This is a genomic window from Enterobacter sp. DC4 (assembly GCF_000568095.1).
Taxonomy (GTDB): domain Bacteria; phylum Pseudomonadota; class Gammaproteobacteria; order Enterobacterales; family Enterobacteriaceae; genus Enterobacter; species Enterobacter pseudoroggenkampii.
The window spans coordinates 57,488-172,830 of sequence record NZ_AZUB01000001.1 but is presented as its reverse complement, the minus strand read 5'-3'; the positions used below and the strand labels follow the sequence as shown (position 1 = coordinate 172,830).

At 55.6% G+C, this 115,343-nt stretch carries 111 protein-coding genes and 7 tRNA genes (2 of these 118 running past the window's edge); 67 read left to right on the top strand and 51 right to left on the bottom strand.

Annotated elements, in window-relative coordinates:
* The 15 genes from tolR to sdhC form a co-directional block, all read right to left on the bottom strand.
* A protein-coding gene (tolR, locus tag P349_RS23145; RefSeq protein WP_003858589.1) for a colicin uptake protein TolR crosses the window boundary here: on the bottom strand, positions 1–143 show its 5' portion. 286 nt of this gene lie to the left of the window's left edge; only the first 143 of its 429 coding nucleotides appear in the window; the start codon lies at positions 141–143; the stop codon falls past the left edge of the window.
* A gap of 3 nt (positions 144–146) precedes the next feature.
* Positions 147–839 (bottom strand): Tol-Pal system protein TolQ, encoded by a 693-nt coding sequence (gene tolQ, locus P349_RS23150; protein ID WP_008501101.1) that lies wholly within the window; start codon positions 837–839, stop codon positions 147–149.
* Complete coding sequence (ybgC, locus tag P349_RS23155) at positions 836–1,240, bottom strand: tol-pal system-associated acyl-CoA thioesterase (protein WP_003858593.1); 405 nt, start codon at positions 1,238–1,240, stop codon at positions 836–838. The genes tolQ and ybgC overlap by 4 nt, the downstream gene beginning before the upstream one ends.
* A gap of 148 nt (positions 1,241–1,388) precedes the next feature.
* Positions 1,389–1,679, bottom strand: a complete 291-nt coding sequence (ybgE, locus tag P349_RS23160; protein ID WP_008501100.1) for a cyd operon protein YbgE — start codon at positions 1,677–1,679, stop codon at positions 1,389–1,391.
* Positions 1,679–1,792, bottom strand: a complete 114-nt coding sequence (gene cydX / locus P349_RS23165) for a cytochrome bd-I oxidase subunit CydX (RefSeq protein WP_003858598.1) — start codon at positions 1,790–1,792, stop codon at positions 1,679–1,681. The genes ybgE and cydX overlap by 1 nt, the downstream gene beginning before the upstream one ends.
* Positions 1,793–1,806: 14 nt before the next feature.
* Positions 1,807–2,946 carry a cytochrome d ubiquinol oxidase subunit II gene (cydB, locus tag P349_RS23170; protein ID WP_032638926.1) on the bottom strand — a complete coding sequence of 380 codons (1,140 nt, stop codon included), beginning with the start codon at positions 2,944–2,946 and terminating at the stop codon, positions 1,807–1,809.
* A 15-nt stretch (positions 2,947–2,961) separates the two neighbouring features.
* A complete protein-coding gene (gene cydA / locus P349_RS23175) occupies positions 2,962–4,530 on the bottom strand; it encodes a cytochrome ubiquinol oxidase subunit I (RefSeq protein WP_032649512.1) in 1,569 nt (522 codons plus the stop codon).
* A gap of 730 nt (positions 4,531–5,260) precedes the next feature.
* Entirely contained in the window at positions 5,261–6,130 is an 870-nt protein-coding gene (gene sucD, locus P349_RS23180; RefSeq protein ID WP_014169173.1) for a succinate--CoA ligase subunit alpha, read from the bottom strand.
* Positions 6,130–7,296: an ADP-forming succinate--CoA ligase subunit beta gene (gene sucC, locus P349_RS23185; protein ID WP_006809579.1), complete on the bottom strand. Its 1,167-nt coding sequence runs from the start codon at positions 7,294–7,296 to the stop codon at positions 6,130–6,132. Before sucC ends, sucD begins: the two co-directional genes overlap by 1 nt.
* Positions 7,297–7,413: 117 nt before the next feature.
* Positions 7,414–8,634, bottom strand: coding sequence for a 2-oxoglutarate dehydrogenase complex dihydrolipoyllysine-residue succinyltransferase (odhB, locus tag P349_RS23190; protein WP_008501093.1), 1,221 nt, complete (start codon positions 8,632–8,634; stop codon positions 7,414–7,416).
* 14 nt (positions 8,635–8,648) lie between these two features.
* Entirely contained in the window at positions 8,649–11,456 is a 2,808-nt protein-coding gene (sucA, locus tag P349_RS23195; RefSeq protein ID WP_032649515.1) for a 2-oxoglutarate dehydrogenase E1 component, read from the bottom strand.
* Positions 11,457–11,703: 247 nt separating this feature from the next.
* On the bottom strand, positions 11,704–12,420 hold the full coding sequence (gene sdhB / locus P349_RS23200; RefSeq protein ID WP_008501090.1) for a succinate dehydrogenase iron-sulfur subunit SdhB: 717 nt from the start codon (positions 12,418–12,420) through the stop codon (positions 11,704–11,706).
* A gap of 15 nt (positions 12,421–12,435) precedes the next feature.
* Complete coding sequence (sdhA, locus tag P349_RS23205) at positions 12,436–14,202, bottom strand: succinate dehydrogenase flavoprotein subunit (protein ID WP_024908800.1); 1,767 nt, start codon at positions 14,200–14,202, stop codon at positions 12,436–12,438.
* Entirely contained in the window at positions 14,202–14,549 is a 348-nt protein-coding gene (sdhD, locus tag P349_RS23210) for a succinate dehydrogenase membrane anchor subunit (protein WP_032649516.1), read from the bottom strand. Before sdhD ends, sdhA begins: the two co-directional genes overlap by 1 nt.
* Positions 14,543–14,947 (bottom strand): succinate dehydrogenase cytochrome b556 subunit, encoded by a 405-nt coding sequence (sdhC, locus tag P349_RS23215; RefSeq protein WP_020684965.1) that lies wholly within the window; start codon positions 14,945–14,947, stop codon positions 14,543–14,545. Before sdhC ends, sdhD begins: the two co-directional genes overlap by 7 nt.
* A gap of 639 nt (positions 14,948–15,586) precedes the next feature.
* Here sdhC and P349_RS23220 point away from each other — a divergent pair.
* On the top strand, positions 15,587–16,870 hold the full coding sequence (locus P349_RS23220; protein WP_023334930.1) for a citrate synthase: 1,284 nt from the start codon (positions 15,587–15,589) through the stop codon (positions 16,868–16,870).
* Between the two features lie 85 nt (positions 16,871–16,955).
* Here P349_RS23220 and nei read toward each other — a convergent pair whose 3' ends face one another.
* From nei to P349_RS23255, 7 genes are all read right to left on the bottom strand, one after another.
* Entirely contained in the window at positions 16,956–17,747 is a 792-nt protein-coding gene (gene nei / locus P349_RS23225) for an endonuclease VIII (protein ID WP_032649518.1), read from the bottom strand.
* A gap of 18 nt (positions 17,748–17,765) precedes the next feature.
* Positions 17,766–18,506, bottom strand: a complete 741-nt coding sequence (gene pxpA, locus P349_RS23230; RefSeq protein WP_032649520.1) for a 5-oxoprolinase subunit PxpA — start codon at positions 18,504–18,506, stop codon at positions 17,766–17,768.
* Positions 18,493–19,425: a 5-oxoprolinase subunit PxpC gene (pxpC, locus tag P349_RS23235; protein WP_024908804.1), complete on the bottom strand. Its 933-nt coding sequence runs from the start codon at positions 19,423–19,425 to the stop codon at positions 18,493–18,495. Before pxpC ends, pxpA begins: the two co-directional genes overlap by 14 nt.
* On the bottom strand, positions 19,419–20,075 hold the full coding sequence (pxpB, locus tag P349_RS23240) for a 5-oxoprolinase subunit PxpB (protein WP_032649521.1): 657 nt from the start codon (positions 20,073–20,075) through the stop codon (positions 19,419–19,421). Before pxpB ends, pxpC begins: the two co-directional genes overlap by 7 nt.
* A 14-nt stretch (positions 20,076–20,089) precedes the next feature.
* Complete coding sequence (locus tag P349_RS23245; RefSeq protein ID WP_024908806.1) at positions 20,090–20,833, bottom strand: type 2 GTP cyclohydrolase I; 744 nt, start codon at positions 20,831–20,833, stop codon at positions 20,090–20,092.
* Between the two features lie 10 nt (positions 20,834–20,843).
* Positions 20,844–22,256, bottom strand: a complete 1,413-nt coding sequence (gene phrB, locus P349_RS23250; protein WP_032649524.1) for a deoxyribodipyrimidine photo-lyase — start codon at positions 22,254–22,256, stop codon at positions 20,844–20,846.
* A 345-nt stretch (positions 22,257–22,601) separates the two neighbouring features.
* Entirely contained in the window at positions 22,602–22,808 is a 207-nt protein-coding gene (locus tag P349_RS23255) for a YbfA family protein (RefSeq protein WP_013097552.1), read from the bottom strand.
* A gap of 309 nt (positions 22,809–23,117) precedes the next feature.
* Here P349_RS23255 and kdpF point away from each other — a divergent pair, with 309 nt between their 5' ends.
* From kdpF to potE, 9 genes are all read left to right on the top strand, one after another.
* Positions 23,118–23,207: a K(+)-transporting ATPase subunit F gene (gene kdpF, locus P349_RS25080; protein ID WP_014069365.1), complete on the top strand. Its 90-nt coding sequence runs from the start codon at positions 23,118–23,120 to the stop codon at positions 23,205–23,207.
* Positions 23,207–24,886, top strand: coding sequence for a potassium-transporting ATPase subunit KdpA (kdpA, locus tag P349_RS23260; RefSeq protein ID WP_032649525.1), 1,680 nt, complete (start codon positions 23,207–23,209; stop codon positions 24,884–24,886). The genes kdpF and kdpA overlap by 1 nt, the downstream gene beginning before the upstream one ends.
* A gap of 18 nt (positions 24,887–24,904) precedes the next feature.
* Positions 24,905–26,953, top strand: coding sequence for a potassium-transporting ATPase subunit KdpB (kdpB, locus tag P349_RS23265; RefSeq protein ID WP_024908809.1), 2,049 nt, complete (start codon positions 24,905–24,907; stop codon positions 26,951–26,953).
* A 12-nt stretch (positions 26,954–26,965) separates the two neighbouring features.
* Positions 26,966–27,541: a potassium-transporting ATPase subunit KdpC gene (gene kdpC / locus P349_RS23270; RefSeq protein WP_021241023.1), complete on the top strand. Its 576-nt coding sequence runs from the start codon at positions 26,966–26,968 to the stop codon at positions 27,539–27,541.
* Complete coding sequence (gene kdpD, locus P349_RS23275) at positions 27,542–30,229, top strand: two-component system sensor histidine kinase KdpD (protein WP_032649527.1); 2,688 nt, start codon at positions 27,542–27,544, stop codon at positions 30,227–30,229.
* Positions 30,226–30,903 carry a two-component system response regulator KdpE gene (gene kdpE, locus P349_RS23280; RefSeq protein WP_024908812.1) on the top strand — a complete coding sequence of 226 codons (678 nt, stop codon included), beginning with the start codon at positions 30,226–30,228 and terminating at the stop codon, positions 30,901–30,903. The genes kdpD and kdpE overlap by 4 nt, the downstream gene beginning before the upstream one ends.
* A 278-nt stretch (positions 30,904–31,181) precedes the next feature.
* Positions 31,182–31,286 (top strand): leader peptide SpeFL, encoded by a 105-nt coding sequence (gene speFL / locus P349_RS25920; protein WP_003858645.1) that lies wholly within the window; start codon positions 31,182–31,184, stop codon positions 31,284–31,286.
* A 254-nt stretch (positions 31,287–31,540) separates the two neighbouring features.
* A complete protein-coding gene (gene speF / locus P349_RS23285) occupies positions 31,541–33,739 on the top strand; it encodes an ornithine decarboxylase SpeF (RefSeq protein ID WP_032649529.1) in 2,199 nt (732 codons plus the stop codon).
* The gene (potE, locus tag P349_RS23290; protein ID WP_032649532.1) at positions 33,736–35,049 is read left to right on the top strand and encodes a putrescine-ornithine antiporter; all 1,314 of its coding nucleotides are present in this window, start codon (positions 33,736–33,738) and stop codon (positions 35,047–35,049) included. Before speF ends, potE begins: the two co-directional genes overlap by 4 nt.
* A gap of 104 nt (positions 35,050–35,153) precedes the next feature.
* On the opposite strand, the gene pgm is transcribed toward potE, so the two are convergent.
* Entirely contained in the window at positions 35,154–36,794 is a 1,641-nt protein-coding gene (pgm, locus tag P349_RS23295) for a phosphoglucomutase (alpha-D-glucose-1,6-bisphosphate-dependent) (protein ID WP_032649535.1), read from the bottom strand.
* A gap of 24 nt (positions 36,795–36,818) precedes the next feature.
* Positions 36,819–37,367 (bottom strand): replication initiation negative regulator SeqA, encoded by a 549-nt coding sequence (seqA, locus tag P349_RS23300; protein WP_008501070.1) that lies wholly within the window; start codon positions 37,365–37,367, stop codon positions 36,819–36,821.
* Positions 37,368–37,550: 183 nt separating this feature from the next.
* On the opposite strand from seqA, the gene ybfF reads away from it, so the two are divergent.
* The 4 genes from ybfF (at position 37,551) to fur (ending at position 40,163) form a co-directional block, all read left to right on the top strand.
* Positions 37,551–38,324 (top strand): esterase, encoded by a 774-nt coding sequence (gene ybfF, locus P349_RS23305; protein ID WP_032649537.1) that lies wholly within the window; start codon positions 37,551–37,553, stop codon positions 38,322–38,324.
* Between the two features lie 128 nt (positions 38,325–38,452).
* On the top strand, positions 38,453–38,740 hold the full coding sequence (gene ybfE / locus P349_RS23310) for a LexA regulated protein (RefSeq protein ID WP_024908816.1): 288 nt from the start codon (positions 38,453–38,455) through the stop codon (positions 38,738–38,740).
* A gap of 155 nt (positions 38,741–38,895) precedes the next feature.
* Positions 38,896–39,426, top strand: coding sequence for a flavodoxin FldA (fldA, locus tag P349_RS23315; protein ID WP_008501067.1), 531 nt, complete (start codon positions 38,896–38,898; stop codon positions 39,424–39,426).
* A gap of 290 nt (positions 39,427–39,716) precedes the next feature.
* Positions 39,717–40,163, top strand: a complete 447-nt coding sequence (fur, locus tag P349_RS23320) for a ferric iron uptake transcriptional regulator (RefSeq protein ID WP_023310771.1) — start codon at positions 39,717–39,719, stop codon at positions 40,161–40,163.
* Positions 40,164–40,259: 96 nt separating this feature from the next.
* Here the strand turns inward: fur and chiQ are convergent, their stop codons facing one another.
* The 4 genes from chiQ to nagE form a co-directional block, all read right to left on the bottom strand.
* Positions 40,260–40,589 (bottom strand): ChiQ/YbfN family lipoprotein, encoded by a 330-nt coding sequence (gene chiQ, locus P349_RS23325; protein ID WP_024908817.1) that lies wholly within the window; start codon positions 40,587–40,589, stop codon positions 40,260–40,262.
* A 47-nt stretch (positions 40,590–40,636) separates the two neighbouring features.
* On the bottom strand, positions 40,637–42,034 hold the full coding sequence (gene chiP / locus P349_RS23330; RefSeq protein WP_032649540.1) for a chitoporin ChiP: 1,398 nt from the start codon (positions 42,032–42,034) through the stop codon (positions 40,637–40,639).
* A 446-nt stretch (positions 42,035–42,480) separates the two neighbouring features.
* Entirely contained in the window at positions 42,481–44,148 is a 1,668-nt protein-coding gene (glnS, locus tag P349_RS23335) for a glutamine--tRNA ligase (protein ID WP_032649541.1), read from the bottom strand.
* Positions 44,149–44,317: 169 nt separating this feature from the next.
* On the bottom strand, positions 44,318–46,339 hold the full coding sequence (nagE, locus tag P349_RS23340; protein WP_032649543.1) for an N-acetylglucosamine-specific PTS transporter subunit IIBC: 2,022 nt from the start codon (positions 46,337–46,339) through the stop codon (positions 44,318–44,320).
* Between the two features lie 329 nt (positions 46,340–46,668).
* Here nagE and nagB point away from each other — a divergent pair, with 329 nt between their 5' ends.
* The 12 genes from nagB to P349_RS23400 all read left to right on the top strand — a co-directional run bounded on the left by nagB (position 46,669) and on the right by P349_RS23400 (position 53,538).
* The gene (gene nagB / locus P349_RS23345) at positions 46,669–47,469 is read left to right on the top strand and encodes a glucosamine-6-phosphate deaminase (RefSeq protein WP_023310765.1); all 801 of its coding nucleotides are present in this window, start codon (positions 46,669–46,671) and stop codon (positions 47,467–47,469) included.
* 56 nt (positions 47,470–47,525) lie between these two features.
* Entirely contained in the window at positions 47,526–48,674 is a 1,149-nt protein-coding gene (gene nagA / locus P349_RS23350) for an N-acetylglucosamine-6-phosphate deacetylase (protein ID WP_024907026.1), read from the top strand.
* 8 nt (positions 48,675–48,682) lie between these two features.
* Entirely contained in the window at positions 48,683–49,903 is a 1,221-nt protein-coding gene (gene nagC, locus P349_RS23355; protein WP_024907025.1) for a DNA-binding transcriptional regulator NagC, read from the top strand.
* A 45-nt stretch (positions 49,904–49,948) separates the two neighbouring features.
* Positions 49,949–50,701 (top strand): ribonucleotide monophosphatase NagD, encoded by a 753-nt coding sequence (nagD, locus tag P349_RS23360; RefSeq protein WP_023310763.1) that lies wholly within the window; start codon positions 49,949–49,951, stop codon positions 50,699–50,701.
* 249 nt (positions 50,702–50,950) lie between these two features.
* Complete coding sequence (gene asnB / locus P349_RS23365; RefSeq protein WP_014069343.1) at positions 50,951–52,615, top strand: asparagine synthase B; 1,665 nt, start codon at positions 50,951–50,953, stop codon at positions 52,613–52,615.
* A 226-nt stretch (positions 52,616–52,841) separates the two neighbouring features.
* Positions 52,842–52,918: transfer RNA gene (locus tag P349_RS23370), tRNA-Met, on the top strand.
* Between the two features lie 8 nt (positions 52,919–52,926).
* A tRNA-Leu gene (locus tag P349_RS23375) sits at positions 52,927–53,011 on the top strand.
* Between the two features lie 23 nt (positions 53,012–53,034).
* Positions 53,035–53,109, top strand: a tRNA-Gln gene (locus P349_RS23380).
* A 32-nt stretch (positions 53,110–53,141) separates the two neighbouring features.
* Positions 53,142–53,216 (top strand) — tRNA-Gln (locus tag P349_RS23385).
* 17 nt (positions 53,217–53,233) lie between these two features.
* Positions 53,234–53,310, top strand: a tRNA-Met gene (locus P349_RS23390).
* Positions 53,311–53,351: 41 nt separating this feature from the next.
* Positions 53,352–53,426 (top strand) — tRNA-Gln (locus P349_RS23395).
* Positions 53,427–53,463: 37 nt separating this feature from the next.
* Positions 53,464–53,538 (top strand) — tRNA-Gln (locus P349_RS23400).
* A 106-nt stretch (positions 53,539–53,644) separates the two neighbouring features.
* Here P349_RS23400 and ubiF read toward each other — a convergent pair.
* A complete protein-coding gene (ubiF, locus tag P349_RS23405) occupies positions 53,645–54,820 on the bottom strand; it encodes a 3-demethoxyubiquinol 3-hydroxylase (RefSeq protein WP_032649545.1) in 1,176 nt (391 codons plus the stop codon).
* A gap of 135 nt (positions 54,821–54,955) precedes the next feature.
* Here ubiF and miaB point away from each other — a divergent pair, with 135 nt between their 5' ends.
* The 10 genes from miaB (at position 54,956) to rihA (ending at position 65,231) form a co-directional block, all read left to right on the top strand.
* Positions 54,956–56,380, top strand: a complete 1,425-nt coding sequence (miaB, locus tag P349_RS23410; protein ID WP_024907023.1) for a tRNA (N6-isopentenyl adenosine(37)-C2)-methylthiotransferase MiaB — start codon at positions 54,956–54,958, stop codon at positions 56,378–56,380.
* Positions 56,381–56,543: 163 nt separating this feature from the next.
* Positions 56,544–57,590 (top strand): PhoH family protein, encoded by a 1,047-nt coding sequence (locus P349_RS23415; RefSeq protein ID WP_023310759.1) that lies wholly within the window; start codon positions 56,544–56,546, stop codon positions 57,588–57,590.
* A complete protein-coding gene (ybeY, locus tag P349_RS23420; protein ID WP_032649547.1) occupies positions 57,587–58,054 on the top strand; it encodes an rRNA maturation RNase YbeY in 468 nt (155 codons plus the stop codon). Before P349_RS23415 ends, ybeY begins: the two co-directional genes overlap by 4 nt.
* 89 nt (positions 58,055–58,143) lie before the next feature.
* The gene (gene corC, locus P349_RS23425) at positions 58,144–59,022 is read left to right on the top strand and encodes a CNNM family magnesium/cobalt transport protein CorC (RefSeq protein ID WP_021242574.1); all 879 of its coding nucleotides are present in this window, start codon (positions 58,144–58,146) and stop codon (positions 59,020–59,022) included.
* 5 nt (positions 59,023–59,027) lie between these two features.
* The gene (gene lnt / locus P349_RS23430) at positions 59,028–60,566 is read left to right on the top strand and encodes an apolipoprotein N-acyltransferase (RefSeq protein ID WP_032649548.1); all 1,539 of its coding nucleotides are present in this window, start codon (positions 59,028–59,030) and stop codon (positions 60,564–60,566) included.
* Positions 60,567–60,968: 402 nt separating this feature from the next.
* Entirely contained in the window at positions 60,969–61,874 is a 906-nt protein-coding gene (locus P349_RS23435) for an amino acid ABC transporter substrate-binding protein (RefSeq protein ID WP_008501049.1), read from the top strand.
* 155 nt (positions 61,875–62,029) lie between these two features.
* The gene (gene gltJ, locus P349_RS23440; protein WP_008501048.1) at positions 62,030–62,770 is read left to right on the top strand and encodes a glutamate/aspartate ABC transporter permease GltJ; all 741 of its coding nucleotides are present in this window, start codon (positions 62,030–62,032) and stop codon (positions 62,768–62,770) included.
* Positions 62,770–63,444: a glutamate/aspartate ABC transporter permease GltK gene (gene gltK, locus P349_RS23445; protein WP_032649550.1), complete on the top strand. Its 675-nt coding sequence runs from the start codon at positions 62,770–62,772 to the stop codon at positions 63,442–63,444. The genes gltJ and gltK overlap by 1 nt, the downstream gene beginning before the upstream one ends.
* A complete protein-coding gene (locus tag P349_RS23450; protein WP_014883001.1) occupies positions 63,444–64,169 on the top strand; it encodes an amino acid ABC transporter ATP-binding protein in 726 nt (241 codons plus the stop codon). The genes gltK and P349_RS23450 overlap by 1 nt, the downstream gene beginning before the upstream one ends.
* A 120-nt stretch (positions 64,170–64,289) precedes the next feature.
* Positions 64,290–65,231 (top strand): pyrimidine-specific ribonucleoside hydrolase RihA, encoded by a 942-nt coding sequence (rihA, locus tag P349_RS23455; RefSeq protein WP_032649552.1) that lies wholly within the window; start codon positions 64,290–64,292, stop codon positions 65,229–65,231.
* A gap of 54 nt (positions 65,232–65,285) precedes the next feature.
* On the opposite strand, the gene P349_RS23460 is transcribed toward rihA, so the two are convergent.
* Positions 65,286–65,768: a zinc ribbon-containing protein gene (locus tag P349_RS23460; RefSeq protein WP_023617134.1), complete on the bottom strand. Its 483-nt coding sequence runs from the start codon at positions 65,766–65,768 to the stop codon at positions 65,286–65,288.
* A gap of 214 nt (positions 65,769–65,982) precedes the next feature.
* On the opposite strand from P349_RS23460, the gene leuS reads away from it, so the two are divergent.
* From leuS to lipA, 14 genes are all read left to right on the top strand, one after another.
* On the top strand, positions 65,983–68,565 hold the full coding sequence (gene leuS, locus P349_RS23465; RefSeq protein ID WP_032649554.1) for a leucine--tRNA ligase: 2,583 nt from the start codon (positions 65,983–65,985) through the stop codon (positions 68,563–68,565).
* Between the two features lie 14 nt (positions 68,566–68,579).
* Positions 68,580–69,149, top strand: coding sequence for an LPS assembly lipoprotein LptE (lptE, locus tag P349_RS23470; RefSeq protein WP_032649557.1), 570 nt, complete (start codon positions 68,580–68,582; stop codon positions 69,147–69,149).
* The gene (gene holA, locus P349_RS23475) at positions 69,149–70,180 is read left to right on the top strand and encodes a DNA polymerase III subunit delta (protein ID WP_032649560.1); all 1,032 of its coding nucleotides are present in this window, start codon (positions 69,149–69,151) and stop codon (positions 70,178–70,180) included. The genes lptE and holA overlap by 1 nt, the downstream gene beginning before the upstream one ends.
* Positions 70,173–70,838: a nicotinate-nucleotide adenylyltransferase gene (gene nadD, locus P349_RS23480; RefSeq protein ID WP_032649561.1), complete on the top strand. Its 666-nt coding sequence runs from the start codon at positions 70,173–70,175 to the stop codon at positions 70,836–70,838. Before holA ends, nadD begins: the two co-directional genes overlap by 8 nt.
* Positions 70,839–71,107: 269 nt before the next feature.
* Positions 71,108–71,425, top strand: a complete 318-nt coding sequence (rsfS, locus tag P349_RS0123970) for a ribosome silencing factor (RefSeq protein WP_023334893.1) — start codon at positions 71,108–71,110, stop codon at positions 71,423–71,425.
* 3 nt (positions 71,426–71,428) lie between these two features.
* Entirely contained in the window at positions 71,429–71,896 is a 468-nt protein-coding gene (gene rlmH / locus P349_RS23485; protein WP_003858701.1) for a 23S rRNA (pseudouridine(1915)-N(3))-methyltransferase RlmH, read from the top strand.
* A gap of 28 nt (positions 71,897–71,924) precedes the next feature.
* On the top strand, positions 71,925–73,826 hold the full coding sequence (gene mrdA / locus P349_RS23490) for a peptidoglycan DD-transpeptidase MrdA (RefSeq protein WP_032649564.1): 1,902 nt from the start codon (positions 71,925–71,927) through the stop codon (positions 73,824–73,826).
* A gap of 2 nt (positions 73,827–73,828) precedes the next feature.
* Complete coding sequence (mrdB, locus tag P349_RS23495) at positions 73,829–74,941, top strand: peptidoglycan glycosyltransferase MrdB (RefSeq protein ID WP_008501037.1); 1,113 nt, start codon at positions 73,829–73,831, stop codon at positions 74,939–74,941.
* A gap of 16 nt (positions 74,942–74,957) precedes the next feature.
* On the top strand, positions 74,958–76,070 hold the full coding sequence (gene rlpA / locus P349_RS23500; RefSeq protein ID WP_024907015.1) for an endolytic peptidoglycan transglycosylase RlpA: 1,113 nt from the start codon (positions 74,958–74,960) through the stop codon (positions 76,068–76,070).
* Positions 76,071–76,209: 139 nt separating this feature from the next.
* Positions 76,210–77,421 (top strand): D-alanyl-D-alanine carboxypeptidase DacA, encoded by a 1,212-nt coding sequence (gene dacA, locus P349_RS23505; RefSeq protein WP_014069323.1) that lies wholly within the window; start codon positions 76,210–76,212, stop codon positions 77,419–77,421.
* 106 nt (positions 77,422–77,527) lie between these two features.
* Positions 77,528–77,791: a DUF493 family protein YbeD gene (gene ybeD / locus P349_RS23510; RefSeq protein WP_006177135.1), complete on the top strand. Its 264-nt coding sequence runs from the start codon at positions 77,528–77,530 to the stop codon at positions 77,789–77,791.
* A gap of 94 nt (positions 77,792–77,885) precedes the next feature.
* The gene (gene lipB / locus P349_RS23515; protein ID WP_024907014.1) at positions 77,886–78,527 is read left to right on the top strand and encodes a lipoyl(octanoyl) transferase LipB; all 642 of its coding nucleotides are present in this window, start codon (positions 77,886–77,888) and stop codon (positions 78,525–78,527) included.
* A gap of 291 nt (positions 78,528–78,818) precedes the next feature.
* Positions 78,819–79,772 (top strand): YbeF family transcriptional regulator, encoded by a 954-nt coding sequence (locus tag P349_RS23520; protein WP_024907013.1) that lies wholly within the window; start codon positions 78,819–78,821, stop codon positions 79,770–79,772.
* A gap of 207 nt (positions 79,773–79,979) precedes the next feature.
* On the top strand, positions 79,980–80,945 hold the full coding sequence (lipA, locus tag P349_RS23525) for a lipoyl synthase (RefSeq protein ID WP_024907012.1): 966 nt from the start codon (positions 79,980–79,982) through the stop codon (positions 80,943–80,945).
* Between the two features lie 81 nt (positions 80,946–81,026).
* Here lipA and tatE read toward each other — a convergent pair whose 3' ends face one another.
* Together tatE and P349_RS23535 are read right to left on the bottom strand one after the other, a co-directional pair.
* Positions 81,027–81,230, bottom strand: a complete 204-nt coding sequence (gene tatE, locus P349_RS23530) for a twin-arginine translocase subunit TatE (protein ID WP_023310742.1) — start codon at positions 81,228–81,230, stop codon at positions 81,027–81,029.
* 125 nt (positions 81,231–81,355) lie between these two features.
* Positions 81,356–82,144 carry a deaminated glutathione amidase gene (locus P349_RS23535; protein WP_032649566.1) on the bottom strand — a complete coding sequence of 263 codons (789 nt, stop codon included), beginning with the start codon at positions 82,142–82,144 and terminating at the stop codon, positions 81,356–81,358.
* Between the two features lie 67 nt (positions 82,145–82,211).
* Here P349_RS23535 and crcB point away from each other — a divergent pair, with 67 nt between their 5' ends.
* Complete coding sequence (gene crcB / locus P349_RS23540) at positions 82,212–82,595, top strand: fluoride efflux transporter CrcB (RefSeq protein WP_024907010.1); 384 nt, start codon at positions 82,212–82,214, stop codon at positions 82,593–82,595.
* Between the two features lie 219 nt (positions 82,596–82,814).
* Here crcB and cspE read toward each other — a convergent pair whose 3' ends face one another.
* Entirely contained in the window at positions 82,815–83,024 is a 210-nt protein-coding gene (cspE, locus tag P349_RS23545; protein ID WP_002439184.1) for a transcription antiterminator/RNA stability regulator CspE, read from the bottom strand.
* 190 nt (positions 83,025–83,214) lie between these two features.
* On the bottom strand, positions 83,215–83,832 hold the full coding sequence (gene pagP, locus P349_RS23550; RefSeq protein WP_080350496.1) for a lipid IV(A) palmitoyltransferase PagP: 618 nt from the start codon (positions 83,830–83,832) through the stop codon (positions 83,215–83,217).
* Between the two features lie 393 nt (positions 83,833–84,225).
* On the opposite strand from pagP, the gene dcuC reads away from it, so the two are divergent.
* Positions 84,226–85,593: an anaerobic C4-dicarboxylate transporter DcuC gene (gene dcuC / locus P349_RS23555; RefSeq protein ID WP_032649567.1), complete on the top strand. Its 1,368-nt coding sequence runs from the start codon at positions 84,226–84,228 to the stop codon at positions 85,591–85,593.
* A gap of 94 nt (positions 85,594–85,687) precedes the next feature.
* Complete coding sequence (rna, locus tag P349_RS23560; RefSeq protein WP_032649569.1) at positions 85,688–86,497, top strand: ribonuclease I; 810 nt, start codon at positions 85,688–85,690, stop codon at positions 86,495–86,497.
* Here rna and P349_RS23565 read toward each other — a convergent pair.
* Entirely contained in the window at positions 86,491–87,108 is a 618-nt protein-coding gene (locus P349_RS23565) for a flavin reductase family protein (RefSeq protein ID WP_032649570.1), read from the bottom strand. The genes rna and P349_RS23565 overlap by 7 nt on opposite strands.
* Positions 87,109–87,354: 246 nt before the next feature.
* Here P349_RS23565 and rnk point away from each other — a divergent pair, with 246 nt between their 5' ends.
* Positions 87,355–87,765 (top strand): nucleoside diphosphate kinase regulator, encoded by a 411-nt coding sequence (gene rnk, locus P349_RS23570; protein ID WP_024907006.1) that lies wholly within the window; start codon positions 87,355–87,357, stop codon positions 87,763–87,765.
* A 139-nt stretch (positions 87,766–87,904) separates the two neighbouring features.
* Positions 87,905–87,994, top strand: coding sequence for a small membrane protein YldA (yldA, locus tag P349_RS26940; protein ID WP_008501020.1), 90 nt, complete (start codon positions 87,905–87,907; stop codon positions 87,992–87,994).
* A gap of 10 nt (positions 87,995–88,004) precedes the next feature.
* On the opposite strand, the gene P349_RS23575 is transcribed toward yldA, so the two are convergent.
* The gene (locus P349_RS23575) at positions 88,005–89,243 is read right to left on the bottom strand and encodes a zinc-dependent alcohol dehydrogenase (RefSeq protein ID WP_032649572.1); all 1,239 of its coding nucleotides are present in this window, start codon (positions 89,241–89,243) and stop codon (positions 88,005–88,007) included.
* Between the two features lie 180 nt (positions 89,244–89,423).
* Here P349_RS23575 and uspG point away from each other — a divergent pair, with 180 nt between their 5' ends.
* The gene (gene uspG / locus P349_RS23580) at positions 89,424–89,852 is read left to right on the top strand and encodes a universal stress protein UspG (RefSeq protein ID WP_023310731.1); all 429 of its coding nucleotides are present in this window, start codon (positions 89,424–89,426) and stop codon (positions 89,850–89,852) included.
* A 60-nt stretch (positions 89,853–89,912) separates the two neighbouring features.
* Here uspG and ahpF read toward each other — a convergent pair whose 3' ends face one another.
* Together ahpF and ahpC are read right to left on the bottom strand one after the other, a co-directional pair.
* Positions 89,913–91,478 carry an alkyl hydroperoxide reductase subunit F gene (gene ahpF / locus P349_RS23585; RefSeq protein ID WP_032649575.1) on the bottom strand — a complete coding sequence of 522 codons (1,566 nt, stop codon included), beginning with the start codon at positions 91,476–91,478 and terminating at the stop codon, positions 89,913–89,915.
* A 188-nt stretch (positions 91,479–91,666) separates the two neighbouring features.
* Positions 91,667–92,230, bottom strand: a complete 564-nt coding sequence (gene ahpC, locus P349_RS23590) for an alkyl hydroperoxide reductase subunit C (protein ID WP_008501015.1) — start codon at positions 92,228–92,230, stop codon at positions 91,667–91,669.
* Between the two features lie 622 nt (positions 92,231–92,852).
* Here ahpC and citR point away from each other — a divergent pair.
* The 3 genes from citR to P349_RS23605 all read left to right on the top strand — a co-directional run bounded on the left by citR (position 92,853) and on the right by P349_RS23605 (position 95,761).
* Entirely contained in the window at positions 92,853–93,752 is a 900-nt protein-coding gene (gene citR / locus P349_RS23595) for a DNA-binding transcriptional repressor CitR (protein ID WP_032649577.1), read from the top strand.
* 174 nt (positions 93,753–93,926) lie between these two features.
* Positions 93,927–95,150, top strand: a complete 1,224-nt coding sequence (locus tag P349_RS23600) for a phosphoadenosine phosphosulfate reductase (protein ID WP_032649578.1) — start codon at positions 93,927–93,929, stop codon at positions 95,148–95,150.
* Positions 95,135–95,761, top strand: a complete 627-nt coding sequence (locus tag P349_RS23605) for an IbrB-like domain-containing protein (RefSeq protein WP_032649579.1) — start codon at positions 95,135–95,137, stop codon at positions 95,759–95,761. The genes P349_RS23600 and P349_RS23605 overlap by 16 nt, the downstream gene beginning before the upstream one ends.
* Here P349_RS23605 and P349_RS23610 read toward each other — a convergent pair whose 3' ends face one another.
* Positions 95,762–96,922 carry a pyridoxal phosphate-dependent aminotransferase gene (locus P349_RS23610; RefSeq protein WP_032649581.1) on the bottom strand — a complete coding sequence of 387 codons (1,161 nt, stop codon included), beginning with the start codon at positions 96,920–96,922 and terminating at the stop codon, positions 95,762–95,764. It abuts the gene before it with no gap.
* Positions 96,923–97,045: 123 nt separating this feature from the next.
* On the opposite strand from P349_RS23610, the gene P349_RS23615 reads away from it, so the two are divergent.
* Genes P349_RS23615 through P349_RS23625 form a run of 3 tightly spaced genes read left to right on the top strand, consistent with a single transcriptional unit; the run spans position 97,046 to position 98,885 of the window.
* A complete protein-coding gene (locus P349_RS23615) occupies positions 97,046–97,660 on the top strand; it encodes a methylthioribulose 1-phosphate dehydratase (RefSeq protein WP_024906998.1) in 615 nt (204 codons plus the stop codon).
* Positions 97,657–98,346, top strand: coding sequence for an acireductone synthase (mtnC, locus tag P349_RS23620; RefSeq protein ID WP_024906997.1), 690 nt, complete (start codon positions 97,657–97,659; stop codon positions 98,344–98,346). Before P349_RS23615 ends, mtnC begins: the two co-directional genes overlap by 4 nt.
* Positions 98,343–98,885 carry a 1,2-dihydroxy-3-keto-5-methylthiopentene dioxygenase gene (locus P349_RS23625; RefSeq protein ID WP_023315605.1) on the top strand — a complete coding sequence of 181 codons (543 nt, stop codon included), beginning with the start codon at positions 98,343–98,345 and terminating at the stop codon, positions 98,883–98,885. The genes mtnC and P349_RS23625 overlap by 4 nt, the downstream gene beginning before the upstream one ends.
* A 96-nt stretch (positions 98,886–98,981) precedes the next feature.
* On the opposite strand, the gene P349_RS23630 is transcribed toward P349_RS23625, so the two are convergent.
* A complete protein-coding gene (locus tag P349_RS23630; protein ID WP_032649582.1) occupies positions 98,982–99,452 on the bottom strand; it encodes an SRPBCC family protein in 471 nt (156 codons plus the stop codon).
* Between the two features lie 42 nt (positions 99,453–99,494).
* The gene (mtnA, locus tag P349_RS23635) at positions 99,495–100,511 is read right to left on the bottom strand and encodes an S-methyl-5-thioribose-1-phosphate isomerase (protein ID WP_032649584.1); all 1,017 of its coding nucleotides are present in this window, start codon (positions 100,509–100,511) and stop codon (positions 99,495–99,497) included.
* A gap of 103 nt (positions 100,512–100,614) precedes the next feature.
* On the opposite strand from mtnA, the gene mtnK reads away from it, so the two are divergent.
* Positions 100,615–101,814, top strand: a complete 1,200-nt coding sequence (mtnK, locus tag P349_RS23640) for an S-methyl-5-thioribose kinase (RefSeq protein ID WP_032649585.1) — start codon at positions 100,615–100,617, stop codon at positions 101,812–101,814.
* An 87-nt stretch (positions 101,815–101,901) separates the two neighbouring features.
* Here mtnK and P349_RS23645 read toward each other — a convergent pair whose 3' ends face one another.
* The 4 genes from P349_RS23645 to P349_RS23660 form a co-directional block, all read right to left on the bottom strand.
* The gene (locus P349_RS23645; RefSeq protein WP_032649587.1) at positions 101,902–103,143 is read right to left on the bottom strand and encodes an LVIVD repeat-containing protein; all 1,242 of its coding nucleotides are present in this window, start codon (positions 103,141–103,143) and stop codon (positions 101,902–101,904) included.
* A gap of 89 nt (positions 103,144–103,232) precedes the next feature.
* Positions 103,233–104,297 carry a sugar ABC transporter substrate-binding protein gene (locus tag P349_RS23650; RefSeq protein WP_032649589.1) on the bottom strand — a complete coding sequence of 355 codons (1,065 nt, stop codon included), beginning with the start codon at positions 104,295–104,297 and terminating at the stop codon, positions 103,233–103,235.
* A 19-nt stretch (positions 104,298–104,316) separates the two neighbouring features.
* A complete protein-coding gene (locus tag P349_RS23655) occupies positions 104,317–105,312 on the bottom strand; it encodes an ABC transporter permease (protein WP_032649591.1) in 996 nt (331 codons plus the stop codon).
* Positions 105,309–106,811: a sugar ABC transporter ATP-binding protein gene (locus P349_RS23660; protein WP_032649593.1), complete on the bottom strand. Its 1,503-nt coding sequence runs from the start codon at positions 106,809–106,811 to the stop codon at positions 105,309–105,311. The genes P349_RS23655 and P349_RS23660 overlap by 4 nt, the downstream gene beginning before the upstream one ends.
* A 159-nt stretch (positions 106,812–106,970) precedes the next feature.
* Here P349_RS23660 and P349_RS23665 point away from each other — a divergent pair, with 159 nt between their 5' ends.
* From P349_RS23665 to P349_RS23680, 4 genes are all read left to right on the top strand, one after another.
* Positions 106,971–108,059, top strand: coding sequence for an oxidoreductase (locus tag P349_RS23665; RefSeq protein WP_032649595.1), 1,089 nt, complete (start codon positions 106,971–106,973; stop codon positions 108,057–108,059).
* Positions 108,060–108,116: 57 nt separating this feature from the next.
* Positions 108,117–108,860: an SDR family NAD(P)-dependent oxidoreductase gene (locus P349_RS23670; RefSeq protein WP_024906989.1), complete on the top strand. Its 744-nt coding sequence runs from the start codon at positions 108,117–108,119 to the stop codon at positions 108,858–108,860.
* Positions 108,861–109,043: 183 nt separating this feature from the next.
* The gene (locus P349_RS23675; protein ID WP_032649596.1) at positions 109,044–109,349 is read left to right on the top strand and encodes a type II toxin-antitoxin system RelE family toxin; all 306 of its coding nucleotides are present in this window, start codon (positions 109,044–109,046) and stop codon (positions 109,347–109,349) included.
* Positions 109,321–109,725, top strand: coding sequence for a helix-turn-helix domain-containing protein (locus P349_RS23680; RefSeq protein ID WP_032649598.1), 405 nt, complete (start codon positions 109,321–109,323; stop codon positions 109,723–109,725). Before P349_RS23675 ends, P349_RS23680 begins: the two co-directional genes overlap by 29 nt.
* Here P349_RS23680 and P349_RS23685 read toward each other — a convergent pair.
* From P349_RS23685 to entE, 6 genes are all read right to left on the bottom strand, one after another.
* Entirely contained in the window at positions 109,722–109,919 is a 198-nt protein-coding gene (locus P349_RS23685; protein ID WP_006809671.1) for a YbdD/YjiX family protein, read from the bottom strand. The two genes, P349_RS23680 and P349_RS23685, sit on opposite strands and share 4 nt — an antisense overlap.
* 60 nt (positions 109,920–109,979) lie before the next feature.
* A complete protein-coding gene (cstA, locus tag P349_RS23690; RefSeq protein WP_032649600.1) occupies positions 109,980–112,085 on the bottom strand; it encodes a pyruvate/proton symporter CstA in 2,106 nt (701 codons plus the stop codon).
* Positions 112,086–112,234: 149 nt separating this feature from the next.
* Positions 112,235–112,648: a proofreading thioesterase EntH gene (gene entH, locus P349_RS23695; protein ID WP_032649601.1), complete on the bottom strand. Its 414-nt coding sequence runs from the start codon at positions 112,646–112,648 to the stop codon at positions 112,235–112,237.
* A gap of 1 nt (position 112,649) precedes the next feature.
* On the bottom strand, positions 112,650–113,405 hold the full coding sequence (gene entA, locus P349_RS23700; protein ID WP_193745645.1) for a 2,3-dihydro-2,3-dihydroxybenzoate dehydrogenase EntA: 756 nt from the start codon (positions 113,403–113,405) through the stop codon (positions 112,650–112,652).
* Entirely contained in the window at positions 113,402–114,256 is an 855-nt protein-coding gene (locus P349_RS23705) for an isochorismatase (RefSeq protein ID WP_032649604.1), read from the bottom strand. The genes entA and P349_RS23705 overlap by 4 nt, the downstream gene beginning before the upstream one ends.
* A 10-nt stretch (positions 114,257–114,266) precedes the next feature.
* Positions 114,267–115,343: the 3' portion of a (2,3-dihydroxybenzoyl)adenylate synthase EntE gene (gene entE, locus P349_RS23710; RefSeq protein WP_032649606.1), read on the bottom strand. Its footprint extends 534 nt past the window's final position; only the last 1,077 of its 1,611 coding nucleotides appear in the window; its start codon lies off the right edge, out of view — the gene reads right to left on this strand; it ends in the stop codon at positions 114,267–114,269.

The window sequence follows — 115,343 nt, the reverse complement described above, 5'->3', positions numbered from 1 at the left end:
GGCAGATCCACTTCCACGCTCTGGGTAATGATTGGCGCTGTCGCCATGAAGATCAGCAGCAGTACCAACAGGACGTCCAGCAGTGGAACGATATTGATTTCGGACTTGAGCTCGCGACGACCTCGTCCACGCGATCTGGCCATGGTTTACCCCTTGTTGCTCTCGGTGCTGGTAAACGCCTGACGGTGCAGAATCGCAGTGAACTCTTCCATAAAGTTGTCGTAGTTCAGTTCCAGTTTGTTCACACGCTGGTTCAGACGGTTGTAAGCCATAACCGCCGGAATTGCCGCAAACAGACCGATAGCGGTCGCAATCAGTGCTTCAGCGATACCCGGTGCAACCATCTGCAACGTCGCCTGCTTCACCGCGCCCAGCGCGATAAAGGCGTGCATGATCCCCCACACGGTACCAAACAGGCCGATATACGGGCTGATGGAACCGACAGTACCGAGGAATGGAATGTGCGTTTCAAGGTTTTCCAGCTCGCGGTTCATAGAGATGCGCATCGCACGCGAGGCACCTTCCACCACCGCTTCCGGCGCATGATTGTTTGCACGATGCAGACGGGCAAACTCTTTGAAACCGCTATAAAAAATTTGCTCGGAGCCTGTAAGGTTTTCACGGCGTCCCTGGCTTTCCTGATACAGACGAGAAAGCTCAATACCCGACCAGAACTTATCTTCAAACGCTTCAGCTTCACGGCCAGCGGCATTGAGGATACGCGTTCTCTGGATGATGATGGCCCAGGATGCGATTGAAAAACCAATCAAAATCAACATGATAAGTTTAACCAGAAGGCTTGCCTTCAGGAACAAATCAAGGATATTCATGTCAGTCACTGCTTAAACTCCGCGACAATAGACTTAGGAAGCGCACGAGGCTTCATTATGGTTGGATCAACACAAACAATCAGTACTTCAGCTGAGTTCAGTACGGTATTCTCTGCGTTGACTATCCGCTGCGTGAAAACCAGTGAGGTCCCGCGCATTGATGTAATTTCAGTTTGGACTTCGAGCATATCGTCGAGTCTGGCAGGCGCAAAATACTCAAGCGTCATCTTGCGAACCACGAAGGCAACTCGCTCAGCCAACAGTACCTGTTGACTAAAGTGATGATGGCGCAGCATCTCTGTGCGTGCCCGTTCATAAAAAGCAACGTAGCTGGCGTGGTAAACCACACCACCGGCATCGGTATCTTCGTAATAGACACGAACCGGCCATCGAAACAGCGTTGTATTCACTTTACATCCCGGTAATGCAACAAAAGTTAATGCTTTTAAACTTCGCTACTATACGCGCGGGAAAGAGGGTTGGGAATGGGAGAAAGTAAACGGAGAGTAAATTTTTATGGGCTCGGGTAAGCCCATAACGTTAACGGACATTTCTTATTCAGAAGAAGAAGAAAATCAAACCGGCGAGAAGCACCAGATCGGCAATCAGCGGGCAAAAAATTCCCTGCCAGTGAACGGCTTTCGGACGAAAGCCCACGCCGTGGATCACACCTGCACACACCGCCCACATAATGAGGAAGCCGTGCCAGATTTCAAGCTCGCTGGTTTTCGCTGCAAAGCGCGAAGGGTCCCAGAAGATACAACCTGCCAGCAGTAATGCCATCACTAAAGAAAGCGCCCGTAACGGGCGCTTGTCCATTACCGCGTAAAGTTTCGCGATAATATTCATCAGTGTTTTTCTTCACCCGCTTTGGTCGCTTCTACGTGCTCAAGCGCCAGGGCAGTGATGACACCAAATGCACAGGCAAGAAGCGTCCCTAAAATCCATGCGAAATACCACATATTCAGCTCCTTACTTAGTACATAGAGTGGGTGTTGCTTTCGATATGTTCTTTCGTGATGCGACCGAACATTTTCCAGTAACACCAGATGGTGTAGGCCAGAACGATCGGAACGAACACGCAAGCAACATACGTCATCAGGTTCAGCGTCATATGGCTGGACGTTGCATCCCACATGGTCAGGCTAGCATTCAGCATGGTGCTGGATGGCATGACGAATGGGAACATCGCAATACCCGCCGTCAGGATAATGCACGCCAGGGTCAGTGATGAGAACACGAACGCCAGCGCGCCTTTCTCCAGACGAGACGTCAACACGGTCAGCAGCGGCAGCAATACGCCCAGCGCCGGGATAGCCCACAGCGCAGGGGTATTGTTAAAGTTCACCAGCCATGCACCTGCCTGACGCGCCACTTCTTTGGTCAGCGGATTAGACGGCGCAGTATGGTTAATCGCAGACGTCACCACGTAGCCATCAATACCGTACACCACCCACACACCGGCCAGTGCGAAGCAGACCAGCGTGACCAGCGCAGCGACCTGAGCCGTCGCGCGAGAACGCAGGTGCAGTTCACCAACCGTACGCATCTGCAGGTAGGTTGCGCCCTGAGTGATGATCATCGCCACGCTCACTACGCCGGCCAGCAGACCAAACGGATTCAGCAGCTGGAAGAAGTTACCGGTGTAGTAGAGACGCATGTACTCGTCCAGGTGGAACGGCACGCCCTGCAGCAGGTTACCGAACGCCACGCCGATGACCAGCGGTGGAACGAAGCTACCGATGAAGATGCCCCAGTCCCACATGTTGCGCCAGCGGGTGTCTTCAATCTTGGAACGGTAGTCGAAACCGACCGGACGGAAGAATAAAGAAGCCAGCACCAGAATCATCGCCACGTAGAAGCCAGAGAACGCAGCCGCGTAGACCATCGGCCAGGCAGCGAACAGCGCGCCGCCTGCGGTGATCAGCCACACCTGGTTACCGTCCCAGTGAGGGGCGATGGAGTTGATCATGATTCGACGCTCGGTGTCATTACGACCGAGGAAACGGGTGAGCATCCCCACCCCCATGTCGAAACCATCCGTGACGGCGAAACCGATCAGCAGAACGCCGATCAACAGCCACCAGATAAAACGCAATACTTCATAATCGATCATTTGATGACTCCTGTCTTAGCGTGCCGGCTGAGTAGTCGCAGTGGACTGCTCGTAGTGATAGCGACCGGTTTTCAGGCTGCTTGGGCCAAGGCGCGCGAACTTGAACATCAGGAACAGTTCAGCCACCAGGAACAGGGTGTACAGACCACAAATCAGCAGCATGGAGAAGATCAGGTCGCCCGCTGTCAGGGAGGAGTTCGCTACCGCCGTTGGCAGTACCTCACCAATCGCCCATGGCTGACGGCCATACTCCGCCACAAACCAGCCGGATTCGATTGCGATCCACGGCAGTGGAATACCATACAGCGCAGTGCGCAGCAGCCATTTTTTCTCGCCGATGCGGTTGCGAATCACGGACCAGAAGGACGCCGCAATGATCAGCAGCATGATGATGCCGCAGCCCACCATGATACGGAATGCGAAGTACAGAGGCGCAACGCGTGGAATCGAGTCTTTGGTTGCCATCTGGATCTGTGCTTCTGTCGCATCAGACACGTTCGGGGTATAGCGCTTCAGCAGCAGACCGTAACCCAGATCTTTCTTCACGTTGTTGAACTGATCGCGAACGGCCTGGTCGGTAGAACCGGCACGCAGCTGTTCCAGCAGCGAGTAGGCTTTCATACCGTTACGAATACGCTCTTCGTGCTGAAACATCAGCTCTTTCAGCCCCGTCACCTGCTTATCAACAGAACGGGTGGCGATGATACCCAGCGCGTAAGGGATCTGAATCGCGAAGTGGTTTTGCTGCGCGTCCTGATCCGGAATACCGAATAGCGTAAAGGCAGCAGGCGCCGGTTGGGTTTCCCATTCGGCTTCGATAGCGGCCAGTTTGGTTTTCTGCACGTCACCCATTTCGTAACCGGATTCATCACCCAGAACGATAACAGAGAGGATTGCTGCCATACCGAAGCTTGCAGCGATAGCAAAGGAGCGTTTCGCAAACGCAAAGTCACGACCGCGCAGCATGTAGTAAGAACTGATACCCAGGATAAACATTGCGCCGCACACATAGCCAGAAGCGACGGTGTGAACGAATTTAACCTGCGCTACCGGGTTCAGGACCAGCTCGGCAAAGCTGACCATCTCCATACGCATGGTTTCGAAGTTGAAATCAGACGCGATCGGGTTCTGCATCCAGCCGTTCGCCACCAGGATCCACAGCGCGGACAGGTTCGAACCTAATGCCACCAGCCAGGTCACCGCCATATGCTGGACTTTACCCAGACGGTCCCAACCGAAGAAGAACAGACCTACAAAGGTGGATTCGAGGAAGAATGCCATCAGACCTTCAATGGCCAGCGGCGCACCGAAGATATCCCCTACATAGTGGGAATAGTAAGACCAGTTAGTCCCGAACTGGAACTCCATAGTCAGACCGGTTGCCACGCCCAGTGCGAAGTTGATACCAAACAACTTGCCCCAGAACTTGGTCATATCTTTATAAATCTGTTTGCCGGAGAGAACGTATACCGTTTCCATGATGGCCAGCAGAAACGCCATACCGAGCGTCAGTGGCACAAACAGGAAGTGGTACATCGCGGTCAAGGCAAACTGTAAGCGCGACAGTTCGACTATATCTAACATCATGACTCCTTGCTCATCGCATGAAGACTCCGAGAGTGAACCCCGTCAGAGAGAGATCCACACGCATGCCCCAATACAAATTATTCGCATCCTTGTCGTCGTTATTACCCTGAAGGAGGATAAAAACGATGACGTGAGGTTACAAATACGTTAATAAAAAACTCAAATTGATCCCGCAAATATAATACGCTGCAAAACCCTTACAATAAACAGGTTTTTATTGAATCACATTTACGTTTTTCGACGGTGATCAATTTATAGCAAAATTACCACTTTTCGGCCATTTTGATCGGGGACAATTTAGCGCCTTTTGGTGTGTTTTTCCAAACATTAAACATTGATTTAAATCAAAAACAATCCTTTATGTTAATTGTGTTTTGATGCGGTGAACATAGTAAAGACCATGTTAAAGATATGTATATAAAATACAATTAAGGTTATCGAATCGACGGATGAATATAAACAGAAGTGATTTTTATTAACTTAGTAGTCTGAATGCCGATTTATTCAGGACATAAATTTTAGTGGGTTTTTCATTTTTTTCCATCTGCTCTCTTTAAGGCAAATAAATAACAATTATTTTACTTTTGCATCCTCTCTAATTAACACCTATTTGTGACTATTGCATGACGCCCGGCAGGCAATAAAAAAGGCCGCTTTACAGCGGCCAACCATGTCGAAACGGACATTTTTATACTTCAACGCCCCCCTTTCGGGGAGCAGAGAGGACTTACTTAATGATGGATTTCAGTGCTTCGCCGATATCCGCCAGGCTGCGAACGGTTTTCACGCCTGCGGCTTCCAGCGCTGCGAATTTCTCATCAGCCGTACCTTTACCACCGGCGATGATCGCGCCTGCGTGACCCATACGCTTGCCTTTCGGCGCAGTCACACCCGCGATGTAACCCACAACTGGCTTGGTCACGTGTTCTTTGATGTAAGCAGCCGCTTCTTCTTCCGCGCTACCACCGATCTCACCGATCATCACGATCGCTTCGGTCTGTGGATCTTCCTGGAACATCTTCAGGATGTCGATGAAGTTAGAGCCCGGGATCGGGTCACCGCCGATGCCCACACAGGTGGACTGGCCGAAACCGTAGTCGGTGGTCTGCTTAACCGCTTCATAGGTCAGGGTACCGGAACGGGACACGATGCCCACTTTGCCCGGCTTGTGAATGTGGCCCGGCATGATGCCGATTTTGCATTCGCCCGGGGTGATAACGCCTGGGCAGTTCGGGCCGATCATACGCACACCTGCTTCATCCAGCTTCACCTTCACGGTCAGCATATCCAGCGTCGGGATGCCTTCTGTGATGGTGATGATCAGTTTGATGCCTGCGTCGATCGCTTCCAGAATAGAGTCTTTGCAGAACGGAGCCGGAACGTAGATCACGGTCGCGGTTGCGCCCGTCGCTTCTACGGCTTCACGCACGGTGTTGAACACCGGCAGGCCCAGGTGGGTGGTGCCGCCTTTACCTGGCGTTACGCCGCCAACCATCTGCGTGCCGTAAGCAATCGCCTGTTCGGAGTGGAAAGTCCCCTGGCTACCGGTGAAGCCCTGGCAGATAACCTTGGTATCTTTATTAATTAAAACTGACATTATTTCCCCTCCACTGCGGCAACAACCTGCTGAGCTGCATCCGTCAGACTTTTCGCTGCAATAATATTCAGGCCGCTGTCAGCCAGTTTTTTCGCGCCGAGTTCAGCGTTGTTACCTTCCAGACGCACAACAACCGGAACGTTAACACCCACTTCTTCTACCGCACCGATGATACCGTCGGCGATCAGGTCGCAACGGACGATACCGCCGAAGATGTTAACCAGAACGGCCTTCACGTTGTCGTCGGAGAGAATGATTTTGAACGCTTCGGTTACGCGCTCTTTGGTTGCGCCACCGCCCACGTCGAGGAAGTTTGCTGGCTCACCGCCGTGCAGCTTAACGATGTCCATGGTGCCCATCGCCAGGCCCGCACCGTTAACCATGCAGCCGATGTTGCCGTCCAGCGCCACGTAGTTCAGCTCCCACTGTGCAGCCTGCGCTTCACGCGGATCTTCCTGAGACTGATCGCGCATTTCGCGCAGATCCGGCTGGCGGAACAGCGCGTTGCCGTCAGCGCCCAGCTTGCCGTCGAGGCAGATCAGGTCGCCCTGGGTGGTGATCACCAGCGGGTTAATCTCGATCAGCGCCAGATCGCGCTCCAGGAAGATGGTTGCCAGACCCATGAAGATCTTGGTGAACTGCTGAACCAGTTTACCTTCCAGACCCAGTTTGAACGCCAGCTCGCGACCCTGGTAAGGCATTGGGCCCGCCAGCGGATCGATAGCCACTTTGTGGATCAGGTGCGGGGTCTCTTCCGCCACTTTTTCGATTTCCACGCCGCCTTCGGTAGACGCCATGAACACCACGCGACGGGAGCTACGGTCAACAACCGCGCCCAGGTACAGTTCTTTCGCGATGTCGGTCGCCGCTTCAACCAGGATCTGGTTAACCGGCTGGCCGTTCGCATCTGTCTGGTAGGTCACCAGACGCTTGCCGAGCCAATGTTCAGCAAACGCACGAATCTCTTCTTTACTCTTAACAACCTTCACACCGCCCGCTTTACCACGGCCACCAGCGTGAACCTGACACTTAACTACCCACGGGCCGGAACCGATTTTAGATGCAGCTTCTTCTGCTTCACGCGGGGTAGTACAGGCATAACCCACCGGAGCCGGTAAGCCATACCGGGCAAACAGCTGTTTGGCCTGATATTCATGTAAGTTCATGTGTTCTATCCATCCTTCAGGGTAATCGTTATCTTCAAACCTGTAGACCGGCGCAGTCTGTGTGCCGGATGGCGCTACGCTTATCCGGCCTACAGGGCAGGTGATGCTAAATAGTCACTAGACGTCCAGCAGCAGACGCGTTGGATCTTCCAGCAGCTCTTTAATTGCTACCAGGAAGCCCACGGACTCGCGGCCGTCGATCAGGCGGTGGTCGTAAGAGAGCGCCAGATACATCATCGGCAGGATCTCAACTTTACCGTCTACCGCCATCGGGCGATCTTTAATGGCATGCATACCCAGGATCGCGCTCTGCGGCGGGTTAATGATCGGGGTAGACATCAGCGAGCCGAATACGCCGCCGTTGGTAATGGTGAAGTTACCGCCGGTCAGATCGTCTACGGTCAGCTTGCCGTCGCGGCCTTTAACAGCCAGCTCTTTAATGTTTTTCTCGATGTCAGCCATACCCAGGGTATCCACATCACGCAGAACCGGCGTTACCAGGCCACGTGGGGTAGAAACCGCCATGCTGACGTCGAAATAGTTGTGGTAAACCACGTCATCGCCATCGATAGACGCGTTCACTTCCGGGTAGCGTTTCAGCGCTTCAACTACCGCTTTCACGTAGAAGGACATAAAGCCCAGACGGATACCGTGACGTTTTTCAAACGCGTCACCGTACTGCTTACGCAGGTCCATGATTGGCTTCATGTTCACTTCGTTGAAGGTGGTCAGCATCGCGGTGGAGTTTTTCGCTTCCAGCAGACGCTCGGCCACGCGCTTACGCAGGCGAGTCATCGGCACGCGTTTTTCGCTGCGGGCGCCCAGAGCAGGCTGAGCTGCTGGTGCTGCCGCAGGGGCTTTCGCTTCTGCCTGAGCAGGCGCTTTCGCCAGGTGTTTGTCGATGTCTTCGCGGGTCAGACGACCGCCCACACCGGTGCCTTTGATGGCTGCCGGGTCAAGGCTGTGTTCAGCCAGCAGGCGACGGATCGCCGGGCTGAGGGCGTCGTTAGACTGTTCTTCCAGAGAAGCCTGCTGGCGCTGAGCCGGCGTAGAGGCTTTCTCTTCAGACTTCGCGCTGGACTCTTTGCCCGCGCTGTTGCCTTCACGCAGGCGACCCAGGATCTGACGAGAGGTGACGGTGGTACCTTCATCTTCCAGCACCGCGTCCAGAACGCCATCCGCCGAAGCCGGTACTTCCAGTACCACTTTGTCAGTTTCGATTTCTACCAGCACTTCATCGCGCTTAACGGCATCGCCTGGTTTTTTGTGCCAGGTAGCGACGGTCGCATCTGCTACGGATTCAGGCAGGTCGGGAACAAGAATATCTACGCTACTCATTTTGTATCCTTTAATTAATCGACGTTCAGCGCGTCATTGACCAGATCTTGTTGCTGCTTCTGGTGAACGGACATATACCCTACCGCCGGAGAGGCGGAGGCCGGGCGACCTGCGTAACGCAGGGCTGACCCAAATGGAATCACTTCACGGAAATGATGCTGGCTGCAGTACCATGCGCCCTGGTTGAGCGGCTCTTCCTGGCACCAGACAAAATCATGTACGTGAGCATATTGTTTCAGCACTTCCTGCATCGCCTGATGCGGGAACGGATAAAGCTGTTCGATACGCACAATGGCGACATCTTTCTGATCGTTCTTGCGGCGCTGTTCCAGCAGGTCGTAATAAACCTTACCAGAACACATCACCACGCGCTTCACGCCCTGCGGATCCAGCTCGTCAATTTCGCCAATGGCCGGCTGGAAGGTACCGTTCGCCAGTTCTTCCAGGCTGGACACCGCCAGCGGATGACGCAGCAGGGATTTCGGCGACATCACCACCAGCGGACGACGCATACCGCGCAGCGCCTGACGACGCAGCATGTGGTACACCTGAGCCGGGGTGGACGGCACGCAGACCTGCATGTTCTGCTCGGCGCAGAGCTGCAGATAACGTTCCAGACGCGCGGAGGAGTGCTCCGGACCCTGTCCTTCATAACCGTGCGGCAGCAGCATTACCAGGCCACACATACGGCCCCACTTCTGCTCGCCGGAGGAGATGAACTGGTCGATAACCACCTGCGCACCGTTGGCGAAGTCACCGAACTGCGCTTCCCAGATGGTCAGGGTGCGCGGTTCAGCGGTGGCGTAGCCATATTCGAAGGCCAGTACCGCTTCTTCAGACAGCACGGAGTCCCAGACCTTGAACTGGCCCTGACCGTTGTGCACGTGCTGCAGCGGGGTGTAGGTTGAACCGTTGGACTGGTTGTGAACAACCGCGTGACGGTGGAAGAAGGTCCCACGGCCCGCATCTTCACCGGACAGACGAACAGGAATGCCTTCATCAACCAGCGTTGCGTAAGCCAGCGTTTCCGCGCCGCCCCAGTCGAACAGCTTCTCGCCTGCCGCCATGGACTGACGGTCAGCGTAGATTTTCTGCACGCGAGACTGCATCTCGATAGCGTCCGGTACGGTGCTGATGCGTTTAGCCAGCTCCTGCAGGCGCTTCATCTCAACCTTGTTCGGGTAGCTCTCATCCCACTCGTGGTTGAGGTACGGAGACCAGGTAAAGGAGTGCATGTTCATCGGACGCAGCTCTTTCACCACGCATTCGCCCGCATCCAGCGCGTCGCGGTAGAGGTTGACCATTTCGGTCGCATCTTCCAGCGTCGCCACTTTGTCGCTCTCCAGCTTGTCAGCATAGATTTTGCGCGGGGTCGGGTGTTTTTTGATTTTCTGGTACATCAGCGGCTGGGTTGCACTTGGCTCATCCGCTTCGTTGTGGCCGTGACGGCGGTAGCAGAAGAGGTCAATGAACACATCGCGTTTAAAGGTATTACGGAAGTCCAGCGCCAGACGGGTAACGAAAGCAACGGCTTCCGGGTCATCCGCGTTAACGTGGAAGATCGGCGCCTGTACCATCTTACCGATGTCGGTGCAGTACGGGGTAGAACGCGCATCCAGCGGGTTAGAGGTGGTGAAGCCCACCTGGTTGTTGATCACGATGCGAACGGTACCGCCCACTTCGTAACCACGCGCTTTCGACATGTTCAGGGTTTCCTGAACCACGCCCTGCCCTGTTACCGCCGCATCACCGTGGATGGTGATTGGCAGCACTTTATTGCTGCTTGGCTCGTCCAGACGATCCAGACGCGCACGTACGGAACCGATAACCACCGGGCTGACGATTTCCAGGTGTGACGGGTTAAACGCCAGCGCCAGGTGAACCAGACCGCCTTCGGTTTCGATATCAGACGAGAAGCCCATGTGGTACTTCACGTCGCCGGTGCCGAGGTGTTCTTTATGTTTGCCCGCGAATTCGTCGAACAGGTCCTGTGGTTTTTTACCCAGCACGTTGACCAGTACGTTCAGACGACCGCGGTGCGCCATACCCAGTACCACTTCACGGGTACCGCTCTTGCCTGCGTGACGAATCAGCTCTTTCAGCATCGGCACCAGCGCGTCGCCGCCTTCCAGCGAGAAGCGTTTTGCGCCCGGGAATTTCGCGCCCAGATAGCGCTCAAGCCCTTCCGCTGCGGTCAGTTCGTTCAGGAAGCGTTTTTTCTCGTCAGCCGAGAAAGTCGCGTGGCCCGCTACGGATTCGATGCGCTGCTGGATCCAGCGTTTCTCTTCGGTAGAGGTAATGTGCATATATTCCGCGCCGATGGAGCCGCAGTAGGTTTGCTTGAGCGCGTCAATCAGATCGCCCAGCTTCATCGTGTCTTTGCCGATGGCAAAGGAACCTACGTTAAAGCTTTCCTGGAAATCGGCCTCGGTCAGATCGTGATACGCCGGATCGAGATCGGCCACACGGTCTTGTTTCCACAGTCCCAGCGGATCGAGATTCGCATGCTGGTGACCGCGGAAGCGATAAGCGTTGATAAGCTGCAGGACTTTAACCTGCTTCGCATTGGTGTCAGGGTCGGAAATCGCAGAAGAGTAACGTGAGGCATCCTTCGCCAGACGACGGAAATAATCACGTGTTTTGGAATGGAATTGATCCGGTTTGACCCCTGTGCCAGGCAACTGCTGGAACATGGAACGCCAGTTTGCGTCCACTGAGTCAGGATCGGTTAAGAAGTCTTCATAGAGCTGTTCTATCCAGCTCTGGTTCGCACCAGAGAGGTAAGAAGAGTCCAGCCAGGCTTTCATTGCGCCGTTCTGCATCGTGATCCCTTAAGCATTTTTATGCTTACTTTCGCCGTAGAAACTACCACGCACACCGCGTGTACGTGCCGGGGTTCACCTGCGAGCTCTTTTCATTTGGCCCGCGAAGGAACCTTTAGAAACTGTCTGGACTTCAGGGTAGTACAGGGCAGTTTTTAAAGGTTTCTGCATTTTGCCCGGTGGCGCTACGCTTACCGGCCTACAGTTTCGTAGGCCGGATAAGCGCAGCGCCATCCGGCAAATTTACTTACGCACTGCGCTGCAGCAGCATCGACTTAATATGGCCAATGGCGCGCGTCGGGTTCAGCCCCTTCGGACACACACTGACGCAGTTCATGATGCTATGGCAGCGGAATACGCTGAAAGCGTCACTCAGTCCTTCCAGACGGCTGTCGGTTTCGGTGTCGCGGCTATCGATCAGGAAGCGATAGGCAGCCAGCAGACCGGCCGGGCCGATAAACTTGTCCGGGTTCCACCAGAACGACGGGCAGGACGTTGAACAGCATGCGCAGAGAATACACTCGTACAACCCATCGAGTTTTTCACGCTGCTCTGGAGACTGTAAGTGCTCGCGAGCGGGTGGATTTTGCCCATTATTCAATAAGTAAGGCTTAATCTTCTCATATTGTGCATAGAATTGCCCCATGTCTACCACCAAATCACGCACAACCGGCAGGCCTGGCAGAGGACGGATAACAATTTTCTGACCAGGACGCTGCAACGCTGAAATTGGCGTGATGCAGGCCAGGCCATTTTTGCCGTTCATGTTCACCCCGTCAGAGCCACAAACCCCTTCACGGCAGGAGCGGCGGAACGACAGTGTTGGATCTTTTTCTTTCAGCTGGATTAACGCATCCAGCAGCATCATGTCGCGACCTTCTTCCGCTTCCAGGGTGTAGTCCTGCATGCGCGGAGCGTCATCAACATCCGGGTTATAACGATAAACTGAGAATTCGAGTTTCATTATCCTGTCTCCGCATTAGTAAGTACGAATCTTCGGCGGGAACGCCGGACGCAGTTTCGGTTCCATATTGACGCTACGACGCGTCATGGTTTCCGACTCTGGCAGATACAGGGAATGGCACAGCCAGTTTTCGTCATCACGCTCCGGGAAGTCGAAGCGGCTATGCGCGCCACGGCTTTCGGTACGGAAGTTTGCCGACATTGCCGTCGCGAACGCGGTTTCCATCAGGTTATCCAGCTCCAGGCACTCAACGCGCTGGGTGTTGAACTCGCTGGAGGTGTCGTCCAGACGGGCATTTTTGAGACGCTCGCGGATAGCTTTCAGCTGCTCAAGGCCTTTGGCCATCGCATCGCCTTCACGGAATACCGAGAAGTTGTGCTGCATGCATTCCTGCAACGCTTTACGGATTTCCACCGGATCTTCGCCGTTACGGTTACCGTTCCAGCGGTTGAGGCGCTCAAGAGAGGCATCAATTTCGTCGTCGGTTGCATCACGCAGCGCGCCCTGCTCGGCAATAGATTCCTGCAGATGCAGACCCACCGCGCGACCAAACACTACCAGGTCCAGCAGGGAGTTGCCGCCCAGACGGTTTGCACCATGTACGGATACGCAGGCAATTTCGCCTACCGCGAACAGGCCAGGAATAACCACGTCTTCGCCCTGCTCGTTCACGGTCAGCGCCTGACCGGTCACTTTGGTCGGAATACCGCCCATCATGTAGTGGCAGGTTGGGATAACCGGAATCGGCTCTTTCACCGGGTCGACGTGTGCAAAGGTGCGGGAGAGTTCCAGAATGCCCGGCAGACGGGATTCCAGCACTTCTTTACCCAGATGGTCGAGTTTCAGCTTCGCGTGTGGACCCCATGGGCCATCACAGCCGCGGCCTTCACGGATTTCGATCATGATGGAACGCGCCACCACGTCACGACCCGCCAGGTCTTTCGCATTCGGGGCATAACGCTCCATAAAGCGCTCGCCGTGTTTGTTCAGCAGGTAACCACCTTCACCGCGGCAACCTTCTGTTACCAGAACGCCCGCACCGGCGATACCGGTTGGGTGGAACTGCCACATCTCCATATCCTGCACCGGCACGCCCGCGCGGATAGCCATACCGACACCGTCACCGGTGTTGATGTGGGCGTTAGTGGTGGACTGATAGATACGGCCTGCGCCGCCGGTCGCCAGCACGGTAGCGCGGGCTTTGAAGTAAACCACTTCACCGGTTTCGATGCACAGCGCGGTACAACCAACAATTGCGCCATCGGCGTTTTTCACCAGATCCAGCGCGTACCACTCGGAGAAGATGGTGGTATGGTTTTTCAGGTTCTGCTGATACAGGGTGTGCAGCAGTGCGTGACCGGTACGGTCAGCCGCCGCCGCGGTACGTGCCGCCTGCTCGCCGCCGAAGTTTTTCGACTGGCCGCCAAACGGACGCTGATAGATAGTGCCATTTTCCAGACGGGAGAACGGCAGACCCATATGGTCCAGCTCCAGAATCGCTTCCGGGCCGGTTTTACACATATATTCGATGGCATCCTGGTCGCCGATGTAGTCGGAACCTTTTACCGTGTCATACATGTGCCATTCCCAGTTGTCTTCATGGGAGTTACCCAGCGCAACGGTGATACCGCCCTGCGCAGACACGGTGTGGGAACGGGTCGGGAATACTTTAGAGAGCAGCGCACAGGTCTGGCCGCTCTGGGAAATTTGCAGTGCGGCACGCATACCTGCGCCACCGGCACCAATCACAACAGCATCAAATTCTCTGACTGGCAGTTTCATTACACACCCCACACCACAACGAATCCATAAATAACGTAAACCACCAGTGCAACCACAATGGCCAGCTGCAGCGGGAGGCGAATCGCCAGCGGTTTAACGTAATCGGTCAACACCTGCCACATACCAATCCAGGCATGAATAAGGATGGAGAACAGAGCCAGCAGGGTGAACACTTTGGTGAAGGCGGATCCGAAGAACCCACTCCAGATTTCCCACGTCAGCGTGCTGCTGGTCGCGAAGAAACCGATCATATAGATGATGTAAAGGGTGAGAACGATGGCGGTAGCACGGACCAGGATGAAGTCATGTACGCCGTTGCGTCCTAATGCGGAGGCGTTGCTTACCATACGAGAACTCCTGCGAGAAGTGAAAGCACGACTGTAATCACAAATGAAATGTTAGCGGAGCGTTTCCCGGCTTCGAAAGTCTCTTCCAGATAGCCAAAGTCCATCAGCATATGGCGAACACCCACGACGACGTGGTACGCCAGCGCGGTCAGAATGCCCCACATGATGAATTTCACGAAGAAGCTGTTCATGATGGCAGAGGCCTGGAGGAATCCTTCAGGGGAAGAGAGGCTGGTGCCCAGTAACCACAGCAAAATACCGACCGCCACAAACGTAATCACACCAGAAACACGGTGCAGAATGGACGCTATTGCTGTTACAGGGAACCGGATCGTTTTGAGATCCAGATTGACAGGTCTTTGTTTTTTCACATTTCTTATCATGAATAACGCCCACATGCTGTTCTTATTGTTTCCTTCCTCCGGACTGCGATGCGGGTCAAGCAGCGTTCCTTTTCTATAACTGCGCGTCATGCAAAACATTGCTTCCAGATGCTAAAACGACACGTTACAACGCTGGGTGGCTCGGGATTGCAGGGTGTTCCGGAGACCTGGCGGCAGTATAGGCCGTTCACAAAATCATTACAATTAACCTACATACAGTTTGTCGGGTTTTCTCTGGAACAGTGATCAGGGTCACGATAACAACATCTTTTTAATTTTTAATCATCTGATTTGACAAATGTTAAACAATATTGTTACAAACGTCATCAGAAAAGGCATATAATGCGCAAAAGTTATGAGGTCTCACTTTCACCTGACAAATAGTTATGTAACAGTGTGATGGTATTGACCGAAGTTATCAGGACAGTTATTAGTGATATACAGGTTTGAATAATTCGGACTGCAAAAACGCTGATTTGCTGTTGTTTCACTGATATTTCATTCGTTTACCTGCAAGGCGCCATAGCTCTGTACCCTGGTTTGTCCTCGTGAGCTGAGCGGTAAGCCAAATAACAATCTGGTAACGGTGATTTACAGCTGAAAGCAAATCCGGTGAAGCGCAGTCTTAAGCATAAGGCGCTAAGGAGACCGTAAATGGCTGATACAAAGGCAACGCTCACCCTAAATGGTGACACTGCTATTGAACTGGATGTGCTAAAAGGCACGCTCGGTCAGGATGTTATTGATATCCGTACGCTGGGTTCTAAAGGTGTGTTCACCTTTGACCCTGGATTTACCTCTACCGCATCTTGCGAATCCAAAATCACCTACATTGACGGTGACGAAGGTATCCTGCTCCATCGCGGCTTCCCCATCGATCAGTTAGCCACCGAATCCAACTATCTGGAAGTGTGCTACATCCTGCTGAACGGCGAAAAACCGACGCAGGCCCAGTACGATGAATTCAAAACCACCGTGACCCGTCACACCATGATCCATGAGCAGATTACCCGTCTGTTCCATGCGTTCCGTCGTGACTCTCACCCTATGGCGGTGATGTGCGGGATTACCGGTGCGCTGGCGGCGTTCTACCACGACTCCCTTGACGTGAATAACCCGCGTCACCGTGATATCGCGGCGTTCCGCCTGCTGTCCAAAATGCCTACCATGGCGGCGATGTGCTACAAATACTCCATCGGCCAGCCGTTTGTGTATCCGCGCAACGACCTCTCCTACGCGGGTAACTTCCTGCGCATGATGTTCTCCACGCCGTGCGAAGAGTACGAAGTGAACCCGGTACTGGAACGTGCGATGGACCGTATTCTGATCCTGCACGCTGACCACGAACAGAACGCCTCTACCTCTACCGTCCGTACCGCGGGCTCTTCAGGCGCGAACCCGTTCGCCTGTATCGCTGCGGGCATCGCCTCCCTGTGGGGACCGGCACACGGTGGCGCGAACGAAGCGGCACTGAAGATGCTGGAAGAGATCAGCACCGTTGAGCACATTCCTGAGTTCGTGCGTCGTGCGAAAGACAAGAATGACTCCTTCCGCCTGATGGGCTTCGGTCACCGTGTTTACAAAAACTACGACCCGCGCGCCACCGTCATGCGTGAGACCTGCCACGAAGTGCTGAAAGAGCTGGGTACCAAAGATGACCTGCTGGAAGTAGCGATGGAGCTGGAACACATCGCGCTGAACGACCCGTACTTCATCGAGAAGAAACTCTACCCGAACGTCGATTTCTACTCTGGCATTATTCTGAAAGCGATGGGCATTCCGTCTTCCATGTTCACCGTCATCTTCGCCATGGCCCGTACCGTAGGCTGGATTGCGCACTGGAACGAAATGCACAGCGAAGGCATGAAAATTGCCCGTCCTCGTCAGCTGTATACCGGCTACGAGCAGCGTGATTTTAAGTCTGATATTAAGCGCTAAAAGACAAGCCCGGTGGCGCTCACGCTTACCGGGCCTACAAGTGCGAAACGTAGGCCGGGTAAGGCGTAGCCGCCACCCGGCTTTTTTACATCTGGCACCCGGGACACCAGTAAAACGGTCGTGAAGAGAGAGTGGTTCTCTCAATAATGCCACCACACCTTTCGCATTTCTTTCCCGCCCGATGAAACACCTTGAACCGGAACAGCGCCCCGTGATGCTTGTTCTCATCCACCACGCCGCGCGTGTTGTACGACAGCCGCGGAATATCCAGCAGCGCGTGGGATAACGCCTCCAGCTGTTCATCATTCAGCTGAGACGCTTTGTGCTGCGGCGCCAGCCCGACTTCCCAGAGGATCTCCACCCGCAGGTAGTTGCCGAGCCCGGCCAGAAACGCCTGGTCAAGGAACAGACCGGAAAACTGCCGGTTACGGAATTTAGGTGATAACAGCCGGGCCTTCACATCGCTCGCCGTCAGGCGCATGTCCAGCACGTCCGGCCCGACCCGCTGCAGAAACGGGTGCGTCAGCAGCTGCTCCGGCGTTAACATTTCGATATCCGACGCGCTGTAAAGCAGGATCGCTTTATCCGCCGTTTGCAGCCTGACGCGCAGCACACGGGTGGTTTGCGGCTGCTCGTCCGCCTCCACCACGCGCCAGACGCCGTAAAGCTGGTTATGGCTATATAACGTCAGGTTATGGGAAAAATGCGTGAGCAACGCTTTGCCGCGCGTTTCAATATGGGTCACCGTCTGCCCCACCAGCTGTGATTCAAACGGTTTTAGCTGAGGAAAAGCAAACCAGACATGCGTCAACGGTTTGCCCTTTATCGCCGCCTCCAGGCTATCCGCCGCGCGGCGGATCTCCGGACCTTCTGGCATGTTATTGTCCTTTCATGATTATTCTGCGCTGACCAGAATGCCCTCTTCAGAGAACGCCGCCCGCAAGCGGCGCGCGAACTGGAGCGCATGCTCGCCGTCGCCGTGTAAACACACCGTATCAGCCTGAACGTTTGCCTGTGTGCCATCCACGGCGGTCACCCGCCCGGCGCGCACCATCTCCAGCGTCTGCGCCAGCGCTTTAGCTTCGTCGGTAATCAGCGCCCCGGCCTGGGTACGTGGAACCAGGCTGCCGTCCGGCAGGTATCCCCGGTCGGCAAACACTTCCTGACGGGTGGTCAGGCCCAGCCGCTGTCCGGCACGAATAAGCTCGCTACCCGCAAGGCCTACCAGAATCAGCTGCGGATTACAGTCCCGCACCGCGCGGGCAATCGCCTCCGCCAGCGCCGGATCTTTCGCCGCCTGGTTATAGAGCATGCCGTGCGGCTTCACGTGGCGCATGACACCGTTCTCAGCGCGTACCATCGCCTCCAGCGCGCCGATCTGGTAGAGCACCTGAGCGTAGACCGTATCCGGCGGCAGATCCATCGCCGTGCGGCCAAAGTTTTCCCGGTCAGGGAAGCTCGGATGAGCGCCAATCGCGACGCCGTTTTTGATGGCATTACGCACGCTCTCCAGCATGGTTTGCGCATCGCCCGCGTGAAAGCCACAGGCGATGTTGACTGAGGTGACAAGCGTCATCAGCGCCGCATCGGCGCTGCTGCCCTCGCCCAGATCGGCATTCAAATCAATCTTTACCATCAAGCCTCCACGCCAGCTGTTCGAGATAACGCTGCTGATCCTGCCGCGCCTTCAGCGCCTCTTCCAGTGAACACTGCACGAAGTGAATCGGCTGGCCGAGAGGAATTTGCGCCAGATGGTAGCGATCGGCTTCAATGATGCAGGCAATTCGCGGGTAACCGCCGGTCGTCTGCGCGTCGTTCATTAACACGATCGGTTGCCCGTTGCCTGGAACCTGAATGACCCCCGGCAATAAACCGTGGGAGAGCAGTTCCCGGTCAGTCGTGCGGGTCAGCGGTTGCCCCTGAAGACGGTAGCCCATGCGGTTACTCTGCGGGCTAAGCTTCCACGGCGAGCGCCAGAAGGACTCTTTGGAAGCCTCGTCAAACTCATGATATTCCGGCCCCGGTAAGGCGCGGATCTGGTTTCCCCACAGCAGCTGTTTTACGCCCTGCGCGGTCGAGAAATGGCGTGCCGAGGGCTTGATTGCCAGCCGATCGCCGTCGCGCAGCAAACGCCCTTCATGACCGCCGATCCCGGCTTTCTGATCGGTACTGGATGAGCCCAGCACCTCAGGCACGTCGATGCCGCCCGCCACCGCGAGATAGCTACGTACACCGTGCAAAGGACGCTTTAAGGTCAGACGCTGTCCGGCTTTCGCCCGCAGCCGCCAGCCGGTCCACACCGCTTTACCATCCAGCGTCGCGTCACACCCTGCGCCGGTTAAGGCAAACCAGGTCTCCTGACTAAACTCAATGACGCACTGGCCGAGCGTAATTTCGAGCGCGGCCGTATTACCGGGGTTGCCCACCAGCACGTTAGCAATCTCCAGCGCAGGCCTGTCCAGCGCGCCACAATAGCTCACGCCAGACTGGCGCATACCAAAGCGGCCCGCATCCTGTACGGAGGTATAAAGCCCGGCGCGAATAAGCGTTAACATACCCCCTCCTTCTGCGGGATAAAGCGAAGGGTATCGCCGGGACGCAGGAGTATTGGCGTCTCCAGCCCCGGGTCAAATAACGGTGTGGCGGTATGCCCAATAAGCTGCCAGCCGCCGGGCGATGTCAGCGGATAAACGCCGGTCTGCTCGCCGCCGATAGCCACCGTCCCCGCCGGTACGCTCAGGCGCGGTTCGGCACGACGTGGCGTATGCAGCTGAGGGGCTAATCCCCCCAGATACGGGAATCCGGGCTGAAACCCCAGGAACCAGACCACGTAGTCAACCGAGCTGTGCAGCTCAACAACCTGCTTTGCTGTTAAACCACAGTGGTCTGCCACCACGTCGAGATCCGGTCCCCCCGTGCCGCCATACACGACCGGGATCTCGATGGCACGCGATTCCGGCTCCAGCGCCTCACTCTCTTCCCACCAGCGCTGCAAACGTTCGATGGCATCCAGCGCCAGCGTATGCGGGCTACGCAGCACCACGGTGATGTTATTCATCCCCGGAATGGCTTCAACCACTTCCGGCAGATCGACCAGACGCTGGGTTAGCCGCCAGATACGTTTTTGCGTGGCAAGGGTCACCGGCGGCTCGAGCTCCAGAACCACTGCCGTTTCTCCCAGAAGATAACAACGCGCTCGCTGCACTCAGGCACCTCTCATCAGGCCGGGTTAGGGATATCAATAAAGGTCACATCCAGATCGGTGTTTTCCGTCAGCCACTCGCTGAGGGCGCGAATGCCGCCGCGCTCGGTGGCATGATGGCCTGCCGCGTAAAAATGCAGCCCCTGCTCACGCGCCGAATGAATCGTCTGCTCGGACACCTCGCCGGTGATAAAAGCATCGACACCAAAACGCGCGGCGCTGTCGATAAAGCCCTGCCCGCCACCGGTACACCAGGCCACACGCTTGACCGTATCCGGGCCGGTATCACCGCTCCATAGCGGACGACGCCCCAGGCGCGCTTCAATCCACGAGGCCAGCTCCAGCCCCGGAACCGGCATCGCCAGTTCGCCCCACGGCACCAGCGGCTCAATCTCCCCCATCACGGTAATGCCCAGTAGCTGCGCCAGCTGGACGTTGTTGCCGAGCTCCGGGTGCGCATCCAGCGGCAGGTGGTAACCGTACAGGTTAATGTCATTTGCCAGCAGCGTTTTCAGGCGGTTGCGCTTCATGCCGCGAATAATCGGCGATTCGTTTTTCCAGAAGTAACCGTGATGGACAATCACCGCATCAGCGTTCTGACGGACCGCCTCGTCCAGCAGCGCCTGGCTTGCCGTGACGCCGGTGATAATTTTTTGCACCGTCTCACGCCCCTCAACCTGGAGCCCGTTCGGGCCGTAATCGCTGAAGGAGGCGCTGTTCAGTTTTTCGTTAATCAGGCGTTCCAGTTCGCTGTTTTTCATCATCACTCTCTTATGCTTTGCGGGCCGCTTCGTACGCAGCCAGCGTGGCGACACGCGCCTGTTTATGATCGACAATCGGACGGGGATAATTCAGTTTTACACGCTGTTTATCCGCCCATGCCCACGGTTCGTGGATCGCTTTAGCCGGTATCTCTTTAAGTTCAGGGACCCAGCGGCGGATAAACTCGCCGTCCTCATCAAATTTTTGTCCCTGAGTGGTTGGATTAAAAATCCGGAAATAGGGAGCCGCATCGGTGCCCGTTGAGGCTGCCCACTGCCAGCCGCCGTTATTCGCGGCAAGATCGCCATCGATCAGCTGAGAGATAAAATAGCGCTCTCCGATACGCCAGTCGATAAGCAGATCCTTCACCAGAAAGCTGGCGGTAATCATTCTCAGGCGGTTGTGCATCCACCCCGTCTCATTGAGCTGACGCATCGCGGCATCGACTATCGGATAGCCCGTCAGCCCTTTTTGCCAGGCCTGTAAAAGTGCCTCGTCGTGCTGCCATTTTACGTTGTCGGTCCAGGGAATGAACGGACGATGCTTACAGAGATCGGGATGATACGTCATCAGATGGCGATAAAACTCACGCCAGATCAGTTCATTCAGCCAGACGGACCCAGCGCCGCCCTCCAGCGCCTGCGGCTGCTCCGCCAGCAGACGATGTAAACACTGGCGAGGAGAGATCGCGCCCAGCGCCAGACAGGCCGACAGGCGGCTGGTGCCCTCGATGGCGGGAAAATCCCGACGCGCGTCGTAGTTGGCCGCATCCTGTTTGCAGAACTGGCGCAGTTGGGCGATAGCCGCTTTCTCATCGGCGGGGAACAGCGCTTTATCAAACGGCTGCTGAGGATAATCGAACGTCAGTTCAGGCAGGTCCTTTATGGCTTCGCCCCTCGCGGCAGGCGCAGCAACGCACTCCGGCAGCGACTCTTTCAGACGCTTGATAAAGGCATTTTTAAACGGAGTGAAAACTTTATACATCTCACGGTTGCCGGTCATCACGCTGCCCGGCGCCAGCATCACGCTGTCATCAAACCCTTCACAGACCACATCTTCCAGTATCTTCTCCAGCTGACGGTCGCGCTGCTGCTCGTTGAATTCGTACTGATAGTTGTAAAAAAGATGCGTGACGTTGTGCTGCTTACAGGTCTCCTGCACCGTCTGCAGCTGTGCGGCAAAATCACTTACCTCTTTATAAATCAGCGGTATGCCTTTTCCGGCAAGCGAATGCTGCAGTTCGGTCAGATACGCCCGCAGCAAGGCCGCCTGGCGTGGCGCCATATCATGCTGCCGCCACTGCTCGGGCGTAGCCACAAACAGAGCCAGTACGTTAGCGTCTTTGGCGCGGCAGGCCGCCGCGAGGGCGATGTTGTCATGTACGCGAAGATCCGCGCGAAACCAAACCAGATGGGTGGGCATAAAACTCCAGGCAAATATCCATTATGTCCGTAAGGGCATGCCGTTAAAGGAAAAAGCATGCATTGAACTACTTTGCCATGAAGTGTAGACGGGATGAAATAAAAAAGGCCGTGCGAGATGGCAGAAAGGGACGCTGCATAGTAGTTGGCCCTCGCATAAAAGGTAATCAACTAAAATGATTTTTGAGAATCTATTTAGGGATTTGCCGTTTGATTACTTAAGGATCCGAGATATTCTCGTAAGCCTCTGACGAGGGCTTGAAAACCACCCAACGGACCGCGAATCCCGAGGGACAAAAAAACCGCCACATTGCTGTTGGCGGTTTTTTTATTGCTGTGTGTAGTCTTAGTAGAAGTCGCAGGTCGCTTTCTCGGCCTGATCCATCCACACCGGCTTCTCGCTGGTTTTCGCCCAGACGCGGTGCAGATAGCTATAAAAACGTGCACGATCTTTCCAGAACAACATCACCGGCAGAGCCAGCACGCCAGCCACTACGGCGAAAGCGCGGCGCATGAACACGATATGAGCCGGATACTCTTTATAAAGATCCATATTTTTCTCCCCTATAGTTGGCCGGAAACGTCATCCGGAAAATTCAAAATCTGTGACCTGGCTAAAATAATATCGCTTTGTTTGTAATTTTACTACTCATCCGACCACTTATTTTCGTCCGTTTAGCAAAAATTTACACTCACACCGTAATTTAGTTACAAAAAAGTTAACGATTTACTTATCAATAGTTAAATTGTGGGCTTTGCCATTTTTATACTTTTTTTACACCCGCCCTTCTCATTTTTGCGAAATCTTTGCGCCATAAATCCTACCGTTAGCACAACAACAAAAGTCACCCGGAGGTGGATTGTGAGTGCAGGTCTTATTGCCGGCATCGTGCTGGTGTTCCTGTTATTGGGTTATCTGGTTTATGCCCTGATTAATGCGGAGGCATTCTGATGGCTGCTCAGGCGTTTTTGCTTATTGCCAGTTTCTTAGTGGTGTTGTTCGTCCTGGCAAGGCCACTGGGCTCGGGGCTGGCACGGCTGATCAATAACGTTCCCCTGCCCGGCACGGGAAGCGTTGAAAAAGGGATCTGGCGCGTACTGGGTATAGACGATCGGGAGATGAACTGGCGTGACTATCTGATTGCCATTCTGCTGCTGAACATTGTCGGGCTCATTGCGCTTTTTGCCATGCTGATGTTGCAGGGTATCCTGCCGCTGAATCCGCAACAATTACCGGGCCTGTCCTGGCATCTTGCGCTGAACACGGCAGTCAGTTTTGTCACCAACACCAACTGGCAGTCCTATTCCGGTGAAACCACGCTCAGCTACTTCAGCCAGATGGTCGGATTAACCGTGCAGAACTTCCTCTCTGCCGCGAGCGGTATTGCGGTGATCTTCGCGCTGACGCGTGCGTTTGCACGTCAGAAAGTAAGTACGTTAGGTAACGCATGGGTAGACCTGACGCGCATTACACTGTGGATCCTGCTGCCGATTGCGCTGCTGATCGCGCTGTTCTTCATTCAGCAGGGCAGCCTGCAAAACCTGCTGCCTTATGCACCTTATACCTCGCTGGAAGGCGCAAAACAGCTCCTGCCGATGGGGCCAGTGGCGTCGCAGGAAGCCATCAAAATGCTCGGGACGAACGGTGGCGGCTTCTTCAACGCCAACTCCTCGCATCCGTTTGAAAACCCTACCGCCCTGACCAATTTTGTGCAGATGCTGGCGATTTTCCTGATCCCCGCCGCGCTCTGCTTTGCCTTTGGCGACGTAGTCAACGATCGCCGTCAGGGGCGCACCCTGCTCTGGACCATGTCGCTTATCTTCGTGGTCTGTGTTGCACTGGTGATGTGGGCCGAATGGCAGGGTAATCCGCACTTCCTGACACTGGGTGCCGACAGCGCAATCAATATGGAAGGTAAAGAGAGCCGCTTCGGCATTCTGGCCAGCAGCCTGTATGCGGTGATCACCACGGCTGCCTCGTGCGGGGCGGTCAACGCCATGCACGATTCCTTTACGGCGCTGGGTGGCATGATCCCGATGTGGCTGATGCAGATTGGCGAGGTGGTGTTTGGCGGCGTAGGCTCTGGTCTTTACGGCATGCTGCTGTTCGTGCTGCTGGCGGTGTTTATTGCCGGTCTGATGATTGGCCGCACCCCGGAATACCTCGGTAAAAAAATCGACGTCCGCGAGATGAAATTAACCGCGCTGGCGATTCTGGTCACCCCGGCGCTTGTGCTGCTCGGCACCGCGCTGGCGCTGATGACTGAAGCCGGACGCAGCGGCATCTTTAACCCTGGCATTCACGGTTTCAGTGAAGTGCTGTATGCCGTCTCCTCTGCCGCCAACAACAACGGCAGCGCCTTTGCAGGCTTAAGCGCCAACTCACCGTTCTGGAACTGCCTGCTGGCGTTCTGCATGTTCGTGGGTCGTTTCGGGATCATCGTGCCGGTTATGGCGATAGCCGGATCGCTGGTGAACAAAAAAATCCAACCGACCACCACCGGGACGTTACCGACCCACGGCGCGCTGTTTATCGGCCTGCTGACGGGCACCGTGTTACTGGTCGGCGCCCTGACCTTTATCCCCGCCCTCGCGTTAGGCCCGGTCGCGGAATACCTCTCTTTACGCTGATTTTGCGGAGAAATTGACATGAGTCGTAAACAACTGGCCCTGTTCGAACCGTCATTAGTTCGTCAGGCGCTCATGGATGCGGTGAAAAAGCTGAGCCCGCGCGTGCAGTGGCACAACCCGGTGATGTTTATTGTCTGGGCGGGAAGCGTCCTGACCACCGGCCTGGCGATTGCCATGGGAACGGGCCACATGCCGGGGAATGCGATGTTTACCGGTGCCATCAGCCTGTGGCTGTGGTTTACCGTGCTGTTCGCCAATTTTGCGGAAGCGCTGGCGGAAGGCCGGAGTAAAGCCCAGGCCAACAGCCTGAAAGGGGTGAAAAAAACCGCCTTCGCGCGCAAGCTACGTGAACCGAAATACGGCGCGCAGATGGACCACGTTCCGGCGGATGAACTGCGTAAAGGCGATGTGGTGCTGGTGGAAGCCGGTGATATCATCCCTTGCGACGGCGAAGTCATTGAAGGGGGCGCATCGGTGGATGAAAGCGCCATCACCGGCGAATCCGCGCCGGTGATCCGTGAGTCCGGCGGTGATTTCGCCTCCGTGACGGGCGGGACGCGTATTCTCTCCGACTGGCTGGTGATCCAGTGCAGCGTTAACCCGGGTGAAACCTTCCTCGACCGGATGATCGCCATGGTGGAAGGCGCCCAGCGCCGTAAAACGCCAAACGAAATTGCCCTGACCATCCTGCTGGTGGCCTTGACCATTGTCTTCCTGCTGGCAACCGCGACGCTGTGGCCATTCTCTGCCTATGGCGGTACCGCGGTCACCGTCACGGTACTGGTGGCGCTGCTGGTTTGTCTGATCCCAACGACCATTGGCGGCCTGCTGTCGGCCATCGGCGTGGCCGGCATGAGCCGTATGCTCGGTGCCAACGTTATCGCCACCAGCGGGCGTGCGGTGGAAGCCGCCGGTGACGTGGACGTCTTGCTGCTGGATAAAACCGGGACCATCACCCTCGGTAACCGTCAGGCGTCAGATTTCTTACCCGCCCCGGGCGTGGATGAAAAAACGCTGGCGGATGCCGCACAGCTCTCTTCGCTTGCCGATGAAACCCCGGAAGGCCGCAGTATCGTGATCCTCGCCAAGCAGCGCTTTAACCTGCGCCAGCGCGACGTTCAGAGCCTGCACGCCACGTTCGTGCCCTTTACGGCGCAAACCCGCATGAGCGGCATTAACATTCAGGATCGCATGATCCGTAAAGGCTCGGTTGACGCCATCCGCCGCCACATCGAGGCTAACAACGGTCACTTCCCGCCGGAAGTGGACAGCCTGGTCGAAAGCGTGGCCCGTCAGGGGGCGACGCCGCTGGTGGTGGCCGAAGGGGCCCATGTGCTGGGGGTAATTGCGCTGAAGGATATCGTCAAAGGCGGCATCAAGGAGCGCTTTGCCCAACTGCGTAAGATGGGGATCAAAACGGTAATGATCACCGGGGATAACCGTCTTACCGCCGCGGCGATTGCCGCCGAAGCGGGCGTGGATGATTTCCTTTCCGAAGCCACACCGGAAGCCAAGCTGGCACTGATTCGTCAGTATCAGGCGGAAGGCCGTCTGGTGGCGATGACGGGGGACGGTACCAACGATGCCCCTGCCCTGGCGCAGGCCGACGTGGCGGTGGCAATGAACTCCGGTACCCAGGCGGCAAAAGAGGCGGGCAATATGGTCGACCTCGACTCTAACCCGACCAAGCTGATCGAAGTGGTACACATCGGCAAGCAGATGCTGATGACGCGCGGGTCGCTGACCACGTTCAGTATCGCCAACGACGTGGCGAAGTATTTCGCCATCATTCCGGCCGCGTTTGCCGCGACCTATCCGCAGTTAAACGCCCTGAACGTGATGCACCTGCACTCTCCGGCCTCGGCCATTCTGAGCGCAGTCATCTTTAACGCCCTGATTATTGTCTTCCTGATCCCGCTGGCGCTGAAGGGCGTGAGCTACAAGCCGCTCACGGCGGCCGCCATGCTGCGCCGTAACCTGTGGATTTACGGCCTGGGCGGGCTGGTGGTGCCCTTCGTCGGTATCAAGGTTATCGACCTGCTGTTGACGCTGTTCGGCCTGGTTTAAAAGGTGAATCAAATGACCATGTTACGTCCCGCTATACTTCTGTTTATTCTGCTGTCTCTCATTACCGGCGGGCTGTACCCGCTGGTGACTACCGCGCTGGGCCAGTGGTGGTTTAAGGATCAGGCTAACGGCTCGCTGATACTGCAAAACGGTGAAAACCGCGGTTCTCGCCTGATTGGTCAGAACTTTACGGATGCCCGCTACTTCCAGGGACGCCCTTCCGCCACTGCCGAAAGCCCGTATAATCCGATGGCATCCGGCGGCAGCAACCTGGCGGGCAGCAACCCGGAGCTGGACAAAGCCGTCGCTGAGCGCGTGGCAGCCCTGCGCGCCGCGAATCCGCAGGCCAGCCGTGACGTTCCCGTGGAGCTGGTGACCGCCTCGGCCAGCGGGCTGGACTACAGCCTGACGCCAGCAGCCGTGGCATGGCAGATCCCGCGCGTCGCCGCCGCCCGCCAGCTAACCGTCGAACAGGTGAGCCAGCTGGTTGCAGAGCACACGCAAAAGCCGCTGGTCAGCTTCATCGGCATGCCCGTGGTAAATATTGTTGAGCTGAATCTGGCGCTGGACGCGCTAAGGAAAAACTAAATGACCGACGAGCCCATGCGCCCGGATCCGGACAGGCTGCTTGAACAGACGGCTGAAGCCCATCGTGGCAAACTGAAAATTTTCTTCGGCGCCTGCGCGGGCGTCGGGAAAACCTTCGCCATGCTGACGGAAGCCCAGCGGCTTCGGGCGCAGGGGCTCGATATTTTGATCGGCGTGGTTGAAACCCACGGACGTAAAGAGACGGCATCGCTGCTGAAGGGGCTGGCTACCCAACCGCCCCGCCGCATCAGCCATCGCGGTCGGTTAGTCACCGAATTCGATCTCGATGCCGCCCTCGCCCGCCGTCCCGCCCTTATCCTGATGGACGAACTGGCGCACAGCAATGCGCCAGGCTCACGCCACCCAAAACGCTGGCAGGATGTTGAAGAGCTACTTGAAGCCGGCATCGATGTGTTCACCACGGTTAACGTTCAGCATCTTGAAAGCCTGAACGACGTGGTCAGCGGCGTGACCGGCATTCAGGTGCGCGAGACGGTGCCCGACCCCTTCTTTGATTCCGCGGACGAGGTGGTGCTGGTCGACCTGCCCCCCGATGATTTGCGCCAGCGCCTGCACGAAGGCAAAGTCTATATCGCCGGCCAGGCCGAGCGCGCCATCGAACATTTCTTCCGTAAAGGCAACCTGATAGCCCTGCGCGAGCTGGCCCTGCGCCGAACCGCCGACCGGGTGGACGATCAGATGCGCGCCTGGCGCGACCTGCAGGGCCAGGAACGCGTCTGGCACACGCGGGATGCTATCCTGCTGTGTGTCGGCCACGGCAGCGGCAACGAAAAACTTGTCCGCACCGCCGCGCGCCTGGCGGCCAAATTTGGCAGCGTCTGGCATGCAGTGTATGTCGAAACGCCGCAGCTGCACGCGCTGCCCGAAAACCAGCGTCGCGCGATCCTGAGTTCGCTGCGCCTGGCGCAGGAACTGGGTGCCGAAACCGCCACCCTTTCCGATCCGCAGGAAGATAAAGCTATTCTGCGCTACGCGCGCGAGCACAACCTGGGGAAAATCGTCATTGGCCGTCGCCAGCATCGCCGCTGGTTTAGCCGCGAATCCTTTGCCGACAAGCTGGCTCGTCGTGCGCCGGATCTGGATCTGGTGATCGTGGCGCTGGATGACAAACCTACCCCCTTACCGAATCGCGCGCCGGACAGCCGCACCTTCAGCGATAAATGGCGCATCCAGCTTCGCGGCTGTCTTGTCGCCGTCGTGCTCTGCGCCCTGATTACCGTCATTGCCAGCCAGTGGCTGATTGCGTTTGATGCCGCCAACCTGGTGATGATCTACCTTCTTGGCGTGGTGGTGGTGGCGCTCTTTTACGGGCGCTGGCCGTCGGTACTGGCGACGGTTGTCAACGTCATCAGCTTCGATCTGTTCTTTATTGCTCCCCGCGGGACGCTCGCCGTCTCAGACGTGCAGTACATCCTTACCTTCGCCGTGATGCTCACCGTCGGGCTGGTGATCGGGAATCTGACGGCGGGTGTGCGCTACCAGGCGCGCATCGCCCGCTATCGCGAACAGCGTACGCGCCATCTCTACGAGATGTCGAAATCGCTGGCGGTGGGCCGTACGCCGCTGGATATCGTGCAGACCAGCGAGCAATTTATTCGCTCGACGTTTCATGCCAGCAACCTGATTTTACTCCCGGATGAACACGGTAAGCTGCGCCCGCTGACCTCGGCCACCGGCATGACGCCCTGGGACGAAGCCATCGCGCGCTGGAGCTTTGACAAAGGCTTACCGGCGGGCGCAGGGACCGACACCCTCCCCGGCGTGCCCTATCAAATTCTGCCGCTGCGCAGTGCCGATAAAAATCAGGGGCTGGTCATCGTAGAGCCTTCCAACCTGCGCCAGCTGATGATCCCCGAACAGCAGCGTTTACTGGAGACGTTTACGCTGCTGGTTGCCAGCGCGCTGGAACGACTGGCCCTCACCGCCAGCGAGGAACAGGCCCGTCTGGCGAGCGAGCGTGAAAGCATTCGTAACTCGCTGCTGGCGGCGCTCTCGCACGATCTGCGGACCCCGCTTACCGTCCTGTTTGGTCAGTCAGAAATTCTGACGCTGGACCTGGCGGCGGAAGGCTCTAAACACGCCCTTCAGGCCAGCGAGATCCGCCAGCATGTGCTGAATACCACGCGCCTGGTGAATAACCTGCTCGATATGGCGCGTATCCAGTCAGGCGGTTTTAACCTCAAAAAAGAGTGGCTCACGCTGGAAGAGGTGGTGGGCAGCGCCCTGAAAATGCTCGAACCCGGCCTGGGTGGGAGACATATCGCGCTGAACATGCCCGAGCCTCTGACGTTAATTCACGTCGACGGTCCGCTGTTTGAGCGGGTGCTGATCAACCTGCTGGAGAACGCCGGCAAATATGCGGGCTCCAGCGCCCGGATTGGGGTGGATGCGACGGTGGACGATGGTACGCTTCGTCTTGACGTCTGGGATACCGGCCCCGGCATCCCAGCCGGGCAGGAGCTGGCTATTTTCGAAAAATTCGCACGCGGCAATAAGGAGTCGGCCATTCCAGGCGTCGGGCTGGGGCTGGCGATTTGCCAGGCGATCATTGACGTCCATGGCGGGACCATTTCCGCAGAGAATCGTCCGGAAGGCGGCGCGCGGTTTTGTGTTACACTTCCTCTGGAAACCCCGCCAGAACTTAATGAATTACCAGAGGATTTGTGATCAACGTTCTGATTGTTGAAGATGAGATCGCCATTAGCCGTTTTCTGCGCGCTGCGCTGGAAGGAGACGGTCTGCGCGTTCATGATGCGGGTACGCTTCAGCGGGGTTTAATTGAAGCCGCTACCCGCAAGCCGGACCTGGTGATCCTCGATCTTGGCCTACCGGACGGTGACGGCATCGATTTTATCCGGGAAGTCCGTCAGTGGAGCCAGATGCCGATCCTCGTGCTCTCCGCCCGTACTGAAGAGACGGATAAAATCGCGGCGCTGGATGCCGGGGCGGATGACTATCTGATTAAACCTTTTGGGATCGGCGAACTACAGGCCCGCCTTCGCGTGGCGCTGCGTCGCCACAGCGCAACCACGCCTGCTGACCCAACCTACACGTTTGGGGATATCCGGGTTGACCTGGCCGCGCGGCGCATTGTGCGCGGCGATGAGGAGATTCACCTCACGCCGATAGAATTTCGCCTGCTCGCCGTACTGCTCAACAACCACGGTAAGGTTCTCACCCAACGCCAGCTGTTAAGTCAGGTGTGGGGACCCAACGCTGTGGAACATAGTCATTATTTACGCATATATATGGGACATCTTCGTCAGAAACTCGAAGTCGACCCCGCTCGCCCTCGCCATCTATTAACTGAAACCGGTATCGGTTATCGGTTTATGCTTTGAATAACTATTCATTTTATTTCTAAATAAAACTAAATCCCTCAGAAAATATTTCACAAATAACCCATACGTTATTTTTACGGGTTATTTTTGCTCATTTAAAACATTGATAACACAACCCATTAACGCATCATCAACAAATCAGAATTTTGATCTGCGATATTCATCTAAAACGAATATTTATTTCTGATTTGATCGATTATCGGTGATCTACCTCACGGTTAATCGCCTTTTCCTGGATAAAATGACCATGCTTTCAATTACTGAAAGGAAAATGAATCATGGAAAACAACAATCGCTTAATGCCCCATATAAGGCGGACAACACATATCATGATGTTTGCCCACCGAAACTGCTTTGACTTTCATCTCTTTAATGCCCGGTAGTCCTTCGACTTCTGGCGCACTCGCTTACAGGTCATCCTGAAACATCTTATTTTACAGGCTTTTGCCTGTGAACCCGTGCGCTCATTCATCTTGATTCAGACTCATCCGCACCGGGCGGACTGAATTTCAATCATCAAAAAAGCAATTCACTGATTTAAATCAGCGGCCACCCTTTGCTTTTTTTCCGGAAAATTATCGATTTCTTTCTTGCAAGAAATCGAGGGACGTTTATTACCTAAAATAAAGAGAGAAAGATGAAAAGTTTAAAAATCGCAGCCAGCCGTGCCTGTCCGGATTGCTTTACCACCCAGCGTGAACTGGTGGATGTCCGCGCTTCTGATTATATTGATGTTGCCGCCATTGTTCTGGCGGTCACGGATATTGCCAGCGGTATCCTGGACGAAATAGAAGCCACCGGTTTTGGCATTCCTGTTTTTGTCGCGACGCATAAAGAAGAGATCATTCCGGCAGACTATTTATCGCGCATTCATGGCGTATTTGAGTATTCAGACACCAGCAACGACTTTTATGGACGCCAGCTGGAAGCAGCGGCCCTGAAGTACGAAACCCAACTGCGCCCGCCGTTTTTCCGCGCCCTGGTCGACTACGTGAAGCAGGGCAACAGCGCGTTTGACTGCCCGGGGCATCAGGGCGGCCAGTTCTTCCGCCGCCATCCAGCCGGTAATCAGTTCGTTGATTTCTTTGGCGAGACGCTTTTCCGCTCCGATCTGTGCAACGCCGACGTGGCAATGGGCGATCTGCTGATCCACGAAGGCGCGCCGTGCATTGCGCAGCAACATGCGGCGAAGGTCTTTAATGCCGATAAGACCTACTTCGTGCTGAACGGCACCTCGTCATCCAACAAAGTGGTGCTTAACGCCCTGCTCACCCCGGGCGACCTGGTACTCTTCGACCGTAACAACCACAAATCTAACCATCACGGTGCCCTCCTCCAGGCAGGCGCAACGCCGGTCTATCTCGAAACCGCGCGTAACCCGTACGGCTTCATTGGTGGCATTGACGCCCACTGCTTTGAAGAGAGTTATCTACGAGAGCTGGTGGCAGAGGTGGCGCCGGGCCGTGCACGCGATGCGCGTCCGTTCCGTCTGGCGGTGATCCAACTGGGTACCTACGATGGCACTATCTATAACGCCCGTCAGGTGGTGGATAAGATTGGGCACCTGTGTGATTACATCCTGTTTGACTCGGCCTGGGTGGGTTACGAGCAGTTTATTCCGATGATGGCCGACTGCTCGCCGCTGCTGCTGGAGCTGAACGAAAACGATCCGGGGATTTTGGTTACCCAGTCCGTGCATAAACAGCAGGCCGGCTTCTCGCAGACCTCGCAAATCCATAAGAAAGACAGCCATATCAAAGGGCAACAGCGCTATGTCCCGCATAAGCGGCTGAATAATGCCTTTATGATGCATGCCTCCACCAGCCCGTTTTATCCGCTGTTCGCTGCGCTGGACATTAACGCCCGTATGCATGAAGGCCAGAGCGGCCGCAACATGTGGATGGACTGCGTGGTGAACGGTATCGAAGCGCGCAAGCTGATCCTGGAGAACTGCCAGTATCTGCGTCCCTTCGTGCCGGAGACGGTGGATGGCCGACCGTGGGAAAGCTGGGACACGGCGGAGATTGCAACCGATCTGCGCTTCTTCCACTTCGTACCGGGTGAAAACTGGCACGCTTTTGAAGGCTACGCAGAGCATCAGTATTTTATCGACCCATGCAAGCTCCTGCTGACCACGCCGGGCATTAACGCCCGCACTGGGGAGTATGACGACTTCGGCGTGCCCGCCACTATCCTTGCCAACTTCCTGCGTGAAAACGGCATCGTGCCGGAAAAATGCGATCTCAACTCGATCCTGTTCCTGCTCACGCCTGCGGAAGATATGGGCAAACTGCAGCAGCTGGTGGCGCAGCTGGTGCGCTTCGAAAAACTGCTCGAGAGCGATGTTCCGCTGAAAGAGGTCCTGCCTTCTCTCTACAAACAGCATCCGGAACGTTACGCGGATTACACCCTGCGCCAGATCTGCCAGGAAATGCATGACCTGTACGCCCGCCACAACGTGAAACAACTGCAGAAAGAGATGTTCCGCAAGTCTCACTTCCCACGCGTGATGATGAACCCGCAGGACGCGAACTACGCCTATCTGCGCGGTGAAGTTGAGCTGGTCTCCCTGCGCGACGCGGAAGGCCGCATCGCCGCTGAAGGCGCACTTCCTTATCCGCCGGGGGTGCTGTGTGTTGTCCCAGGGGAAGTCTGGGGCGGTTCCGTGCTGCGCTACTTTGCCGCCCTGGAAGAAGGCATCAACCTTCTGCCGGGCTTCGCGCCGGAGCTGCAGGGCGTGTACGTCGAGGAGTGTGAGGGCCGCAAACAGGTTCGCTGCAATGTCATCAAACAACCCGCCGCTCAGCCCGCGCTGCTGAAAGGAGAGAAATTATGAGTAAGTCCAATAAGATGGGCGTGGTGCAGCTGACCATCCTCACCATGGTGAACATGATGGGCTCCGGGATTATCATGCTGCCCACCAAGCTTGCAGAGGTGGGTACCATCTCTATCATCTCCTGGCTGGTGACGGCAGTCGGTTCAATGGCACTGGCGTGGGCGTTCGCCAAATGCGGGATGTTCAGCCGTAAGTCAGGCGGGATGGGGGGCTATGCCGAATACGCTTTTGGCAAGTCGGGCAACTTTATGGCCAACTACACCTACGGCGTGTCGCTGCTGATCGCCAACGTGGCGATTGCCATCTCCGCGGTGGGTTACGGTACGGAGCTGTTCGGCGCGACGCTCAGCCCGGTACAAATTGGGCTGGCGACCATCGGGGTCCTGTGGATCTGCACCGTGGCTAACTTTGGCGGCGCGCGTATCACCGGACAGCTCTCCAGCATCACCGTCTGGGGCGTGATTATCCCGGTTGTCGGCCTGTGCATCATCGGCTGGTTCTGGTTCAGCCCGACGCTGTACGCCAACTCCTGGAACCCGCACCATGTGCCGTTCTTTACCGCTGTGGGCTCTTCTATCGCTATGACGCTCTGGGCTTTCCTGGGGCTGGAATCCGCCTGCGCGAACGCGGAAGTGGTGGAGAATCCTGAAAAGAACGTGCCGATTGCGGTCCTTGGCGGAACGCTGGGCGCGGCGGTGATCTATATCGTCTCGACTAACGTCATTGCGGGCATCGTACCGAATATGGATCTGGCTAACTCCACGGCGCCGTTCGGGCTGGCCTTCGCGCAGATGTTCACTCCGGAAGTCGGGAAAGTGATCATGGGTCTGATGGTGATGTCCTGCTGCGGTTCACTCCTTGGGTGGCAGTTCACCATCGCACAGGTGTTTAAATCCTCCGCTGATGAAGGTTACTTCCCAAAAATCTTCTCCCGCGTGACCAAAGCGGATGCGCCGGTGCAGGGCATGCTGGCGATTGTTATCTTCCAGAGCGGATTGTCGCTGATGACCATTAGCCCGTCGCTGAACAGCCAGTTCAACGTGCTGGTCAACCTGGCGGTCGTGACAAATATCATTCCGTATATTCTGTCGATGGCGGCGCTGGTGATTATTCAGAAAGTCGCGAAGGTGGATCCACGCAAGGCGCGCGCGGCCAATATCGTGGCGCTGATTGGGGCAATCTACAGCTTCTATGCGCTCTACTCATCCGGTGAGGAAGCGATGCTGTATGGCGCGATGGTGACCTTTATGGGCTGGACGCTGTACGGTCTGGTGTCACCTCGGTTTGAATTGAAGAATAAGCACAGTTAGGTAAAAGCAAAACGGCAACCCAAGGGTTGCCGTTTTGATTGTTTTCTCCCTCTCCCTGTGGGAGAGGGCCGGGGTGAGGGCATCAGCCCGCACCCAAACCGCACTTACGCGTTTTTCAGCACTTCGCTGACAATCTCTACCGCTTCTTTCTCAATCTGCTGACGGTGCTCAGCGCCGAGGAAGCTTTCGCAATAGATTTTATACGCATCTTCCGTACCGGATGGACGCGCGGCGAACCAGCCGTTTTCGGTCATCACTTTCAGCCCACCAATGGAGGCACCGTTGCCCGGTGCCGCCGTCAGACGCGCGGTGATCGGGTCACCTGCCAGGGTGCTTGCGCTGACCATCTCCGGAGAGAGTTTGGACAGAGCCGCTTTCTGAGCTGACGTCGCGCTGGCCTGAATACGGTTATAGCTTGGTGCACCAAAGCGTGCCGCCAGATCATTGTAATGTTCCTGCGGGTTTTTACCGGTGACCGCGGTGATTTCCGCCGCCAGCAGGCACATGATGATGCCGTCTTTATCGGTTGACCATGGCGTGCCGTCGAAACGCAGGAAAGAGGCCCCCGCGCTCTCTTCACCACCGAAACCAAAGCTGCCGTCGTGCAAACCGTCAACGAACCATTTGAAGCCCACCGGCACTTCCACCAGCTTGCGGCCCAGCGCCTCGACCACGCGGTCGATCATCGCCGAGGAAACCAGCGTTTTACCGACGGCCACCTCTTTGCCCCACTGCGGACGGTGCTGGAACAGGTAGTTGATCGCCACAGCCAGATAGTGGTTCGGGTTCATCAGCCCGGCAGGGGTGACAATACCGTGACGGTCATAATCCGGGTCGTTAGCAAACGCCAGATCGAATTTATCACGCAGCGCCAGCAGGCCCGCCATTGCGCACTCGGAAGAGCAGTCCATACGGATCGCGCCGTCTTTATCCAGGTGCATAAAACGGAAGGTCTGATCGACGTGATCGTTCACGATGGTCAGATCCAGCTTGTAGTGCTCGGCGATACGCTTCCAGTATTCGATACCGGAGCCGCCCAGCGGATCCACGCCCAGCTTCAAGCCGGCTTTCTGAATGGCCGCCATATCGACGATATCCGCCAGCCCTTCCACGAACGGCTGAACCAGATCCTGCTCTTTTACGTGGCCGGACGCCATGGCCGCATCCAGAGAGATGCGCTTCACGCCTTTCAGACCGTCGGCCAGCAAGGCGTTCGCACGATCTTCAACCACTTTGGTGACGTTGGTGTCGGCCGGGCCACCGTTAGGCGGGTTGTATTTGATGCCACCGTCTTCCGGCGGGTTGTGGGATGGCGTGATAACGATACCGTCAGCCAGCGCGCCACCTTTTTTGTTGTGTACCAGGATGGCGTTAGAGACCGCAGGCGTTGGGGTGAAGCCATTGTTCTCCTGAACAATGACATCGACGCCGTTTGCAGCCAGCACTTCCACAACAGAGATGAACGCCGGTTCAGACAGGGCATGGGTATCTTTCCCCACGTAGCACGGACCGGTAACGCCGTTTTTAGCGCGCTCTTCCGCAATGGCCTGAGCAATGGCCAGAATGTGCGGTTCGTTAAAGCTGTGGCGCGCCGCGCTGCCGCGGTGACCAGATGTACCAAACTTCACTGCGTGTTCTGCGTTGCCCACGACCGGCTTCAGCACGTAATACTGCGCGGTCAGCTGAGCGACGTTAATCAAATCGCTTTGTTGTGCAGGTTGGCCTGCACGGCTGTGATTTGCCATTACCGGGTCCTTCTGATGCAAGGGTTAAATTGTACCGCAAACCTTTTCAATCAATTCCGCCGGGAACTGCATGGACTGCATGATGTGTTCAATCATGCTGCACTTGCGGCCCGTATTGGTATTGGTGATCACCCAGTACGGGGTGCCAGGAACATGTTTGGGTTTGGTTTGATTGCCATTTTGCAGCAGCGTCTGCTCGTCGCCCGCGAAGTAGACGCGAGTACGACCGTGCAGCGACTCGGTCGCTTCAGCAAACGCTTTGTTATCCAGTGAATAAAGTGTAGACAGCACCAGCATAAAGCGGTTAACCGCCTTTTTCTGTTCCGCATATTCATCGGAGAGCAGCAGCTCGCGCATCGCGCGCACTTTATCTTTTGCCGGCGTCACGGCAGGTTTTGCTTGTGCAACAACGCTTGGCTGAGACACGACATCTTTGGTGACTGGGGTAGCAGGCTGTGAAGCGGCGGAAATTTTAAGCATGCGCCGTAAAATGTCGGACGCGCTCTCCCCGATATGCCGCGTCTGGCTGGCAATATACTGATAGAGTTCGTCATCAACTTCGATTGTTTTCATCTTAATCCAGTGCGATATCTTATCTGAATACAAGTCATTGGGATTATAAGGTCAAATCCCAACAGCGGATAGCGTCAAACCAGGTTGGCAGCAAAAGTCAGATTAAACTGGAACCTTGCAGCCGGGCGGCAGAATGGTCAACATGATACCCTAACCTGACATACGTAAAAAAAGAACTTTGCCATGAAATTGAATACCCGAGCGCAAACTGCACAATCGCCGAACAATAATTCTCCCATCGTACTGGTTCACGGGCTTTTTGGCAGCCTGGATAACCTGGGCGTGCTGGCACGCGATCTGGTTACCGACCACGATATTTTACAGGTCGATATGCGCAATCACGGTCTTTCCGGGCGTTCGGACGAGATGACCTACGCGGCGATGGCGCAGGATCTGCTGGATACGCTGGACGCACATAGCCTGCAGAAGGTAACGCTGATCGGGCATTCAATGGGTGGTAAAGCGGTAATGGCCCTGACGGCACTGGCCCCGGACCGTATTAACGGCCTGGTGGTAATTGACGTCGCGCCCGTGGATTATGACGTCCGTCGTCACGACGAGATTTTTGCCGCCATTAATGCGGTCACAGAAGCGGGTGTCGCGACACGCCAACAGGCGGCTACCGTCATGCGTGAGCATCTTGATGAAGAAGGCGTCGTGCAGTTCCTGCTGAAGTCGTTTGTTGACGGGCAATGGCGTTTTAACGTGCCGGTGCTCTGGGACCAGTACAACAACATCGTGGGCTGGCAAACCGTGCCTGCCTGGCCGCACCCTACCCTCTTTATTCGCGGCGGAAACTCGCCTTACGTAACCGACGCATACCGCGACACGCTGCTGGCCCAATTCCCGCAGGCTCGCGCCCACGTTATTGCCGGTGCCGGGCACTGGGTGCATGCGGAAAAACCTGACGCCGTGCTGCGCGCCATTCGCCGCTATCTTGCTGATACTGCAAATTGATTAAAAAGAGAGCGACTGGAAGGCTGCAGGCGTCCAGTCGTTGGCGTGCCGTTTTTGGTGATGTATGATGGCGCGCTTATCGCCCGGGCATTAGCAGGGCGGCGTGTTTCCCCCGAAGTCTCAGAATCATGGCCAAAGAACAAACGGACCGTACGACACTAGATCTGTTCGCGAATGAGCGTCGCCCGGGACGACCCAAGACGAATCCGCTTTCGCGCGATGAACAGCTGCGTATCAATAAACGCAACCAGCTTAAACGCGATAAAAATCGTGGGCTTAAGCGTGTCGAACTGAAGCTTAACGCCGACGCCGTCGATGCGCTGAACGAGCTGGCCGACGCGCGAAATATCAGCCGCAGCGAACTCATTGAAGAGATGTTGATCGCGCAGCTTGAGACGTTACGCGGCCAGGCATAAGTCTGAAAATCCTCTTTATCACCCTTTTCATGTAGCACAGAGTGCAGTCCTGCGCGATAGCTGTTTCCGCAGGGTTGCCAGTTCTGCTATTATTGCCCTTATCCGTGGCCGAATTGCGCCACCATACTATTAAGTTTCAAGAGGTTATTTTACTCATGGCAATCATCGGCATTTTCTTTGGCAGTGATACCGGCAATACCGAAAATATCGCAAAAAACATTCAAAAACAGCTCGGTAAAGACGTTGCTGATGTGCATGACATCGCCAAGAGCAGCAAAGAAGATCTGGAAGGCTATGACATTCTGCTGCTGGGTATCCCAACCTGGTACTACGGTGAAGCCCAGTGCGACTGGGATGATTTCTTCCCGACGCTGGAAGAAGTGGACTTCAACGGTAAGCTGGTCGCCCTGTTTGGCTGTGGCGATCAGGAAGACTACGCCGAATACTTCTGTGACGCGCTGGGTACCATCCGCGACATCATTGAGCCGAATGGCGCGGTTATTGTAGGCCACTGGCCGACCGCCGGTTACCACTTCGAAGCGTCTAAAGGCCTGGCCGATGACGATCACTTCGTGGGTCTGGCCATCGACGAAGACCGTCAGCCAGAACTGACCGCCGAGCGTGTTGAGAAGTGGGTGAAGCAGATCCGTGAGGAACTGCACCTGGACGATATTCTGAACGCCTGATTATTTCGCGGCGCAACTGCGGTTGCGCCCATGCCCCAGGTCAAACCGATTAAATTAATCGCTACAATCTTTTAACTTTTTCGCCCAGACCTGTACAATGTCTCCCTGATAAAATGTGGTTTTCCATTGAGCAAGTTTGTCGGTGATACCCCATTTTTATAAGCATATTTTGCCTGAGACTTGCAGTTTTCATTTAGCCATGGCAGTTCTATAATGAGACGCATTATCCCAGGTGCATTTTCTGTCACTTCCTACAGAAGTGAATCGTTTAGCAACAGGACAGATTCCGCATGACTGACAACAATACCGCATTAAAGAAGGCTGGCCTGAAAGTTACGCTTCCTCGGTTAAAAATCCTTGAAGTGCTTCAGGGTCCAGACAATCACCATGTCAGTGCGGAAGACCTTTATAAACGTCTTATCGACATGGGTGAAGAGATTGGGCTGGCTACCGTCTATCGCGTGCTGAACCAGTTTGATGACGCGGGCATTGTTACCCGTCATAATTTTGAAGGCGGTAAATCTGTTTTCGAACTGACCCAGCAGCAGCACCACGATCACCTGATCTGCCTCGATTGCGGCAAGGTCATTGAATTCAGCGATGATTCCATCGAATCACGCCAGCGTGAAATCGCCGCGCGTCATGGCATCCGCCTGACCAACCACAGCCTGTACCTTTACGGTCATTGTGCTGAAGGCGATTGCCGCGAAGACGACCACGCGCACGACGCGAAATAAACAAGTGTTCATACTCTGAGCCAGCCGTAAGGTTGGCTTTTTTTTGCCTAAAAAAATGCCCGGTGGCGCAGCGCCACCGGGCATGATAACAGCGAGTTACTTACTGTTATTGCTTCGAATTTCTTTCCAAATCTGGTCGCAACGCTTCGCCACTTCCTGATCGTTACCGGTTTTACGCGCCTGGATACAGGCCTGGTAATCCATTACGCGGACATTTTCCTGCGTCGCGAACTGCTCATGCGCTTTCTCTTTCTTCAGCACGTTTAGCACGCTCTGACAGGCTTCAATTTTCTCCGGCGATCCTTCCGCAGTATTAATGCAGGCGCTATACGCCTCCTTCAGGCGGGAGTCCTCTTTTGGTGCCTGAGTCTGAGCACACGCCACCAGCCCTGATGCCAGCAACGCGACGACTACGATTTTTTTCATCATATACAGTCTCCATACCGGCGGGACTCAGCCCGCCGGTGCGTTTATCAGAAGATGGTGAATGGGGCGATAACCATGAATTTCACGTCACGTTCATCCTGGAAAATGTTGCCGTAACCGCCCGCATAGCTCGGGATATCGGAGTGATTGTCATACTGGGTGAAGTGCAGTTTGAACATCGTGCCTTTCGCGCGGCCATCCTGCAGGGTATAGATTGCATCCAGGCTGTAGGAAGACTCTTTCAGGCGATAGTTTGGATCGTAGTAAGCATCCGGTGTTGCCATATCGGCAGGTTTTGCGTCCCAGGCGTAAGCGTAAGAAGCGCCCACCGCCCAGCCAGGCAGGTTCCAGTTTTTCAGGTCGTACATTGCACCGAAGAAGACCGCTTTCTCGCCGTCGGCGTTGAAGTCTGAGCGGTTATCCCACCAGATATCAAGACGGCCGTTGGAGGAGGCGTAGGTCGGAGTCATACGCTGCAGGAAGTAGCCCTGCTGCCCTTCCGCCTTCACCCATGTGCCTTCCAGACGCAAATCAACCTGACCAACCTTGTAGCCGAAGGTGAGTGCCTGCAGCCACGCGGTGCCGTCATAAATGTCATTGACCCCACCGTTACTGACTTTATCGCGCGTACCGTAGAACTGGTAGCTGGTACTCAGCGGGCTACCCGCGACATCAAACTTATAGCTGGCCTTGGCAAAGTACTGATCGATATAGCCTTGTGCCTGACCAAATGCCGCTTCAAGCACCAGATCGTTTTTGAAGTCGTATTTCGCGCCCAGCGAGTGCAGGTAATCGACTTTGGTTTTTTTATCGTTCTGGTAGAACTTGTCCATCTCGATGTGCCAAGGCGCTTTGTACTCGTTGGTCCACATATAGGAGAAGCTCAACGCACCCGCATCACCGTAGTCAAAATTAGCCCCCGCTTCCGCACCCTGATAGGTACCCGGCATAAAGCTCCAGTGTGGCGCTAACAGAGTCTGGCCAGTTGGCTGAATATAACCGCCGCGCGCCCATACCGGACCGTATTTAAATTTCGCCGCGGCTTTGTAAAGGCTTATACCGCTCTTATCCCCGGACCAGTCTTCATCATAGGCTTTGTTGCTGGAGGAGAAGGCGATTTCGTTCGGGTGGCCGCTGTCGCCGTTTTCCGCCATTTCAATCGCGGTGAACGCTGCAATATCCAGACCGAACATATCCGCGGCATAGCCTGACTGGAAGTCCAGATTGGCGTTCCAGGTGGAGTGAGAAAGGTTGGTTTTGTATTTATCTTCAGTGACGTCTTTACGGTCACGCTCACGCTGCCAGTAATAAATACCGCCCGTGAGGGTAGAATCTTCGATGAAACCCGCTGCTTTTGCCTCTGGCGCAATCACAAGTCCCGACATTGCTGTCACACCGGCAATAGCCAGCGCCAGCGCACTACGTTTGCCACTGAACGTACGCATAGATTATTCCTCTTTGACGAATTAAAACGCCTGAAACGGCGTAAATAAAAAAGACCAAATGGTCAGGGGTAGTTTTAAATACCCTCGAATTAACTACCGTCTTTAGGTTATTTTTCGCGACGCGAATTATCAATGCTTTTTAGCGGACAAAAGTCAGGATTATGACGAAGTGCACATAATTGGTAGTGCTTTGTAACATTTACGGGAAGGCGAGAAATGACGGGGAATTATCAGGTATTTCAGTGGGTAGACGTGGTATCTCTTTCCTTTTATGTAACATTTTTTATTTTCGCAATGGCACAAACTTTTTTTTAAAAAATAAGTAGCACCTCATTGACCTGATATTTTCATGACACCTCTTTAGGCCCTGGCTTAATACCCTGATCGTTATATAAAAAAACGCCGCACAGTGCGGCGTTTGTCTCTCATTGACCAGAGCAGCAATATTATTCGCCGATCTTCGTCCAGGTATCACGCAGACCTACAGTACGGTTAAATACTGGTTTTTCCGCGGTGCTGTAACGGCTGTCCAGGCAGAAGTAACCTTCACGTTCGAACTGGAACGCTTTGCCCGCTTCAGCGGCTTTCAGAGAAGGTTCCGCATAACCCTGCTTGATCACCAGCGATTCCGGGTTGATGGTCGCCAGGAAGTCTTCCGCCGCACCCGGGTTAGGCACGCTGAACAGACGATCGTACAGACGAATTTCTACCGGCAGCGCGTGGGATGCGCTCACCCAGTGGATAACGCCCTTCACTTTACGGCCATCAGCAGGATCTTTGCTCAGCGTTTCAGCGTCATAAGAACAGAAGATGGTGGTGATATTCCCTTCCGCATCTTTTTCAACGCGCTCGGCTTTGATGACGTAAGCATTACGCAGACGCACTTCTTTACCCAGCACCAGACGCTTGTACTGCTTGTTGGCTTCTTCGCGGAAGTCAGCGCGGTCAATCCAGATCTCGCCGCTGAACGGCACGTCACGGCTTCCCATTTCCGGTTTGTTCGGATGGTTAGGCATGGAGACCAGCTCGCTTTCACCCTGCGGATAGTTTTCGATGACCAGTTTCACCGGGTCGATAACCGCCATCGCGCGCGGGGCGTTTTCGTTGAGATCTTCACGAATGCAGGATTCCAGGGAAGCCATCTCAATGGTGTTATCCTGCTTGGTCACGCCGATACGTTTGCAGAACTCACGAATAGACGCGGCAGTGTAACCACGACGACGCAGACCAGAAATGGTAGGCATACGCGGGTCATCCCAGCCCTCAACGTGCTTGTCGGTCACCAGCAGGTTCAGCTTACGCTTGGACATCACGGTGTATTCCAGATTCAGACGAGAGAACTCGTACTGGCGCGGGTGCACAGGAATGGTGATGTTATCCAGCACCCAGTCGTACAGACGACGGTTATCCTGGAACTCCAGCGTACACAGGGAGTGCGTAATACCTTCCAGCGCATCGCTGATGCAGTGGGTAAAGTCGTACATCGGGTAGATGCACCACTTGTTACCGGTCTGGTGGTGTTCTGCGAACTTGATACGGTACAGCACCGGATCGCGCATCACGATGAACGGAGACGCCATATCGATTTTGGCACGCAGGCACGCTTTACCTTCTTCGAAGCCGCCGGCACGCATTTTTTCAAACAGCGCCAGGTTCTCTTCCACGCTGCGATCGCGGAACGGGCTGTTTTTGCCCGGCGCGGTCAGCGTACCGCGGTATTCGCGGATTTCGTCAGCAGACAGCTCGTCGACATACGCCAGACCTTTGTTGATAAGCTCTACCGCATAGGCGTACAGCTGATCGAAATAGTCAGAGGAGTAGCAGATGTCGCCAGACCAGTTGAAGCCCAGCCACTGCACGTCGTTCTTAATGGACTCAACGTATTCGATGTCTTCTTTTACTGGGTTGGTGTCATCGAAACGCAGGTTGCACTGGCCCTGGTAGTCCTGGGCAATGCCAAAGTTCAGGCAGATAGATTTTGCATGCCCGATGTGCAGGTAGCCGTTCGGCTCCGGCGGGAAACGGGTATGGATTGTGGTGTGCTTACCACTGGCCAGATCTTCATCGATGATCTGACGAATAAAGTTACTCGGGCGGGCTTCTGCCTCACTCATCGTGGATTCCTCAAAGCGTAAACAACGTATAACGGCGTATGATCTTATAAGCCGGACGTAGTGACAACCCTTAAAACGTCTCTGAAGAAAATAATGGGGGCATTTGCTGCAAAAAAAAGCGGCGGAGGATATCCCCCGCCGCTTAAGGCATGACTCTACTCAGGAGCGATTACTTGCCTTTAATCTCATATAGCGGTGTTTGACCCGCAACAACCTGACCTTTCGCCTGGATAACCAGACCGCTGAAGTCGTCAATGTTGCTGCAAACCACCGGGCTTATCATGGAGCGTGCGTTGGCGTTCAGGAAGTCCAGATCCATTTCCAGAATCGGCTGCCCTGCCACCACTTCAGCGCCCTCTTCCACCAGGCGAGTAAAGCCCTGACCGTTCAGCGCAACGGTATCGATACCCATATGGACAACGATCTCCGCACCATTTTCGGTTTCGAGGCAGAACGCGTGGTTGGTGTTGAAGATTTTCACGATGGTGCCGGCCGCCGGAGACACAACGGTTTTTTCCGTTGGTTTCACCGCCACACCGTCACCGACCGCTTTGCTGGCGAAGGCTTCGTCAGGCACTTGCTCAATCGCAACGACTTCACCGGTTACCGGTGAAACCAGCGCGGCTACCGTTTTGGCGTTGGGTACTGCCTGCGGTTTTGCAGCCGCTGGCGCGCCGGCAGGTGCGGCAGAAGCTTCTGCTGCGGCTACCGGACCGGTGGTTTTCATGGCGTTAGCAATTTTCTCTGCCACGAAGCCAACGATAATCTGCACGCTGGTTTTGTTCAGGCGGATAACACCTGAAGCACCCAGACGTTTGGCCAGCGCTTCGTTCACCAGGGAAGAATCTTTCACGTTCAGACGCAGACGGGTGATACAGGCGTCGATACCGGTCAGGTTGTCAGAACCGCCAACAGCGGCGATGTATTGACGCGCCAGACCTGAAACGTCCTGATCCTGAGCACCGCTCACGTTCACATCCTGACCATCCGCTTCGCTACCGGCCACGGCCAGCTCACGACCCGGGGTCATCAGGTTGAATTTGGTGATAGTGAAACGGAACACCATGTAGTAGATCGCGAAGAACACCAGACCTTGTGGAATCAGCATCCACCAGTGGGTCGCCAGCGGGTTACGGGAAGAAAGCACCATATCCACCAGACCCGCACTGAAGCCGAAACCGGCAATCCAGTGCATGCTGGCAGCGATGAACACGGAGATACCGGTCAGCACAGCGTGGATCACATACAGAACTGGCGCCACGAACATGAAGGAGAACTCCAGCGGCTCGGTGATACCGGTGAAGAAGGCCGCGAACGCCCCCGCCATCATGATACCCAGCACTTTCGCTTTGTTCTCTGGACGCGCGCAGTGGTAGATAGCCAGCGCAGCTCCCGGCAGACCAAACATCATGATCGGGAAGAAGCCAGCCTGGTAACGACCGGTGATACCGACAACCGCTTTACCTGCTTCGATGGACTGTGCGCCACCCAGGAAGTTAGGAATATCGTTAATACCGGCAACATCGAACCAGAATACAGAGTTCAGCGCGTGGTGCAGACCGACCGGGATCAGCAGACGGTTAAAGAACGCGTACACGCCCGCACCGACAGAACCCAGTTTCTGGATGTGCTCACCGAAGTTCACCAGACCGTCGAAGATCATCGGCCAGACGTACATCATGATGAACGCAACAACGATCATCACAAACGAGGTCAGGATGGGGACCAGACGGCGGCCGCTAAAGAAGGAGAGCGCTTTTGGCAGCTCTACGCTGCTGAAGCGGTTATACAGTTCAGCGGAGATGATACCCACAAGGATACCGACAAACTGGTTACTGATCTTACCAAATGCCGCCGGAACCTGGTCCGCCGGGATTTTTTGGATCATGGCCACCGCTGCCGGTGAGCAGAGAGTGGTTAACACAAGGAAACCGACAAAACCGGTCAGCGCAGCGGCACCGTCTTTGTCTTTGGACATACCATAAGCCACACCAATAGCAAACAACACGGACATGTTGTCGATAATGGCAGAGCCCGACTTGATAAAGAACGCCGCCAGCGCGCTGGTATTACCCCAGCCGTTGGGGTCGATCCAGTAGCCGACACCCATCAGGATGGCTGCGGCAGGCAGCGTGGCGACCGGCACCATCAGTGCGCGACCAACCTTTTGTAAATAACCTAGAATACTCACTTTCTTCCCCCTATGAGACCCCGTTTAAGGCATGTTCTCAGCTCTGTTTTTTTATTGTGTCACGAACTATAGATACAGTTGATGATTCACTGGCATTGTGAGTGTGTGAAAAATTAATTCGTATCGCAAATTAAACGCGTACTTTTTGTGATTTTTGTCACCAAATATCGTTATTCACCCTCCCTTATACTGGCTAACAGCGAAAACTTATTTTATCATTCAAAAAATCAAGACGGATTGATCCGGCCTGAAAGTTTCCAGGTTACGCTTAAGTATCAGGTTCCGATAGCCATCCGCCCACTCTTCTACTTTAACTCTCGAGGTGAACAATGAGACTGATTCCCCTGGCAACTGCTGAACAAGTTGGTAAATGGGCCGCTCGCCATATCGTAAACCGCATTAACGCATTCAAGCCGACTGCCGATCGTCCTTTCGTTCTTGGACTTCCAACAGGCGGCACGCCGCTGACAGCCTATAAGGCGCTGGTTGAGATGCATAAAGCAGGCCAGGTTAGCTTCAAACATGTTGTCACCTTCAATATGGATGAATACGTTGGCTTACCGAAAGACCACCCGGAAAGCTACCATAGCTTTATGCACCGCAATTTCTTTGATCACGTTGATATTCCATCTGAAAATATTAACCTGCTGAATGGAAACGCGCCGGATATTGACGCAGAATGCCGTCAGTATGAAGAAAAAATCCGTTCTTACGGTAAGATCCACCTGTTCATGGGTGGTGTAGGTAATGATGGTCATATCGCGTTTAACGAACCGGCGTCATCTCTGGCTTCCCGCACCCGTATTAAAACGCTGACCCATGACACGCGCGTGGCAAACTCCCGCTTCTTTGACGGCGATGTTAACCAGGTTCCAAAATACGCCCTGACCGTAGGCGTAGGCACCCTGCTGGATGCCGAAGAAGTGATGATTCTGGTGCTGGGCGGCGTGAAAGCGCAGGCGCTCCAGGCTGCCGTTGAAGGCAACGTTAACCATATGTGGACCATCAGCTGCCTGCAGCTGCATCCGAAATCCGTCATCGTCTGTGACGAACCGTCCACGATGGAGCTGAAGGTAAAAACGCTGAAATACTTCAACGAGTTAGAAGCCGAGAATATCAAAGGTCTGTAATTGAATAACCGCCTCTTCATCAGGAGGCGGCCGCTTTTTTTTAACCGGGGGTCGTTATGTACGCTTTAACCCACGGTCGGATTTATACCGGCCATGAAATTCTGGATGACCATGCGATTGTTATCGCTGATGGCCTGATTGAACGTGTTTGCCCGCTGGCAGAACTGCCGCCGGAGATTGAACAGCGCTCACTCAATGGAGCAGTAATCTCCCCCGGTTTCATCGACGTTCAGCTCAACGGCTGCGGCGGTGTGCAATTCAATGATACCGCCGAGGCGGTAACGGTCGAAACGCTGGAGATCATGCAAAAAGCCAATGAGAAATCGGGCTGCACCAGCTATCTGCCAACGCTCATCACCAGCAGTGATGACCTCATGAAGCAGGGTATCCGTGTGATGCGTGAATATCTGGCCAAACATCCTAATCAGGCGCTGGGTCTGCACCTTGAAGGGCCATGGCTGAACATGGTCAAGAAAGGAACGCATAACCCGAATTACGTGCGTAAGCCTGATGCGGAGCTGGTTGACTACATGTGTGCCAACGCCGACGTGATCACCAAAGTGACGCTGGCACCTGAAATGACGGGTACGGATGTCATCAGCAAACTTGCTGCCGCCGGGATTATCGTTTCAGCCGGTCACTCAAACGCGACGCTGAAAGAAGCCAAAGCCGGTTTCCGCGCGGGCATTACCTTCGCGACGCACCTTTACAACGCCATGCCGTATATCACAGGCCGTGAACCGGGTCTGGTCGGGGCGATTCTGGATGAGCCAGACGTCTACTGCGGTATTATTGCTGACGGCTTACACGTTGATTACACCAACATCCGCAATGCTAAGCGGCTGAAAGGTGACAAGCTTTGTCTGGTGACGGATGCCACTGCACCGGCAGGTGCAAATATTGAGCAGTTCATTTTTGCCGGTAAAACAATATACTACCGCAATGGACTGTGTGTGGATGAAAACGGTACGCTGAGTGGTTCCTCTTTGACCATGATTGAAGGGGTGCGTAACCTGGTTGAGCATTGCGGGATTGCGCTTGATGAAGTCCTGCGTATGGCAACCCTTTATCCGGCTCGCGCAATGGGCGTGGATAAACAGCTCGGCGGAATTGCACCAGGTATGGTTGCAAACCTGACGGCATTCACACACGATTATAAAATTATTAAGACCATCGTTAATGGTAACGAGGTCGTCACTGAGTAAGTAAAAGTATGACACCTGGCGGACAAGCTCAAATCGGTAATGTCGATCTCGTTAAACAACTTAACAGTGCGGCGGTATATCGCCTGATTGACCAACACGGACCCATCTCGCGAATTCAGATAGCCGAACAAAGCCAGCTTGCACCCGCCAGCGTGACAAAAATTACCCGCCAGCTTATTGAGCGCGGTCTGATCAAAGAAGTCGATCAGCAGGCCTCCACCGGAGGCCGTCGCGCCATCTCCATTATTACTGAAACCCGAAATTTTCAGGCAATTGGCGTCCGTCTGGGCCGTCATGACACCACGCTCACGCTATACGATCTGAGCAGTAAAGCCATCGCGGAAGAGCACTACCCTCTTCCGGAGCGCACCCAGGAGACGCTGGAGCATGCGCTGCTGAATACCATCGCGCAGTTTATTGAAAGCTGTCAGCGCAAGATCCGCGAACTCATCGCCATCTCCGTAATTCTGCCCGGTCTGGTCGACCCGGAAAGCGGCGTGATCCGCTATATGCCGCACATTCCGGTTGAAAACTGGGGGCTGGTCGATGCGCTGGAAAAGCGTTTTAAAGTGACCTGCTTTGTGGGCCACGATATTCGCTCGCTGGCGCTGGCGGAGCACTACTTTGGTGCGAGCCAGGACTGTGAAGACTCTATTCTGGTGCGCGTTCACCGCGGAACGGGCGCGGGCATTATCTCTAACGGCCGTATTTTTATTGGTCGCAACGGTAACGTCGGTGAGATTGGCCACATTCAGGTTGAGCCCCTTGGGGAGCGCTGCCACTGCGGCAATTTCGGCTGTCTTGAAACCATCGCCGCCAACACGGCCATCGAGCAGCGCGTTCGCCATCTGCTTGAACAGGGTTACCAAAGCCGCGTCACGCTGGACGACTGCAAAATAGGCACCATCTGCAAAGCCGCTAATAAAGGCGACGCGCTGGCCTGCGAAGTAATCGAGCAGGTGGGGCGTCATCTGGGGAAAACTATCGCCATCGCCATTAACCTGTTTAACCCACAAAAAGTGGTGATCGCCGGTGAAATTGTGGAAGCGGAGAAGGTACTGCTCCCCGCGATTGAAGGCTGTATTAACACCCAGGCGCTGAAAGCATTCCGCCAGAATCTTCCGGTGGTTCGTTCAAAGCTTGACCATCGCTCGGCGATTGGCGCGTTCGCGCTGGTCAAACGCGCCATGCTCAACGGAATTCTGCTGCAGCATTTGCTGGAAAGTTGATCGGACCTTATAGTAACGCCTTCTTTTTTTAATGTCGGACTGTCCATGACCATTAAGAATGTAATTTGTGATATCGACGGCGTGCTGATGCACGACAACGTTGCCGTGCCGGGTGCTGCGGAGTTTCTTCACCGCATCATCGACAAAGGAATGCCTCTGGTTCTTCTCACGAACTACCCTTCTCAGACCGGTCAGGATCTGGCAAACCGCTTTGCCACGGCGGGTGTAGATGTCCCGGACAGCGTGTTTTATACCTCGGCGATGGCCACGGCGGATTTTCTGAAGCGTCAGGAAGGGAAAAAAGCCTACGTGGTGGGTGAAGGTGCGCTGATCCATGAACTATACAAAGCGGGCTTTACCATCACCGACGTCAACCCGGACTTTGTGATTGTTGGCGAAACGCGATCCTTTAACTGGGAGATGATGCATAAAGCTGCATACTTTGTCGCCAGCGGTGCGCGCTTTATCGCCACCAACCCGGATACCCACGGCCGCGGTTTTTATCCGGCCTGTGGCGCGCTGTGTGCCGGTATCGAAAAAATCTCTGGTCGTCAGCCGTTCGTTGTCGGGAAACCGAGCCCGTGGATCATTCGTGCCGCGCTAAATAAAATGCAGGCCCACTCTGAAGAAACCGTGATTGTCGGCGACAACCTGCGCACCGATATTCTGGCCGGTTTCCAGGCGGGTCTGGAGACGATTCTGGTCCTCTCTGGCGTCTCTCAGCTTGATGACATTGATTCGATGCCGTTCCGGCCAAGCTGGATTTACCCCTCCGTCGACGAAATCGACATTATCTGATTCCGAACCACGCCTCAGGGCGTGGTTTTTTATTTTCTCGCCTGCAAAACACAACTGCATCTAACGGAAAAGCACTTTCATTGCATAATCATCAATAAAAGTGCTCACGACATACGCATTTTTCACAGATCGGCAACCGCCATTGCACTATTTCCGTTTTCACCCGTAAAACGCTTGCGCGCCCTGCCCCTTTGCGGCATTTTCATAAGCAAGCAACATTACAAAGCAACAGGGTTAACGGAGAAGGTTATGTGTTCAATTTTTGGCGTACTGGATATTAAAACTGACGCAGGCGAACTGCGTAAAAAGGCACTCGAACTGTCCCGCCTGATGCGCCATCGCGGACCGGACTGGTCAGGCGTTTACGCCAGTGACAAAGCGATTCTGGCTCACGAACGTCTGTCTATTGTTGACGTCAACGCCGGTGCACAGCCGCTGTATAACGAGAAAAAAACGCACGCGCTGGCTGTCAACGGTGAGATCTACAACCACCAGGCGCTGCGCGCCGAATACGGCGACCGCTACGCGTTCCAGACCGGTTCTGACTGTGAAGTGATCCTGGCGCTTTATCAGGAGAAAGGGCCTGAGTTCCTGGACGACCTGCAGGGCATGTTCGCCTTCGCGCTGTACGACAGCGAAAAAGACGCTTACCTGATTGGCCGCGACCATATCGGCATTATCCCGCTGTACATGGGCCACGATGAGCATGGCAACTTCTACGTTGCTTCTGAAATGAAAGCCCTGGTACCGGTCTGCCGCACCATCAAAGAGTTCCCGGCAGGCAGCTACCTGTGGAGCAAAGACGGCGAGATCCGTCAATATTATCAGCGTGACTGGTTCGATTTCGACGCGGTAAAAGACAACGTCACGGACAAAGCCGAGCTGCGTCAGGCGCTGGAAGATTCCGTGAAAAGCCACCTGATGTCCGACGTGCCGTACGGCGTGCTGCTCTCTGGCGGTCTGGACTCCTCCGTGATCTCCGCGATCACCAAGAAATTCGCGGCCCGTCGCGTGGAAGATCAGGAGCGCTCAGAAGCCTGGTGGCCACAGCTGCACTCCTTTGCCGTGGGCCTGGAAGGCGCACCTGATCTGAAAGCCGCGCAGGAAGTGGCAAACCACCTGGGGACCGTGCACCATGAAATTCATTTCACCGTGCAGGAAGGTCTGGATGCGATCCGCGATGTGATCTATCACATTGAAACCTATGACGTGACCACCATCCGCGCCTCGACCCCGATGTACCTGATGTCACGTAAGATCAAAGCGATGGGCATCAAGATGGTGCTCTCCGGTGAAGGTTCTGACGAAGTGTTTGGCGGCTACCTGTACTTCCACAAAGCGCCGAATGCCAAAGAGCTGCACGAAGAGACCGTGCGCAAACTGCAGGCGTTGCACATGTTCGACTGTGCGCGTGCCAACAAAGCGATGTCCGCCTGGGGCGTGGAAGCGCGCGTGCCGTTCCTGGATAAGAAATTCCTCGACGTGGCGATGCGCATCAACCCGCAGGACAAGATGTGCGGCAACGGTAAAATGGAAAAACATATCCTGCGTGAATGTTTTGAATCCTACCTGCCGGCGAGCGTGGCGTGGCGTCAGAAAGAGCAGTTCTCTGATGGCGTAGGTTATAGCTGGATCGACACCCTGAAAGAGGTCGCGGCGAAACAGGTTTCTGACCAACAGCTGGAAACCGCAAGCTTCCGCTTCCCGTACAACACGCCGGGTTCGAAAGAAGCATATCTCTACCGTGAAATTTTTGAAGAATTGTTCCCGGTACCGAGCGCTGCGGAGTGTGTGCCGGGTGGCCCGTCCGTCGCCTGCTCGTCTGCCAAAGCGATTGAATGGGATGAATCGTTCAAATCCATGAACGATCCGTCAGGACGTGCGGTAGGCGTTCACCAGTCAGCCTACAAATAATCGCGTATTTCATCATCAGGCCCTGCGGGGCCTGATTTTTTTTGCCCCGCTTTTGCACAGCTAAAAACGATTAATAACCAATAATTGCCGAATATTCGGTCACGCTGTTCGCAACCTAACCAAACAGTCACATTCCGGCTATTTTCGTTGAAAAAGGTGTTGACGCTGCAAGGGTCTATACGCATAATGCGCCCCGCAACGCCGATAAGGTAACGCGAAAAAAGATGGCTACGTAGCTCAGTTGGTTAGAGCACATCACTCATAATGATGGGGTCACAGGTTCGAATCCCGTCGTAGCCACCATCTTTTTTGCGGGAGTGGCGAAATTGGTAGACGCACCAGATTTAGGTTCTGGCGCCGCAAGGTGTGCGAGTTCAAGTCTCGCCTCCCGCACCATTCCCGGGTAAGCGTTGCACGGATGGGGTATCGCCAAGCGGTAAGGCACCGGTTTTTGATACCGGCATTCCCTGGTTCGAATCCAGGTACCCCAGCCATATTTCTTCGATTTTGCGGTTCTCCGCGGTATTGGGGTATCGCCAAGCGGTAAGGCACCGGTTTTTGATACCGGCATTCCCTGGTTCGAATCCAGGTACCCCAGCCATCGAAGATTGCAGTACTGGCTACGTAGCTCAGTTGGTTAGAGCACATCACTCATAATGATGGGGTCACAGGTTCGAATCCCGTCGTAGCCACCAAATTTAGATTATCGATGTTGTTCGGTAATGAAAAAAATTGTTGGGGTATCGCCAAGCGGTAAGGCACCGGATTCTGATTCCGGCATTCCGAGGTTCGAATCCTCGTACCCCAGCCAATTTAAAAAAGTCGTTAAGCAGTTTGTTTAACGCAATTGGGGTGTCGCCAAGCGGTAAGGCTCTGGTTTCTGATACCAGCATTCCGGGGTTCGAATCCCTGCACCCCAGCCACTTAGTAACAAAAAAGCCCGCTCTGCGGGCTTTTTTGTTTTTGTACAGAATTGTGCGGCCTGATGCCCTCACCCTAGCCCTCTCCCACGGGGAGAGGGAAAAAAGTTTAGAGTCCGAGGGCGTACTTCAGGGCCTGACGCTTCAGACCACCGGCGCGTTCCGCTGCCATCAGGCCAATATTACGCAGAATGCGCACCGGGGCCAGGTCATTGCTGAACCCGGCATAGAACAGATCCATTCCCGACTGCATGATGAAATTGTCCGCCATTCGCCGCGTCTGGTAACGCTTTAGCACCTGATGGCTGGCCCAGTTTTCCGCGTGTCCGCGGGCGCTGCCCAGCACATCCAGTAACGCATCGACGTCGCGATATCCCAGGTTCACACCCTGCCCGGCCAGCGGATGAATGGTGTGTGCCGCATCGCCCACCAGCGCCAGCCCTTCACGGGCATACTGCAAAGCGTGACGGCGCGTGAGCGGGAACGCCCCGGCGGCGACCGGCGTAACGTTGCCCAGGCGGCTCGGGAAGTGCAGGCGGATTTCCCGCTGCAATTGTTCCATTGAAAGCCCCTGCAGCTGGCGAATACGCGCCGGTTTGTCGTACCACACCAGCGACGCCCAATTATCAAACAGCGGTAAAAAGGCGTGCGGACCGTTCGGCGTAAAGTGCTGCCAGGTGCTTTCTCCCGGTGCATTCTCGCACTCGACGGTAATCAGCATGCAGGACTGCTCGTACTGCCAGGCATGAACCCCGATACCCGCCATCTGTCTGACCTGCGAGTTAGCGCCGTCCGCCCCAACGACCAGCTTCACGGACAGCTCATCGCCGCTGTCGAGCGTCAGTAGATAGCCGCTCTCGTGAGGATGCAGTGCCTTAATCGAGGCCGGAAAACGCAGCGTCACCTTCGGATGTGTCTCCAGCGCCTGCCAGAGCGCCAGCTGGAGCACATTGTTTTCCACCATATAACCCAGGCGCGGCAGCTTCAGCTCAGCGGCATCAAACGCAACGTGGGCATTTTCCCACTCCCAGGTTTCAAGACGGCTGTAAGGATGGGCGCGCATTGCCAGCACCGCCTCCCAGACGCCCAGCCCGCGCAGCAGATCGACGGACGCTGCGCTGATCGCGGAAATGCGCACATCCGGTTTGCTGGCGGGATCGAAGGCCGGCGGAGCCGCCTGTTCGATTACCGTTACCTCAAATCCCTGCTGCGCCAGCCCCAGCGCCAGCGCGCCGCCGACCATACCGCCGCCGACAACGGCAACTTCGGTGTGTAGGAGTGTCATGGTCAATTTTCCTTATTGGAGAATCCCTTAAGTTTACCGGATTTTTGCGGTCCTGAGACACATAACCTTCATACTGGTCACAACCCCACCAAAGCATTACAATACGCGGCTTGCAATCCTGAGCTGAGCAAGTCGATGACTAAAAAACTCCATATAAAAACCTGGGGCTGTCAGATGAACGAATACGATTCATCCAAGATGGCCGATCTGCTGGATTCAACCCACGGATACCAGCTGACAGAAAATGTGAAAGAAGCGGACGTGCTGCTGCTGAACACCTGTTCGATTCGTGAAAAAGCGCAGGAAAAAGTCTTTCACGTGTTAGGCCGCTGGAAGCTTCTCAAGCGAAAAAATCCGGACCTGATCATCGGCGTGGGTGGCTGCGTTGCGTCGCAGGAAGGCAAGCTGATCCGCCAGAGAGCCCCGTATGTGGATATTGTCTTTGGCCCTCAGACCCTGCACCGCCTGCCCGAGATGATCAATCAGGTTCGCGGCAACCGCAGCCCGGTCGTTGACGTTAGCTTCCCGGAAATCGAAAAGTTTGACCGTCTGCCTGAGCCGCGCGCCGATGGCCCGACCGCCTTCGTCTCAATCATGGAAGGCTGCAACAAATACTGTACTTACTGCGTGGTACCGTACACCCGTGGTGAAGAGGTCAGCCGCCCGGCAGATGACATTCTGTTTGAAATCGCACAGCTTGCCGCGCAGGGCGTTCGCGAAGTGAACCTGCTGGGCCAGAACGTTAACGCCTGGCGCGGGGAAAACTACGACGGCACCACCGGCAGCTTTGCCGAACTGCTGCGTCTGGTGGCCGCGATTGACGGTATCGACCGCATTCGCTTTACCACCAGCCATCCGATGGAATTTACCGACGACATTATTGACGTCTATCGCGATACGCCAGAGCTGGTGAGCTTCCTGCACCTGCCGATTCAGTGCGGCTCTGACCGCGTGCTGAACCTGATGGGCCGCCCGCATACGGTGCTGGAGTACAAGTCCACCATCCGCAAGCTGCGTGAAGCGCGTCCGGATATCCAGATTAGCTCCGACTTTATCGTCGGCTTCCCTGGCGAAACCGCTGATGACTTCGAGCGCACCATGAAGCTCATCGGTGAAGTGAATTTTGACGTCAGCTACAGCTTCATCTTCTCTGCGCGTCCTGGAACACCTGCGGCCGATATGGTTGACGATGTTCCGGAAGAAGAGAAGAAACAGCGTCTGTATATTCTGCAGGAGCGTATCCTTCAGCAAGCCAACGCCTGGAGCCGCCGCATGCTCGGCACCGTTCAGCGCATTCTGGTGGAAGGCACCTCACGCAAGAGCATTATGGAACTGTCCGGTCGTACCGAGAACAACCGCGTGGTGAACTTTGAAGGCACCCCGGATATGATCGGTAAATTCGTAGACGTCGAGATTGTCGAAGTGCTGACCAACTCGCTGCGCGCGAAGGTAGTCCGCACCGAGGACGAAATGGGCCTGCGCATTGCCGAGTCACCGGAATCAGTGATCTCGCGTACCCGTAAAGAAAACGATTCTGGCGTTGGGATTTACCAGCCTTAATCCTCATGGCCTGCCCTTCCGGCAGGCCTTGTATTTCCTCTCATCGTCCCCAATATCTTCCGCAACGCTTGCGCCTTTATTCTGTGGCGTGAATAATTTCGGTAATGACCGTTTTATTACGTCCTGTCGCAACGGATCGGTTAACCAATTAAAGAGGAACAGTTTGAACATAGATACGCGTGAAATTAGCCTTGAGCCAGCAGACAACGCTCGCCTGCTGAGCCTGTGCGGGCCGTTTGATGACAATATCAAACAACTGGAGCGACGTCTGGGTATCGAAATCAATCGTCGCGATAATCATTTCAAACTTACCGGACGCCCTATCTGCGTCAACGCCGCTGCGGATATTCTGCGTAGCCTGTATGTTGATACCGCCCCAATGCGCGGCGAAACGCAGGATATCGAACCGGAACAGATCCACCTCGCGATTAAAGAGGCGCGCGTGCTTGAGCAGAGCGCGGAGAGCGTCCCGGACTACGGCAAGGCCATTAACATCAAGACCAAACGTGGCGTCATTAAGCCGCGTACGCCAAACCAGGCGCAGTACATCGCCAATATCCTCGACCACGACATCACCTTCGGGGTGGGTCCGGCGGGGACGGGTAAAACCTATCTCGCCGTTGCCGCGGCGGTCGATGCGCTGGAGCGTCAGGAAATCCGTCGAATTCTGCTGACCCGTCCGGCCGTTGAGGCGGGTGAAAAACTGGGCTTCCTGCCAGGCGATCTGAGCCAGAAGGTCGACCCTTATCTGCGTCCTTTATACGATGCGCTGTTCGAAATGCTGGGCTTTGAGAAGGTCGAGAAGCTCATTGAACGTAACGTTATCGAAGTTGCCCCGCTCGCCTACATGCGCGGCCGTACGCTGAATGATGCGTTCATCATTCTCGATGAGAGCCAGAACACCACCATTGAACAGATGAAGATGTTCCTGACGCGTATTGGCTTTAACTCGAAAGCGGTGATTACCGGCGACGTCACTCAGATTGACCTGCCGCGCAGCACCAAATCCGGCCTGCGCCACGCCATTGAGGTGCTGGCCGAGGTCGACGAAATCAGCTTTAACTTCTTCCACAGTGAAGACGTGGTACGCCACCCGGTGGTCGCGCGTATCGTTAATGCCTATGAAGCCTGGGAAGAGGCGGATCAGAAGCGTAAGGCCGAACTGGCCGCAGAACGTAAGCGCGAAGCGCAGGAGCAAGAACAGAAATGAGTCAGGTGATCCTCGATTTACAGCTGGCCTGTGAAAACAATTCCGGCATGCCAGATGAGGCACAGTTTCAGACATGGCTGGATGCCGTTATTCCTCAGTTTCAGGAAGAATCAGAAGTTACGATTCGCCTGGTGGATGAAGCGGAAAGCCATGAGCTTAACCTGACCTATCGCGGGAAAGATAAGCCGACCAACGTGCTCTCTTTCCCGTTCGAAGCGCCGCCGGGCATCGAGATGCCGCTGCTGGGCGATCTGATCATCTGCCGTCAGGTGGTTGAGCAGGAAGCCAAAGAGCAGCAAAAGCCGCTTGAGGCCCACTGGGCGCATATGGTGGTACACGGCAGCCTGCATCTGCTCGGCTACGATCATATTGAAGACGACGAAGCGGAAGAGATGGAGTCCCTCGAGACAGAGATAATGCTTGCTCTGGGCTATGAGGATCCGTACATTGCCGAGAAAGAATAGTCCGTCACCTGACGGACTCCCCTGCCGCCACGAAAGGACATCGCGTGGCGGTAAACGTTGAACTAACAAGAGAACCCTTAACAAACGCCATGAGCGACGACAATTCACACAGTAGCGACACGACAACCAGTAAAAAGGGATTTTTCTCCCTCATTCTGAACCAGCTTTTCCACGGCGAACCGAAAAACCGTGATGAACTGCTGGAGCTGATTCGTGATTCCGGGCAGAACGACCTTATCGACGAAGATACGCGCGAAATGCTCGAAGGGGTTATGGACATCGCCGACCAGCGCGTTCGCGATATCATGATCCCCCGCTCGCAGATGATCACCCTGAAACGTAACCAGACGCTGGACGAGTGCCTCGATGTGATCATCGAATCCGCCCACTCGCGTTTCCCGGTCATCAGCGAAGACAAAGATCACATCGAAGGGATTTTGATGGCGAAAGATCTGCTGCCGTTTATGCGCAGCGATGCCGAAGCCTTCAGCATGGAAAAAGTGTTACGCCAGGCCGTGGTTGTGCCGGAAAGTAAACGTGTGGATCGGATGCTGAAAGAGTTTCGCTCTCAGCGTTACCACATGGCGATTGTTATTGATGAATTTGGTGGCGTTTCCGGTCTGGTCACGATCGAGGATATCCTTGAGCTGATCGTGGGCGAAATCGAAGACGAGTACGACGAAGAAGAAGATATCGACTTCCGTCAGCTTAGCCGCCACACCTGGACCGTGCGCGCGCTGGCCTCCATCGAAGACTTCAACGACGCCTTCGGAACCCACTTCAGCGATGAAGAGGTCGATACCATTGGCGGGCTGGTGATGCAGGCCTTTGGCCACCTCCCGGCGCGTGGAGAGACCGTTGACATCGACGGTTACCAGTTCAAAGTAGCCATGGCCGACAGCCGACGTATTATACAGGTTCACGTCAGAACGCCGGACGACTCACCGGTGCCAAAACTGGAAGATTAATGTAAATGGCATTTGCCCCATTGCTTGAACGCCAGCGCGTCCGTTTGCTGCTGGCGCTGTTACTCGGAGCCAGCGGTACGCTGGCTTTTTCTCCTTACGATATCTGGCCCGCGGCCATTCTCTCCCTGATGGGGCTTCAGGGTCTGACCCTGAACCGTCGTCCGGTACAGGCTGCCGCTATCGGCTACTTCTGGGGGCTGGGGCTGTTTGGCTCAGGCATCAACTGGGTTTATGTCAGCATCGCCCAGTTTGGCGGTATGCCTGGCCCGGTAAACGTCTTCCTGGTGGTACTGCTCGCCGCCTATCTCTCGCTCTATACCGGTCTGTTCGCCGGCATCCTTTCTCGCCTGTGGCCCAAAACCAACTGGCTGCGCGTCGCCATTGCCGCGCCGGTGGTCTGGCAGGTAACCGAGTTCCTGCGCGGCTGGGTGCTGACCGGCTTCCCGTGGCTGCAGTTCGGCTACAGCCAGATTGACGGCCCGCTGAAAGGCCTGGCACCGCTAATGGGTGTTGAAGCTATCAACTTCCTGCTGATGGTCGTGAGCGGCCTGCTGGTATTAGCGCTGGTCACGCGCGGCTGGAAACCGCTGGCTGTGGCGCTGGTGCTGTTCGCCCTGCCCTTCCCGCTGCGCTATATCCAGTGGTTCACGCCTGAACCCGATCGCGCCATGCGGGTTTCCATGGTGCAGGGGAATATCCCGCAGTCCATGAAGTGGGACGAAAAAGAGCTGCTGAATACGCTGAAGATCTACGCCAACGCCACCGAAGAGGTGATGGGTAAATCGCAGCTGATTATCTGGCCGGAGTCTGCGATCCCCGATCTGGAAATTAACCAGCAGCCGTTCCTCAATATGATGAACGATCTGCTGCTGGCCCGCGGCAGCACGCTGATCACCGGGATTGTCGATGCGCGTCTGAATCAGCAGAACCGCTACGACACCTACAACACCATCATTACGCTCGGCAAAGACAGCGAATACAGCTACCACTCCACTGACCGGTACAACAAGAACCACCTGGTGCCATTTGGTGAATTTGTGCCGCTGGAATCGATTCTGCGCCCGCTGGCCCCGTTCTTTGATTTGCCGATGTCCTCCTTCAGCCGCGGACCGTACGTTCAGCCTCAGCTGCACGCGCACGGCGCTGCCCTGACGCCGGCCATCTGCTACGAAATCATTCTCGGCGAGCAGGTGCGTGATAACTTCCGCCCGGATACGGACTATCTGCTGACTATCTCCAACGATGCCTGGTTTGGTAAGTCAATCGGCCCGTGGCAGCACTTCCAGATGGCTCGTATGCGCTCCCTGGAGCTGGCACGTCCGCTGCTGCGCAGCACCAACAACGGCATCACCGCCGTGATTGGTCCTCAGGGTGAAATTCAGGCGATGATCCCGCAGTTTACCCGTGAGGTACTGACCGCTAACGTCACGCCAACCACGGGACTGACGCCATACGCCCGTACCGGCAACTGGTCGCTGTGGATACTGACCGCGCTGTTCAGCTTTGGCGCGGTGCTGATGAGCCTGCGTCAGCGTCGTAAATAACCTTCCCTTCTGTTGCCGGGTGGCGGCTACGCCTTACCTGGCCTACATTTTTGCTCCCGTAGGTCGGGTAAGGCGTAGCCGCCACCCGACAATTCCCTCCAAATGCCCATTCTGGCACGCCTATTGCTTTGTTTATTCAGGTAAACGCAGTTTGGCTTGATGTGCAACTTTGTCGCACCAGCGTAGATCATCGGTAGCACCGAAACGGTGCAACGGGAGATATTTGCCTCTGAATGGTGCGGCGCGCTTCGCAAAAATAAACAATAACGCAGCAAAATCTTTACATTAAGCCAGACTAAATGTTAACAAGCTTGCATAACACTGCACTCGCATTGCGCGAGATATAACAACATCACAATGGGTATCAATGCGTCGCTGGCGCTGATAAAAAAGGAGTTGGGTATGCAATTACGTAAACTGGCCACAGCAATGCTGGTTATGGGAATGTCTGCTGGCGTGGTTCACGCTGAAGATGCGCCTGCAGCAGGCAGCACTCTCGACAAGATTGCCAAAAACGGCGTCATCGTGGTCGGCCACCGTGAATCTTCTGTCCCGTTCTCTTACTACGACAACACGCAAAAAGTCGTGGGCTATTCACAGGATTACTCCAACGCTATCGTTGAAGCCGTGAAGAAAAAGCTGAACAAACCTGACCTGCAGGTGAAGCTGATCCCTATCACTTCACAAAACCGTATTCCACTGTTGCAAAACGGCACCTTTGACTTCGAGTGTGGCTCCACCACCAACAACCTTGAGCGTCAGAAGCAGGCTGCCTTCTCGGATACCATCTTTGTCGTGGGCACCCGTCTGCTGACGAAGAAAGGCGGCGAGATTAAAGACTTCGCTGATCTGAAAGGCAAAGCGGTTGTTGTCACCTCCGGTACCACCTCAGAAGTGCTGCTGCACAAGCTGAACGACGAGAAAAAAATGGATATGCGCATCATCAGCGCGAAAGACCATGGCGACTCCTTCCGTACCCTGGAAAGCGGTCGTGCCGTCGCGTTTATGATGGATGATGCCCTGCTGGCGGGCGAGCGTGCGAAAGCGAAGAAACCTGACAACTGGGATATCGTCGGCACCGCGCAGTCGAAAGAAGCCTACGGCTGTATGCTGCGTAAAGACGACCCGCAGTTCAAAAAGCTGATCGATGACACCATCGCTCAGGTGCAGACCTCCGGCGAAGCGGAAAAATGGTTCGACAAGTGGTTCAAGAACCCGATTCCACCTAAAAACCTGAACATGAATTTTGAACTGTCTGACGACATGAAAGCGCTGTTCAAATCTCCAAATGACAAGGCTCTTAACTAATTAGAACAACAGGGGCGGGATCTCCTGCCCTCTCGATTGTCGGGAAGCATGGACAGACTATACGTTGAGTGGTCGTTCCCCACTCAGCGCGAAAAATGAGCTTCTCACCAATCTTCGAGGGTAGCGCTGCTACCCTTTTTTTTCTGGAGTTTATTATGTCAATCGACTGGAACTGGGGCATATTTCTGCAACAAGCCCCGTTCGGCAACACCACCTATCTTGGCTGGCTGTGGAGCGGCTTTCAGGTCACCGTGGCATTATCGATAACGGCGTGGATCATCGCGTTTCTTGTCGGTTCTTTGTTCGGTATTCTGCGCACCGTCCCTAACCGTTTTCTTTCAACACTCGGCACCCTGTATGTGGAACTGTTCCGTAACGTTCCGCTGATCGTGCAGTTCTTTACCTGGTATCTGGTTATCCCGGAACTGCTGCCGGAAAATATTGGCATGTGGTTCAAGTCGGAACTGGATCCGAACGTACAGTTCTTTGTCTCCTCCATGATGTGTCTGGGGCTGTTTACCGCTGCGCGCGTTTGCGAGCAGGTGCGTGCCGCCATTCAGTCATTGCCCCGTGGACAAAAAAATGCGGGTCTGGCGATGGGGTTAACCCTACCACAGACCTACCGCTACGTGCTGCTGCCTAACGCCTACCGCGTCATCGTTCCGCCGATGACCTCCGAGATGATGAACCTGGTGAAAAACTCGGCCATCGCCTCGACCATCGGCCTGGTCGATATGGCTGCGCAGGCGGGCAAGCTGCTGGATTACTCCGCTCACGCGTGGGAATCCTTCACCGCGATCACGCTCGCCTATGTTCTGATAAACGCTTTCATCATGCTGGTGATGAACCTGGTTGAACGCAAAATTCGCCTGCCGGGCAACATGGGGGGCAAATAATGTACGAATTTGACTGGAGTTCTATCGTTCCATCCATGCCTTACCTGCTTGATGGCCTGATGATTACCTTAAAAATCACCGTTATTGCCATCATCGTCGGTATCGTCTGGGGCACTCTGCTGGCCGTTATGCGACTGTCGAGCTTTAAGCCGCTCGCCTGGTTCGCGACCGCCTACGTTAACGTATTCCGCTCCATCCCGCTGGTGATGGTGCTGCTGTGGTTTTACCTGATTGTGCCCGGCTTCCTGCAGAACGTGCTGGGGCTGTCGCCGAAAACCGATATCCGTCTGATCTCGGCGATGGTAGCGTTCTCGATGTTTGAGGCCGCTTACTACTCAGAGATTATCCGAGCGGGCATTCAGAGTATCTCCCGCGGACAGTCCAGCGCTGCGCTGGCGCTAGGGATGACGCACTGGCAGTCCATGCAGCTCATTATTCTGCCGCAGGCGTTTCGCGCCATGGTTCCGCTCCTGCTGACCCAGGGTATCGTGCTGTTCCAGGATACCTCGCTGGTCTACGTTCTGAGCCTGGCAGACTTCTTCCGTACCGCGTCAACCATCGGTGAGCGTGATGGTACGCAGGTTGAGATGGTGCTCTTCGCGGGTGCGGTCTATTTTGTGATTAGTTTAAGCGCGTCGCTGTTGGTCAGCTGGCTGAAGAAAAGGACGGTATAATGATTTCCCTGAAAAATGTTTCTAAATGGTATGGGCACTTTCAGGTGCTGACCGACTGCTCCACCGAAGTGAAAAAAGGCGACGTGGTGGTAGTGTGCGGGCCGTCAGGTTCCGGTAAATCGACGCTGATCAAAACCGTCAACGGGCTGGAGCCAGTGCAGCAGGGTGAGATCGTCGTCAACGGTACTAAAGTCAACGACAAGAAAACCAACCTCGCCCAGCTTCGCTCTCACGTTGGCATGGTGTTCCAGCATTTTGAGCTGTTCCCTCACCTCTCTATTATTGAGAACCTCACGCTGGCGCAGGTAAAAGTGCTTAAGCGTGATAAAAAAGCGTCGCGCGAGAAAGGTCTGAAGCTCCTGGAACGCGTTGGGCTTTCTGCGCATGCCGATAAGTTCCCGGCACAGCTTTCTGGCGGCCAACAGCAGCGTGTGGCGATCGCCCGCGCGCTGTGCATGGATCCGGTGGCCATGCTGTTTGATGAGCCCACGTCGGCGCTCGATCCAGAGATGATCAACGAAGTGCTGGACGTGATGGTCGAGTTGGCGCACGAAGGAATGACGATGATGGTGGTGACCCACGAAATGGGCTTTGCCCGTAAAGTGGCAAACCGCGTGATCTTTATGGACGAAGGGAAAATTGTCGAAGACTCGCCGAAAGAAGAGTTCTTCGCTAACCCGAAATCCGAGCGTGCGAAAGATTTCCTCGCGAAAATCCTGCACTAATCTTCCCGGTGCGCAATCTGCGGATTGCGCACTGCTTCACGCTTTCACTCACTTCCTCTCGTCGGCGTCACATTGCAGCGTTAACCTTGTCACAAAATAACGCTACGTATGGAGAACGCTATGGCACAGCCTATTATTCTCGATTGCGATCCGGGTCATGATGACGCGATCGCGCTCGTCCTTGCACTTGCCTCCCCTGAACTCGACGTCAAAGCCGTCACCTCTTCTGCCGGAAACCAGACGCCGGATAAAACCCTGTGTAACGTTTTACGTATGCTGACGTTGCTCAAACGCACCGATATTCCCGTCGCTGGTGGAGCCCTCAAGCCCCTGATGCGTGAATTAATTATCGCGGATAACGTGCATGGTGAAAGCGGGCTGGACGGTCCGGTGCTGCCGGAGCCGGGCTTCACGCCGCAAAACTGCACCGCCGTGGAGCTGATGGCGAAGGTGCTGCGCGAGAGCGCGGAACCCGTGACGTTGGTGGCTACCGGGCCGCAAACCAACGTCGCGCTGCTGCTGAACAGCCACCCTGAACTGCACAGCAAAATAGCCCGTATCGTCATCATGGGCGGGGCCATGGGGCTGGGTAACTGGACCCCTGCGGCGGAGTTCAACATTTTTGTCGACCCGGAAGCAGCTGAGATTGTCTTCCAGTCCGGCTTACCGATTGTAATGGCGGGGCTGGACGTGACCCATCGCGCGCAGATTATGGCGGACGACATTGAGCGCTTCCGCTCCGTTGGTAATCCGGTCGCGACAACCGTGGCCGAGCTGCTCGACTTCTTTATGGAGTATCACAAAGCCGAGAAATGGGGATTCCACGGCGCGCCCCTGCACGACCCGTGCACCATTGCCTGGCTGTTAAAGCCTGAGATATTCACCACGGTTGACCGCTGGGTTGGCGTGGAAACGCAGGGAAAATACACCCAGGGAATGACGGTGGTGGATTATTACTCGCTGACGGGGAATACGCCGAATACTACCGTGATGGTGGACATCGACCGGGAGGCGTTTGTGGATTTGCTGGCGGAGAGACTGGCTTACTATAGTGCGGCCTGATGCCCTCACTCCGGCCCTCTCCCACGGGGAGAGGGAGCAAACCTGCGCTTTTACCTAGGGCTCAAACGGACGACGCTGGAACTGATCGTGGCCGCATTTTGGGCACAGCGACAGAACCTCCGGCGTATACACCGCAATATGGTGGTGGCAATTCTCGCACACCAGATTTCCCAGCCCGACCACCTCACCGCTGTGGTACACACCATGGTGGTTCAAATCCTGAAAGACCTCGCGCCACTCCAGCTGCGTTTTATCCGTAATATCGGCCAGCTCCTGCCACAGGCTCTCTTTAATCACCCGCATGAAAACGCTGTCCGTGACCTCCTCCTGGCTCTCCTGGTAGCTGCGCGCGAACTCTTCCAGATCGCGACGCACGGCGCGCGTCACCTCTTCCACTTCGGTTCGCGTTAACTCACCCGTTTGCGACACGCGGGCACGCGCCTGCTCCACCAGCGCATCGATATCGCGCTCGCCGTTACGCAGTCGTTCCGTCAGTGTCGCCACCAGTTCGCGGTAAAATTGAGCAACCTTGTTCATCATTTTGCCTCCCGGGTAAGTAACTATTTCTAATAATAGACCTTATTTCATCGCCGCTTTGTCAGGTGAAGCACAGACCCGGTAAATTCCTGCAAAGCGCATTTGTGCGAAAGGCTGTTTTGACGCGGGCGTTTGGGCTATGCTATGCGGATCTGAATGACCACATCCATTGGCTACATTTGTAGCTGTATTGAAAACAGGACCACTGGCTGCCATGCAAGAGCAATACCGCCCGGAAGAGATAGAATCAAAAGTCCAGCAACACTGGGACGAGAAGCGCACCTTTGAAGTAACCGAAGACGAGAGCAAAGAGAAGTATTACTGCCTGTCGATGCTTCCCTATCCTTCTGGTCGACTACACATGGGCCATGTGCGTAACTACACCATTGGCGATGTGATCGCACGTTACCAGCGCATGCTGGGCAAAAACGTTCTGCAGCCTATCGGCTGGGATGCGTTCGGTCTGCCTGCGGAAGGCGCGGCGGTCAAAAACAACACCGCACCGGCCCCGTGGACATACGACAACATCGCGTACATGAAAAACCAGCTCAAAATGCTGGGCTTTGGCTATGACTGGAGCCGCGAGCTGGCAACCTGTACCCCGGAATACTACCGCTGGGAGCAGAAGTTCTTCACCGAGCTGTACAAAAAAGGCCTGGTGTATAAGAAGACCTCTGCCGTTAACTGGTGTCCGAATGACCAGACCGTTCTCGCGAACGAACAGGTTATCGATGGCTGCTGCTGGCGCTGTGACACCAAAGTTGAGCGTAAAGAGATCCCACAGTGGTTTATCAAAATCACCGCTTACGCTGATGAGCTGCTGAACGATCTGGATAACCTCGACCACTGGCCAGATACCGTTAAGACCATGCAGCGCAACTGGATCGGCCGTTCTGAAGGCGTGGAGATTACCTTCAACGTTGAGAACTACGACCAGACTCTGACTGTCTACACCACCCGTCCGGACACCTTCATGGGCGCGACCTACCTGGCCGTGGCCGCAGGTCACCCGCTGGCGCAGAAAGCGGCAGAAAACAATCCGGAACTGGCTACCTTCATCGATGAGTGCCGCAACACCAAAGTGGCCGAAGCCGACATGGCAACGATGGAGAAAAAAGGCGTTGCGACAGGCTTCTATGCTAAGCATCCACTGACTGGTGAAGCGATCCCGGTCTGGGCAGCGAACTTCGTGCTGATGGAGTACGGTACAGGCGCGGTAATGGCTGTTCCGGGCCATGATCAGCGCGACTACGAGTTTGCCACCAAATACAACCTGCCTATTAAAGCCGTTATTCTGGCCGCCGATGGTTCTGAACCAGACCTGTCCGAAAACGCGCTGACTGAAAAAGGCACCCTGTTCAACTCCGGTGAATTCAGTGGTCTGAGCTTCGAAGAAGGCTTCAACGCCATCGCCGATAAGCTGGCCTCCCTTGGCGTGGGTGAGCGTAAAGTTAACTTCCGTCTGCGCGACTGGGGCGTTTCCCGTCAGCGTTACTGGGGTGCGCCAATCCCGATGGTGACGCTGGAAGATGGCACCGTGATGCCAACGCCAGAAGATCAGCTGCCGGTGATCCTGCCGGAAGACGTCGTCATGGACGGCATCACCAGCCCGATCAAAGCCGATCCTGAGTGGGCAAAAACCACCGTCAACGGTCAGCCTGCGCTGCGCGAAACCGACACCTTTGACACCTTTATGGAGTCATCCTGGTACTATGCGCGCTACACCTGCCCGCAGTATCAGGAAGGTATGCTGGATTCCAAAGCGGCAAACTACTGGCTGCCGGTAGATATCTACATTGGCGGCATCGAACACGCCATCATGCACCTGCTCTACTTCCGCTTCTTCCACAAGCTGATGCGCGATGCGGGCATGGTGAACTCTGACGAACCTGCAAAACAGCTGCTGTGCCAGGGCATGGTGCTGGCGGATGCCTTCTATTACGTCGGTGCCAACGGCGAGCGTAACTGGGTGTCTCCGGTTGACGCGATCGTTGAACGCGACGAGAAGGGCCGTATCGTGAAGGCCAAAGACGCCGAAGGTCATGAGCTGGTCTACACCGGCATGAGCAAGATGTCTAAGTCGAAAAACAACGGTATCGACCCGCAGGTGATGGTTGAGCGTTACGGTGCAGATACCGTGCGTCTGTTCATGATGTTTGCTTCTCCGGCGGACATGACGCTGGAGTGGCAGGAGTCTGGCGTGGAAGGTGCAAACCGCTTCCTGAAACGCGTCTGGAAACTGGTTTACGAGCACACCTCACTGGGCGATGCCCCGGCGCTGAATGCCGCCGCACTGACTGAAGATCAGCAGGCGCTGCGTCGCGATGTTCATAAAACGATTGCGAAAGTGACCGATGATATTGGTCGTCGTCAGACCTTCAATACCGCAATTGCGGCTATTATGGAACTGATGAACAAGCTGGCGAAGGCTCCGCAGGACGGCGAGCAGGATCGTGCTTTAATGCGTGAAGCGCTGCTGGCCGTTGTTCGCATGCTGAACCCGTTCACGCCGCACGTTAGCTTTACCCTGTGGCAGGAGCTGAAAGGCGAAGGCGATATCGACAACGCGCCGTGGCCGCAGGCTGACGAAGCCGCGATGGTGGAAAACACCACGCTGGTCGTGGTCCAGGTGAACGGCAAAGTCCGCGGTAAAATTACCGTGGCGGTCGATGCAACCGAAGAACAGGTTCGCGAGCGCGCGGGCCAGGAACCTCTGGTCGCTAAATATCTTGAGGGCGTTACCGTACGTAAAGTGATCTACGTACCGGGTAAACTGCTCAATCTGGTCGTTGGCTAAGCGCGGGAGGAAACGTGCGACAACTGGCAACAATACTCTTATCACTGGCGGTGCTTGTCACCGCTGGCTGTGGCTGGCACCTGCGCAATACCACGGCGGTGCCCGCTGAGATGAAAACGATGATGTTCGACTCATCAGATCCGAATGGTCCACTGAGCCGGGCAATTCGTAATCAGCTGCGTCTGAACGGCGTTGAGCTTGTCGAGAAACAGACGCTGCGTCAGGATGTACCGTCTCTGCGTGTGACAGGAAGTGGTCTGTCGAAAGATACAGCCTCTATCTTCCAGGATGGACGTACCGCAGAGTATCAGATGGTACTGACGGTCAACGCAGCAGTCCTGATCCCGGGTAAAGACATCTACCCGATCAGCACGAAAGTATACCGTTCGTTCTTCGATAACCCGCAGACGGCGCTGGCAAAAGATGCCGAACAGCAGATTATCATCAACGAAATGTACGACAAGGCGGCGGAACAGCTGATCCGTAAACTGCCAAGTATTGCAGCGTCAACCAAACAAGGATCTGACATTGTTGATAAACCGGTTGATGGCACGCTTCCTGCTGCTAACTCTCTGGGTAAATGATGATCAGGCTGTATCCTGAACAACTCCGCGCGCAGCTCAATGAAGGGCTGCGCGCGGCGTATCTGCTTCTTGGAAACGATCCGTTATTGCTTCAGGAAAGCCTGGATGCCGTGCGGCATGCCGCCGCCGCGCAGGGCTTTGATGAACATCACACCGTCCAGTTGGATAACAACACCGACTGGAACGCCCTCTTCTCGCTCTGTCAGGCGATGAGCCTTTTCGCATCGCGCCAGACAATTCAGATCCTGCTGCCGGAGAACGGCCCTAACGCGGCCATGAACGAGCAGCTCGCTACGCTGGTCAGCCTCTTACACAGCGATCTGCTCTTTATTGTGCGTGGCAACAAGCTGACCAAAGCGCAGGAAAACGCGGCCTGGTTTACCCAACTCGCGACCCACGCGGTGCTGGTCACCTGTCAGACGCCTGAGCAGGCACATCTGCCTAAATGGGTCGCCGCGAGAGCGAAACAGCACAACCTTCAGCTGGATGACGCGGCGAATCAACTGCTTTGCTACTGCTATGAAGGTAATCTGCTGGCCCTGGCGCAGGCGCTGGACAGACTCTCCCTGCTCTGGCCGGATGGCAAGCTGACCTTGCCGCGCGTCGAGCAGGCCGTTAACGACGCGGCGCACTTTACGCCGTTCCACTGGGTGGATGCGCTACTGTCGGCGAAGAGCAAACGCGCCCTGCATATTCTGCAACAGCTGCGTCTTGAAGGGAGCGAACCCGTTATTCTGCTGCGAACCGTGCAGCGCGAATTACTGCTGCTGATTACGCTCAAGCGTCAGTCTGCCCATACGCCGCTGCGTTCGCTGTTTGATAAACACCGCGTGTGGCAAAATCGCCGGGCTTTGACCACCGAGGCCGTCAACCGCCTGAGTCATGAACAGCTTCGTCAGGCTGTACAGCTTCTGATGCGCGCTGAGCTCACGTTAAAACAAGATTACGGCCAGTCGGTCTGGGCGGAGCTGGAAAGCCTTTCTCTGCTGCTCTGCCACAAGGCGCTGGCAGACGTTTTTATTGATGGATAGTATGCATTCTTTACAGGCCTTGTATGGCGGCACCTTCGACCCGGTACATTACGGGCACCTGAAGCCGGTTGAAATTCTGGCGAATCTGATCGGCCTTCAGCGCGTCACCATCATGCCCAACAATGTCCCGCCCCATCGTCCACAGCCCGAGGCGACCAGCGAGCAGCGAAAAGCGATGCTCGCCCTTGCCATCGCAGATAAACCGCTCTTCCAACTTGATGAGCGTGAGCTGCGTCGCGACACGCCCTCCTGGACGTCACAGACGCTTCAGGAGTGGCGCGCAGAACAGGGTCCAGACCAGCCGCTGGCGTTTATTATCGGCCAGGATTCCCTGCTGAATTTACCCACATGGCATCAGTATGAAACCATCCTGGAGAACAGCCATCTGCTCGTCTGCCGCCGCCCTGGCTATCCTCTGACCATGCGTGAAGCGCAGTACCAGCAGTGGCTGGAAGATCATCTCACCGATAATGTTGAAGATCTTCACAATCGGCCTGCCGGGAAGATCTATCTGGCGGAAACGCCGTGGTTCGATATCTCTGCAACCCTCATACGTGAGCGTTTACAGCAGGGTTTAGCCTGTGACGATCTACTGCCAGCCCCGGTGCTGGCGTATATCCATACGCACGGGTTGTATCAGAAAAGCGCAGATGAATAGCCGGAGGGCATAAAAAGCGGCTTATTGTTTATCCTGCCTTGACAGGTTAAGCCATACTGTTATTCTCCGCTGCCAGACTTTCCCGCCGATCATTGCTTTACAGAAATTGTTTTACAAAAATGGCGATGCAATCTCAGGCAGAGGGTGGGATGATACCCGCCTTCAAAAGCCCGGTCGGAGACATTTGTCCCGACACAGGCGTGAGTTCAGGTATACTGTCTGGCTACGAATTCAACGTTTTACAATCTCATTCACCCCAGGGGGAAAACTTGCAGGGTAAAGCACTCCAGGATTTTGTTATTGACAAAATTGATGACCTGAAAGGTCAGGACATCATCGCTATCGACGTTAAGGGTAAATCCAGTATTACCGACTGCATGATCATCTGCACCGGTACATCTACGCGTCATGTTGTTTCGATTGCCGATCACGTGGTTCAGGAATCGCGTGCAGCAGGACTGTTGCCACTGGGTGTTGAAGGTGAAGCAACGGCTGACTGGGTGGTTGTCGACCTCGGCGATGTAATTGTCCACGTCATGCAGGACGAGAGCCGTCGCCTGTATGAGCTGGAAAAACTCTGGGGTTAATGCGTGAAGTTGCAGCTGGTCGCCGTCGGCACCAAAATGCCGGACTGGGTACAAACCGGTTTTACTGAATATCTGCGTCGTTTTCCAAAAGACATGCCGTTCGAACTGGTGGAAATTCCCGCCGGTAAGCGCGGCAAGAACGCGGATATCAAACGTATTCTCGATAAAGAGGGCGAACTGATGCTGGCTGCCGCAGGCAAAAACCGCATCGTCACCCTCGATATTCCAGGAAAACCCTGGGATACGCCGCAACTGGCGCACGAACTGGAGCGCTGGAAGCAGGATGGCCGTGACGTCAGTCTGTTGATTGGCGGTCCAGAAGGGTTATCCCCCGCCTGCAAAGCGGCGGCTGAACAAAGTTGGTCCCTCTCCGCGCTGACGCTTCCCCACCCGCTCGTTCGGGTACTGGTGGCAGAGAGCCTGTATCGCGCGTGGAGCATTACTACCAACCACCCCTATCACCGCGAGTAATGACTGACCAGGGTAGATTAAGCAGCGGATGAAACTACAGAATTCTTTTCGCGACTATACGGCTGAGTCCGCGCTGTTTGTGCGCCGGGCGCTGGTCGCCTTTACCGGGATTTTGCTGCTTACCGGCGTGCTGATCGCCAACCTTTATAATCTGCAAATTGTCCGCTTTACCGACTACCAGACGCGTTCAAACGAAAACCGTATCAAGCTGGTGCCTATCGCCCCCAGCCGCGGCATTATTTACGATCGTAACGGCACACCGCTGGCGTTAAACCGCACCATCTATCAAATCGAGATGATGCCGGAAAAAGTCGATAATGTTCAGGATACGCTGGAAGCGCTGAAAAGCGTTGTCGACCTTAACGATGACGATATCGCGGCCTTCAAAAAAGAGCGCTCCCGCTCTCACCGTTTCACCTCCATTCCGGTTAAAACCAACCTGACGGAAGTCCAGGTGGCCCGCTTTGCGGTAAACCAATACCGCTTCCCCGGCGTGGAAGTGAAGGGTTATAAGCGTCGCTACTACCCCTACGGCTCCGCGCTGACGCATGTGATTGGCTACGTCTCCAAGATTAACGACAAAGACGTCGACCGCCTTGATAAAGACGGCAAGCTGGCAAACTACGCGGCAACGCACGATATCGGTAAGCTGGGGATCGAACGTTACTACGAAGACGTTTTGCACGGGCAAACCGGCTATGAAGAAGTTGAGGTTAACAACCGCGGCCGAGTGATCCGCCAGCTGAAAGAAGTCCCTCCTCAGGCGGGGCATGACGTCTATCTGACCCTCGACCTTAAGCTGCAGCAGTATATTGAAACCCTGCTGGCGGGCAGCCGTGCAGCCGTTGTGGTCACCGATCCTCGTACCGGCGGCATCCTGGCAATGGTTTCCATGCCTAGCTATGACCCGAACCTGTTCGTTGATGGCATTTCCAGTAAAGACTATTCCGGTCTGCTGAATGACCCGAACACGCCGCTGGTGAACCGCGCGACGCAAGGGGTTTATCCGCCGGCATCAACGGTTAAACCGTACGTGGCGGTTTCTGCGCTGAGTGCCGGCGTAATTAACCGTAATACCAGTCTGTTTGACCCGGGCTGGTGGCAACTGCCTGGTTCAGATAAACGCTATCGTGACTGGAAAAAATGGGGCCACGGTCATCTGAACGTCACCAAATCGCTGGAAGAATCTGCGGATACCTTCTTCTATCAGGTGGCGTATGACATGGGGATCGACCGCCTGTCAGAGTGGATGAGCAAATTCGGTTACGGGCATTACACCGGCGTTGACCTCTCCGAAGAACGTTCTGGCAACATGCCAACGCGTGAATGGAAGCTGAAGCGCTTTAAAAAACCGTGGTATCAGGGTGACACCATTCCGGTGGGTATCGGCCAGGGCTACTGGACGGCAACACCGCTTCAGATGAACAAGGCCATGATGATCCTCATCAATGACGGCGTGGTAAAAGTGCCGCATCTGCTGCAGAGCACGGTTGAAGACGGCAAAAAAGTGCCGTGGAACCAGCCGCATGAGGCCCCGGTGGGTGACATTCATTCCGGCTTCTGGGAAATTGCGAAAGACGGTATGTACGGCGTGGCAAACCGCCCGAACGGTACCGCGCATAAGTACTTCACCGGTACACCGTACAAAGTGGCCGCAAAATCCGGTACTGCGCAGGTGTTCGGTCTGAAAGCCAACGAAACCTATAACGCGCACCGCATTGCTGAACGTCTGCGTGACCATAAGCTGATGACGGCGTTTGCCCCTTATGATAACCCGCAGGTCGCGGTGGCGATGATTCTGGAGAACGGCGGTGCCGGTCCAGCTGTAGGGACCATCATGCGCCAGATCCTTGACCACATTATGCTGGGTGATAACAACACCGAACTGCCGGCTGAAAACCCGGCCGCCGCTGCGGCGGAGGACCAATAATCATGACGGATAATCCAAATAAAAAATCGCTGTGGGACAAAATCCACATCGACCCAGCCATGCTGCTGATCCTGCTGGCCCTGCTGGTTTACAGCGCCCTGGTTATCTGGAGCGCGAGCGGCCAGGACATCGGCATGATGGAGCGCAAAATCGGCCAGATCGCCATGGGTCTGATCATTATGGTGGTAATGGCGCAGATCCCGCCGCGCGTCTACGAAGGCTGGGCGCCCTACCTCTACATCTTCTGTATTATTTTGCTGGTTGCGGTAGATGCGTTTGGCGCCATTTCAAAAGGGGCGCAGCGCTGGCTGGATTTGGGGATTGTCCGCTTCCAGCCCTCGGAGATTGCCAAAATCGCCGTGCCATTAATGGTGGCACGCTTTATCAACCGCGACGTCTGTCCGCCATCTCTGAAAAATACCGCTATCGCGCTGGTGCTGATTTTCCTGCCAACGCTGCTGGTTGCGGCACAGCCTGACCTGGGGACCTCAATCCTTATTGCCCTCTCCGGCCTGTTTGTCCTGTTCCTGTCGGGACTGAGCTGGCGCCTGATTGGTATCGCGGTGGTGCTGATTGCGGCGTTCATCCCTATCCTCTGGTTCTTCCTGATGCATGACTACCAGCGCCAGCGCGTCATGATGCTACTCGATCCGGAAACCGATCCGCTGGGCGCGGGCTATCATATTATTCAGTCCAAGATTGCGATTGGCTCCGGGGGCCTGCGCGGTAAAGGCTGGCTGCACGGTACGCAGTCGCAGCTGGAATTTTTACCGGAACGCCACACCGATTTTATCTTTGCTGTACTGGCGGAAGAGCTGGGGCTGGTTGGCATTCTGATACTTCTTGCGCTGTATGTCCTGCTGATCATGCGGGGATTGTGGATTGCAGCGCGTGCACAAACCACGTTTGGTCGCGTCATGGCTGGCGGGTTGATGCTGATTTTATTCGTTTATGTCTTCGTAAATATTGGTATGGTGAGTGGTATTCTGCCGGTGGTAGGCGTACCGCTGCCGCTGGTGAGTTACGGAGGCTCGGCACTGATCGTGTTGATGGCCGGGTTTGGTATCGTGATGTCGATCCATACCCACAGAAAAATGTTGTCAAAAAGCGTATAAAAATAAGGGGATCGGAATGCGTAAGCAGTGGCTGGGGATCTGCATCGCGGCAAGTTTACTTGCGGCCTGCACAAGTGATGATGGTCAGCAACAGGCAACCGTCGCGCCGCCGCAGCCTGCGGTGTGTAATGGCCCGATCGTTGAAATCAGCGGTGCCGATCCCGTTTATGAACCGCTGAATGCCAGTGCCAATCAGGATTACGAGCGCGACGGCAAAAGCTATAAAATTGTTCAGGATCCTTCCCGTTTCAGTCAGGCAGGCTTTGCCGCCATTTATGATGCCGAGCCAGGCAGTAACCTGACGGCTTCCGGGGAGGCGTTCGACCCAATGCAACTGACGGCGGCACACCCAACGCTGCCGATTCCGAGCTACGCCCGTATCACCAACCTGGCGAATGGCCGCATGATTGTCGTGCGTATCAACGACCGCGGCCCGTACGGGAATGACCGGGTGATCTCCCTCTCGCGCGCGTCTGCCGATCGCCTGAACACCTCGAACAACACCAAAGTTCGTATTGACCCGATTATCGTCGCGCAGGATGGTTCGCTCTCCGGACCGGGTACCGCATGTACGACGGTGGCGAAACAGACCTATGCCCTTCCTGACCGCCCGAATCTTGACGGCGGAATGGGAAGCGTCTCGTCTCCGGCAGAGCCTGCTCAGCCGGGAGGAGAAATACGCCCGATCAGCAATGACACGCTGCAAAGCGAGGATGCTACCGGCGCACCGGTAAAGAGTAGCGGCTTTCTTGGCGCACCGACGACCTTAGCCGCGGGCGTGCTGGAAGGCAGTGAACCCACTCCAGCCCCTGCACCCGTCGCTGCGCCAGCGACCCAGCCGGCTCCCGTAACGGCGCCAGCGGCCACGCAAAGTGCGGCGGTGGCGGCTCCAGCAGCGGCCAGCGGAAGCTATGTGGTTCAGGTAGGCGCAGTGAGCGATCAGGCACGGGCCAAACAGTATCAACAGCGTCTGAGCCAGCAGTTTGGCGTACCAGGACGCGTTGAGCAGAACGGCGCGGTCTGGCGCATTCAGATGGGGCCGTTTGCCAGCAAATCGCAGGCAGCATCCCTGCAGCAGCGTCTGCAGAATGAAGCTCAACTTCAGTCATTTATCGCTGTTGCGAAATAATTAACCGGCGGTATCCGAATTGTCAGTTAGTGTAAAACACATTCACAAACTCATGCTTAAAGTCGGATGCCTGCCTGAATAGCATTTGCTATAGTAAGGCACTTTTTTTAATTCCATCACGGATGTCGTAGTTCTGACCATGAAGACCACTTTTTCTGCTCGTTTTGTGCAGCGCATGGCGCTGACCACGGCCCTTTGCGCTGCTGCGCTCTCTGCAGCTCACGCCGATGACCTGAATATCAAGACCATGATCCCTGGCGTTCCGCAAATCGATGCGGAATCCTACATCCTGATCGATTACAACTCTGGCAAAGTGCTGGCAGAACAGAATGCCGATGCCCGCCGTGATCCGGCCAGCCTGACCAAAATGATGACCAGCTACGTTATCGGTCAGGCGATGAAGGCAGGTAAATTCAAAGAATCGGATCTGGTCACCATCGGTAACGATGCGTGGGCAACCGGGAACCCTGTCTTCAAAGGTTCCTCTCTGATGTTCCTGAAGCCGGGTATGCAGGTTCCTGTTTCCCAGCTGATTCGTGGTATCAACCTGCAGTCGGGTAACGATGCCTGCGTGGCGATGGCCGATTTCGCCGCCGGTAGCCAGGATGCCTTCGTGGGTCTGATGAACAGCTACGTTACCGCGCTGGGTCTGAAAAACAGCCACTTCCAGACCGTACACGGCCTGGACGCAGACGGTCAGTACAGCTCCGCGCGTGATATGGCCCTGATTGGACAGGCGCTGATCCGCGATGTTCCTAATGAGTACTCTATCTATAAAGAAAAAGAGTTCACCTTCAACGGTATTCGTCAGACCAACCGTAACGGCCTGCTGTGGGATAACAGCCTGAACGTTGACGGCATTAAAACTGGCCACACCGACAAAGCGGGCTACAACCTGGTGGCCTCTGCTACTGAAGGTCAGATGCGTCTGATCTCTGCCGTGATGGGCGGCCGTACCTTTAAAGGTCGTGAAACAGAAAGCAAGAAGCTGCTGACCTGGGGCTTCCGCTTCTTCGAAACCGTGAATCCACTGAAAGCAGGCAAAGAGTTTGCGTCTGAACCCGTCTGGTTCGGCGACAACGACCGTGCTTCTCTCGGCGTTGATAAAGACCTCTACCTGACCATTCCGCGCGGTCGTATGAAGGATCTGAAAGCCAGCTACGTGCTGAACAGCACCGAGCTGCATGCCCCACTGCAGAAAAACCAGGTTGTAGGCACGATCAACTTCCAGCTGGATGGAAAAACGATCGATCAGCGTCCGCTGGTTGTCCTGCAAGAAATTCCTGAAGGCAATTTCTTCGGCAAAATCATTGATTACATTAAATTGATGTTCCACCACTGGTTTGGTTAAAAATTGAACACTTGAAAGTGTGATTTTGATCCCCATATACTAAGTATCCTGATAACTCCCACCCGACGTGGGAGTTATTATTTTTTGACGTTACGCCGGAGCTGACATGAAAACCAAACTTAACGAACTGCTTGAATTCCCTACCTCATTTACCTACAAAGTAATGGGTCTGGCGAAACCTGAGCTGGTTGATCAGGTGGTTGAAGTGGTACAGCGCCATGCGCCGGGTGACTACTCTCCGTCAGTAAAACCAAGCAGCAAGGGCAACTACCACTCGGTTTCTATTACCATCACTGCGACACACATTGAGCAGGTGGAAACGCTGTACGAAGAGCTCGGCAATATCGAAATTGTTCGTATGGTGCTGTAGTCCCTTTGCGGTTACCCGGTTTGCCGGGTAACCCCTCTCCCCGCTGTGATATACTCCCCCACACCTTTTGTCCCTCGTCTTCGGAGACGCAGTTTTGTATCAGGATAAAATTCTGGTCCGTCACCTCGGGCTGCAACCTTATGAGCCTGTCTCCCAGGCCATGCATGACTTCACCGATTCACGCGATGACAGCACCCCAGATGAGATCTGGCTGGTCGAACACCTGCCGGTCTTTACGCAGGGTCAGGCGGGTAAAGCAGAACATCTATTAATGACGGGAGATATCCCGGTTATCCAGAGCGATCGCGGCGGTCAGGTCACGTACCATGGGCCCGGGCAGCAGGTGATGTACGTCCTGCTCAATCTGAAGCGCAGAAAGCTGGGCGTGCGTGAACTGGTCACTTTACTGGAACAAACCGTCGTCAACACGCTGGCGGAATATGGTATTGACGCGCATCCGCGTGCCGATGCGCCGGGCGTTTACGTGGGGGAAATGAAGATCTGCTCCCTGGGGCTGCGTATTCGGAAAGGCTGCTCATTCCATGGCCTGGCATTGAATATTAATATGGATCTCGCGCCGTTCCAGCGCATAAACCCCTGCGGCTACGCTGGCATGGAAATGACGCAAATGCGCCAGTGGGTGGAAGCTGCTACGCCCGAACATATTCGTCCCGTGCTTTTGAAGAACGTGTTAGCGCTACTTAACAATCCCCCACACGAATATATCCCTGCTTAATATATCGTACAACAGGGCTCGATAATTTGACGGGCCGCTGTTTATTTACCGCTTTTGCACTTTACAATAATCCACGGATTCTATATTTTCGAAGCGCCCGAATATTACCGCTACATATTATTTAGCCTCCAGCAAGCTCGGCAAACACGGCATAAGTAACGTGAGCAATTATCACACAACTGTTTGCTTTTGATAAACAAGTGAAACAAAACCAACACTTTACGAATCTCTACAAGCATAATAAATAAATTCAACTATCATTCATATTGTGAATGTATACGGGGTGAAAGCGTGGAGTATAATAATTTACCAGCCAAACGACTGAATGAACCTGGTGGCGAAGACAAGCCGCAAATTTTTCGGACTTTACGTAATATTGATCTCAATTTACTGACTATTTTTGAGGCAGTATATGTCCATAAGGGTATCGTTAACGCTGCGAAAATTCTTAATCTCACGCCATCAGCAATAAGTCAGTCAATCCAAAAGCTACGCGCTATATTTCCTGACCCGTTATTTATCCGTAAGGGCCAGGGGGTAACGCCGACGGCTTACGCCACGCATCTCCACGAGTACATCAGCCAGGGGCTGGAGTCGATTCTGGGCGCACTGGATTTAACCGGGAGCTATGATAAGCAGAGAACCATCACCATCGGCTGTTCCCCTTCTGTGGGTGTGCTGGTGATGCCGGCGATCTTCCAGGCCGTGAAAGAGCATGCTCCACAGCTCCTGCTTCGCAATGTGCCGCTCAATGAACCTGACATTCAGCTTGCCCAGTTCCAGACGGATCTGATTATTGAAAGCGGCAGCTTCAGTGCCAGAGCGTTGGGTCAAAATGTGCTCTATTCGGATAACCTGGTGCTGGTTTGTCGGCAGCAGCATCCGGTTCTCAGCGAACCGCTGACCATCGAAAATCTGCGTAACTACGACCACTCGTCATTCATGACCGAAGGGCAGTCTAACCACGCGCTTCGTCAGCGTATTGATGAAATTTTCCCGGAACGTCAGATCAGCTTCAGCAGTTACAATATGTTCACCACCGCATCGCTGATCGGCAGTAGCGATATGCTGTGCGTTATGCCGTCGCGCCTGTACAGCCTGCTACAAAAATGCTGGCCGCTGGAGAGCATTCCACTCAGTCAGCTTAATGCGGAATCAATCGAGATTTCACTGCATTACAACAAGCTGAGCTTGCGCGATCCGGTTCTGGAAAACGTCATCCGCATTATCCGTCAGGCCTTCTGACAGGTTTAGCCAGCACAAGACCCTGCAACAGGCAGGGCGAAAGGCACAAAACAACAACTATTTTACAAATTGGCGATCTGGCAGGCTGCTTTAACGACCGTTTCAATGATATACTGCCTGTCGTTCGTTCAAAAATAGTTGATAAATACAACATTCCCTTGAATTGAAACGCTTTCCTTCGATATTCGCAACTGGAACACGCACGCTATGAGTAAACCCATTGTGATGGAACGCGGTGTTAAATACCGCGATGCCGATAAAATGGCCCTTATCCCGGTTAAAAACGTGGCTACAGAGCGCGAGGCGCTGTTAAGAAAACCGGAATGGATGAAAATCAAACTTCCGGCCGACTCTTCGCGTATCCAGGGGATCAAAGCGGCGATGCGCAAGAATGGCCTTCACTCCGTATGTGAAGAAGCCTCTTGTCCGAACCTTGCTGAATGTTTCAATCACGGTACCGCGACGTTTATGATTTTGGGTGCTATCTGTACCCGCCGCTGCCCGTTCTGCGATGTTGCTCATGGCCGTCCAGTCGCACCTGATGCTAACGAACCCCAGAAACTGGCGCAGACCATCGCCGACATGGCGCTGCGCTATGTGGTAATTACCTCCGTTGACCGTGACGATCTGCGTGACGGCGGTGCTCAGCACTTCGCCGACTGTATTACGGCCATTCGCGAGAAAAGCCCTAACATCAAAATCGAAACGCTGGTGCCTGACTTCCGTGGCCGTATGGACCGCGCGCTGGATATCCTTACCGCAACGCCGCCAGATGTGTTTAACCACAACCTGGAGAACGTGCCGCGTCTTTACCGTCAGGTCCGCCCGGGTGCTGACTATAACTGGTCTCTGAAACTGCTGGAGCGTTTCAAAGAAGCGCATCCGCATATTCCGACCAAGTCTGGTCTGATGGTGGGGCTGGGTGAAACCAATGAGGAAATCATTGAGGTGATGCGCGATCTTCGCCGCCACGGTGTGACCATGTTGACCCTGGGGCAGTATCTGCAGCCAAGCCGTCACCACCTGCCGGTACAGCGCTACGTGAGCCCGGATGAGTTCGATGAAATGAAAGCCGAAGCGATGGCGATGGGCTTCACCCACGCAGCCTGCGGCCCGTTCGTTCGCTCCTCATACCATGCCGATATGCAGGCGAAAGGCGAAGAAGTTAAATAATGCTGTAATATTCTTTTACAGTAATACAAAAAAACCGGCCTCATGAGCCGGTTTTTTTTCGCAAGCCCTCAGGCTTTGCTGTCACTCTTTGTGAGAAAGCTTGTCTGCCGGGACGTCATCCTCGGCGCTTTTCTTCGCCGCCGCATCATCGTCGTTCATCGCTTTCTTAAAGCCTTTGATGGCAGCCCCCAGGTCACCACCCAGCGTGCGTAACTTCTTGGTACCAAACAGCAGGACGACCAGTGCGGCAACCACCAGCAGTTTGGTAATACTAATCTCACCCATAGATACCTTCTTTACTTAAAACAGGCTGCATTCAGCGCCAAAACCTGATTGTATTAACGGTCATTTAGCGCGTGCACACAATAGCAATCTGTAACAAGGTGAATCAAGCATTGTTGAAAAAAACATCACAATAATTGCGGTGGCGCAAACCGACGATTGCGAAGAACAGGTAGTTGCTGACGCACAAGCGTGATTCTGTCTACATTTATCTCCGCCACCAGCAAATGCGGGGCTTCCGCAGCGGCGGCGATCGTCACCCCCAGCGGATCAACCACCCTGCTTTGCCCGATGTTTCTCGTTCCGCATTCTCCTGCGGCAACGACATAGCAGGTGGTATCCAGCGCGCGTGCCGCCAGCAGCGTTGCCCAGTGGTGCTCTTTTAATGGCCCGCGAACCCACGCGGCAGGCAGTACCAGCAGGTCCGCGCCCTGTAGCGCCAGATGGAGCGCCAGCTCGGGAAAACGCAGATCATAGCAGGTCATCAACCCAACCTTAAGTCCGTCAATCTCCAGAAGCGGTGGGATACTGTCTCCGGGGTCGACGCGCCGCGACTCCTGAATGCTGAACGCATCATAGAGATGCAGCTTGGCGTAGCGGGCGACAATGGCCCCGCCACGAATCGCCACCAGCGTATTCACTGCACGGCCCGGCGTGGTGGGGACATGGATCGTTAAGATCGTCGTCATCGTATTGCCCACGCTCTGGGCGAGCAGTTGCTGCAAGAATTCGCCGTCCAGCGGCTGCGCAGACTTCACCGATAAATCCGGATCATTATCATCCCTGGCAAGCAGCGCCTCGGGGAGAACCAGCAGCGACGCGCCTTTCTGCCGGGCCTGCTTCATCAGGTTGACGCACGTGAGCGCATTTTCATGCCAGTCAGGCGTGACCGCAAATTGCCCTACCGCAACATACATATTTGTCCCCTCATCATAAACGGCGTTAAACTCGCTTCTCTTACACATCAAATAGCAGGTATTTAGCGTGTTACAACTACTTTTAGCCGTTTTTATTGGTGGGGGAACGGGTAGCGTTGCGCGATGGTTTCTGAGTATGCGGTTTAATCCTCTGCATCAGGCGATTCCTATGGGGACACTGGCCGCTAACCTGATTGGTGCCTTTATCATTGGCATGGGGCTGGCCTGGTTTAACCGAATGACGCACATCGACCCGATGTGGAAGGTCCTGATTACGACGGGTTTCTGCGGCGGGTTAACCACCTTCTCAACGTTCTCCGCAGAAGTCGTATTTCTCTTTCAGGAAGGCCGTATCGGCTGGGCACTGGCGAACATCGCGATTAACATGCTCGGCTCGTTTGCGATGACGGGGATCGCATTTTGGCTCTTTTCCTCCGCAAGCACGCATTAACCGTCGAACCGTTAATGTTGGCTTAATTTTTCTCTGTCACTCTGAATGCAGAACTGAACGAGGGTGACAGAATGAAACAGAGTCTGATGAGCGCAGGCATGGTGTTATTAAGCGTGCTGATCGTTGCTAGCTTCCTGAAAATGTATCTGCTTGGCTGATTCAAAACGAAAAAAACCCGCTCATGGAGCGGGTTTTGAAATTCTTGCTGACGCGTCTGAATTACAGAGCGATTACGTTAGCAGCAGAAGGGCCTTTGGCACCGTTAGTGATTTCGAACTCTACACGCTGACCTTCAGCCAGAGTTTTGAAACCATTAGACTGGATTGCAGAGAAGTGTACGAACACGTCTTTGCTGCCATCTTCAGGAGTAATGAAACCGAATCCTTTGGACTCATTAAACCACTTAACGTTACCTTTAATCTTAGACATCAAAATTACCTTTACATTAAAAAACGACACAAATGCTGTGTCGGTTACCAGTACATCAATTGTGGGACCTTTTGTCCAGCGGATCTTTGATAAAAAGTGACTAAAGTCGCGTTAATTTTCACTGGCAGATTTTTATCGTTTATGAATCAACGCCTGCGCGTTTTTTCACCACTATGTAACGTTTTGTCAGTTAAAACTGAAAACGCATCCAGGCGAAGTAAACGTTTCCGTTGTTGTACGTACCCGGGATGTAGGTCATCTGGAACGTTGCGGGGCCATAGCCAATAGAGGCCAAAGGCAGCAGCACCGGGATCGGGATGTAGTTCCAATTGTCACGTGCAGTGACCCCGGCGGTATAGCCCAAACCGACGTGGAAGTTCTCGTCCGCTAGCGGACGCCAGGTTTTCTCCCAACCATATCCCCCAATCGGCTCCCATTTATTAAACGAGTCTTTGAAGGCCATCAGATAGATGCCATGCCAGTTTCCCTTTTCGTCCCAGCGAGACTGACCAAAACCCGCGCCCCACGGACGCTCGTTGTATTTATCGGTTTTCTCTTTGTCATAAGCAAAACGCGCATGCCACGTTATTGCCGGAACATAGAGATCATAATGTTCAGGAGCCGTCCAGGTCTGGGAAACATTATCCGTAAAGGTGGAGAACCAGCCTTTGTCCGTCGCGTTGCCTTCTGCCTGTGCAACAGAAGAAAACGTTAACTGCCCAAAAATAAACAACAAAACAGAGAAAAATGTATTACGTACGATCACAATGCAATTACCATTCTTAGTATTCGAGGCAAAGTTTACCATAAAATAGTTGAATCAAGGCTTAACGGCATCGGCGTTATTCCTAATTATTCGGCCATTTTCCGGGAATATTCTTAAAGAAATGGGGGGATATGCTCAAATAAGCCCACAAAAGGTGTGACTTTTGCCATTTAGCGTTCGTAATCAGTGACATGCAAAACCATACAAAACATTAACAATTTGTTATCATTATTGGGACACATTGCGCCATTTCTGATGGTCAAGACCCTCATGGTATAAATGTATGGGCCATGGCAAAAACACGCTTGTTCTGTTCTCTAGTCGTCTGTTTATTGATTTTAATCAGCAAGAACAGGCCAATTATTCGGCACATTTCCATCCTTCTTTTTTTATTGATTTTTTGTGCTCCACTGCAGCAGAGATACAGGGGAAATCATGCTTACGTTATTCGAGCTCCTTATTGGAGTCGTCGTCATTGTCGGCGTCGCACGCTACATCATTAAAGGCTACTCGGCCACGGGCGTATTATTTGTTGGCGGTTTAACGCTGTTGATTATCAGCGCACTGATGGGGCACCAGGTGTTACCTGCCAGCGCCACGAGCACCGGTTACACCGCTACAGATATTGTTGAATACATTAAAATATTGCTCATGAGCCGCGGCGGCGATCTGGGCATGATGATCATGATGCTGTGTGGTTTTGCGGCCTACATGACCCACATCGGCGCCAACGACATGGTCGTTAAACTTGCCTCCAAACCCCTGCAGTACATTAACTCGCCGTATCTGCTGATGGTCGCCGCCTATTTCCTCGCCTGCCTGATGTCGCTGGCCGTTTCGTCGGCTACCGGACTTGGCGTACTGCTGATGGCGACGCTGTTCCCGGTCATGGTGAACGTCGGTATCAGCCGCGGCGCGGCCGCAGCCATTTGCGCGTCTCCGGCAGCGATTATTCTCTCCCCGACCTCCGGTGACGTCGTGCTGGCGGCAAAGGCGGCGGAGATGTCGCTCATCGACTTCGCCTTTAAAACCACGCTGCCGATCTCCATTGTTGCCATTGTCGGCATGGGTATCGCGCATTTCTTCTGGCAGCGCTATCTCGATAAGAAAGAAAACATCAGCCATGAAATGATGGACGTGAGTGAAATCACCACCACCGCTCCCGCGTTTTATGCCATTCTGCCCTTCACGCCGATTATCGGGGTGCTGATTTTTGACGGCAAATGGGGACCGCAGCTACACATCATCACCATTCTGGTTATCTGCATGCTGCTGGCTGCCGTGCTGGAATTTGTGCGTGGCTTTAACACGCAAAAGGTGTTCTCGGGTCTGGAAGTTGCCTATCGCGGTATGGCGGATGCCTTCGCTGGCGTGGTGATGCTGCTGGTGGCAGCGGGCGTTTTTGCCCAGGGTCTGAGCACCATCGGCTTTATCCAGAGCCTGATCTCGATCGCCACCTCGTTCGGATCGGCCAGTATTATCCTGATGCTGGTTCTGGTGGTGCTCACCATGCTGGCGGCGATGACCACGGGTTCCGGTAATGCGCCTTTCTACGCTTTCGTTGAGATGATCCCGAAACTGGCTCACTCCTCCGGTATTAACCCGGCCTATCTCTCCATACCCATGCTGCAAGCGTCAAACCTGGGCCGTACCATCTCCCCGGTATCAGGCGTAGTGGTCGCCGTGGCCGGGATGGCAAAAATCTCACCATTCGAAGTGGTAAAACGCACCTCAGTGCCAGTGATGGTTGGCCTGATTATCGTGATTATCGCCACGGAAGTGCTGGTTCCCGGTGCGGCCTAAGCTAAATTAGGGATATCCAAAAAGCGCCTGCGGGCGCTTTTTATGCTTTAATAACCCTCAGAAATTAATCACGCTCATTCGATCAGGAAATCATATGTTCAGGAAGGATATCGTCATCCCGTCTGGCGCACTGGCGCTTGCACTCTGTATCTTCTCCGCACAGGCGGAACCGCTGAAGGCAACCCAGTATGGCGATTTCGATCGCTATGTGCTGGCTCTTTCCTGGCAAACCGGGTTTTGCCAGAGCATGGTCGAGCGCAACCGTAATGAACCTGACGAATGTCGCCTGCAAAAAGAGCGCGAGAATAAAGCCGATTTTCTGACCGTTCACGGGTTATGGCCCGGCCTGCCGAAATCTATTGCCGCACGCGGCGTGGATGACCGTCGATGGATGCGTTTTGGCTGCGCCACACGCCCCATTCCTAACATGCCGGAAGTGAAGGCCAGCCGCAAATGCGATGCCGCCGAAACCGGACTGTCGCTTTCCGCTGCCGCAAAGCTCAATGACGTGATGCCGGGCGCGGGCGGGAATTCCTGCCTGGAACGCTACGAATATGCCAAACATGGCGTCTGCTTTGGTTTTGACCCGGATGCCTATTTCGGCACGATGGTACGGATGAATCAGGAAGTTAAAAACAGTGCGGTCGGAAAATTCCTCGCCGATAACTACGGGAAATCCGTCAACCGTAGTGATTTTGACAGTGCCGTGGCCAAAAGCTGGGGCAACGAGAACGTCAAAGCGTTCAAGCTGACCTGCAACGGCAATCCGGCGTATCTCACCGAGATGCAGATTTCGCTGAAAGCAGACGCCATTAACAACCCGCTTTCTGCGACCTCATTTGCCCCGCAGCCACATCCGGGTAACTGCGGAAGCCAATTCGTGATTGATAAAGCCGGTTACTGATCCGCGACCGGGCGCACCATATCAAACCGGTTTTCATCGCTGATGCAATAGTACGCCGTCGGCCCACCCGCACGCAGGATGGGCTGCGCTTTCGCCGTCTGGTATATCCCCTCTTCCAGCAGCGTTTCGGCAATATGGATACCGACCACCTCCCCCAACACCAGCCACGTCTCCACCGGCGTACCATCGGCACCGGTAAGCTGAATGCACTGCGACAGTCGACACTCAAAATTCACCGGGCTTTCTGCAACGCGTGGAGCGTTAACCAGCTGGCTGGCCGCTGGCGTGAGTCCGGCAAAGCTAAATTCATCCCGATCGTGGGGAAGCATCGCGGAGGTTTGGTTCATCGCTTGCGCGAGATCGCGCGTCGCCAGATTCCAGACAAACTCTTTTGTCTCAGTAATATTACGCACGCTGTCCTTCCAGCCGTTGCTGGAAAAGCCGATGATCGGTGGGCGATAGTTAAAGCAGTTAAAGAAGCTATACGGCGCAAGGTTCAGCTGACCGGCCTTATCGCATGAGGAGATCCAGCCTATCGGACGTGGGCCAATAATGGCGTTCAGCGGGTCATGCGGCAGGCCGTGCCCCTGAGACGGTTGATAGAAGTACATAGTGCTCTCTCGTTGGCGGGCAACGCCCGGATTCAGGACACTCAGCGTAACGTATTCCGCCAGGAATGAAGACTGAATAAATTTCAGCGAAAATTCATATGGAACATGAATGTGACTTTCATCACTTCAAACTTGCGCGCTCAGCCAGTATCATCGGGAGAGTTAAACCCTCGCTGCCAGACGGCGAGGGTTTTCTTTTGGATCAGTTTCTGCGTTAGACGCAGCATTAACGACATGGAGTAAAAAATGTCCAGACCTACCATTATCATCAATGAGCTCGACGCAGAACGTATCGACAGGCTGCTGGAGAAAGCGGAGTTCGCCTCGCTCCCCGTGGCCGACGCCCTGAATGAAGAACTCGACCGGGCACAGATGTGCACGCCTGAGACGATGCCGCATGACGTAGTCACCATGAACAGCCAGGTGAAATTCCGCAATCTGACCACCGGTGAAGAGCTGACCCGCACGCTGGTTTACCCGGCGCAGATGACCGACAGCAGCGCACAGCTTTCTGTGCTTGCGCCTGTGGGTGCCGCACTGCTGGGACTGCGTACGGGGGATACGATCCACTGGGAATTGCCGGGCGGCGCTTCGACCCATCTTGAAGTGCTGGAGCTGCTCTACCAGCCAGAAGCCGCAGGCGATTACCTGCGTTAATCTCTTCTGAATAAGCGCCTATCCGCTTTGCACAGAGGATGCCACCGCATCCTCTTTCCGCAAATTCACACGATTTTCCTATACCGCGCAAAATGGCCTTAATCCACGCTTAATCTGTTTTGGTGCCGCGGGGACGGTCATGAGTGAGATAGGCGTTATCACACTTATCTTTCTGATTTTTGTGGCGATTATCGTCACGGCCGTGCTCTATCTTGAACGCCACTGGTAAGCGAACATTCTCAGGCCACCCCACCCGGGAAGGCATTCACCAGGCCCTTAACGGTCTGCTCTGCGGCCTCAGGTGTTTCTGCGCCCGGGACCAGAATCACCTTCCGGCACTCCTCCTCCCGTTTTTCGAAAATCTTATAGGCGCGTTCCGCATCCGCAAAGGGGAGATAATGGGTCACGATCTCTTCCGGCGTAAGCAGCCCTTTTTCGATCAGCGGTAACAGTTCACCCAGCCAGGCATGGACGTGCGTCTGACCCATCTTAAACGTCAGCCCCTTATCAAAGGCATCGCCAAACAGGAAGCCATGGATAAACCCGGCGTACACGCCGGGTACGCTAACTACCCCACCGCGCCGCACGGCAGCAATGCACTGACGCAACGCTTTGCCGCTGCTGCCTTCAATTTTAAGATTGCTGAGGATCGTTTCCGTGGTGCTGCCTTTCGCTTCAAACCCGACCGCATCAATCACGGCGTCAACGCCGCGCTGGCCCGCGGTCTGCTCGATGATTTTTTCCGCGGCGTCGTTGTCATCATCAAAGTTGATGGGAATTGCGCCGTAACGCGCCTCGGCAAATCGCAACCGGTACGGGTGGTGATCGATAACAAAGATCTGCTCAGCCCCCAGCAGCCGCGCGCAGGCAATGGTCAGAAGCCCCACCGGCCCGGCGCCGAAAACGGCTACGCTTGAACCTTTTGCAATCTGCGCATTTTTTGCCGCCTGCCAGGCCGTGGGCAAAATGTCGGAAAGGAAAAGTGCTTTATCATCAGAAAGAAGCTGCGGGACTTTAAACGGTCCGACGTTCCCCTTCGGCACGCGTACGTATTCCGCCTGTCCCCCCGGTACACCGCCGTAGAGGTGGCTATAGCCAAACAGCGCGGCCGGCGCGGGGATTTGCTTTTTGTTCAGCGCGGCACCCTGCCCGGCGTTGGTATTCTCACAGGCCGCGTATTGCTGCAGACGACAGAAGAAACAGTCCCCGCAGGCGATGACAAAGGGGATCACCACGCGATCGCCTTTTTGCAAATTCTTTACCTCTGCACCGCACTCGACGATTTCCCCCATAAACTCATGGCCAAAAATATCGCCGTGCTGCACCTTCGGGATCTTTCCGCGATAGAGATGCAAATCGGAGCCGCAGATCGCCGTGGCCGTGACGCGCAGAATGATATCGTCCGGCTGTTCGATGATGGGGTCAGGGACATTCTCGACGCGAACATGGTGTGGACCGTGATACGTAAGTGCTTTCATGCGACCTCCGAAAGGTTCCAGGTAAGTCTATAAGGGTAGCTACCCCTCAAGGTCTGCCCCGGAATACGGGTCTTTTGAGATTTATCCTGGCGAGATAAGAAAACTGACGGGGCGCTTACAGAAACCATTAATATTTTGTGGTTGAATGAGTACAGCGTTTATAAACAAGGAGAAACGGGTATGTATCAGAGAATCATTATGCCGGTTGACGTTTTTGAGATGGAGTTGAGCGACAAGGCCGTTCGCCACGCGGAGTTCCTGGCGCAGCAGGACGGTGTCATCCATCTGTTGCACGTGCTCCCGGGCTCCGCCAGCCTGAGCCTGCACCGCTTCGCTGCCGATGTGCGCCGCTTCGAGGAGCATTTGCAGCATGAAGCGGAAACGCGTCTGCAAACCATGGTCAGCCACTTCAGTATTGACCCTTCACGGATCAAAACGCACGTCAGATTCGGCAGCGTACGTGATGCGGTAAATGAACTGGCGAACGAGCTGAAAGCAGACGTGGTGGTCATCGGTTCGCGCAACCCTTCCATTACCACACATCTGCTGGGCTCTAACGCCTCCAGCGTGATCCGCCACACCCACATACCGGTGATGGTCGTCAGATAAAAAAAGAGGCCACCTTTCGGTGGCCTCTCGCTATTGCAGGTATCGCCTTACTTTCTTTTCTTATGCGGTTTTGGTGCGAATCAGATAGTCAAACGAACTCAGCGACGCCTTCGCCCCTTCGCCCGTGGCGATGATGATCTGTTTGTACGGCACGGTAGTACAGTCACCCGCCGCAAACACGCCCTTCACGCTGGTTTCACACTTCGCATCGATGATGATTTCGCCCATGCGGTTGCGCTCAATCGCGCCTTCCAGCCAGGTGGTGTTTGGCAGCAGACCAATCTGCACGAAGATCCCTGAAAGCTGAACGCTGTGCACGTCGCCGCTCACGCGGTCGCGGTATTCCAGACCGGTCACCTTGCTGCCGTCGCCCTTCACTTCCGTGGTCTGCGCGTTAAGGACGATGTCGACGTTTTTCAGGCTGCGAACTTTATCCTGCAGAACCTGGTCGGCCTTCATCTCTGGTGCGAACTCCAGAAGAGTGACGTGTTCAACAATCCCCGCCAGGTCGATAGCCGCTTCCACGCCGGAGTTACCTCCGCCGATCACCGCCACGCGTTTACCTTTAAACAGCGGGCCGTCGCAGTGCGGGCAGTAGGTCACGCCTTTGGTGCGATACTGATCTTCACCCTGGACGTTCATGTTGCGCCATTTCGCACCGGTGGCAATGATAATGCTGCGCGCTTTCAGCACCGCGCCGGATGCGGTTTCAATGTGGTGTAAACCACCCTCAACCGCAGCAGGTACCAGCCTGCTGGCGCTCTGGCTGTCGATCACGTCCACGTCGTAGTCGCTGACGTGCGCCTTCAGCGCCCCCGCCAGCTTCTGACCTTCGGTTTTCGGCACGGAGATATAGTTTTCAATATCCACGGTATCCAGTACCTGGCCACCGAAACGCTCGCCCATCAGGCCAGTGCGGATCCCTTTACGCGCAGAGTACACTGCCGCCGCCGCGCCCGCCGGACCGGAACCGACGATCAGCACGTCGTAGGCATCGCGTTTGTTCAGCGCTTCTGCGGCACGTTTTTCGGCACCGGTATCCACTTTGGCAACGATTTCCGTCAGCGTCATACGACCCTGACCGAATTCCTGACCGTTCAGATACACCGCCGGAACGCCCATTACGTTGCGATCGGTGATTTCATTCTGGAAGGTACCGCCGTCAATCGCCGTGTGCTTAATGCGCGGGTTCAGGACCGACATCAGGTTCAGCGCCTGCACCACGTCCGGGCAGTTATGGCAAGAGAGCGAGTAATAGGTTTCAAACTCGAAATCGCCGTCGATATCGCGGATCTGCTCCAGCAGCGCCTGCGCCTCTTTCGACGGATGACCACCGGTCCACAGTAGCGCCAGCACCAGCGAGGTAAATTCGTGACCCAGCGGCGAGCCGGCAAAGCGCGGCCCCAGCTCAGAGCCTGGGTTAGTAATCAGGAAAGAAGGCTTACGGACGTTAAGCGAGTTATCTTCTTTGAAGGTCACTTTTGGCGACAGTTCGGCGATCTCAGCCAGCAGTTCCTTGATCTCTGCCGATTTCGCGCTGTCGTCCAGCGTGGCAATCAGCTCAACGGGTTTGGTCAGTTTCTCAAGATAGGCCTTGAGCTGGGTTTTCATATTAGTGTCGAGCATTATTCTTCCCTCTCTTAAAACGTCATCATGCAAGCTGCCTTACACAGGCGGCCTGAATGCAACTTGCATCATGGTGCTGGAATGAAATGGGCGCGGGGGGCGCCCATTGATTGCCGGGTGGCACTTCGTTTACCCGGCCTACGATACTGTAGGCCTGTGCAAGCGCAGCCCCGCCAGGCTTTACAGACTTAGATCTTGCCGACCAGGTCTAAGGATGGAGCGAGAGTCGCTTCGCCTTCTTTCCATTTCGCCGGGCACACTTCGCCTGGGTGAGAAGCCACGTACTGCGCTGCTTTCACTTTACGCAGCAGGTCAGACGCATCACGGCCGATACCTTCAGCGGTAACTTCGATAGCCTGAATAATACCCTGCGGGTCAACAACGAAGGTGGCGCGGTCAGCCAGGCCTTCATCTTCACGCATGTTGTCGAAGTTACGGGTCAGGGCGCCAGTCGGGTCGCCGATCATCGCGTATTTGATTTTTGCGATGGTTTCAGAGCTGCTGTGCCATGCTTTGTGGGTGAAGTGGGTATCAGTAGACACAGAGTAAACGTCTACGCCCAGCTTCTGCAGTTCGTCATAATGGTCAGCCACGTCGCCCAGTTCGGTCGGGCAAACGAAGGTGAAGTCAGCCGGATAGAAGAAGAAGACGCTCCAGCGACCTTCGGTATCTTTCTCGGTTACTTCGATGAACTCACCGTTTTTGAACGCCTGGTTTTTGAAAGGTTTAATTTTAGTGTTAATCAAAGACATCTGTACTTCCTCCGTGTTTTCGTTGAGATGTAAGGTAACCAACTTTATTCATCGGGGCTAATGCGTATGCTTTATCAAATCAATCAGCCAAACCTTACAACGTCGACAAGACAACAAGGTGAACCTTTTACAGGAAAGCCTGAAAGTAAAAAGGCCGCCTCAACGGGCGGCCCTGATACCTGAATTCCCCGCAGGTACATTCAGTACCAGCCGAAGCTGGCGTTGCGTTGCGCTCTACAACCCTTTATATCAAGGGGTAACAGCCCTTTGATTACACCACCCGTTCAGGAATTGGGCAATCCATAAGAGAGGTATTCCTGCCTATGGCTGTGATAGGTTTTGCCAAACATCATTTCGGGACGTTATAAATTTATTTTTATTATAAAAATACCTCAATATATAAATGACAATTGTTATTTAAAATGCTCACTCCAACATCTGAGATAAAATTATCTTAATGTTCCTTGAAGCACTATTTCAATAATCTGGCGTCATGATACATTAAGGTGAATTTAATTTAAATTTAAGAGGGTTAATCGAAAGGATTGTAAATGGTTAACTTCAAACTATAGTTATCAGTGATGTGATAACCCCAGCATAGATGACAATCTCAGGACGAAACATGGCAAATCTCTACGACCTTAAAAAATTCGACCTCAACCTGCTGGTCATTTTTGAATGCATTTATCAACATCTGAGCATCAGTAAGGCAGCAGAGACGCTTTATATCACGCCATCAGCGGTCAGCCAGTCACTGCAGCGTCTGCGCGGGCAGCTCAACGATCCGTTGTTTATCCGTTCAGGAAAGGGAATAACGCCCACGACGGTCGGCGTCAATCTGCATCATCATCTGGAACAAAACCTGAACCAGCTCGAGCAGACCATTAACATGATGCATAGCACCGGGCTGAAAAAAAACTTTGTCATTTATAGCCCGCAGTTTATGAGCACGAAAACGATGCTTGGGCCTATGAAGCTGCTGATGGATAAGTACAATTATTCCATTGAATTACATGATGTTTTTCTTGCTCCTGATTCAGCAGAAGATCTCTTAGCTTACCGAAAGGCTGACCTGATATTTTCTTTTGCCCCCTCTACAAGCCGCTCTATCGCCTGCAGTCTGTACTACAGACTCCCTTTTGTTCTTGTTTGCCGAAAGGGTCATCCTCGCGTTAGCGGAAAACCTACTCACGAAGAGATCCTCAATGAAGACTTTACCGCCTACCTGAGCGATGAAAGTAGTGTTAAAGAGTACCAGGAGAAAGCCGATAATCTTTTAACAGAACGAAATATCGTCTATCGAAGTGACTCTTTTATTTCTCTTTTGTCGATGATCAGTTCATCGGACCTCATTGGATTAGTGCCAACAGTCGCTTTTGAACAATATGGACAGGCACTTAATCTTCACAAAGTCGAAACAGACATTCAATTTCCCATCATTGATATTTACATGATGTATAATCGCTCCGCATTGCATAGCGCAGCCTTCGCAAGCTTTATTGAAGAAATAACCTTACCCTGAAACGGCATTGTGGTTCTCATACATAATGGGAGCCGCCAGTTTCAGAAACATACATCTCCGTTATAGAAATATTCGGTATAAACTTTGCACACCTCATTAATTATTGACTGATATCATTCTCACTCTAGTATTGACACTAACGTCTGGTATTTATTCCTCAGGATGAGAATAAACATGTCAATTTATAAGTACCCTCTTAATCAGGATGTTCTTTCTGCGGCTCGGGAACGAATAAAATGGACTCTCGAAAATTTACCGAGGATCTGTGTCTCTTTTTCAGGAGGTAAAGACTCCACCACCATGCTGCACCTGGTTGCCCGGCAGGCGCGACAGATGAATATAAAAATAGACGTTCTCTTTATCGACTGGGAAGCGCAGTTTAGCCATACCATCACCCATGTTGAACGTATGCGCGAGTTATATAGCGATATCATCGACCATTTCTGGTGGGTCGCGCTTCCCCTGACAACGCAAAATTCTCTGTCGCAATTTCAGCCGGAATGGCAATGCTGGGAACCCGGCACCCGATGGGTCCGCCAGCCCCCTGACGGTGCGATAACCGATCCCGCTTTTTTTCCCTTCTACCAGCCCGGCATGACGTTTGAAACTTTTGTTCGCAGCTTCTCCGACTGGTTCTCTCACAATCGCCCGGCGGCGGTGATGATTGGCATCCGCGCCGATGAATCTTATAACCGTTTTCTGGCTATCGCGTCGGCGCGTAAGCAGCGGTTTGCCGATGATAAACCCTGGACGACCGTCGCCCCTGGGGGGCATGCCTGGTATGTTTATCCCCTCTACGACTGGAAAACCGCCGATATCTGGACCTGGTTTGCCAAATCGGGATGTTGCTATAACCCACTCTATGACCTGATGTTCCAGGCCGGCGTACCGCCCCGCTATATGCGTATTTGTGAGCCCTTTGGTCCGGAGCAGCGTCAGGGATTATGGCTCTACCATGTTGTTGAGCCCGATCGCTGGGCGGCCATGTGCGAGCGCGTGAGCGGCGTACGCAGCGGAGGAATTTACGCCGGGCACGATAACCACTTTTATGGTCACCGGAAAATCCTGAAACCCGATCACCTCTGCTGGCGCGAATATGCCCTACTGCTGCTCGACAGCATGCCGCAAAATACGGCTGAGCATTACCGCAATAAAATCGCCATTTACCTGCGCTGGTATCAGAAGAAAGGCATAGAAGATATTCCCGACACCCAGGACGGTGATATTGGTGCCAAAGACATTCCCTCATGGCGCCGTATTTGCAAGGTTATCCTTAATAACGACTACTGGTGCAGAGCGCTGTCGTTCAGCCCAAATAAACCCAAACATTATCAGCGCTACAGTGAAAGAGTGAAGGCGAAACGCAAGGAGTGGGGCATATTATGCGACAACGATTAATCACCGAGATCGAAACGTACCTTCAGTCTCTTCCCGAAGAGGATCGGATTAACGCCATCAATGCTTTTCGTGAAGCGATCCATCGAAACAGTCCTTTTCGTGAGCAACCGATAGACTGCGTGCTTTGGATCAAACAGGACGCGATTACCGCTAACGACTACAACCCCAATAACGTTGCCCCTCCAGAAAAACGGCTGCTCAGCAAGTCGCTGGAACTCGATGGATTCACCCAACCTATTGTCGTGACGGAAAGTGAACCGCAACATTACGAAATTGTGGATGGTTTCCACCGCCATGAAATCGGCAAAACTCGGGCGGCGTTGAAGCGTCAGCTCAGGGGATATCTCCCCGTCACCTGCCTGCGCCAGGATCGACAGGAAAAGCATGACCGTATGGCCGCCACGATCCGTCACAACCGGGCGCGGGGTCGGCACCAGATTAACGCCATGTCGGATATCGTGCGCGAACTGGCACAGCTCGGCTGGAACGATGAGCGAATTGGCAAAGAGCTCGGGATGGACAGCGACGAGGTGCTGCGCCTCAAGCAAATCAACGGCCTGCTGGCGCTGTTTGCAGACCGTCGCTATTCCGAAGCCTGGACGGTGAAATAATCAGAGCGTGTTCAGACGCTCTGCCGCCGCCAGCAGCGTCGATTCCTGCTTGGCAAAGCAAAGGCGGATCAGCTTGTGCGGGAAGGGATCGGCGCAGAATACCGACAGTGGAATGGCGGCCACCCCCACCTCTTTTGTCAACCACTGGCAAAAGCTGACGTCGTCCAGATCGGAAATCGCGCTGTAGTCCGCGAGCAGGAAGTAGGTTCCTTCAGAGGGCAAAATTTCCAGGCGGCTTTTACTCAGCGCCGTCACGAACAGATCCCGACGTTCACGGTAGAAACGCGGCAGCGCGCGATAATGCTCAGGCTCCGCGCGCAGCATATCCGCCAGCGCCAACTGAGCCGGCGTGTTTACGGCAAACGTCAGGTACTGATGCACCTTGCGCAGCTCAGCGCTAATGGCGGCCGGTGCGACGCAGTAGCCCACTTTCCAGCCGGTCATATGGTAGGTCTTACCGAACGACGAGACGGCGATAGCCCGCTCGCGAAGTTGCGGATGGGCCAGCACGCTGGCGTGTCCCTCTTCTGCAAAGCAGATGTGCTCGTAAACTTCATCGCTCAGCACGTAGATTTCACGTTCGGCAATCGCCTGCCACAGCGCGGCGAAATCGGCTTTCTGCCACACCGTCGCCGACGGATTGTGCGGGGTATTCAGGATCACCAGACGGGTCTTGTCGCTCAGCAGCGCAGCAAACGCCTGCCAGTCGGGGCGAAAATGCGGTGGCTGTAACGCCACGCGTTTCACCACGCCGCCGGAGAGTTCAACCGCAGGCGCATAGCTGTCGTAGCTCGGGTCAAAGCAGATGACTTCATCGCCCGCCCGCACCAGGGCGGTGATGGCCGCATACAGCGCTTCGGTCGCCCCTGCCGTCACCGTGATGTCGCTGTTGGCATCGGGCTTATGGCCATACAGCTCAGCCGTTTTGTCCGCAATGGCTTCCCGCAGCGCCTGCACGCCCGTCATCGGCGCATACTGATTCGCCCCCTGCGCCACGTGGTACGCCAGACGCTCCTGCAGATAGGTCGGCCCGTCGAAATCCGGAAATCCCTGAGAAAGGTTAATGGCGTTGTGCTGCTGCGCCAGGGCGCTCATCTGCGTAAAGATGGTGGTACCGAGATTGGGAAGTTTACTTTGCGGAATCAATGGGTTAATGCTCATTGTGTTGTGCCTGCTTGTAATACTTATGTTGCTGCCACTATAACACGATGTTAGTCTTTGGCAATCAAGACGCTTAGACGTCTAAACAATATGAATATTCCTGTCCGAGAGGGTAAAAGGAAAATGACAGACAACCTGCAACTCACGCATCTGGTCGACGCCTGCCGCTGGATTGGCGCCAAAGGCTGGGCACCCGCCACCGGGGGCAATATGTCGGTGCGTCAGGACGAACGCCTCTGCTGGCTCAGCGAATCGGGCAAAGACAAAGGCAGCCTGACGACGGAGGATTTTCTCCAGGTGGAGATCGCCACCAACCGCGCGCCGTCTGGTCGTAAGCCATCAGCCGAAACGGGGCTACACACCCTTATCTATCGTCTGTTCCCGGAGGCCAACGCCGTCCTGCACGTTCATACGGTCAACGCCACGGTGCTGTCGCGTTTGGTCAAAGAAGCCGAGCTCAACATCAGCGGCTTTGAGATGCAAAAATCCCTCACCGGGCAGACCACGCATCTGGATACGGTGGCTATCCCGGTCTTCGATAACGACCAGGACATTGACGCCCTCGCCTCGCGAATCGCCCATTACGCGCAGGAACGCCCGCTTAATTATGGTTTTCTTCTGCGCGGCCATGGCTTAACCTGCTGGGGACGCGATGTGGCCGAAGCCCGCCGTCATCTGGAAGGACTGGAATTCCTGTTTGAATGTGAAATGCGTTTACGACAACTGGAGAGAGTATGATTCGCGCGATTGTGACGGATATTGAAGGCACCACCAGCGATATTCGTTTTGTCCATGATGTTTTGTTCCCCTACGCGCGTGAGCGGCTGGCGGCCTTCGTGACCGCGCAGCAGTACGCCGAGCCGGTCACATCCATTCTGGACAACCTGCGTGATGAAATCGGTAATCCGCACGCCAGCGTCAGCGAGCTTATCGACGCCCTGTTTGCCTTTATGGATGAAGACCGCAAATCTACCGCGCTAAAAGCGCTGCAGGGGATCATCTGGCACGACGGCTACGTTAACGGCGACTTTACCGGACATCTTTACCCGGACGTGCTGCCCGCGCTGGAAAAATGGAAAGCGCAAGGGATTGATCTCTATGTTTATTCCTCTGGCTCCGTTGCTGCGCAGAAACTGTTATTTGGCTACAGCGACGAAGGTGATATTACTCATCTGTTCAGCGGCTATTTCGACACCCACATCGGCGCCAAGCGCGAGGTGCAGTCGTATCAGAACATCGCGGCGCAAACGGGCATCGCCCCGTCGCAGATCCTGTTCCTCTCCGATATTCATCAGGAGCTGGACGCGGCTGAACAGGCAGGTTTTCGCACCCTGCAGCTGATTCGCGGCGATGATGACGGCGCAAGCCACCACCATCAGGTCCACCAGTTTGACGAGATTAACCCGGAGCAGATCCCTTCATGAGCGCATTGACCATTTATTCCGATAAAGACGCCAGTCAACACCAGTGGCACAGTACCGACGCCGCCGAGATTGCCCAACAGCTCAACGCGAAAGGCGTGCGGTTTGAACGCTGGGCGGCGGATCGCGATTTAGGACACGATCCCGCGCCTGAAGCCGTGATCGCGGCGTATCAACATGCGATCGACAAACTGGTCGCAGAGAAGGGTTACCAGAGCTGGGACGTGATCAGCCTGCGCGCCGACAACCCGCAGAAAGAGGCGCTGCGCGCGAAGTTCCTGAACGAACACACCCACGGCGAAGACGAAGTGCGCTTTTTCGTGGAAGGCGCAGGGCTGTTCTGCCTGCACATTGGCGATGAGGTGTATCAGGTGCTGTGCGAGAAAAACGACCTGATCTCCGTTCCTGCGGGCACGCCGCACTGGTTTGATATGGGCTCAGAGCCGAACTTTACCGCCATTCGTATTTTCGATAACCCGGAAGGCTGGGTGGCCCAGTTTACGGGTGATGCAATCGCGGACGCGTATCCACGGCTGGCATAGGTAAAAGCAAAACGGCAGCTATAGCTGCCGTTTTTAGTATTTGCTCCCTCTCCCTGTGGGAGAGGGTCGGGGTGAGGGCATCAGGCCGCTCGAGCTTCAACGCTTCAATCCCTTCACATACTCCACCAGCTGATCCAGCACAATCCCCCACCCTTCGTGGAAGCCCATCTGCTCGTGCTGCTCGCGGATGTCCTTCGTGGGGTGACGCGCAATCGCCGTATAGCGGGTTTTGCCCTCCCCGACATCTTCCAGCAATAAAATCGCCGTCATAAACGGCTTCTCGGCCGGTTTCCAGCCTTCGGTATAGCCGTCGGTAAAGACCAGCTTTTTCCCCGGATCGATTTCAAGGAACACACCCCGGTTATCCATCCGCTGACCGTCCACCTCAAACACGGTGTTGAACCGTCCGCCCACGCGCAGATCGAGGTCACATTCGGTCACCTTATGGGGAGCAGGAATGAAGAAGTTTTTGATGTGTTCTGGCGTAGTCCAGCAGAGCCACAGCAGGTCGCGCGGGGCATCCACCACGCGCTCCAGTTTTAAGTCTGTTTCAGGATCGAGCGTCACGATATTGTCCTCTCAGGGAAACCCCTTAAAGAATAGCCGGACTCAGGCGAATTTCCCGTTTGCCACCGCTTCCGGCGTGACCACACCCGTATCCAGCACCCAGCCGCTAACCAGCGAGGCTGGCGTAACGTCAAACGCCGGGTTGTAGACCTGCGCGTTTTCCGGCGCCCACTGCACCGCGCCAAAGCTTCCGGCGACGCCCGTCACCTCGCTGGCGGCGCGCTGCTCAATCGGGATCGCGTCACCGTTCGGGCAGTCCGGATCGAGGGTCGTTTGCGGCGCGGCCACATAGAACGGAATGCCGTGGAATTTCGCCAGCACCGCCAGAGAATAGGTGCCGATCTTATTCGCCACGTCGCCGTTAGCCGCAATGCGGTCTGCGCCCACCCACACGGCATCCACCAGCCCTTTCGCCATCAGGCTGGCGGCCATGGAATCGGTAATCAACTGATACGGCACGCCCAGTTCGCCAAGCTCCCACGCGGTCAGTCTGCCCCCCTGCAGCAGCGGACGGGTTTCATCCACCCAGACGTTGCTGACCTTGCCCTCCTGATGCGCGCGAGCAATCACGCCCAGCGCCGTACCGACGCCTGCCGTTGCCAGCCCGCCGGTGTTGCAGTGGGTCAGCAGGCGGCTGCCGGGCTTCACCAGCGCGCTGCCCGCTTGCGCAATGGCGTCACAGAGCCGTTTGTCTTCGTCGATCAGGCGCAGCGCCTCCGCGACCAGCGCCGGAACATACTCTTCCTGCCACAGCGCAATCTTCATGCGGTCAAGGTTGTTCATCAGGTTCACCGCCGTCGGGCGGGATGCGCGCAGGGTTTCCAGCGCCACCGCCAGCTCGTCGCGGCTTTTGCCGTTTTCCGCCAGCAGCGCCAGCAGCAGACTTGCAGAGAGACCAATCAGCGGCGCGCCGCGCACCCGCAGGGCGTGAATATGCCCGACCAGCGCCTCTACCGTTGAGGCATCAAGCCAGCGTTTCTCCTGCGGAAGGGCCTGCTGGTCGAGAATAAAGAGCTGATTATCCGCTACCCGCAGGCTGGTCGTCTGTAATGTCTGCATGTCGTTAATTCCCTGTTGCGTTGTTGTAGCACATTGTGTCAGGATGAAATCCAGATGTATAGACGTCTACATGTCTTTATTAGCAAACCGTGAGGAGCAGGCCATGTCGCAATACCGTACCTTTACCGCTCAGGACGCCGTGGAGTATGCCAGGCAGTTTGGCGGCCTTGACGATCCTTCATCGCTGGTGGAGGCGCAGGAGGTAGGCGACGGCAACCTCAATCTAGTGTTCAAAATCTTCGACAGCGCGGGCGTGAGCCGCATCATCGTTAAGCAGGCGCTGCCCTACGTGCGCTGCGTCGGCGAGTCCTGGCCGCTGACGCTGGACCGCGCCCGTCTGGAGGCACAAACCCTGGTCGAGCACTACCGGCACAGCCCGCAGCACACGGTGAAAATCCACCACTTCGACCCGGAGCTGGCGGTGATGGTGATGGAAGATCTCTCCAGCCATCGCATCTGGCGCGGCGAGCTGATCGGCAACATTTACTACCCGCAGGCGGCGCGTCAGCTGGGTGAATACCTCGCGCACGCGCTGTTCCACACCAGCGATTTCTACCTGCACCCGCACGAGAAAAAAGCGCAGGTGGCAAAATTCATCAACCCGGCGATGTGCGAGATCACCGAAGATTTGTTCTTCAACGATCCGTACCAGATCCACGCGCGCAACAGCTACCCGGCCGAGCTGGAAAATGACGTCGCCGCCCTGCGCGACGACGCCCAGCTGAAAATTGCCGTGGCCTCCCTGAAGCACCGTTTCTTTTCTCAGGCGGAAGCCCTGCTGCACGGCGATATTCACAGCGGCTCGATTTTTGTGGCCGACGGCAGCCTGAAGGCCATCGACGCCGAGTTCGGCTATTTTGGGCCGATTGGCTTTGACGTCGGCACCGCAATCGGCAACCTGCTGCTCAACTTCTGCGGCCTGCCGGGGCATCTGGGCATTCGCGATGCCGCCGCCGCGCGCGAGCAGCGCCTGACCGATATTCAGGAACTGTGGAACACCTTCGCGGAACGCTTCCAGGCGCTGGCACACGAGAAAACACGCGACGCCGCGCTCGGCGCGCCGGGCTATGCCTCCGCATTCCTGAAAAAGGTCTGGCATGATGCCATCGGCTTCTGCGGCACCGAACTCATTCGCCGCAGCGTCGGGCTTTCCCACGTCGCGGATATCGACACCATTCAGGACGAGGCGATGCGCCACGAATGCCTTCGCCACGCGATAACGCTCGGCAAGGCGCTGATTGTGATTGCCGACCGTATCGACAGCGCGGAAGAGCTGGTGGCGCGGGTGCGGCAATATAGCTGAGTGCATTTGCCCGGTGGTGCTGCGCTTACAGGGCCTACGGGTGCAAAATGTAGGCCGGGTAAGGCGAAGCCGCCACCCGGCAAAAACTCACCCCAAATACTCAATCACCGACAGCCCACCGTTATAATCCGTGCTGTAGATAATCCCCTGCGCATCCACAAACACGTCACACGACTGGATCACCTGCGGGCGATTCGGGCGGGTATCCATCATTTTCTCCGGTGCAGCAGGCACCAGCGCGCCGGTTTCCACCGGACGATACGGATTGGAGATGTCATACGCGCGCACGCCCGCGTTCTGATACGTCGCAAAAATCAGCGTGGAGCTGACAAAGCTCCCCGGCCGGTTCTCGTGCAGGTTATGCGGCCCGAAATGCGCCCCTTTCGCCACGTAGTCAGTTTCGTCCGGCTGCGGGAAGGTAGAGATGCTGACCGGATTCGACGGCTCGCGAATATCAAACAGCCAGATCAGCTTCTCGCCGTCTTCCTGGTTATCCAGCACCGCTTCGTCCAGCACCACCAGCAGATCGCGGTCCGGCAGCGGCAGCGCGGTGTGCGTCCCGCCGCCAAACGGCGGACTCCAGTTACGGTGGCTAATCAGCTTCGGCTGGGTACGATCCTTCACGTCCAGCAGCGTCAGGCCGCCGTCGCGCCAGCTGCCGTACGCGGTATCGCCGGCAATAATCGCGTGGTGCAGGGCGTAGCGTTTCCCTTCCGGCCAGTTCGGCTGTTCGCCTTCGGCCTGGTTCATTCCCGGCAGCCACCAGCGCCCGGCCACTTCGGGCCTACGCGGGTCCGCCAGATCGATGGTCAGAAAGATGTAGTCGGTAAAGCCCTCGATCAGCGCCGACACGTACGCCCAGCGGCCGCCGACGTACCAGATGCGGTGAATGCCAATCCCGCTCAGCGACAGAAAGCCGATTTCGCGCGGCCTGTCCGGCGTGGAGATATCAAACACGCGCAGCCCGGCGCTCCAGCCTTTGTCCTGCACGTCGCTGACGGTCTCGCCTACCTGGCGGGTGTAGTAGACCTTCTCGTCGGCAAAGCGGGCATCGGCAAACAGATCCCGGGCGTTAATCACCAGCAGCAGGTCGTCATGCGCCTGCAGGTGCACGTTCCAGGTGCCGGGCGGCGCGGGCACGTAGCCCGCCGCTTTCGGGTTTTTCGGGTCGCGCACGTCGACAATCGAAAAGCCCTGCGACACCATATGGCCGATCCAGGCGAAACCGCGGTGCACCATCAGCTGTACGCCGTCCGGGCGACCGCCCTGATCGCTATGGCCAATCAGCCGCATATTGCGGCTGTATTCGGGAGGGGGTAAATGACTCACCGTTAGCTCCTGTTGGTTTTCCCCCTCTCCCCGTGGGAGAGGGCCGGGGTGAGGGCATCAGGCCGCACCTGACGCCACCCGGCTTGGTTTTATTTATTCTTCGCTTCCAGCGTCGCAAACCACGGCGCGATAAAATCTTCCGTCTGGCCCCAGCCCGGAATGATTTTCCCCAGCGACGCCACGTTCACCGCGCCCGGCTGGGCGGTCAGCAGCGCCTGCGGAATGGCCGCCGCTTTGAAATCGTAGGTCGCAGGCGTGGTTTCCCCGGCAATCTTGTTCGCCACCAGACGCACGTTGGTCGCGCCAATCAGCTTCGGATCCACCGCCACGCTCACCTTCCACGGGCTGCCCGGCTCGCGCATCAGCTGCAGATCCTGGTTGGAGATGTCGATGCTGTAGAGTTTGATCTCGGTACGGCCGTTCTCTTTCAGCGCCTTATACGCGCCCTGACTGAAGGCGTCCCAGGTGCCCCAGATGGCGTCGATTTTACCTTTCGGGTATTTCGCCAGGATCGCGCCCACTTTGTTAGCGGTGTCGCCCTGCACGTCAGAGGAGACCGCGCCGATAGACTCCAGCTCTTTGATATCCGGATACTGCTTTTGTAGCTCTTTATAGGCCGCCTGACGACGCTCCATCGGCGGGAAGCCCGCTACCCACAGCTTGACGATATTGGCCTTGCCGTTGAAATCTTTCGCCAGCTGGCCGAAGGAGAGATTCGTCAGGGAGGCATCGTCCTGCTGGGTAACGGTCACGCCCGGGATCTCACCGTTGACGGCGGTATCAAAGACGGCGACCTTAATCCCGGCGTCCACCGCCTTCTTCACCAGCGCGGTGGAGTACGGATCGCGCCCCTGAGACAGGATAATCCCGTCATATTTCTGGCTGATCGCCTGATTCACAAAGTCCTGGAATTTGGCATCGTCCCCGTTGCTTAAAAAGGTGCTGACCTTAAAGCCAAGCTTCTTCCCTTCCTGAATGGCCCCGGCAATAAACTGCGTGGTGTTGTCGTCTGAGCCAAGGTTACGGATCACCGCGATGCGGATCGGGCCGTCATGGTTGGCAATGGCCGCCGGAAGCGGGGCGGGTGTGGCCGCGAAGCCAGGCAGAGCGGTGAATAACCCTAATGCCACCAAAGAGAGTGCAATCTTTTTCATTTTTTATCCCGTTGTGTTGTCAGCGTTTTTGTATGTACGTAATCGCCAGCGCTACCGCGAGCACCAGCCCTTTTATAATGTCCATGGCGTAATACGGCACGGAGAGCATCACCAGCCCGTTCGACAGCACGCCGAGAATAACCGCCCCGACCAGGGTTCCCAGCGCGTTCGGCTTGCCGGACCCGGCCAGCGAGAAGCCAATCCACGCCGCCGCCACCGCATCCATCAGGTAACCGCCGCCCGCGTTTACCTGCGACGAGCCGATGCGCGAGGCCAGCAAAATCCCGCCCAGGCCCGCAAGCAGGGAGGCAATCACGTAGGCCGCCACCTTGTAGCGGGTGGTGCGAATACCGGAGAGACGCGCGGCTTCCGGGTTGCCGCCAATGGCGTACATCCGACGACCGTGAGTGGTGAGCGACAGCCCCAGCTGCGCCAGAACCGTCACCACCAGCATGATGATCACAATCGTCGGCACCTGCCCCAGCAGGCTGAACGCCGCCGGAATGGTGCCTTCCGCCATGTCACCGCTCGGCAGCACCATGTTCTCGGTAATCGACCCGCCGTAGCTGTAGGTCATCGCCACGCCCTGGATCACAAACAGGCTGGCCAGCGTCGCGAGCATGTCCGGAATGCGCAGGATGACGATAAGAAAGGCGTTAAACAGCCCCACCAGCATGCAGAGCGCGAGGGTGATCAGAATCGACTCGGTGGTACCAAAGCCGTGCCAGACGAACAGGGAAATCACCAGCGCATTCGCCAGTGAGGCGGTCGATCCCACGGAGAGATCGAACCCGCCAATGGTCAATGATATCGACACGCCAACGGCAATCACCGTCACGATGGCGATTGAGCGCAGAATATTGATGATGTTGTTCGGATCGAGGAAGCTGTCCGACGCCAGGCCAAAGACGGCCACCAGCGCGACGACGGTTAACAGCATGCCCCACTTGTAGAGAAAATCGAAAATCTGCTGACGGCCAGACGCCGTCGCGTTTACTGAAAGGGCCTTGCTCACGACGCCGTTCCTCCGGTTGAATAATAAAGTAGTGTCTCTTCACGGGCCTCGGCTCCGGCGATTTCCGCCACGATGCGCCCGTCCCACAGCACGCAGATGCGGTCGCACAGCCCGACCAGCTCGGCAAACTCGCCCGAGGCGTAAATGACCCCTTTGCCCTCGCGCGCCAGGCCGTCAATCAGCTGGAACAGATCGGTTTTGGCCTTCACGTCCACGCCTTTGGTTGGCTCGTCGAAGATCAGCACGCTCGCATCATTGCGCAGCCACTTGCCGATGGCGACCTTCTGCTGGTTGCCGCCGGAGAGACGTCGCAAAACCTGCCCGGGACCGCGGGCGCGCACGCCGACGCGAGCGATCACCTCCTCCGCCCAGCGCCACGCCTGACGATGGCCAAACAGGCTCCAGCGCGAGAAGCTGTTATCGGCGCACACGGCAAGGTTCATGCTCACCGGCTCGTCGATAAAAATGCCCTCTTTGCGCCGCTCCTCCGGCACCAGCGCCAGGCCGCGCAGCACCGAATCGGCCGGGTCGCGCGGCTGCCAGGGCTGTTGATTCAACTCACCGCGCGCCACGCGGCTTTTGCTGGCGCCAAACAGCGCCTTGCAGAGTTCGGTTTTCCCCGCCCCCGCCAGCCCGGCAATCCCGAGAATTTCGCCTTTGCGCAGGTGCAGGGAGATATCTTTCAGCAGCGCGTCGTCATGCAGACCTTCCACCCGCAGCAGCGTTTCGTCGCCGTGCGGCGGCCGAGCGGGCGGGTAGATATCGCTCAGCACGTGGCCGAGCATCTTCTCGACGATCGCTTCGCCGCTAAGATCGGCCATAGGGCCGGACTCGATCAGCTTGCCGTCGCGCAGCACCGTCAGGGTGTCGCAGATGGCCTTCAGCTCGTGAATGCGGTGGGAGATAAACACCACGCCGATGCCCTGCTGCTTTAACCGTCTCACCACGCCAAACAGGCGCTCGCTCTCGTGCGCGTCCAGCGGCGCGGTGGGCTCATCAAGAATCAAAAAACGGCAGTGATGGGACAGGGCGCGCGCCAGCAAAATCTGCTGCTTTTCGGCAAGCGTGCAGCTGTCGATGGAACGGCGTACGTCCAGAGAAACGTCCAGCTGTGCCAGCGCCTGTCTCGCCTGCTGGCGGATTGCACGCCAGCGGAAGCGATGCCCCGGCTGCGCCAGCTGGTCGAGCATAATGTTCTCGGCGATGCTTAACCCCGGGATCAGCGCCACGTCCACTTCCTGCTGCACGAGGTGGATCCCCAGCCGTTTGGCATCGAGCGGTTCGCGGATGCTTACCGGCTGGTTATTGATGGAGATTTCGCCTTCATAGTGGTCGTGCGTCCCGCACAGCACCGCCATCAGCGTCGATTTCCCCGCGCCGTTGGCGCCGGTCAGCGCATGTACCGATCCGCCGGTTAAGGTGAAGTTCACGCGCGACAGCGCCTGAAAGCCGGAAAAGGCCAGGCTGATACCGTGCATTTCAAGGCGACTGGAAACCATCCGCGTAAATCCTTCATTACTCTTCTGATTTATCGAATTTTTCACAGCTCCGGTTGACTGACAACGAAGGAAAAGGCATAAGTTAAAGCGAAATATTATTAGCCATCCGGATGTCCAGACATAACATCGGGTTAGCGCTTGCTAAAAAAGGACAACACCATGAGCAACACCGATATCCGCGTCGTGCCTGGCCCGGCGAACTACTTCTCCCATCCCGGAAGCCTTGCGCATCTGAATGACTTCTTTACCCCGGAACAGCTTTCCCGTGCGGTGTGGATCTACGGCGAGCGCGCTATCGACGGTGCGCGCCCTTTCCTGCCGGAGAGCTTTCACGCGCCGGGGGCGAAACACCTGCTGTTTAAAGGCCACTGCAGCGAGCGCGACGTCACCCATCTGGTGAACGAATCCGGCAGTGACGCCAGCGTGGTGATTGGCGTGGGCGGCGGTGCGGTACTGGATACCGTCAAGGCCGTGGCGCGTCGTCTGGGCGTGCCGTTCGTGGGCATTCCCACCATTGCCGCCACCTGCGCGGCGTGGACCCCGCTCTCCGTCTGGTACAACGATGCAGGTCAGGCGCTGCATTTTGAGATCTTCGACGACGCCAACTTCCTGGTGCTGGTGGAGCCGCAGATCGTCCTTAACGCCCCGGCGGAATACCTGCTGGCGGGTATCGGCGATACGCTGGCGAAGTGGTACGAAGCGGTTGTGTTGGCACCTGAGCCGGAGAACCTGCCGCTGACCGTGCGGCTGGGCATCAACGGCGCGCTGGCGATCCGCGAGGTGCTGCTGGAGCACAGTGAGGAAGCGCTGGCCGACCAGCAGCGCGGCGAACAGACGCAGGCGTTCCGGGACGTGGTAGATGCGATTATCGCCGGCGGCGGGATGGTCGGCGGTCTGGGCGAACGCTATACCCGCGTGGCGGCGGCGCATGCGGTGCACAATGGTTTAACCGTGCTGCCGCAGACGGAAAAATACCTCCACGGTACCAAGGTGGCCTACGGCATTCTGGTGCAGAGCGCCCTGCTCGGCCAGGACGACGTGCTGGCGCAGCTGGTGACGGCGTACCAGCGCTTTAACCTGCCGACCACGCTTCACGAGCTGGACGTCGACATCAATAACCGGGAAGCGCTGGATAAGGTCATTGCCCACACCCTGCGCCCGGTGGAGTCGATTCACTATCTACCGGTTGCGTTAACGCCTGACGTTCTGCGCGCCGCGTTTGAGAAAGTGGAATCCTTCAGCCGTTAATCGCGCCGACAGGCTATACCTAATGATGATTCTTACCACTCTCGTAACGAGGTCATCATGCAGATCGATTTAACAGGTAAAAAGGCGCTGGTTACCGGTGCCAGCCGCGGGTTGGGTCGGGCTATTGCACTCTCGCTGGCGCGCGCCGGTGCGGATGTGATTATTACGTATGAAAAATCGGCCGATAAAGCCCAGGCGGTCGCCGATGAGATTAAGGCGCTGGGACGACACAGCGAAGCCGTGCAGGCGGACAGCGCCAGCGCGCAGGCGATTCAGGATGCCGTCACCCATGCGGCACGTTCCCTTGGCGGGCTGGACATTCTGGTCAACAATGCCGGGATCGCGCGCGGCGGCCCGCTGGAGTCCATGACGCTGGCAGATATTGATGCCCTTATCAACGTCAACATCCGCGGCGTGGTGATCGCCATTCAGGAAGCGCTGGTGCATATGTCCGACGGCGGGCGCATTATCAACATCGGCAGCTGTCTGGCAAACCGCGTGGCGATGCCGGGCATTGCCGTTTACTCGATGACCAAGTCCGCTCTTAACTCCCTCACCCGCGGTCTGGCCCGTGATTTAGGACCGCGCGGCATTACCGTAAACCTGGTGCACCCCGGCCCCACCAATAGCGATATGAACCCGGAAGACGGCGAACAGGCGGAAGCCCAGCGCCAGATGATTGCGGTCGGTCACTACGGCCAGCCGGAAGACATCGCGGCGGCGGTCACCTTCCTTGCCAGCCCGGCTGCCGGGCAGATCTCCGGTACCGGTCTCGATGTGGACGGTGGTTTGAACGCCTGATCGCACATTTCCTGCAAGCCTCTGTCGTCCGGCAGAGGCCTTCCCGAGCCGCCTCGACGGTTTGCGTTTTGCCTCTTACCCGCGTTTTTACTCCGCTCTACAGTACCCCATTAGAAATTCGGAATTTATCTAATAGTCTTATTATTTCCTTATATTTTTTGTGGGCGTACAGTGGAGGTACGGATGAAGATTGTCTGGTCCAATGGTGCAAAGAAGGCGTTTTCAAAGATTGAAGAGCGGTATCAGCGACGCATTGAGGTAAAGCTTACTGAGCTGGATGACCGCTCGGCTCCCCGGCCCGATATCAAAAAAATATCGGCGACAGAAGATCATTTCCGGCTACGCGTTGGCGATTACCGCATCATCTATACGCTTCGGGACGATCCCGATGACCATTGTTATGTTTTGGCCGTCAAGCGCAGAACTTCAACGACTTACCTGCATGAGGAGAGTGCCACCTATGGCTGTACAGCTAATCAAGGACGATAACGGGAAAACGCAGTACGCCGTTATTCCCTATCACGAATATTTTCGTATGCTCTTACAGATGTCAGAAATTGACGACGAAACCGATGACGATCTGGAGGATATTGAGGTCGAACACGATAGTCTGGATGACGTGGAATTGCCCGGAGAAGTGTGCAGCATCATGACCTGGCAGAACGTCAGCCTGCAGGCCGCATGGCGTATCCTGCGCGGGTTATCCCAGCAGGAGGTGGCGGATAAACTTGGCATTAGCCAGTCCGCCGTGTCACAGCTGGAAGCGCTGGACTCCCGTCCGCAAAAGCGCACACGCGAAAAGCTGGCGGCGATCTACGGCTGTAAGCAGGAGCAGATCAGCCTCTATCTCCCGAAAGAGGGTTAACAGCACTTCGCCCCGCCCTTGCCGCCGTAGCGGGCGTCCTGGCGGTCACGGAAAAATTCTTCGTAGGTCATTGGCGTCTGGTCCGGATGGTTGACGCGCATATGCTCGACGTAGTTGTCGTAGTCCGGCACGCCAATCATCATTTTGGCGGCCTGGCCCAGGTACTTACCGGCTTTGGAAAGGGTGTCGAACATGATTCTGATCTCACAGGGAATGTAGGCCGGGTAAGGCGAAGCCGCCACCCGGCACAAAGGTTAGTGCGCCCCTTTCGCCTGGGTCACAATCTCTTCCAGGTTTTCAGGCATTGGCTCGTACGGCGTCTCTTTCGCCGTTGGCTTATCGTTTTTCAACGCCGCCAGCGCGGTCTTGAGAGAATACAACGCCAGCACCACGACCACCACCATAAAGAAGATGGTCAGCCCGGCGTCCAGACGGTTGTTAAACACCAGCTGCGACAGCTGCGACTCGGTGTACTGCGCCGGGATCTTACCGCTGTCGATCATCGCCTGGAACTTGTTGGCGATCGCCAGGAAGCCCACCTTGTTGTCCGGGCTGAAGGCTTTCTGCCAGCCCGCCGTCAGGGTACAGATCAGCAGCCACGCGGTTGGGACTAATGCCACCCAGGCGTAACGCTGGCGCTTCATCTTGAACAGCACCACCGCGCAGAGCATCAGCGCCATGCCCGCCAGCATCTGGTTGGCGATACCGAACAGCGGCCAGAGGGTGTTAATCCCACCCAGCGGATCGACCACGCCCTGATGCAGGAAGTAGCCCCATGCCAGCACGCACAGTGCCGTCGCCAGCAGGTTAGCCGGGAGCGAATCGGTACGCTTCAGGTTCGGGGAGATCACCCCCAGCAGGTCCTGCAGCATAAAGCGCGCCGCACGGGTTCCCGCATCCACCGCCGTCAGGATAAACAGCGCCTCGAACAGGATGGCGAAGTGATACCAGAACGACACGTCCATCAGCCCGCCCAGCGCGCCGTGCAGGATGTAGGCCATGCCGACCGCCAGCGTCGGCGCCCCGCCCGCGCGGGAGATAATGGACTGCTCGCCCACTTCACTGGCAATGCTCGTCAACGTATCAGGAGTAATCGCAAAGCCCCAGCCGCTCACCACCTGCGCGGCGGAGGCCACCACGTCAACGGTTCCGGCAGGCGCCAGCACCGCCATCGGGCTGTTCATCGCGAAGTACACACCCGGATCGATAATGCAGGCCGAGACCAACGCCATGATGGCGACGAAGGACTCCATCAGCATGCCGCCGTAGCCAATCAGGCAGGCCTGATTTTCATTCGCCAGCATCTTCGGCGTCGTCCCGGAGGCGATCAGCGCGTGGAAGCCGGACACCGCGCCGCAGGCAATGGTAATAAACAGGAACGGGAACAAGTTACCGGTCCAGACCGGGCCGGTGCCGTCGATAAATTTGGTTAATGCCGGCATGGTCAGGGTCGGGCGCATAATCAGAATGCCGATCGCCAGCCCGACGATGGTGCCGATTTTCAGGAAAGTAGAGAGGTAGTCACGCGGAGCCAGCAGCAGCCACACCGGCAGCACCGCCGCCACAAAGCCGTAGCCCACCAGCATCCAGGTCAGCTGTACGCCGGTAAAGTCGAAGAACGGCGCCCAGGTCGGGCTTTCCGCCACCCAGCCGCCGGAGATAATGGCGAACACGAGGAATACCAGACCAATCACCGACACTTCACCAATGCGCCCCGGGCGCAGATAGCGAATGTAGATTCCCATGAACAGCGCCAGCGGAATGGTGAAGGCAACAGTATAGGTTCCCCACGGGCTGTGGGTCAGCGCTTTCACCACTATCATCGCCAGCACCGCGAGGATGATCACCATGATCATAAAGGTCGCCACCAGCGCAATCACCCCGGCGGTGGCCCCCATCTCCTCTTTCACCAGCTCACCCAGCGAACGTCCGTCGCGGCGGGTGGAGACAAACAGCACCATAAAGTCCTGTACCGCCCCCGCCAACACCACCCCGGCGAGGATCCAGATCATCCCCGGCAGGTAACCCATTTGCGCCGCCAGCACCGGACCCACCAGCGGGCCTGCCCCGGCAATCGCCGCAAAATGGTGACCGAACAGCACTTTCTTGTCGGTCGGCACGTAGTCCAGCCCGTCGTTGTGGCGGACGGCTGGCGTCATGCGCGTCGCATCAACGCCTAACACGTTCTTTGCGATATAGCGGCCATAAAAACGGTACGCGATCAGATAAATGCAGACGGAGGCGACAACGATCCAGAGCGCGTTGATCTGCTCCCCCCGGTTGAGGGCGATATAGCCCAGGGCAAAGGCTCCCACAACGGAGAGCCCTGCCCATGTAAGGTATTTCCCTGAGTTGTTCATAGTTGTTGTCCGTTGTTGTGAAACAGTGAGATGTTACATTTTGTTTCTAGAACAACAGGAAAAATTTAACAACTTTGAAACGCAATAATGCGTGGTCAAACCAGAGATTTACACCACAGTGTTAAGCCGATCACTTTGATCTGCCTGGGTTAGCCCAACACCATCGTACTCAACCTGCAAGTGCAGCACCGCCGCCCCTGCTCGTCGAAGACCACGATCTCCCAGCTTTGGCTCGAACGCCCAAGATGCAGCGGCTGGCACACCCCGCGCACCTTACCGTGGGAGACCGCGCGATGATGCGTGGCGTTCAGCTCCATTCCCACCACGCTCTGCCCGTCGCGGGTCATCAGAAAACCGGCCATTGAGCCCAGCGTTTCCGCTAGCGCCGCCGACGCGCCGCCGTGCAGCAGCCCAAACGGCTGATGGGTACGCGCATCCACCGGCATCTCCGCTTCCAGCGTGTCGTCCCCGATGCAGGTATAGACGATGCCGAGATGCGCCACCAGGGTGTTCAGGCTGGTCGCGTTCAGCTCCTCGAGCGGTATGTGACGTTTCCAGATCATCTTACGCCCCCAGCGTGGAACCGCCGTCCACCACAATATCCTGGAGGGTGATATGGCTGGCGGCATCGGATGCCAGGAACAGCACCGTGCTGGCAATCTCCTGCGGACGGGCGATTTTGCCCAGCGGAATGCCGAGCTTAAACTGCTCGCCGAAGCCGCGGATGCGCTGCTGCTCCGCATCGTCGCTTTTCCACAGGGTGCGCTGCATATCGGTATCCGTTGAGCCCGGCGACACCAGATTACAGCGCACGCCGCTGCCTGCCAGCTCCAGCCCGACGGTCAGAGCCAGGCTTTTCAGCGCCGCTTTCGATGCGCCATAGGCGCTCATGCCGATGCGCGGCGTGTGCGCCGCATCGGACGCCACGGTAACAATCGCCCCGCCCTGCTGACGGCGAAACTGCCCCATGGTCAGCTGGAACAGATTGAACGCGCCGCCGACGTTGACCGCGAAGGTCTGCTGCCAGTCCTCCTGCGAAAGCTGATCCGTTGCCCCCATGCGCAGAATGCCCGCCGCGTTGACCAGCACGTCCAGCCGTTCGAGCGAAGTCAGCACGCGCCCGCACACCTCATGTACCTGCGCGGCGTTCGCCACGTCCAGCGTTTCGGTGGCGAACGGGTAATCATCCTGCGGAAACGCCAGATCGAACCCGGTCACCTGCGCGCCTGCGTCCACAAAGGCCAGCGCCGTCGCGTAGCCAATCCCCTTCCCCGCGCCCGTCACCCAGACGGTTTTGCCGGTGAAATCCAGTCCCATCACTTCACCTCGCGGGAAAGCAGCGCCCACCAGGCGTCGATTGTTGGATTTTTTGCCAGCATCACGAAATCAATGTCGCCATGCACTTTGCGCCAGCGGGCGGCCAGCGCCATCATGCGTACCGAGTCCAGGCCGTAGTCGATCAGGTTTTCGTCATCTAACGGCTCGTCGGACTCGTCCAGCAGCGGCAGGATCAGCTCGCGCAGCGCGGTTTTGGTCGCAGGAACGGACGGCAGCAGCTCGTCGGTCATTACCACGCGGCCCGAGCGTCCTGCCACGTAGTTCAGCGACATCAGATGCTCGTCACGGGTGAAGTCCGCCAGCGCGTCGGCAATGAAGAACGGCTTAATGTCGCGCATAAAGGCGTCGGTGGCGGTGGTCATACAGCCGATGTGGGCGTACACGCCGGTAATCAGCAGCTGGTTTCGTCCCGTCTCTTTCAGCATCTGCTCCAGCGGCGAGCGGTGAAACGCGCTGTAGCGCCACTTCACCAGCACCGTGTCCGCTTCGTCCGGTGTCAGCTCTGCGACGATGCGCTGCTGCTCCGGCGAGCGGGTCAGGCCCGGCCCCCACATGTCGTTCAGCAGGGCGCGGTCTTCGTCGCTCTGCTCTTTCGGCTGAGCGGTGTAGTACACCGGAATATTGTGCGCTTTGCAGAAGGCGCGCAGTCTGGCGATATTCGCCACCACCTGCTGCATCATCGCGCTATTTTCGCCCCAGAAGTTCAGGAAATACTCCTGCATATCGTGGATCAGCAGCGCCGCACGCTCGGGCTCAAACGCCCAGTTCACCTTGCTGGTCGGCAGCTCTGCGGCGGCGGGCAGCGCGTAAGCGGTTAATTTTGGAATGGCCATACTCTGTTCCTCAGCCCCGGGCGCGTTCAGCAAGCCACAGGCGCAACTGTTTCTTATCGACTTTGCCGACCGGCGTCAGAGGGAGCGCATCCACGCTCTCTACGCGATCCGGCAACTTGAATTCGGCGACGCCCTGCTCGCGCAGGAAGCGACGCACCTCGACCGCGCGCAGGGGCTGTTTCACCACCAGATACGCGCAGCTCTTCTCACCCAGCAGGCTATCCTCCATGCTCACCAGCGCGGCGTGGATCACCGCCTCATGGCGCAGCAGCAGGTTTTCGATCTCTTCTGCAGCGATCTTCTCGCCGCCGCGGTTGATCTGATCTTTCTCGCGCCCCTGCACGGTGATGTAGCCCTGCTCGTCAATGGCGATCAGATCCCCGGAGCAGTAAAAGCCGTCGGCGTCGAAGGCGCTGGCGTTGTGTTCCGGGCTGTTGAAATAGCCGCGGAAGGTATACGGCCCGCGCGTCATCAGACGCCCGACTTCCCCGCGCGGCAGCGGGTTGCCGTGCTCGTCCGCCACCCACACTTCGTCGTCCGGGCACATCGGGCGGCCCTGGGTGTTGATGATGCGCTCCGGCGCGTCGTCGAGCGCGGTGTAGTTCACCAGCCCTTCCGCCATGCCGAACACCTGCTGAAGCTGGCAGCCGATTTCTGCCGGAATGCGCGCCGCGAGCGTGGCGGAGAGGCGTGCGCCGCCCACCTGCAGCAGCTTCAGCGACGCAAGCTGCGCGTTGCCCGCGCCGTCGGCAATCGCTTGCAGCCAGAGGCTCACCGCCGGCGGGACCAGCGAGGTGACGTTAATCTGATGCTGTTCGATCAGCGGGAAGCAGAGCGTGGCGCTCGGATCGTTCGCCAGCACCACGCAGCCGCCCGCGGTAAAGACGCCTAACGACCCCGGCGAGCTCATGGCGTAGTTATGCGCCGCGGGCAGCGCGTTCAGATACCGGGTATGTGCAGTGATACCGCAGATCTCGTTGCTGCGGCGAATGCTGTAGTCATAGTCGTTGTGCGTCCGCGGGATCAGCTTCGGCGTACCGGTGCTGCCGCCGGAGAGCTGGAAGAACGCCACTTCGTCGGCGGGCGT

Excerpts from the sequence above, each read along its gene's own strand:
- P349_RS23255 (WP_013097552.1), bottom strand. The coding sequence starts at position 22,808 with ATGGATCTTTATAAAGAGTATCCGGCTCATATCGTGTTCATGCGCCGC.
- P349_RS23660 (WP_032649593.1), bottom strand. The coding sequence starts at position 106,811 with ATGGTTTCCAGTCGCCTTGAAATGCACGGTATCAGCCTGGCCTTTTCC.
- sdhA (WP_024908800.1), bottom strand. The coding sequence starts at position 14,202 with ATGAAACTGCCAGTCAGAGAATTTGATGCTGTTGTGATTGGTGCCGGT.
- rihA (WP_032649552.1), top strand. The coding sequence starts at position 64,290 with ATGGCACAGCCTATTATTCTCGATTGCGATCCGGGTCATGATGACGCG.
- ahpF (WP_032649575.1), bottom strand. The coding sequence starts at position 91,478 with ATGCTCGACACTAATATGAAAACCCAGCTCAAGGCCTATCTTGAGAAA.
- leuS (WP_032649554.1), top strand. The coding sequence starts at position 65,983 with ATGCAAGAGCAATACCGCCCGGAAGAGATAGAATCAAAAGTCCAGCAA.
- P349_RS23575 (WP_032649572.1), bottom strand. The coding sequence starts at position 89,243 with ATGAAAGCACTTACGTATCACGGTCCACACCATGTTCGCGTCGAGAAT.
- pxpA (WP_032649520.1), bottom strand. The coding sequence starts at position 18,506 with ATGGTAAAGATTGATTTGAATGCCGATCTGGGCGAGGGCAGCAGCGCC.
- P349_RS23705 (WP_032649604.1), bottom strand. The coding sequence starts at position 114,256 with ATGGCCATTCCAAAATTAACCGCTTACGCGCTGCCCGCCGCCGCAGAG.
- pgm (WP_032649535.1), bottom strand. The coding sequence starts at position 36,794 with ATGGCAAATCACAGCCGTGCAGGCCAACCTGCACAACAAAGCGATTTG.
- P349_RS23675 (WP_032649596.1), top strand. The coding sequence starts at position 109,044 with ATGAAGATTGTCTGGTCCAATGGTGCAAAGAAGGCGTTTTCAAAGATT.
- cydX (WP_003858598.1), bottom strand. The coding sequence starts at position 1,792 with ATGTGGTATTTCGCATGGATTTTAGGGACGCTTCTTGCCTGTGCATTT.
- nagC (WP_024907025.1), top strand. The coding sequence starts at position 48,683 with ATGACACCTGGCGGACAAGCTCAAATCGGTAATGTCGATCTCGTTAAA.
- lipA (WP_024907012.1), top strand. The coding sequence starts at position 79,980 with ATGAGTAAACCCATTGTGATGGAACGCGGTGTTAAATACCGCGATGCC.
- P349_RS23605 (WP_032649579.1), top strand. The coding sequence starts at position 95,135 with ATGCGACAACGATTAATCACCGAGATCGAAACGTACCTTCAGTCTCTT.
- seqA (WP_008501070.1), bottom strand. The coding sequence starts at position 37,367 with ATGAAAACAATCGAAGTTGATGACGAACTCTATCAGTATATTGCCAGC.
- gltJ (WP_008501048.1), top strand. The coding sequence starts at position 62,030 with ATGTCAATCGACTGGAACTGGGGCATATTTCTGCAACAAGCCCCGTTC.
- P349_RS23680 (WP_032649598.1), top strand. The coding sequence starts at position 109,321 with ATGGCTGTACAGCTAATCAAGGACGATAACGGGAAAACGCAGTACGCC.
- nadD (WP_032649561.1), top strand. The coding sequence starts at position 70,173 with ATGGATAGTATGCATTCTTTACAGGCCTTGTATGGCGGCACCTTCGAC.
- cspE (WP_002439184.1), bottom strand. The coding sequence starts at position 83,024 with ATGTCTAAGATTAAAGGTAACGTTAAGTGGTTTAATGAGTCCAAAGGA.
- P349_RS23435 (WP_008501049.1), top strand. The coding sequence starts at position 60,969 with ATGCAATTACGTAAACTGGCCACAGCAATGCTGGTTATGGGAATGTCT.
- sdhD (WP_032649516.1), bottom strand. The coding sequence starts at position 14,549 with ATGGTAAGCAACGCCTCCGCATTAGGACGCAACGGCGTACATGACTTC.
- P349_RS23245 (WP_024908806.1), bottom strand. The coding sequence starts at position 20,833 with ATGAAAAACAGCGAACTGGAACGCCTGATTAACGAAAAACTGAACAGC.
- P349_RS23610 (WP_032649581.1), bottom strand. The coding sequence starts at position 96,922 with ATGAGCATTAACCCATTGATTCCGCAAAGTAAACTTCCCAATCTCGGT.
- P349_RS23600 (WP_032649578.1), top strand. The coding sequence starts at position 93,927 with ATGTCAATTTATAAGTACCCTCTTAATCAGGATGTTCTTTCTGCGGCT.
- lnt (WP_032649548.1), top strand. The coding sequence starts at position 59,028 with ATGGCATTTGCCCCATTGCTTGAACGCCAGCGCGTCCGTTTGCTGCTG.
- kdpA (WP_032649525.1), top strand. The coding sequence starts at position 23,207 with ATGGCTGCTCAGGCGTTTTTGCTTATTGCCAGTTTCTTAGTGGTGTTG.
- chiP (WP_032649540.1), bottom strand. The coding sequence starts at position 42,034 with ATGCGTACGTTCAGTGGCAAACGTAGTGCGCTGGCGCTGGCTATTGCC.
- ybeY (WP_032649547.1), top strand. The coding sequence starts at position 57,587 with ATGAGTCAGGTGATCCTCGATTTACAGCTGGCCTGTGAAAACAATTCC.
- P349_RS23460 (WP_023617134.1), bottom strand. The coding sequence starts at position 65,768 with ATGAACAAGGTTGCTCAATTTTACCGCGAACTGGTGGCGACACTGACG.
- mtnK (WP_032649585.1), top strand. The coding sequence starts at position 100,615 with ATGTCGCAATACCGTACCTTTACCGCTCAGGACGCCGTGGAGTATGCC.
- P349_RS23670 (WP_024906989.1), top strand. The coding sequence starts at position 108,117 with ATGCAGATCGATTTAACAGGTAAAAAGGCGCTGGTTACCGGTGCCAGC.
- nagB (WP_023310765.1), top strand. The coding sequence starts at position 46,669 with ATGAGACTGATTCCCCTGGCAACTGCTGAACAAGTTGGTAAATGGGCC.
- ubiF (WP_032649545.1), bottom strand. The coding sequence starts at position 54,820 with ATGACACTCCTACACACCGAAGTTGCCGTTGTCGGCGGCGGTATGGTC.
- P349_RS23220 (WP_023334930.1), top strand. The coding sequence starts at position 15,587 with ATGGCTGATACAAAGGCAACGCTCACCCTAAATGGTGACACTGCTATT.
- nei (WP_032649518.1), bottom strand. The coding sequence starts at position 17,747 with ATGCCAGAAGGTCCGGAGATCCGCCGCGCGGCGGATAGCCTGGAGGCG.
- pxpC (WP_024908804.1), bottom strand. The coding sequence starts at position 19,425 with ATGTTAACGCTTATTCGCGCCGGGCTTTATACCTCCGTACAGGATGCG.
- ybfF (WP_032649537.1), top strand. The coding sequence starts at position 37,551 with ATGAAATTGAATACCCGAGCGCAAACTGCACAATCGCCGAACAATAAT.
- P349_RS23615 (WP_024906998.1), top strand. The coding sequence starts at position 97,046 with ATGACAGACAACCTGCAACTCACGCATCTGGTCGACGCCTGCCGCTGG.
- miaB (WP_024907023.1), top strand. The coding sequence starts at position 54,956 with ATGACTAAAAAACTCCATATAAAAACCTGGGGCTGTCAGATGAACGAA.
- ahpC (WP_008501015.1), bottom strand. The coding sequence starts at position 92,230 with ATGTCTTTGATTAACACTAAAATTAAACCTTTCAAAAACCAGGCGTTC.
- nagA (WP_024907026.1), top strand. The coding sequence starts at position 47,526 with ATGTACGCTTTAACCCACGGTCGGATTTATACCGGCCATGAAATTCTG.
- P349_RS23665 (WP_032649595.1), top strand. The coding sequence starts at position 106,971 with ATGAGCAACACCGATATCCGCGTCGTGCCTGGCCCGGCGAACTACTTC.
- ybeD (WP_006177135.1), top strand. The coding sequence starts at position 77,528 with ATGAAAACCAAACTTAACGAACTGCTTGAATTCCCTACCTCATTTACC.
- ybfE (WP_024908816.1), top strand. The coding sequence starts at position 38,453 with ATGGCCAAAGAACAAACGGACCGTACGACACTAGATCTGTTCGCGAAT.
- cydB (WP_032638926.1), bottom strand. The coding sequence starts at position 2,946 with ATGATCGATTATGAAGTATTGCGTTTTATCTGGTGGCTGTTGATCGGC.
- rna (WP_032649569.1), top strand. The coding sequence starts at position 85,688 with ATGTTCAGGAAGGATATCGTCATCCCGTCTGGCGCACTGGCGCTTGCA.
- P349_RS23650 (WP_032649589.1), bottom strand. The coding sequence starts at position 104,297 with ATGAAAAAGATTGCACTCTCTTTGGTGGCATTAGGGTTATTCACCGCT.
- P349_RS23565 (WP_032649570.1), bottom strand. The coding sequence starts at position 87,108 with ATGTACTTCTATCAACCGTCTCAGGGGCACGGCCTGCCGCATGACCCG.
- chiQ (WP_024908817.1), bottom strand. The coding sequence starts at position 40,589 with ATGAAAAAAATCGTAGTCGTCGCGTTGCTGGCATCAGGGCTGGTGGCG.
- corC (WP_021242574.1), top strand. The coding sequence starts at position 58,144 with ATGAGCGACGACAATTCACACAGTAGCGACACGACAACCAGTAAAAAG.
- sucD (WP_014169173.1), bottom strand. The coding sequence starts at position 6,130 with ATGTCAGTTTTAATTAATAAAGATACCAAGGTTATCTGCCAGGGCTTC.
- cydA (WP_032649512.1), bottom strand. The coding sequence starts at position 4,530 with ATGTTAGATATAGTCGAACTGTCGCGCTTACAGTTTGCCTTGACCGCG.
- kdpC (WP_021241023.1), top strand. The coding sequence starts at position 26,966 with ATGACCATGTTACGTCCCGCTATACTTCTGTTTATTCTGCTGTCTCTC.
- P349_RS23625 (WP_023315605.1), top strand. The coding sequence starts at position 98,343 with ATGAGCGCATTGACCATTTATTCCGATAAAGACGCCAGTCAACACCAG.
- nagD (WP_023310763.1), top strand. The coding sequence starts at position 49,949 with ATGACCATTAAGAATGTAATTTGTGATATCGACGGCGTGCTGATGCAC.
- P349_RS23450 (WP_014883001.1), top strand. The coding sequence starts at position 63,444 with ATGATTTCCCTGAAAAATGTTTCTAAATGGTATGGGCACTTTCAGGTG.
- yldA (WP_008501020.1), top strand. The coding sequence starts at position 87,905 with ATGAGTGAGATAGGCGTTATCACACTTATCTTTCTGATTTTTGTGGCG.
- citR (WP_032649577.1), top strand. The coding sequence starts at position 92,853 with ATGGCAAATCTCTACGACCTTAAAAAATTCGACCTCAACCTGCTGGTC.
- mrdB (WP_008501037.1), top strand. The coding sequence starts at position 73,829 with ATGACGGATAATCCAAATAAAAAATCGCTGTGGGACAAAATCCACATC.
- rnk (WP_024907006.1), top strand. The coding sequence starts at position 87,355 with ATGTCCAGACCTACCATTATCATCAATGAGCTCGACGCAGAACGTATC.
- kdpB (WP_024908809.1), top strand. The coding sequence starts at position 24,905 with ATGAGTCGTAAACAACTGGCCCTGTTCGAACCGTCATTAGTTCGTCAG.
- entH (WP_032649601.1), bottom strand. The coding sequence starts at position 112,648 with ATGATCTGGAAACGTCACATACCGCTCGAGGAGCTGAACGCGACCAGC.
- tatE (WP_023310742.1), bottom strand. The coding sequence starts at position 81,230 with ATGGGTGAGATTAGTATTACCAAACTGCTGGTGGTTGCCGCACTGGTC.
- pagP (WP_080350496.1), bottom strand. The coding sequence starts at position 83,832 with ATGGTAAACTTTGCCTCGAATACTAAGAATGGTAATTGCATTGTGATC.
- sdhC (WP_020684965.1), bottom strand. The coding sequence starts at position 14,947 with ATGTGGGCGTTATTCATGATAAGAAATGTGAAAAAACAAAGACCTGTC.
- glnS (WP_032649541.1), bottom strand. The coding sequence starts at position 44,148 with ATGAGTGAGGCAGAAGCCCGCCCGAGTAACTTTATTCGTCAGATCATC.
- P349_RS23685 (WP_006809671.1), bottom strand. The coding sequence starts at position 109,919 with ATGTTCGACACCCTTTCCAAAGCCGGTAAGTACCTGGGCCAGGCCGCC.
- dacA (WP_014069323.1), top strand. The coding sequence starts at position 76,210 with ATGAAGACCACTTTTTCTGCTCGTTTTGTGCAGCGCATGGCGCTGACC.
- rlpA (WP_024907015.1), top strand. The coding sequence starts at position 74,958 with ATGCGTAAGCAGTGGCTGGGGATCTGCATCGCGGCAAGTTTACTTGCG.
- odhB (WP_008501093.1), bottom strand. The coding sequence starts at position 8,634 with ATGAGTAGCGTAGATATTCTTGTTCCCGACCTGCCTGAATCCGTAGCA.
- fldA (WP_008501067.1), top strand. The coding sequence starts at position 38,896 with ATGGCAATCATCGGCATTTTCTTTGGCAGTGATACCGGCAATACCGAA.
- sucC (WP_006809579.1), bottom strand. The coding sequence starts at position 7,296 with ATGAACTTACATGAATATCAGGCCAAACAGCTGTTTGCCCGGTATGGC.
- sdhB (WP_008501090.1), bottom strand. The coding sequence starts at position 12,420 with ATGAAACTCGAATTCTCAGTTTATCGTTATAACCCGGATGTTGATGAC.
- kdpD (WP_032649527.1), top strand. The coding sequence starts at position 27,542 with ATGACCGACGAGCCCATGCGCCCGGATCCGGACAGGCTGCTTGAACAG.
- potE (WP_032649532.1), top strand. The coding sequence starts at position 33,736 with ATGAGTAAGTCCAATAAGATGGGCGTGGTGCAGCTGACCATCCTCACC.
- gltK (WP_032649550.1), top strand. The coding sequence starts at position 62,770 with ATGTACGAATTTGACTGGAGTTCTATCGTTCCATCCATGCCTTACCTG.
- sucA (WP_032649515.1), bottom strand. The coding sequence starts at position 11,456 with ATGCAGAACGGCGCAATGAAAGCCTGGCTGGACTCTTCTTACCTCTCT.
- P349_RS23535 (WP_032649566.1), bottom strand. The coding sequence starts at position 82,144 with ATGTATGTTGCGGTAGGGCAATTTGCGGTCACGCCTGACTGGCATGAA.
- cstA (WP_032649600.1), bottom strand. The coding sequence starts at position 112,085 with ATGAACAACTCAGGGAAATACCTTACATGGGCAGGGCTCTCCGTTGTG.
- mtnA (WP_032649584.1), bottom strand. The coding sequence starts at position 100,511 with ATGCAGACATTACAGACGACCAGCCTGCGGGTAGCGGATAATCAGCTC.
- holA (WP_032649560.1), top strand. The coding sequence starts at position 69,149 with ATGATCAGGCTGTATCCTGAACAACTCCGCGCGCAGCTCAATGAAGGG.
- asnB (WP_014069343.1), top strand. The coding sequence starts at position 50,951 with ATGTGTTCAATTTTTGGCGTACTGGATATTAAAACTGACGCAGGCGAA.
- speFL (WP_003858645.1), top strand. The coding sequence starts at position 31,182 with ATGGAAAACAACAATCGCTTAATGCCCCATATAAGGCGGACAACACAT.
- ybgE (WP_008501100.1), bottom strand. The coding sequence starts at position 1,679 with ATGAATATTATCGCGAAACTTTACGCGGTAATGGACAAGCGCCCGTTA.
- mtnC (WP_024906997.1), top strand. The coding sequence starts at position 97,657 with ATGATTCGCGCGATTGTGACGGATATTGAAGGCACCACCAGCGATATT.
- phrB (WP_032649524.1), bottom strand. The coding sequence starts at position 22,256 with ATGCCCACCCATCTGGTTTGGTTTCGCGCGGATCTTCGCGTACATGAC.
- uspG (WP_023310731.1), top strand. The coding sequence starts at position 89,424 with ATGTATCAGAGAATCATTATGCCGGTTGACGTTTTTGAGATGGAGTTG.
- dcuC (WP_032649567.1), top strand. The coding sequence starts at position 84,226 with ATGCTTACGTTATTCGAGCTCCTTATTGGAGTCGTCGTCATTGTCGGC.
- speF (WP_032649529.1), top strand. The coding sequence starts at position 31,541 with ATGAAAAGTTTAAAAATCGCAGCCAGCCGTGCCTGTCCGGATTGCTTT.
- fur (WP_023310771.1), top strand. The coding sequence starts at position 39,717 with ATGACTGACAACAATACCGCATTAAAGAAGGCTGGCCTGAAAGTTACG.
- mrdA (WP_032649564.1), top strand. The coding sequence starts at position 71,925 with ATGAAACTACAGAATTCTTTTCGCGACTATACGGCTGAGTCCGCGCTG.